Annotated in this window: 104 protein-coding genes, 4 tRNA genes, 1 other RNA gene and 2 riboswitches (1 of these 111 running past the window's edge); of the genes, 27 read left to right on the forward strand and 82 right to left on the reverse strand. The window is 47.9% G+C overall.

Annotation, left to right across the window (positions count from 1 at the left end):
* Nucleotides 1-530 precede the first annotated feature (530 nt).
* Nucleotides 531-881 carry a Grx4 family monothiol glutaredoxin gene (locus tag BFC18_RS17935; RefSeq protein WP_070126931.1) on the reverse strand — a complete coding sequence of 117 codons (351 nt, stop codon included), beginning with the start codon at nt 879-881 and terminating at the stop codon, nt 531-533.
* Nucleotides 882-1,226: 345 nt separating this feature from the next.
* Between BFC18_RS17935 and sodB the strand changes: the two genes are divergently transcribed.
* The 5 genes from sodB (at nt 1,227) to BFC18_RS17960 (ending at nt 8,152) form a co-directional block, all read left to right on the forward strand.
* On the forward strand, nt 1,227-1,808 hold the full coding sequence (gene sodB, locus BFC18_RS17940; RefSeq protein ID WP_070126932.1) for a superoxide dismutase [Fe]: 582 nt from the start codon (nt 1,227-1,229) through the stop codon (nt 1,806-1,808).
* A 235-nt stretch (nt 1,809-2,043) separates the two neighbouring features.
* A complete protein-coding gene (locus tag BFC18_RS17945) occupies nt 2,044-3,966 on the forward strand; it encodes a PrkA family serine protein kinase (protein ID WP_070126933.1) in 1,923 nt (640 codons plus the stop codon).
* Between the two features lie 59 nt (nt 3,967-4,025).
* The gene (locus BFC18_RS17950) at nt 4,026-5,312 is read left to right on the forward strand and encodes a YeaH/YhbH family protein (RefSeq protein ID WP_070126934.1); all 1,287 of its coding nucleotides are present in this window, start codon (nt 4,026-4,028) and stop codon (nt 5,310-5,312) included.
* A 1-nt stretch (nt 5,313) separates the two neighbouring features.
* Complete coding sequence (locus tag BFC18_RS17955) at nt 5,314-6,834, forward strand: SpoVR family protein (protein WP_070126935.1); 1,521 nt, start codon at nt 5,314-5,316, stop codon at nt 6,832-6,834.
* Between the two features lie 31 nt (nt 6,835-6,865).
* The gene (locus BFC18_RS17960; protein ID WP_070126936.1) at nt 6,866-8,152 is read left to right on the forward strand and encodes an NAD(P)/FAD-dependent oxidoreductase; all 1,287 of its coding nucleotides are present in this window, start codon (nt 6,866-6,868) and stop codon (nt 8,150-8,152) included.
* 18 nt (nt 8,153-8,170) lie between these two features.
* On the opposite strand, the gene BFC18_RS17965 is transcribed toward BFC18_RS17960, so the two are convergent.
* From BFC18_RS17965 to prmB, 3 genes are read right to left on the reverse strand one after another with little or no spacing between them, the layout of a single operon-like run.
* Entirely contained in the window at nt 8,171-9,346 is a 1,176-nt protein-coding gene (locus BFC18_RS17965; RefSeq protein WP_070126937.1) for an MFS transporter, read from the reverse strand.
* Between the two features lie 32 nt (nt 9,347-9,378).
* A complete protein-coding gene (aroC, locus tag BFC18_RS17970) occupies nt 9,379-10,482 on the reverse strand; it encodes a chorismate synthase (protein ID WP_070126938.1) in 1,104 nt (367 codons plus the stop codon).
* Nucleotides 10,483-10,487: 5 nt separating this feature from the next.
* Entirely contained in the window at nt 10,488-11,432 is a 945-nt protein-coding gene (prmB, locus tag BFC18_RS17975) for a 50S ribosomal protein L3 N(5)-glutamine methyltransferase (protein WP_070126939.1), read from the reverse strand.
* Nucleotides 11,433-11,564: 132 nt separating this feature from the next.
* On the opposite strand from prmB, the gene smrB reads away from it, so the two are divergent.
* On the forward strand, nt 11,565-12,131 hold the full coding sequence (smrB, locus tag BFC18_RS17980; RefSeq protein WP_245680428.1) for an endonuclease SmrB: 567 nt from the start codon (nt 11,565-11,567) through the stop codon (nt 12,129-12,131).
* Between the two features lie 10 nt (nt 12,132-12,141).
* Here the strand turns inward: smrB and BFC18_RS21525 are convergent, their stop codons facing one another.
* The 4 genes from BFC18_RS21525 to BFC18_RS17995 all read right to left on the reverse strand — a co-directional run bounded on the left by BFC18_RS21525 (nt 12,142) and on the right by BFC18_RS17995 (nt 17,863).
* Complete coding sequence (locus BFC18_RS21525) at nt 12,142-12,267, reverse strand: DUF3149 domain-containing protein (RefSeq protein ID WP_083273178.1); 126 nt, start codon at nt 12,265-12,267, stop codon at nt 12,142-12,144.
* A gap of 289 nt (nt 12,268-12,556) precedes the next feature.
* Entirely contained in the window at nt 12,557-13,249 is a 693-nt protein-coding gene (locus tag BFC18_RS17985; protein WP_245680429.1) for a transglycosylase SLT domain-containing protein, read from the reverse strand.
* Nucleotides 13,250-13,359: 110 nt separating this feature from the next.
* The gene (gene gshA / locus BFC18_RS17990; RefSeq protein ID WP_245680430.1) at nt 13,360-14,958 is read right to left on the reverse strand and encodes a glutamate--cysteine ligase; all 1,599 of its coding nucleotides are present in this window, start codon (nt 14,956-14,958) and stop codon (nt 13,360-13,362) included.
* 73 nt (nt 14,959-15,031) lie between these two features.
* Nucleotides 15,032-17,863 carry a M16 family metallopeptidase gene (locus tag BFC18_RS17995; protein WP_070126941.1) on the reverse strand — a complete coding sequence of 944 codons (2,832 nt, stop codon included), beginning with the start codon at nt 17,861-17,863 and terminating at the stop codon, nt 15,032-15,034.
* A 218-nt stretch (nt 17,864-18,081) separates the two neighbouring features.
* Here BFC18_RS17995 and BFC18_RS18000 point away from each other — a divergent pair, with 218 nt between their 5' ends.
* Genes BFC18_RS18000 through BFC18_RS18010 form a run of 3 tightly spaced genes read left to right on the forward strand, consistent with a single transcriptional unit; the run spans nt 18,082 to nt 20,307 of the window.
* On the forward strand, nt 18,082-18,705 hold the full coding sequence (locus tag BFC18_RS18000; protein ID WP_070126942.1) for an Hpt domain-containing protein: 624 nt from the start codon (nt 18,082-18,084) through the stop codon (nt 18,703-18,705).
* Between the two features lie 4 nt (nt 18,706-18,709).
* Complete coding sequence (locus BFC18_RS18005) at nt 18,710-19,408, forward strand: TIGR01621 family pseudouridine synthase (protein ID WP_070126943.1); 699 nt, start codon at nt 18,710-18,712, stop codon at nt 19,406-19,408.
* Nucleotides 19,405-20,307, forward strand: coding sequence for a ketopantoate reductase family protein (locus BFC18_RS18010; RefSeq protein WP_070126944.1), 903 nt, complete (start codon nt 19,405-19,407; stop codon nt 20,305-20,307). Before BFC18_RS18005 ends, BFC18_RS18010 begins: the two co-directional genes overlap by 4 nt.
* Here BFC18_RS18010 and BFC18_RS18015 read toward each other — a convergent pair.
* The 4 genes from BFC18_RS18015 to BFC18_RS18030 all read right to left on the reverse strand — a co-directional run bounded on the left by BFC18_RS18015 (nt 20,304) and on the right by BFC18_RS18030 (nt 24,809).
* The gene (locus BFC18_RS18015) at nt 20,304-21,158 is read right to left on the reverse strand and encodes a formate/nitrite transporter family protein (RefSeq protein ID WP_070126945.1); all 855 of its coding nucleotides are present in this window, start codon (nt 21,156-21,158) and stop codon (nt 20,304-20,306) included. The genes BFC18_RS18010 and BFC18_RS18015 overlap by 4 nt on opposite strands.
* Nucleotides 21,159-21,309: 151 nt before the next feature.
* Nucleotides 21,310-22,851: a lysine--tRNA ligase gene (lysS, locus tag BFC18_RS18020; RefSeq protein WP_070126946.1), complete on the reverse strand. Its 1,542-nt coding sequence runs from the start codon at nt 22,849-22,851 to the stop codon at nt 21,310-21,312.
* Between the two features lie 21 nt (nt 22,852-22,872).
* A protein-coding gene (gene prfB, locus BFC18_RS18025; RefSeq protein ID WP_139139046.1) for a peptide chain release factor 2 occupies nt 22,873-23,971 on the reverse strand; the annotation gives its coding sequence in 2 pieces (ribosomal slippage) (nt 22,873-23,895 and nt 23,897-23,971; 1,098 coding nt in all).
* Between the two features lie 82 nt (nt 23,972-24,053).
* A complete protein-coding gene (locus BFC18_RS18030) occupies nt 24,054-24,809 on the reverse strand; it encodes an SDR family NAD(P)-dependent oxidoreductase (RefSeq protein WP_139139047.1) in 756 nt (251 codons plus the stop codon).
* Nucleotides 24,810-24,963: 154 nt separating this feature from the next.
* Here BFC18_RS18030 and BFC18_RS18035 point away from each other — a divergent pair, with 154 nt between their 5' ends.
* Nucleotides 24,964-25,836: a LysR family transcriptional regulator gene (locus BFC18_RS18035; RefSeq protein ID WP_211481049.1), complete on the forward strand. Its 873-nt coding sequence runs from the start codon at nt 24,964-24,966 to the stop codon at nt 25,834-25,836.
* Here BFC18_RS18035 and BFC18_RS18040 read toward each other — a convergent pair.
* The 7 genes from BFC18_RS18040 to BFC18_RS21530 form a co-directional block, all read right to left on the reverse strand.
* Nucleotides 25,802-26,752 carry a rhomboid family intramembrane serine protease gene (locus BFC18_RS18040; protein ID WP_070126948.1) on the reverse strand — a complete coding sequence of 317 codons (951 nt, stop codon included), beginning with the start codon at nt 26,750-26,752 and terminating at the stop codon, nt 25,802-25,804. The two genes, BFC18_RS18035 and BFC18_RS18040, sit on opposite strands and share 35 nt — an antisense overlap.
* 63 nt (nt 26,753-26,815) lie before the next feature.
* Nucleotides 26,816-26,989 (reverse strand): hypothetical protein, encoded by a 174-nt coding sequence (locus BFC18_RS21765; protein ID WP_170826625.1) that lies wholly within the window; start codon nt 26,987-26,989, stop codon nt 26,816-26,818.
* A gap of 540 nt (nt 26,990-27,529) precedes the next feature.
* Complete coding sequence (argS, locus tag BFC18_RS18045; RefSeq protein WP_070126949.1) at nt 27,530-29,260, reverse strand: arginine--tRNA ligase; 1,731 nt, start codon at nt 29,258-29,260, stop codon at nt 27,530-27,532.
* 23 nt (nt 29,261-29,283) lie between these two features.
* Entirely contained in the window at nt 29,284-30,873 is a 1,590-nt protein-coding gene (gene prfC / locus BFC18_RS18050; protein WP_070126950.1) for a peptide chain release factor 3, read from the reverse strand.
* Between the two features lie 162 nt (nt 30,874-31,035).
* Nucleotides 31,036-31,950 (reverse strand): nucleotidyl transferase AbiEii/AbiGii toxin family protein, encoded by a 915-nt coding sequence (locus BFC18_RS18055; RefSeq protein ID WP_070126951.1) that lies wholly within the window; start codon nt 31,948-31,950, stop codon nt 31,036-31,038.
* A gap of 2 nt (nt 31,951-31,952) precedes the next feature.
* Complete coding sequence (locus tag BFC18_RS18060) at nt 31,953-32,792, reverse strand: type IV toxin-antitoxin system AbiEi family antitoxin (protein WP_070126952.1); 840 nt, start codon at nt 32,790-32,792, stop codon at nt 31,953-31,955.
* Between the two features lie 347 nt (nt 32,793-33,139).
* Nucleotides 33,140-33,451, reverse strand: coding sequence for an antirestriction protein ArdA (locus BFC18_RS21530; protein WP_211481050.1), 312 nt, complete (start codon nt 33,449-33,451; stop codon nt 33,140-33,142).
* Between the two features lie 267 nt (nt 33,452-33,718).
* On the opposite strand from BFC18_RS21530, the gene BFC18_RS22190 reads away from it, so the two are divergent.
* On the forward strand, nt 33,719-34,051 hold the full coding sequence (locus tag BFC18_RS22190; RefSeq protein WP_211481055.1) for a transposase: 333 nt from the start codon (nt 33,719-33,721) through the stop codon (nt 34,049-34,051).
* Between the two features lie 302 nt (nt 34,052-34,353).
* Here the strand turns inward: BFC18_RS22190 and BFC18_RS18075 are convergent, their stop codons facing one another.
* On the reverse strand, nt 34,354-35,415 hold the full coding sequence (locus BFC18_RS18075; protein ID WP_070126955.1) for an SDR family oxidoreductase: 1,062 nt from the start codon (nt 35,413-35,415) through the stop codon (nt 34,354-34,356).
* A gap of 122 nt (nt 35,416-35,537) precedes the next feature.
* Here BFC18_RS18075 and BFC18_RS18080 point away from each other — a divergent pair, with 122 nt between their 5' ends.
* Entirely contained in the window at nt 35,538-36,485 is a 948-nt protein-coding gene (locus BFC18_RS18080; RefSeq protein WP_070126956.1) for a LysR family transcriptional regulator, read from the forward strand.
* Here the strand turns inward: BFC18_RS18080 and BFC18_RS18085 are convergent.
* The 9 genes from BFC18_RS18085 to BFC18_RS18125 form a co-directional block, all read right to left on the reverse strand.
* Complete coding sequence (locus BFC18_RS18085) at nt 36,454-36,633, reverse strand: hypothetical protein (protein ID WP_139139048.1); 180 nt, start codon at nt 36,631-36,633, stop codon at nt 36,454-36,456. The two genes, BFC18_RS18080 and BFC18_RS18085, sit on opposite strands and share 32 nt — an antisense overlap.
* A 137-nt stretch (nt 36,634-36,770) precedes the next feature.
* Nucleotides 36,771-37,220 carry a ribosomal protein S18-alanine N-acetyltransferase gene (gene rimI, locus BFC18_RS18090; RefSeq protein ID WP_070126958.1) on the reverse strand — a complete coding sequence of 150 codons (450 nt, stop codon included), beginning with the start codon at nt 37,218-37,220 and terminating at the stop codon, nt 36,771-36,773.
* Nucleotides 37,221-37,226: 6 nt separating this feature from the next.
* Nucleotides 37,227-37,739: a hypothetical protein gene (locus BFC18_RS18095; protein ID WP_170826626.1), complete on the reverse strand. Its 513-nt coding sequence runs from the start codon at nt 37,737-37,739 to the stop codon at nt 37,227-37,229.
* Nucleotides 37,740-37,761: 22 nt separating this feature from the next.
* Nucleotides 37,762-37,838 (reverse strand) — tRNA-Trp (locus BFC18_RS18100).
* A gap of 125 nt (nt 37,839-37,963) precedes the next feature.
* Complete coding sequence (locus BFC18_RS18105) at nt 37,964-38,779, reverse strand: phosphotransferase (RefSeq protein ID WP_070126960.1); 816 nt, start codon at nt 38,777-38,779, stop codon at nt 37,964-37,966.
* On the reverse strand, nt 38,757-39,377 hold the full coding sequence (pnuC, locus tag BFC18_RS18110) for a nicotinamide riboside transporter PnuC (RefSeq protein ID WP_070126961.1): 621 nt from the start codon (nt 39,375-39,377) through the stop codon (nt 38,757-38,759). The genes BFC18_RS18105 and pnuC overlap by 23 nt, the downstream gene beginning before the upstream one ends.
* Complete coding sequence (locus BFC18_RS18115; RefSeq protein WP_070126962.1) at nt 39,370-39,639, reverse strand: hypothetical protein; 270 nt, start codon at nt 39,637-39,639, stop codon at nt 39,370-39,372. Before BFC18_RS18115 ends, pnuC begins: the two co-directional genes overlap by 8 nt.
* Before the next feature lie 9 nt (nt 39,640-39,648).
* The gene (locus BFC18_RS18120; protein WP_070126963.1) at nt 39,649-41,700 is read right to left on the reverse strand and encodes a TonB-dependent receptor; all 2,052 of its coding nucleotides are present in this window, start codon (nt 41,698-41,700) and stop codon (nt 39,649-39,651) included.
* Between the two features lie 59 nt (nt 41,701-41,759).
* Nucleotides 41,760-41,861: riboswitch (TPP riboswitch) on the reverse strand.
* Between the two features lie 136 nt (nt 41,862-41,997).
* Nucleotides 41,998-42,660: a PEP-CTERM sorting domain-containing protein gene (locus BFC18_RS18125; RefSeq protein ID WP_070126964.1), complete on the reverse strand. Its 663-nt coding sequence runs from the start codon at nt 42,658-42,660 to the stop codon at nt 41,998-42,000.
* Nucleotides 42,661-42,706: 46 nt separating this feature from the next.
* A riboswitch (cyclic di-GMP riboswitch) is annotated at nt 42,707-42,795 on the reverse strand.
* Nucleotides 42,796-42,979: 184 nt separating this feature from the next.
* Here BFC18_RS18125 and BFC18_RS18130 point away from each other — a divergent pair.
* On the forward strand, nt 42,980-44,770 hold the full coding sequence (locus tag BFC18_RS18130) for a helix-turn-helix domain-containing protein (protein WP_170826627.1): 1,791 nt from the start codon (nt 42,980-42,982) through the stop codon (nt 44,768-44,770).
* A 25-nt stretch (nt 44,771-44,795) separates the two neighbouring features.
* On the opposite strand, the gene BFC18_RS18135 is transcribed toward BFC18_RS18130, so the two are convergent.
* A complete protein-coding gene (locus tag BFC18_RS18135; RefSeq protein WP_070126966.1) occupies nt 44,796-45,215 on the reverse strand; it encodes an acyl-CoA thioesterase in 420 nt (139 codons plus the stop codon).
* 45 nt (nt 45,216-45,260) lie between these two features.
* Between BFC18_RS18135 and BFC18_RS18140 the strand changes: the two genes are divergently transcribed.
* Entirely contained in the window at nt 45,261-47,312 is a 2,052-nt protein-coding gene (locus BFC18_RS18140) for a tRNA(Met) cytidine acetyltransferase TmcA domain-containing protein (protein ID WP_070126967.1), read from the forward strand.
* Nucleotides 47,313-47,356: 44 nt separating this feature from the next.
* Here BFC18_RS18140 and BFC18_RS18145 read toward each other — a convergent pair whose 3' ends face one another.
* The 6 genes from BFC18_RS18145 to BFC18_RS18170 are packed head-to-tail and all read right to left on the reverse strand — an operon-like array spanning nt 47,357 to nt 52,351.
* Nucleotides 47,357-48,667: a tetratricopeptide repeat protein gene (locus tag BFC18_RS18145; RefSeq protein ID WP_083273180.1), complete on the reverse strand. Its 1,311-nt coding sequence runs from the start codon at nt 48,665-48,667 to the stop codon at nt 47,357-47,359.
* 2 nt (nt 48,668-48,669) lie between these two features.
* Nucleotides 48,670-49,281 (reverse strand): energy transducer TonB, encoded by a 612-nt coding sequence (locus BFC18_RS18150; protein ID WP_070126968.1) that lies wholly within the window; start codon nt 49,279-49,281, stop codon nt 48,670-48,672.
* 1 nt (nt 49,282) lies between these two features.
* On the reverse strand, nt 49,283-49,681 hold the full coding sequence (locus BFC18_RS18155) for an ExbD/TolR family protein (RefSeq protein ID WP_070126969.1): 399 nt from the start codon (nt 49,679-49,681) through the stop codon (nt 49,283-49,285).
* 11 nt (nt 49,682-49,692) lie between these two features.
* Nucleotides 49,693-50,217 (reverse strand): MotA/TolQ/ExbB proton channel family protein, encoded by a 525-nt coding sequence (locus tag BFC18_RS18160; protein WP_070126970.1) that lies wholly within the window; start codon nt 50,215-50,217, stop codon nt 49,693-49,695.
* A 1-nt stretch (nt 50,218) separates the two neighbouring features.
* Complete coding sequence (locus BFC18_RS18165; RefSeq protein WP_070126971.1) at nt 50,219-51,577, reverse strand: MotA/TolQ/ExbB proton channel family protein; 1,359 nt, start codon at nt 51,575-51,577, stop codon at nt 50,219-50,221.
* 6 nt (nt 51,578-51,583) lie between these two features.
* On the reverse strand, nt 51,584-52,351 hold the full coding sequence (locus tag BFC18_RS18170; RefSeq protein WP_070126972.1) for a DUF3450 domain-containing protein: 768 nt from the start codon (nt 52,349-52,351) through the stop codon (nt 51,584-51,586).
* Between the two features lie 704 nt (nt 52,352-53,055).
* On the opposite strand from BFC18_RS18170, the gene BFC18_RS18175 reads away from it, so the two are divergent.
* Nucleotides 53,056-54,612: a sulfotransferase family protein gene (locus BFC18_RS18175; RefSeq protein WP_070126973.1), complete on the forward strand. Its 1,557-nt coding sequence runs from the start codon at nt 53,056-53,058 to the stop codon at nt 54,610-54,612.
* On the opposite strand, the gene BFC18_RS18180 is transcribed toward BFC18_RS18175, so the two are convergent.
* The 4 genes from BFC18_RS18180 to BFC18_RS18195 all read right to left on the reverse strand — a co-directional run bounded on the left by BFC18_RS18180 (nt 54,602) and on the right by BFC18_RS18195 (nt 60,257).
* Nucleotides 54,602-55,612: an aspartyl/asparaginyl beta-hydroxylase domain-containing protein gene (locus tag BFC18_RS18180; protein ID WP_070126974.1), complete on the reverse strand. Its 1,011-nt coding sequence runs from the start codon at nt 55,610-55,612 to the stop codon at nt 54,602-54,604. The genes BFC18_RS18175 and BFC18_RS18180 overlap by 11 nt on opposite strands.
* A gap of 41 nt (nt 55,613-55,653) precedes the next feature.
* Nucleotides 55,654-56,535, reverse strand: coding sequence for a sulfotransferase family protein (locus tag BFC18_RS18185; RefSeq protein WP_070126975.1), 882 nt, complete (start codon nt 56,533-56,535; stop codon nt 55,654-55,656).
* Nucleotides 56,525-57,430 carry a class I SAM-dependent methyltransferase gene (locus BFC18_RS18190; RefSeq protein ID WP_070126976.1) on the reverse strand — a complete coding sequence of 302 codons (906 nt, stop codon included), beginning with the start codon at nt 57,428-57,430 and terminating at the stop codon, nt 56,525-56,527. Before BFC18_RS18190 ends, BFC18_RS18185 begins: the two co-directional genes overlap by 11 nt.
* A gap of 169 nt (nt 57,431-57,599) precedes the next feature.
* A complete protein-coding gene (locus BFC18_RS18195) occupies nt 57,600-60,257 on the reverse strand; it encodes a TonB-dependent receptor plug domain-containing protein (protein ID WP_070126977.1) in 2,658 nt (885 codons plus the stop codon).
* 675 nt (nt 60,258-60,932) lie between these two features.
* Between BFC18_RS18195 and BFC18_RS18200 the strand changes: the two genes are divergently transcribed.
* Nucleotides 60,933-61,214, forward strand: a complete 282-nt coding sequence (locus BFC18_RS18200; protein ID WP_070126978.1) for a late competence development ComFB family protein — start codon at nt 60,933-60,935, stop codon at nt 61,212-61,214.
* A 20-nt stretch (nt 61,215-61,234) separates the two neighbouring features.
* Here BFC18_RS18200 and ffs read toward each other — a convergent pair.
* Both ffs and BFC18_RS18210 read right to left on the reverse strand, forming a co-directional pair.
* An RNA gene (gene ffs / locus BFC18_RS18205) (signal recognition particle sRNA small type) lies at nt 61,235-61,331 on the reverse strand.
* Between the two features lie 92 nt (nt 61,332-61,423).
* Nucleotides 61,424-62,479, reverse strand: coding sequence for a Glu/Leu/Phe/Val dehydrogenase dimerization domain-containing protein (locus BFC18_RS18210; RefSeq protein WP_070126979.1), 1,056 nt, complete (start codon nt 62,477-62,479; stop codon nt 61,424-61,426).
* Nucleotides 62,480-62,675: 196 nt separating this feature from the next.
* On the opposite strand from BFC18_RS18210, the gene BFC18_RS18215 reads away from it, so the two are divergent.
* The gene (locus tag BFC18_RS18215; protein ID WP_070126980.1) at nt 62,676-63,143 is read left to right on the forward strand and encodes an Lrp/AsnC family transcriptional regulator; all 468 of its coding nucleotides are present in this window, start codon (nt 62,676-62,678) and stop codon (nt 63,141-63,143) included.
* Nucleotides 63,144-63,213: 70 nt separating this feature from the next.
* On the opposite strand, the gene maiA is transcribed toward BFC18_RS18215, so the two are convergent.
* From maiA to pspA, 9 genes are all read right to left on the reverse strand, one after another.
* On the reverse strand, nt 63,214-63,870 hold the full coding sequence (gene maiA / locus BFC18_RS18220) for a maleylacetoacetate isomerase (RefSeq protein ID WP_070126981.1): 657 nt from the start codon (nt 63,868-63,870) through the stop codon (nt 63,214-63,216).
* 48 nt (nt 63,871-63,918) lie between these two features.
* Nucleotides 63,919-64,929: a fumarylacetoacetate hydrolase family protein gene (locus tag BFC18_RS18225; protein ID WP_070126982.1), complete on the reverse strand. Its 1,011-nt coding sequence runs from the start codon at nt 64,927-64,929 to the stop codon at nt 63,919-63,921.
* Nucleotides 64,926-66,074: a homogentisate 1,2-dioxygenase gene (locus BFC18_RS18230; protein ID WP_070126983.1), complete on the reverse strand. Its 1,149-nt coding sequence runs from the start codon at nt 66,072-66,074 to the stop codon at nt 64,926-64,928. Before BFC18_RS18230 ends, BFC18_RS18225 begins: the two co-directional genes overlap by 4 nt.
* Nucleotides 66,067-67,167 carry a 4-hydroxyphenylpyruvate dioxygenase gene (gene hppD / locus BFC18_RS18235; protein ID WP_070126984.1) on the reverse strand — a complete coding sequence of 367 codons (1,101 nt, stop codon included), beginning with the start codon at nt 67,165-67,167 and terminating at the stop codon, nt 66,067-66,069. The genes BFC18_RS18230 and hppD overlap by 8 nt, the downstream gene beginning before the upstream one ends.
* A gap of 205 nt (nt 67,168-67,372) precedes the next feature.
* A complete protein-coding gene (gene tyrR / locus BFC18_RS18240) occupies nt 67,373-68,929 on the reverse strand; it encodes a transcriptional regulator TyrR (RefSeq protein WP_070126985.1) in 1,557 nt (518 codons plus the stop codon).
* Nucleotides 68,930-69,036: 107 nt separating this feature from the next.
* A complete protein-coding gene (phhA, locus tag BFC18_RS18245) occupies nt 69,037-69,837 on the reverse strand; it encodes a phenylalanine 4-monooxygenase (RefSeq protein ID WP_070126986.1) in 801 nt (266 codons plus the stop codon).
* A 186-nt stretch (nt 69,838-70,023) separates the two neighbouring features.
* Entirely contained in the window at nt 70,024-70,479 is a 456-nt protein-coding gene (pspC, locus tag BFC18_RS18250; RefSeq protein ID WP_070126987.1) for an envelope stress response membrane protein PspC, read from the reverse strand.
* Nucleotides 70,476-70,715, reverse strand: coding sequence for an envelope stress response membrane protein PspB (gene pspB / locus BFC18_RS18255; RefSeq protein ID WP_070126988.1), 240 nt, complete (start codon nt 70,713-70,715; stop codon nt 70,476-70,478). The genes pspC and pspB overlap by 4 nt, the downstream gene beginning before the upstream one ends.
* A gap of 106 nt (nt 70,716-70,821) precedes the next feature.
* Complete coding sequence (gene pspA / locus BFC18_RS18260) at nt 70,822-71,493, reverse strand: phage shock protein PspA (protein WP_070126989.1); 672 nt, start codon at nt 71,491-71,493, stop codon at nt 70,822-70,824.
* A 221-nt stretch (nt 71,494-71,714) separates the two neighbouring features.
* Here pspA and pspF point away from each other — a divergent pair, with 221 nt between their 5' ends.
* From pspF to BFC18_RS18290, 6 genes are read left to right on the forward strand one after another with little or no spacing between them, the layout of a single operon-like run.
* On the forward strand, nt 71,715-72,818 hold the full coding sequence (gene pspF, locus BFC18_RS18265) for a phage shock protein operon transcriptional activator (RefSeq protein ID WP_070126990.1): 1,104 nt from the start codon (nt 71,715-71,717) through the stop codon (nt 72,816-72,818).
* A 2-nt stretch (nt 72,819-72,820) separates the two neighbouring features.
* The gene (locus BFC18_RS18270; RefSeq protein ID WP_070127533.1) at nt 72,821-74,455 is read left to right on the forward strand and encodes an ABC transporter substrate-binding protein; all 1,635 of its coding nucleotides are present in this window, start codon (nt 72,821-72,823) and stop codon (nt 74,453-74,455) included.
* Complete coding sequence (locus BFC18_RS18275) at nt 74,452-75,483, forward strand: ABC transporter permease (RefSeq protein ID WP_070126991.1); 1,032 nt, start codon at nt 74,452-74,454, stop codon at nt 75,481-75,483. Before BFC18_RS18270 ends, BFC18_RS18275 begins: the two co-directional genes overlap by 4 nt.
* Nucleotides 75,470-76,363, forward strand: a complete 894-nt coding sequence (locus tag BFC18_RS18280) for an ABC transporter permease subunit (RefSeq protein WP_070126992.1) — start codon at nt 75,470-75,472, stop codon at nt 76,361-76,363. Before BFC18_RS18275 ends, BFC18_RS18280 begins: the two co-directional genes overlap by 14 nt.
* On the forward strand, nt 76,363-77,358 hold the full coding sequence (locus BFC18_RS18285) for an oligopeptide/dipeptide ABC transporter ATP-binding protein (protein ID WP_070126993.1): 996 nt from the start codon (nt 76,363-76,365) through the stop codon (nt 77,356-77,358). Before BFC18_RS18280 ends, BFC18_RS18285 begins: the two co-directional genes overlap by 1 nt.
* Complete coding sequence (locus BFC18_RS18290; RefSeq protein ID WP_070126994.1) at nt 77,355-78,170, forward strand: ATP-binding cassette domain-containing protein; 816 nt, start codon at nt 77,355-77,357, stop codon at nt 78,168-78,170. Before BFC18_RS18285 ends, BFC18_RS18290 begins: the two co-directional genes overlap by 4 nt.
* A 7-nt stretch (nt 78,171-78,177) precedes the next feature.
* Here the strand turns inward: BFC18_RS18290 and BFC18_RS18295 are convergent, their stop codons facing one another.
* The 9 genes from BFC18_RS18295 to BFC18_RS18335 all read right to left on the reverse strand — a co-directional run bounded on the left by BFC18_RS18295 (nt 78,178) and on the right by BFC18_RS18335 (nt 85,831).
* Nucleotides 78,178-79,308: a sodium ion-translocating decarboxylase subunit beta gene (locus tag BFC18_RS18295; protein ID WP_070126995.1), complete on the reverse strand. Its 1,131-nt coding sequence runs from the start codon at nt 79,306-79,308 to the stop codon at nt 78,178-78,180.
* Between the two features lie 3 nt (nt 79,309-79,311).
* Complete coding sequence (oadA, locus tag BFC18_RS18300) at nt 79,312-81,096, reverse strand: sodium-extruding oxaloacetate decarboxylase subunit alpha (protein ID WP_070126996.1); 1,785 nt, start codon at nt 81,094-81,096, stop codon at nt 79,312-79,314.
* A gap of 18 nt (nt 81,097-81,114) precedes the next feature.
* Nucleotides 81,115-81,381, reverse strand: a complete 267-nt coding sequence (locus BFC18_RS18305) for an OadG family protein (protein WP_070126997.1) — start codon at nt 81,379-81,381, stop codon at nt 81,115-81,117.
* 384 nt (nt 81,382-81,765) lie between these two features.
* Nucleotides 81,766-81,842, reverse strand: a tRNA-Arg gene (locus tag BFC18_RS18310).
* A gap of 49 nt (nt 81,843-81,891) precedes the next feature.
* A tRNA-Arg gene (locus BFC18_RS18315) sits at nt 81,892-81,968 on the reverse strand.
* Nucleotides 81,969-82,010: 42 nt separating this feature from the next.
* Nucleotides 82,011-82,101: transfer RNA gene (locus BFC18_RS18320), tRNA-Ser, on the reverse strand.
* A 163-nt stretch (nt 82,102-82,264) separates the two neighbouring features.
* The gene (gene csrA / locus BFC18_RS18325) at nt 82,265-82,459 is read right to left on the reverse strand and encodes a carbon storage regulator CsrA (RefSeq protein ID WP_070126998.1); all 195 of its coding nucleotides are present in this window, start codon (nt 82,457-82,459) and stop codon (nt 82,265-82,267) included.
* A gap of 133 nt (nt 82,460-82,592) precedes the next feature.
* Nucleotides 82,593-85,190 carry an alanine--tRNA ligase gene (gene alaS, locus BFC18_RS18330; RefSeq protein ID WP_070126999.1) on the reverse strand — a complete coding sequence of 866 codons (2,598 nt, stop codon included), beginning with the start codon at nt 85,188-85,190 and terminating at the stop codon, nt 82,593-82,595.
* Nucleotides 85,191-85,381: 191 nt separating this feature from the next.
* Entirely contained in the window at nt 85,382-85,831 is a 450-nt protein-coding gene (locus tag BFC18_RS18335) for a regulatory protein RecX (protein WP_070127000.1), read from the reverse strand.
* Between the two features lie 82 nt (nt 85,832-85,913).
* On the opposite strand from BFC18_RS18335, the gene BFC18_RS18340 reads away from it, so the two are divergent.
* Both BFC18_RS18340 and BFC18_RS18345 read left to right on the forward strand, forming a co-directional pair.
* On the forward strand, nt 85,914-87,137 hold the full coding sequence (locus BFC18_RS18340; RefSeq protein ID WP_070127001.1) for a GNAT family N-acetyltransferase: 1,224 nt from the start codon (nt 85,914-85,916) through the stop codon (nt 87,135-87,137).
* Nucleotides 87,127-89,208: a M13 family metallopeptidase gene (locus BFC18_RS18345; RefSeq protein ID WP_070127002.1), complete on the forward strand. Its 2,082-nt coding sequence runs from the start codon at nt 87,127-87,129 to the stop codon at nt 89,206-89,208. Before BFC18_RS18340 ends, BFC18_RS18345 begins: the two co-directional genes overlap by 11 nt.
* 55 nt (nt 89,209-89,263) lie before the next feature.
* On the opposite strand, the gene BFC18_RS18350 is transcribed toward BFC18_RS18345, so the two are convergent.
* The 4 genes from BFC18_RS18350 to BFC18_RS18365 all read right to left on the reverse strand — a co-directional run bounded on the left by BFC18_RS18350 (nt 89,264) and on the right by BFC18_RS18365 (nt 94,016).
* Complete coding sequence (locus BFC18_RS18350) at nt 89,264-90,910, reverse strand: SulP family inorganic anion transporter (protein ID WP_070127003.1); 1,647 nt, start codon at nt 90,908-90,910, stop codon at nt 89,264-89,266.
* Between the two features lie 12 nt (nt 90,911-90,922).
* Nucleotides 90,923-91,570: a carbonic anhydrase gene (locus tag BFC18_RS18355; RefSeq protein ID WP_070127004.1), complete on the reverse strand. Its 648-nt coding sequence runs from the start codon at nt 91,568-91,570 to the stop codon at nt 90,923-90,925.
* A 245-nt stretch (nt 91,571-91,815) separates the two neighbouring features.
* Nucleotides 91,816-93,354, reverse strand: a complete 1,539-nt coding sequence (locus tag BFC18_RS18360) for a SulP family inorganic anion transporter (protein WP_070127005.1) — start codon at nt 93,352-93,354, stop codon at nt 91,816-91,818.
* A gap of 11 nt (nt 93,355-93,365) precedes the next feature.
* A complete protein-coding gene (locus BFC18_RS18365) occupies nt 93,366-94,016 on the reverse strand; it encodes a carbonic anhydrase (RefSeq protein WP_070127006.1) in 651 nt (216 codons plus the stop codon).
* 146 nt (nt 94,017-94,162) lie between these two features.
* Here BFC18_RS18365 and BFC18_RS18370 point away from each other — a divergent pair, with 146 nt between their 5' ends.
* On the forward strand, nt 94,163-95,113 hold the full coding sequence (locus BFC18_RS18370) for a hydrogen peroxide-inducible genes activator (protein WP_070127007.1): 951 nt from the start codon (nt 94,163-94,165) through the stop codon (nt 95,111-95,113).
* Nucleotides 95,114-95,219: 106 nt separating this feature from the next.
* Nucleotides 95,220-96,110 carry a LysR family transcriptional regulator gene (locus BFC18_RS18375; RefSeq protein WP_070127008.1) on the forward strand — a complete coding sequence of 297 codons (891 nt, stop codon included), beginning with the start codon at nt 95,220-95,222 and terminating at the stop codon, nt 96,108-96,110.
* Nucleotides 96,111-96,191: 81 nt separating this feature from the next.
* On the opposite strand, the gene BFC18_RS18380 is transcribed toward BFC18_RS18375, so the two are convergent.
* From BFC18_RS18380 to flhB, 18 genes are all read right to left on the reverse strand, one after another.
* Nucleotides 96,192-96,542 carry a hypothetical protein gene (locus BFC18_RS18380; RefSeq protein ID WP_139139050.1) on the reverse strand — a complete coding sequence of 117 codons (351 nt, stop codon included), beginning with the start codon at nt 96,540-96,542 and terminating at the stop codon, nt 96,192-96,194.
* 33 nt (nt 96,543-96,575) lie between these two features.
* A complete protein-coding gene (locus tag BFC18_RS18385) occupies nt 96,576-97,166 on the reverse strand; it encodes a DUF938 domain-containing protein (protein ID WP_070127010.1) in 591 nt (196 codons plus the stop codon).
* A 29-nt stretch (nt 97,167-97,195) separates the two neighbouring features.
* On the reverse strand, nt 97,196-99,820 hold the full coding sequence (metH, locus tag BFC18_RS18390; RefSeq protein ID WP_070127011.1) for a methionine synthase: 2,625 nt from the start codon (nt 99,818-99,820) through the stop codon (nt 97,196-97,198).
* A 9-nt stretch (nt 99,821-99,829) separates the two neighbouring features.
* Nucleotides 99,830-100,885, reverse strand: a complete 1,056-nt coding sequence (locus BFC18_RS21650; RefSeq protein ID WP_139139051.1) for a homocysteine S-methyltransferase family protein — start codon at nt 100,883-100,885, stop codon at nt 99,830-99,832.
* 3 nt (nt 100,886-100,888) lie between these two features.
* Nucleotides 100,889-101,827, reverse strand: a complete 939-nt coding sequence (metA, locus tag BFC18_RS21655) for a homoserine O-acetyltransferase MetA (protein ID WP_070127012.1) — start codon at nt 101,825-101,827, stop codon at nt 100,889-100,891.
* 222 nt (nt 101,828-102,049) lie between these two features.
* On the reverse strand, nt 102,050-102,469 hold the full coding sequence (locus BFC18_RS18405; RefSeq protein ID WP_070127013.1) for a DUF2802 domain-containing protein: 420 nt from the start codon (nt 102,467-102,469) through the stop codon (nt 102,050-102,052).
* A gap of 77 nt (nt 102,470-102,546) precedes the next feature.
* Nucleotides 102,547-103,035, reverse strand: coding sequence for a chemotaxis protein CheW (locus tag BFC18_RS18410; RefSeq protein WP_070127014.1), 489 nt, complete (start codon nt 103,033-103,035; stop codon nt 102,547-102,549).
* Between the two features lie 15 nt (nt 103,036-103,050).
* Entirely contained in the window at nt 103,051-103,785 is a 735-nt protein-coding gene (locus BFC18_RS18415) for a chemotaxis protein CheW (protein ID WP_070127015.1), read from the reverse strand.
* Between the two features lie 7 nt (nt 103,786-103,792).
* On the reverse strand, nt 103,793-104,557 hold the full coding sequence (locus BFC18_RS18420) for a ParA family protein (RefSeq protein WP_070127016.1): 765 nt from the start codon (nt 104,555-104,557) through the stop codon (nt 103,793-103,795).
* A gap of 28 nt (nt 104,558-104,585) precedes the next feature.
* Complete coding sequence (locus BFC18_RS18425; RefSeq protein WP_070127017.1) at nt 104,586-105,731, reverse strand: protein-glutamate methylesterase/protein-glutamine glutaminase; 1,146 nt, start codon at nt 105,729-105,731, stop codon at nt 104,586-104,588.
* Between the two features lie 24 nt (nt 105,732-105,755).
* Nucleotides 105,756-108,017, reverse strand: a complete 2,262-nt coding sequence (locus BFC18_RS18430) for a chemotaxis protein CheA (protein WP_070127018.1) — start codon at nt 108,015-108,017, stop codon at nt 105,756-105,758.
* A 12-nt stretch (nt 108,018-108,029) separates the two neighbouring features.
* Nucleotides 108,030-108,773: a protein phosphatase CheZ gene (locus BFC18_RS18435; protein WP_070127019.1), complete on the reverse strand. Its 744-nt coding sequence runs from the start codon at nt 108,771-108,773 to the stop codon at nt 108,030-108,032.
* 34 nt (nt 108,774-108,807) lie between these two features.
* Nucleotides 108,808-109,191 (reverse strand): chemotaxis response regulator CheY, encoded by a 384-nt coding sequence (cheY, locus tag BFC18_RS18440; RefSeq protein WP_070127020.1) that lies wholly within the window; start codon nt 109,189-109,191, stop codon nt 108,808-108,810.
* Nucleotides 109,192-109,239: 48 nt separating this feature from the next.
* Nucleotides 109,240-109,968, reverse strand: a complete 729-nt coding sequence (locus tag BFC18_RS18445; RefSeq protein WP_070127021.1) for an RNA polymerase sigma factor FliA — start codon at nt 109,966-109,968, stop codon at nt 109,240-109,242.
* Nucleotides 109,965-110,831 carry a MinD/ParA family protein gene (locus BFC18_RS18450; protein WP_070127022.1) on the reverse strand — a complete coding sequence of 289 codons (867 nt, stop codon included), beginning with the start codon at nt 110,829-110,831 and terminating at the stop codon, nt 109,965-109,967. The genes BFC18_RS18445 and BFC18_RS18450 overlap by 4 nt, the downstream gene beginning before the upstream one ends.
* Entirely contained in the window at nt 110,828-112,324 is a 1,497-nt protein-coding gene (flhF, locus tag BFC18_RS18455) for a flagellar biosynthesis GTPase FlhF (protein ID WP_070127023.1), read from the reverse strand. The genes BFC18_RS18450 and flhF overlap by 4 nt, the downstream gene beginning before the upstream one ends.
* Before the next feature lie 29 nt (nt 112,325-112,353).
* On the reverse strand, nt 112,354-114,456 hold the full coding sequence (gene flhA, locus BFC18_RS18460; RefSeq protein ID WP_070127024.1) for a flagellar biosynthesis protein FlhA: 2,103 nt from the start codon (nt 114,454-114,456) through the stop codon (nt 112,354-112,356).
* A 91-nt stretch (nt 114,457-114,547) separates the two neighbouring features.
* Nucleotides 114,548-115,343 carry the 3' portion of a flagellar biosynthesis protein FlhB gene (gene flhB / locus BFC18_RS18465; RefSeq protein ID WP_070127025.1) on the reverse strand. Its footprint extends 329 nt past the window's final position, so the window shows 796 of its 1,125 coding nt (coding positions 330-1,125); the start codon falls outside the window, past its right edge — the gene reads right to left on this strand; it ends in the stop codon at nt 114,548-114,550.

Below are 115,343 nucleotides of genomic sequence, written 5' to 3' on the forward strand. Positions count from 1 at the left end.
CTGTAAAGACCCCATCTGACTTAATGCAGATGGTCAGTCCGGTTTTATCCTCCACACCATTACTGGCTTTCTCAGGCCGGACCTTACTCACTACTACGGCATCATCTGCCACCTCGCACCAACACCTGCCTTGAGTTTCCTCTCGTACAGATGCTTCTGGTTTATCACCAGAGACGGTGTCAGGCTTCCCCAGTTACTGCACTGGCTCCCTGTTAGAAATCCCACCCTCAAGCACAATACAGGACTGACCGAGTATCGGGCTTCACGCTATTTTGCACGCTTACCCTCCTGCATTGCCGAATCAGGTTCACTTTCGTTGTGTACTTCTAACTTCCTATGGCTTCCTTCAGACCCTGCCGTTAGCCAGCAACGCCCTTGCCATTCGGATTATCTTCCCCTCAGTCAGGGTGATTCAGGCTTCTTTCAACCTGACGGGTTTGCCAGCTTCGCTGGGCAAACAAAAAACCCGGCAATGCCGGGTTTCTTTTTTTATGCTTATCGCCGCTAAACTGCGTCGGCCAGAAAGTCGATTACTCTTCTTCTGTTTTGTACTTTTCTGCAGTTTCTTTTATCAACGGTTGCAATTCTTGTTGCTGGAACATTTCGATGATGATGTCACAGCCACCAACCAGCTCGCCGTCAACCCACAGTTGCGGGAACGTAGGCCAGTTTGCATATTTTGGCAATTCCGCACGGATATCCGGGTTTTGCAGAATATCGACATAAGCAAAAGGTTCGCCACATGACATTAGCGCCTGTACCGCCTGTGCAGAAAAACCACAGCTAGGCAGTTTTGGGGAGCCTTTCATATATAACAGGATCGGGTTTTCAGCGATTTGCTCTTTGATTCTGTCTACAGTTGATTCGGTCGTATTTTCCATCCAATCCTCTTTAGGTGGTCGGTTTAACTAGTTCTTGCATTATGGGTATCCTGACAACGGATTCAAGGGTCAGCCAGAATAAATCCCGTAAAAAGGAAATTTCGTCGCCAGATGAGTGATCTTTATTGCCAGATTGCTATAACACTATTACACAGGCTTTTCTGATATAGGCTAAAGACAATTTTTTGCATTCTCAGAATAAAAATGCATAAATCTGTCATTGAGTTATCAAATTCAACCCTTATATCTAAACCACAGTAATTGACCGTTGTCGCTTTCGCTCTCAGCTTTCTGTTCTGGCCGCGAAATCCGACTTTACTTCCTAGAGAAAAATGGAGAATTCAAATGGCGTTTGAACTACCACCACTGCCGTACGAAAAAAATGCACTTGAGCCGCACATTTCTGCTGAAACGCTGGAATATCACTACGGTAAGCACCACGCTACTTACGTAACTAAGTTAAATGGTCTGGTAGAAGGTACTGATCTGGAGAGCAAATCTCTGGAAGAGATTATCAAAACTTCTGAAGGCGGCGTATTTAACAACGCAGCGCAAATCTGGAACCACACGTTCTACTGGCATTGCCTGAGCCCGAATGGCGGCGGTGAAGCAACTGGCGCAGTGGCCGATGCTATCAAAACGAAATGGGGTTCTTTCGAAGACTTCCAGGCTGCATTCGACGATAAAGCAGTAAACAACTTCGGCTCTAGCTGGACTTGGTTAGTGAAAACTGCTGACGGTTCTCTGGATATCGTTAACACCAGCAACGCAGGCACGCCTATCACTGAAGAAGGTGTTACGCCTCTGCTGACTGTTGACCTGTGGGAACACGCTTACTACATCGATTACCGTAATGCACGTCCTAAGTATCTGGAAAACTTCTGGAAACTGGTTAATTGGGAATTTGCGAACGAAAACTTTGCATAATTAAATGCACTGATTTTAGTCAGTAATTTTAAAAAGCCCGCTGATTAGCGGGCTTTTTGTTACATAAATTTAACCTCAACTCACTGGCATTAAAGACAATTCCTTTTTGAAAAGGTTCATTCTTTTATTAGATGAATATTCCGGTTTTTATTACCAAATATCCTGAGAAAACACTTCCAACTTGCTCAAACAGGTCTAAGCTGTAAATACGGGAATCCGTTTTTTGGGGAAATCTATGGGTATTTTCGAGCATTACCAGCAACGTTACGAAGAGCGCCAACAAGAAGAATTCACCATCCAGGAATTTTTGGATATCTGTAAAGACGACCCAACCGCTTATGCAAATTCAGCAGAACGGTTGCTTCAGGCCATTGGTGAGCCTGAAATGGTCGACACTTCCACTGACCCGGCGCTTAGTCGAATATTTTCAAATAGGGTCATTGCGAGATATCCGGCATTCCATGAGTTTTACGGCATGGAAGAAGCCATTGAGCAGATAGTGTCTTATTTAAGGCATGCCGCTCAGGGCCTCGAAGAGAAAAAACAAATTCTCTACCTGCTTGGTCCGGTAGGCGGCGGTAAATCCTCCCTTGCCGAACGACTGAAAGAACTCATGCAACGGGTACCCATATATATGTTGAAAGGGTCACCCACCAACGACCATCCATTCTCACTTTTTGATTTACACGAAGATGGCAATATTCTTGAGAAAGAATATGGCATTCCAAAACGCTATCTGAAAACCATCATGTCACCCTGGGCCCGTAAACGTCTGCACGAGTTTGGTGGCGATATCACTCAATTTAAGGTGGTTCGGGTTTATCCTTCTATTCTCGATCAAACCGGTATCGCTAAAACCGAGCCGGGCGACGAGAACAACCAGGACATTTCATCGCTGGTCGGTAAAGTAGATATCCGCCGTCTGGAGCAATTTGCTCAGAACGACCCTGATGCTTACAGTTATTCCGGTTCCCTGTGTAAAGCTAACCAGGGCCTGATGGAATTCGTAGAGATGTTTAAAGCACCGATTAAAGTGCTGCATCCACTGCTTACGGCTACTCAGGAAGGCAACTATAACCCTACAGAGGGTTTCTCTGCCCTGCCCTTCGACGGCTTGATTCTGGCTCACTCTAATGAGTCTGAATGGCAATCGTTCCGCAACAATAAAAACAACGAGGCTTTCCTCGACCGCGTTTATATCGTGAAAGTGCCTTATTGTCTGCGGGTCTCTGAAGAGCTGCACATTTACCGCAAGTTACTTGATAACAGTGAACTCAACGGCGCACCTTGTGCACCTGACACACTGGAATGCCTGGCCCAATTTACGGTGCTGTCGCGCTTAAAAGAACCAGAAAATTCCAGCATCTATTCTAAAATGCGGGTCTACGATGGCGAAAGCCTGAAAGACACCGACCCGAAAGCCAAGTCCTATCAGGAATACCGTGATTACGCCGGTGTTGATGAAGGTATGGAAGGGTTATCCACCCGTTTCGCGTTCAAGATTTTGTCGCGGGTGTTCAACTTCGATCATCAGGAAGTGGCTGCTAACCCGGTTCACCTGTTTTACGTGCTTGAGCGTCAGATCGAGCGAGAGCAATTCCCGCAGGACACCGCCGATCGCTATCGTGAATTCCTTAAAGGTTATCTCATTCCCCGTTACGTGGAATTTATCGGTAAGGAAATTCAAACCGCGTATCTCGAATCCTATTCAGAGTACGGTCAGAACCTATTCGACCGCTATGTCACCTATGCCGACTTTTGGATTCAGGACCAGGAATACCGCGATCCGGAAACCGGTCAGCTGTTCGACCGCGAATCATTGAATGCGGAACTGGAAAAAACCGAGAAGCCGGCTGGTATCAGTAATCCGAAAGACTTCCGTAATGAAATCGTTAACTTCGTGCTGCGCGCCCGGGCAAATAATGGCGGCAAAAATCCGGCCTGGACCAGCTACGAAAAACTGCGCACTGTGATCGAGAAAAAAATGTTCTCCAACACAGAAGACTTATTACCTGTCATTTCTTTCAACACTAAAGGTTCGACAGAAGATAAGAAAAAACACGATGACTTTGTTAATCGCATGGTGGAAAAAGGCTATACCTCCAAGCAAGTCAGACTGTTATGTGAATGGTATCTGCGGGTACGCAAAGCGTCCTAGTCTGCTTACGTGGTAGCAGAACAAGACGCATTGTTGTTGAAACCAAATAGTAGGTATCTATGGCGCATTTTATTGACCGAAGATTAAACAGTAAGGGAAAAAGCACGGTAAACCGTCAACGCTTTCTGCGTCGCTATAAGCAGCAGATCAAGCGTGCGGTTTCCGACGCTGTTGGCCAACGTTCAGTGACGGATCTGGAAACCGGCGAACAAATCAGTATTCCGTCAAGAGACATTAAAGAGCCGGTATTCCATACCGGCAAAGGTGGACAGCGTACCGTTGTCCATCCCGGCAACGATCAGTTCACCGCTGGCGACAAAATTGAGCGTCCACCTTCTGGTGGTGGTCAGGGCCAGGGTGAAGGTGAAGCCAGTGACAGTGGCGAAGGTCAGGACGAGTTTTCATTCTCTATTTCAAAAGATGAGTACCTTGACCTGCTGTTCGACGATTTGGCGTTACCCAACCTGAAAAAAAACCAGTTCGACAAGGTCGTGCAGTACGAAACTTATCGTGCCGGTTATCAAACTGACGGTGTGCCCAGTAACCTCGACATTGTTCGCTCACTAAAAGGCTCGGTTGCCCGCCGTATCGCATTAAGCGGCAGCGACAAGCGGGCATTGCGGGAAAAAGAGGAACAGCTTGAAGCACTGAAAGCCGACAAACACGATAACAGCCTTGCCATTCTCGAACTAGAGAAAGAGATTGCTGAGTTAAAAGCGAAAATCGCCCGGGTGCCGTTTATCGACACCTTCGATTTACGCTTCAAAAATTACGACAAGAAAGCCATTCCCACCAGTAAAGCGGTGATGTTTTGTCTTATGGACGTGTCCGGTTCGATGGACCAGGCTACCAAAGACATGGCCAAGCGCTTTTACATCCTGCTTTATCTGTTCCTTACCCGCACCTATGAGAATGTGGAGGTGGTCTACATTCGCCACCATACGCAGGCCAAGGAAGTGGACGAACAGGAGTTTTTCTATTCGCAAGAAACGGGTGGCACCATTGTATCCAGCGCACTCAAACTGATGGATGAAATCATCAAGGAGCGCTATGTGGATACCGATTGGAATATTTATGCCGCTCAGGCATCGGACGGTGACAACTGGGCGGATGACTCGCCTCAGTGTAAGCAAATTCTGATGAAAGAGCTGTTACCGGTCACCCGATATTTCGCTTACATCGAAATTACCGAGCGTCAGCACCAAAGCCTCTGGCGCGAGTATCAGCAGGTGGAAAACAGCTGCGAGAATTTCGTCTGTAAGCACATTCAGAGCGTCAGCGACATATTCCCTGTATTCAGGGAACTGTTTAAGAAATCTGAACAGAGCGCGGCCGCAGGAGGATGATATGTCAAAAACGCAAAAACGTGCGGAAACGCCTTTAAGCGATGGTCCAGACTGGACTTTCGACATGCTGGAAGAGTATGAAACCCATATCGACCGCATTGCGAAAAATTTCAAACTCGACACCTATCCGAATCAGATAGAAGTCATTACCGCTGAACAGATGATGGATGCGTATGCCAGTATTGGTATGCCCATCAACTACACTCACTGGTCGTTTGGCAAAAAGTTTATTCAGACCGAACAAAACTACCGCCGCGGCCAGATGGGCCTGGCCTACGAGATCGTCATTAACTCCGATCCCTGTATCGCCTACCTGATGGAAGAAAACACCATTACCATGCAGGCACTGGTGATGGCGCACGCCTGCTATGGTCACAACTCATTCTTTAAAGGTAATTACCTGTTCCAGACCTGGACCGACGCCAGCTCCATTATCGATTATCTGGTATTTGCTAAAAATTACATCGCCAAGTGCGAAGAACGCTACGGTACCGATGAAGTGGAAAGCATTCTGGATTCCTGTCATGCGTTGATGAACTATGGCGTTGACCGTTACAAGCGGCCGCAGAAAATCTCTCTGCAGGAAGAACAGGCTCGTCAGGAACAACGGGAAAAATACCTGCAGTCTCAGGTGAATGAACTGTGGCGTACCGTACCCGACTCACATGCCGATACTAAACCCAGACAAGCCCGCTTCCCATCGGAGCCGCAAGAAAACTTACTGTATTTTATCGAGAAAAATGCACCTCTGTTAGAACCCTGGCAGCGTGAGCTGGTGCGTATTGTTCGCAAGGTCTCACAGTACTTCTATCCGCAAAAGCAAACTCAGGTGATGAACGAAGGCTGGGCCTGTTTCTGGCACTACCATATTCTTAATCAAATGTACGATGAAGGTTTGGTAACCGACCGCTTTATGATGGAATTTCTACACAGCCATAGCGGTGTGGTGATGCAGCCTGAATATAACAGTCCTTACTATTCCGGTATCAATCCGTATGCGCTGGGCTTCAACATGTTCATGGATATCAAGCGCATGTGCCAGAACCCTACTGAGGAAGATAAATATTATCTGCCAGATGTCGCAGGGAAAGACTGGCTTGAAACCGTGCACTTCGCTATGCATAATTTTAAAGATGAAAGCTTCATTAGTCAGTTCCTGTCACCCAAGCTGATCCGTGATTTCAAACTGTTCTCCATCGAGGATAACGAAGAGGATCCGTACATTAGCGTAAGTGCCATTCATGATGAACAAGGCTATCTGAAAATTCGCGAAAAACTGTCCGCGCAATACAATCTTAGTAACCTCGAGCCGAATATTCAGGTTTATAATGTGAATGTTCGCGGTGACCGCTCACTCACGCTTCGTTATGTACCACAACGAGGAATCCCCTTGGCAGACTCGAAAGACGAAGTCATGCGGCACCTGTTCCGCTTATGGAAATTTGACGTGTATCTTGAGCAAGATACGGGTAACGGTGCAGAAGTGATTGCTAGCTGTATGCGAACTGCCAACGCCGCCTGATAAGTGCAAATAATAAGGAAATTGTTTTACCATGCAGTACGACACTATCGTGCTTGGTGCGGGAATTGTTGGTGTCAGCGCAGCGCTGCACCTTCAATCCCGGGGTCATCAGGTTGTTTTGCTCGACCGAGAGCAGCCCGGTGAAGGTACCAGTTTTGGGAATGCCGGGTTGATAGAGCGCTCTAGCGTTATTCCCTACGCGTTCCCGCGGGAGTTCGCTGCCCTGCTCCGCTATAGTTTAAATCGGGAGACCGCTGTGCGGCTTAATCCCGGTTACCTGCCAGAAATCGCCCCTTGGTTGTTTCAGTACTGGAAGCAATCCGCCCCCTCACCACTTGATGCATCGACATTAGCCATGCTTCCGCTTATTGAACGGTGTACTGATGAGCACGACGCCCTTGTGCAACAAGCCGGGCTATCAGAATTGATTCGCTGTGAAGGTTGGATTGAAATATTCAAGAATGAGCGAGCTTTTAACCGCGCTCGTTCAGAGGCCCAGAGTCTCGTTTCCTATGGCATAAACTATGATGTGCTCGACCAACCGGCATTACAACAGCGTGACCCTCACCTCTCTAACAAGGTCATTGGGGGCATTCACTGGCTTGATCCGAAAACAGTGACCAATCCCGGAGCTCTGGTAAAAGGCTATGCAGCACTCTTTCGCCAACGGGGAGGGATTATTTTACAGGGTGATGCTCGCTCTGTAGCCCAGGGGGAAAGTGGATGGCAAGTTGATACCTTAGAAGGGCCGGTTATCAGCCAAAATGTAGTAGTGGCGCTCGGGCCCAAGTCTGCCGACATTTTTAAGTTATTTGGCTATGCTATTCCGCTTGCCGTAAAGCGGGGCTACCATCGTCATTTCCGTATGCAAGAAGGCAAACAATTGCGTCATTCGGTGTGCGACAGTGAAAGTGGCTTTGTGCTTGCGCCTATGAAACAAGGCATTAGGCTAAGCACGGGAATTGAGTTTGACCGCCCCGGTGCGCCAAAAAATGACAGTCAGCTCCGCCGCTGTGAAGCCATTGCCAGAAGCTTACTGCCCCTTGGTGAACCAATAGAAGATGAGCCGTGGATGGGTCTTCGCCCTTGCCTGCCGGATATGCGACCGGTAATTGGCGCAGCGCCGCGACATAAAGGTTTATGGTTTAATTTTGGCCATGCACACCATGGCCTGACGTTAGGGCCAGTGACGGGTCGATTACTGGCGGAAATCATGACCGGTGAAACGCCCTTCACCGACCCTGAGCCCTACAGCGCGACCCGTTTTAGTAAGGCCAATGCAGCTTCCAGTCAAACAGAAGCCACTTTATCGAGTTAGCCCTGCGGGTTAACGCCCTTAGGCCGGGCGCGTGGTATTGATTGTTGCCCGGTCGCAGAAAATAAGACAAAGCGCCCCAATAAACGCAGCGCCTGCAGCGAAAGCGAACGTCTCGTAGGCATGAACTCCCTGATCCCACAGCTGCCCTGCCACATAATTACCCAACGCACCGCCGATACCAAAAGCGATACTCACATACAGTGCTTGCCCGCGGCTCTGAAACCGGGCCGGGAAAAAGTGAGTGATAAAATGCATAGCAGTCACGTGCGCAAGGCCAAAGCTCAGTGCATGAATGAGCTGACTGACTACCACAACCATACCAAACTGAGCCCAGGCTGCCAGCGCATACCAACGCATTGCGGTAAGTACCAAACAAGCCAACAACAATTGCCATACGCCAAAGCGTGAAATGAGCCGACGGGCAACAAGGAAAATACCGATTTCAGCCACAACGCCGATAGCGATAAGTAATCCCGTTTGCTGACCCGAGTATTCCAAATCCCGCATGTACAATGCGAAGAAACCGTAATACGCACCAAAGCTCACTTGCAGTAAAGCGGCCGCGGCCAGAAATAATAAAAATGTGCGATTTTTGGCAATCTGCCACAAAGTCCCGGTTTCCTCTTCTTTCGACGGCACTTTCTCTGGCTGACGAATAAACAGCGAAGCAATGAACAAACCAGTGAGCACGAATAAACTGGCGTATACCGGGGCTTCAGACGTGAAGATATCCAGCGCTTTACCCACGGAAACGGTGAGTACGATAAAACCGATACTGCCCCACAAACGGATCTGACCGTAGCTGATTTTTGTCGGTTTCACTGACTGAATGGTGATGACTTCCAGCTGCGGCAGCACCGCCGTCCAGAACATCATCATTAACCCGAACACCAGCGTTAACCCCCAAAAACTGTGAACCCAGAACACCGTACTGAAACACAGTACCGACAATAGGCAGCCCAACCGGACAACGTTAACCGCTTTGCCGGTTTTATCGGCCACACTGGCCCACAGGGAAGGTCCGACGATGCGAGATAAGGTAATAACGGCCCAGAGTTCACCAATGTCGGCGGAAGAAAAACCACGTCCATCGAGAAAAATGCCCAGATAAGGAGTAAGAACGCCTAACTGCCCGAAATAGAGCCAGTAGGTGATAGCGAGAAGAATAAGATTAGTGCGTGAATGAGCTACCATTTCACGCACTCTTTAAGAGAGATATTCAAGAATTACTTGTCAGCGTTGCCAGGAATAACCGGCGTAGACGTGGAAACACCCGCATTTTGAGCCCGATGACGGAGACAGTGATCCATCAATACAATGGCCAGCATCGCTTCAGCAATAGGCACGGCACGAATTCCCACACAAGGGTCGTGACGACCTTTAGTGACGATATCAATTTCATTACCGTCAACATCAATGGTTTTACCTGGCACAGAAATGCTCGAAGTAGGCTTGAGCGCCATGTGTACAACGAGATCCTGGCCTGAGGAAATGCCACCCAGCACACCACCAGCGTGATTACTGGTGAAACCGTCTGGTGTTAACGTATCGCGGTGTTCACTGCCTTTTTGCTCAATCACATCAAAGCCATCACCAATTTCCACGCCCTTTACAGCGTTGATGCCCATCATGGCACTGGCGATATCGGCATCGAGGCGATCAAACACCGGTTCGCCTAAACCCACAGGCACACCCGTAGCAACCACAGACACTTTCGCACCAATGGAATCGCCGGATTTCTTCAGGTCGCGCATATATTCATCTAACGCTTTCAGTTTACTTTCATCGGGGCAGAAAAACGGGTTGGTATTGGTGATGCTGTGATCAACCGTATCTACTTTAATCGGCCCCAGCTGAGACAAATAACCATGAATTTCGATGCCGTAAACTGCTTTCAGGAATTTCTTGGCGATTCCCCCCGCAGCAACACGAATAGCCGTTTCCCGGGCAGAAGAACGACCACCACCACGATAATCGCGAGTGCCGTACTTCTGATGGTAGGTGTAGTCTGCATGACCAGGGCGGAAACGATCTTTAATATTGGAATAGTCGCCACTACGTTGGTCGGTGTTCTGGATCAGAAGTCCAATGCTGGTACCGGTAGTTTTGCCTTCAAACACACCAGACAGAATTTGAACCTCATCGCCTTCCCGACGTGCTGTGGTATAACGTGACGTGCCAGGCTTTCTACGATCTAAATCAATCTGCAGATCCGCCTCAGTGATTTCCAGTCCAGGAGGGCAACCATCAACCACACCACCGATAGCGATACCATGACTTTCACCAAAGGTGGTCACAGTAAACATTTTTCCGAAGCTATTGCCAGACATCTGTATTAATTTTCCTTACCGTTTAAATAAGTCACCAGTGACGATTTAGACACTGCAAAAATCCCGTGACCGCCCTGCTGCAATTCAACCCAATCTACATGCAACCCGGGGAAACGTGTTGCCATATGCACTTCACTGTTTCCCACTTCAACCAGCATCCAACCACCGTCTTTCAGGTAGTGCGGTGCGTGTTTTAGCATTTGTTCCACCAGATCTAAGCCGTCTTCACCGGCAGCTAAAGCCAACTCAGGCTCATGCTGATATTCATCCGGCAGATCGTTCATGTCTTCTTCATCGACATAAGGCGGGTTAGACACGATTAAATCGTACTGTTGGCCTTCCAGGCTGGTGAACAAATCAGAGTGGATGGGGAAAACCCGGTCACCCAGATTATGTTCCTGAATATTAAAGTCAGCCACTTCAAGGGCATCGAATGAAATATCCACGGCATCAACCTGCGCCAGTGGGAATGTGTGTGCCAGAGCAATAGCAATACAACCACCGCCTGTACACATATCCAGAATACTGGTTGGCTCAACCGTTTCTTCAAGGTACGGGGCAAAGCGGGTTTTAATCAGTTCAGCAAATGGCGAACGGGGAATGAGCACGCGCTCGTCCACGTAAAACGGCATATCGCAGAACCAGGCTTCATGAGTGATATATGGCAGCGGCATGCGGGTTTGCACGCGCTTGAGTACCAAATCGGTTATTTTCTCTTTTTCTGACTGGGTTAGCCGCGCAGAAAATAAACCATCGCCGGTACGGGCAGTAATATCCTGTGGCAGATGTAGCGCGTGCATAACCAGGCAAACCGCTTCATCCCAACTGTTATCGGTACCGTGACCGTAGTAAAGTTGAGCATAGTTGAAACGGCTGACAGTCCATCGCACCATATCAAGTACAGTGTGTAAATCGCGGATGGCTTCGTCTAAATAAATCTTATCGGTCATGGAGTGAGGTACATCGCCAGAAATAAAGCTGGTATCATACCGAAACTCAGGGCGACTCCCAACACAAAATGCGTGAACCACGCCGCATTTGCCCTATTCAATGCGTCTATAAGTTATAACCGGAGAAGATTGTTGGCGGATAAAAGCGGGCCTGAAAATAAGGATGACGATTTCGCGGCCTTTATGGATGAAATGAACGGCATTAAGCCGTTAACGCAGGATAAAGTGGTGCATAAGCGCCGCCATGTGCCAACCAAGCGTTTACATTCAGCCACTCAGCCTGACAGCCGTCAGCAGCGTTTGCTCGATGCCAGCTTTGCTTTTTCTGATGTTTATCAGGCCAGTCTTCCTACCCAGGGCCCCATGCGTTATTGCCGCGAAGACGAACCAACCCATAGCCTCAAACGTCTTCGTCGAGGTGATTTTTACCCGGAGCTGGTGTTGGATCTCCACGGCCTAAATCGTGAGAATGTAAAACTGGAACTCTCCGCATTAATCTATACCGCCCGCAAAGAACTGATTGATTGCGTTGGCATCGTGCATGGTATTGGCTCTGGAATATTAAAAAACGCCTTGCCCCATTACCTGGTGCAACACCCCCATGTCAAAGCGTTTCACCAGGCTCCCCTGGAGTACGGTGGGCAAGGCGCGTTACTCGTTTTAATTGATACCCCAGACAGCAATGCAAAGAAGGGCTAAGCCTGCTTTGTTATTTATCCTGCTCGGCGCTGTTGTGCATAAACAGCCAGGTGTAATACCCCATCATCACAATCACGACGAAAATTAATAGCAGCGAACCCCACACTACCGGATCTTTAATCATGGACATGAACATCGTTCTGCTCCTTAACATTGGTTGACGAGTTAAGTGTGCAACGGTGTCGGAGAAAGTTCTGTGATCTGAATCAAGGGGTTTTTTCTGAAGCTCGCGGGGGCATGACCTGGATCAACAGGACATAAAACAATCTGAAAAGTTTTTACTTATTGCTATTGCAAATCATTATCATTTGCAATATATTGAAACTGCCTGTTCGACGTTGGGTGATTAACGGTCTTGGCTTAGCGTCGATTGTAGGCAGGTGTGTGGTGCGCCTGCCTACCTCTTTTTCTCCGCATTTCATCAATCAGGAAAATAATTTCCAGAACCAACTCTTACTTAAATCTTCTTCGCAGGTTTTAAGTTGCGTTGCATAACGTAATGAGCGCGCTTTAACGGTGCTAGCCACTTTTTTCAACCAGGGCTTACTGTTATAACTACGGCGTTTGTAGCCGCCCCAACCTTCATGATAATTCAGGTACTGGGCATACCCGTCCCACTTCGATACCCCGTTTATTTTATACGACTTAGAAATAAACCAGCCCATGAAGTCCATGGCATCTTCGAAGTCGTCACGGTCGGCCCAACTGTTACCCGTTTCCCGCACGTAGTCTGACCAGGTGATGGTTTTAGCTTGAGAATATCCATAAGCAGAACTCACCCTGCCCCATGGAATAAGACCGAAGAAAACATAATCTTTGGGTGGCAGTGCATCATGACGGAAAGAACTTTCCTGATACATGATTGCCATTGGAATATGAATAGGCACGCCCCACTTATCCCGGGCATCAGCGGCAGCGTCGTACCAATCTTCTTTCTCATAGAAGATTTCACAGATATTACTGGTGTCCTGAGGTGGGGAGGTAGCGCAACCACTCAGCAGGCTTACCGAAAAAAAAGTGGCGCCAGTAAGAAAAAACTTGAAACGAACGTTGAACTTTCTCACTGGACGTTGTCTGAATAAGTGTTCTAGCAAAATGTGTGTGTTTCCCTGGAACATTATTTATGCCTGGCCCTCTTGCCAGGCATTTTTTTGTCTGTCGTTCAGGTATAGCCCTGCATTGATGCAGTATAAACGACGGTTCTGACTTCAGTTTACTTAACTTTACGTCAACTTGCTCGCGTTGCCATAGGTTCGGCAAAATAATCGTGAATGAAATCGGCAAATGATTTGTCATCTGCCGCCTCTACCGCTTTCTGAGCAGCGATGGATTCAGATGCCATTCTCTCAAAATCTTCACGGCTATATTGTTTGTAATCGTAACCGTTTATTTCAGCAGCATATCTCTGCGCCAGTTCCAGACCAAACACCACGTTATCTTTATTTTCTGCAAGTAACGCATCGAGAATGCGTCCTGAAGGCGTTAGCGCCGGATCGCACACCTTCTCCCACTCGGTGTTTACCGCAATGGAATAATCAGAACTCTGGTTGGCTTTATCAAGCAATTCGGCAGTTTTTCTGAACTGAGCAAACAGCTTTTTAGTCCACGCACTAAAAGCGATGTCGCTGCCATTGGTGTGTAACTTAAGTTCAGGGTTACGGCCTTCCAGCACGACTTTGTCCATGTTCTCGCGACACACCACTAACTCTTCTGGCGTCATGTCTGGTGATTCCATCATTAGACAACTCACCATAAACACATCAAGGAAATCCATTTGCGACTTGGTAATGCCCACCGGCGAAAAGGGATTTACATCCAGTACGCGCACTTCCACATAACTCACCCCACGACGTACCAATGCATCGGTGGGTTTCTCCATCGATGACGTTGGTTGCTTAGGACGTATGGGAGAATAGAGCTCATTTTCAATCTGCAGAATATTTTTCGATAACTGCTGATAATGACCGCCTTCGCCAGCGGCATACTGGCCAAAACGTTCAGATGGCGTGTACATGGCACTGCGCAGTTTTTCCGTGTAGGTGGCAATTTGGTTGTAGCAAATTTGCAGCGCAGATTGCTCTGAGTTGGTATAGCCCAAGTCACTCATTCGCAGTGAAGTGGCATAAGGCATGTATAAAGTGCCCTTGCCCACTTTCTTGAACGGCAGATTGGTCGGCTTTCCTTTCATGAAGGAATGACACAATGCCGGCGAAGCGCCATACAGGTAAGGCAATAACCAGCACAGGCGACGATAGTTACGCACCATCGCCAGGTAGTCGGCAGACACCTGATCTTGTGAATAGGTCTGCCCTGTGTAGTCTGCCCACACTTTCCAGAAACTGTCTGGCAATGAAAAGTTAAAGTGCACGCCGGATATCGCCTGCATCATACTGCCGTAACGATTTTTGAGGCCCATACGATACACGCGCTTCATTTGCGCCACATTAGATTCACCATAATACGCCAGAGGAATACGGGCTTCGTCATCGATGAAACACGGCATACTTAATGGCCAGAGCAGTTCACCGCCCATATTCTCAAGGGCAAATTTGTGAATGTCTTTCAGTTGAGTTTCTGTGATTTCGCTACTGGCTACCGGCGGGGTAATGAATTCGAGCAGCGACTCAGAGAAATCAGTGGTAATACAATCGTGCGTCAGAGCGGCACCCAGTGCTTCAGGATGTTGCGTTACGGCCAGTGCACCAGCGGGCTCAATTCTCAAGCCTTCACGCTCTACACCGTGTTTGATATCTCTTAGCGCATCTAGAAACGCAGGCGATTCCATCGCTTCAACGCGACGGGTAAAAGTTTGCTCTGATGAGGTCAATGTGTTCATCCATCAAGGAGTGTTGGCCCACAAATGTGGGGCGCAACACCAGAATTTCAATAAAAACCTTTCACTAATTCAGTGATAACGTCTCGACCGGCAAGCCCAGGGCTTTTAGCGGTTCCTTAAGGCTCGCGGCATCACCGACTACAATAATTTGCATGTCGTCGATATTCAATTGTGATTTCGCCAACTCACTCAGTTCCTTCGTGCTTACATTTTTGATCATCATGGTTTGTTGATCGCGGTAATCATCAGGTAAGTCATAAGCGAGTAACTGACGCAGGAATGCCACCTTACTGGCCGGGGTTTCATACTCCAGCGCATCACTTAGCGTAAACGCATTTTGCATAAACTGTAATTCGGCGTCTGTTATACCGTTTTCACGGTAATTCTTAATCTCTTTCATCATTTCTTTTATGGCATCCACCGTATTTACCGCAGTTACGTTGGCATGGGCCTCGAACCAGCCCAGGGTTTTGCCACCAATGAACGAAGTAGACGCCCCGTAGGTGTAACCTTTGTCTTCGCGAAGATTCAGATTAACCCGGCTGTTAAATGCACCTCCAAGCGGGAAATTCATCAGTCTCGATAAGAAGTACTCGCCTGTGGCATCAAAGGTCATGGCGCGTTTTACCATGTAAACCACAGACTGCACGGCATTCGGGTTATCTACCAGGAATACATGTGGCTGTTCGTACTGAGGGAAGTCAGAAAAAGTCGGAATTTCGTAGTCTCTTACCTGCCATTCAGACAAAAAAGACAACGCAGAGGCCACTTCAACCTGCGTGAGATCGCTTACCACCACAATGCTGGCGTGAGACGGCGTGTAGAAGGTATCGTAAAAAGCTTTCACGTCGTCCAGAGTAATATTGGCAATGGTTTCCAGGCTACCGGAAGATGGCAGGCTTACGCGAGTTTCATCGCCATAAAGTACAAGCTCTTTAGCCCGGTTAGCCATGTAGTCTGGATTCCGCATGCTTTGTTGAAGGCTCTGCACCATACGCGCTTTAAGGCGATCAAAGTCGCTTTGCAAAAACGCCGGGCTAAACAGTTTTTCATTCAACAACGCCAGGGTTTTATCCAGGTTTTTGGTAAGGGTAGAAACAGAAACCTGCGTGTAACGGCCTGAGGCACTAAAACGAATTGAACTTCCCAGCTTAGCCAGCTCATTAGAAAGGGCCTCGTTGGAATAATTCTGTGTCGATTCATTCATCATTGCCGCAGTAATGTAAGCTAAGCCCGCTTTATCCATAGGGTCGAGTAACATTCCCCCTTCCAGGTTCAGCGTGAGTGTTACCGTAGGTGTTTCCTCACTGGTCACTCCCACCATATCGATAGCTGGAGCCAGTTTGGTTTTCCAGAATTCAGGGACTTCCACCGTGGGTGCTGGCCCTGCCGCAGGTTCTACATTGCGGTCAAAATCATCTTCGATACTGACAGTTTCTACGGTTTCGGCAGGTTGCGCCTGCTGCGGAATTTGACGTGGCGGCATTTCAAAATTCTGTGGGGCAGCGGCCATGTCGGCCTGGCCCTGCGGAACCACAGAAACGGTTACGCTATGTTTATCCTTCACATATTGCTTGAACACACGCATAACGTCTTCAGCGGTCACATTGCGGTAGCGTTCAAGATCTTCCTGCACTAAATCAGGTTTGCCGTAGAACGTTTCCCCGGCGGCTAATGCGCTTACCTTACCTGATACGCTCTGCAAACCGAAAATGGTGGATGCTTCAATGCCCCCTTTCGTGCGCTGCAAATCATCGGCATTCACACCTCGGGTTTCAAACTCTGCTAGTGTGCTATCGATGACTGATTCCAATGCACCTAAATCCATACCGTTTTGCGGGTTCGCTAATGCGATCAACTGAAATTCGCAAGCCAGTTCACGGCAAGGGTGAGAAGCGCCCGCCTGTACAGCTATCCCTTCTTTCACTAGATTTTTGTACATTAACGAGGTTTTGCCACCACCCAGAATATCGGCTAACACATCCAGAGGCGCTTCATCAGGGTGACGGGCATAAACCGTGGGATAGGTGATTTGCAGCAGTGGCAAATGAACTTTATCTTCCAGTGTTACATAGCGGTCTTCAGCTAATGTTACTGGCTGAGGTTCTGGCTCTGCCACTTCTGGCCCCCGGGGAATTGAGCCAAAATATTGTTCAACCCATTCTTTGGTTTCATCAGCATTAATATCGCCACCGATGGTCAGTACCGCATTATTCGGCCCGTACCAACGTTTAAAGAACGCCTTTAAATCGTTCACATTAACCCGGTCGAGATCTTCCACATAGCCAATTGTCAGCCACGAATAAGGATGGCCCGCAGGATAAAGTGCTTCCCCGTTTTTTTCTGACCGCAAACCGTAAGGTTGATTATCAACACGCTGTCCACGCTCGTTTTTTACGGTTTCGCGCTGATTCTCAAACTTTGTTTGGTTGACCGCAGGCAGTAAGAACCCCATGCGATCGGCTTCCAGCCAAAGTACTTTTTCGAGTTGGTTTGCCGGCACAGTTTCAAAATAATTCGTGCGATCGTTGCTAGTGGTGCCATTCAGCGTGCCACCCGCTTCAGTGATAATCTTGAAATGTTCCTCGTCGGCAACATGTTCAGAGCCCTGAAACATCATGTGCTCAAAGAAATGGGCGAAACCACTCTTGCCAACCTCTTCCCTGGCGCTGCCCACGTGATAGGTAACATCGACATGTACCAGCGGATCAGAGTGATCTTCGTGAAGAATGACGGTCAGGCCGTTATCCAGCGTGTATTTCTCAAAGGGTATATGAACTTGCTGTTCTTGCAGTGTTTCGTTTGTCGGCTCAACAGGATTTTGAGACTGACATCCTAATAATGACACTGCAACACTGCCACAGAGTAAGGCTTTCGCGGCGAGAGATAACGTCATCAGGCTTCCTTTTCTTTGTATTTCATGTCGGATTGCGTCAGCAACCACTACTGCTAACCTATAATAAAGCGCACTAGCGAGAATAAGTTGTTACTGCGTTTGATAAAGATTGTTACTGAGACTACCAGAAATTAGCTCAGAAAACCCTGTTCTCCGTAGCCCATGTATCAATTTATTCAACAATGAAATACACTGGCCGAAATTGATGAGGAGATGCTATGAGTTCTGCCGAACAGACAATTAATCTTGAATTTGGCCTGTCTCAATTAAGTGGGAATAAAACCCTCTTTCTGCGTTTATTGCAAAAATTCGCCGACGAGTACCAGCAAGCATCAGATAAGCTTCAGAGTATGGTGGATGATCAGCAATGGCAGGAAGCCAGACTCTATACGCATACCGTTAAAGGGGTTGCCAGCAACCTGGGATTTACCCGCCTACATCTTGCCAGCAAAGAAACTGAAGCTGAACTCAAAGCCGATGCTACTGTACCGGCCTCTTTGCCGGAACTGAAAGCCGCGATGGATGAAACCTTGGTGCTGTTAGCGAAGCTACAGGCCAACCCAGCGCTGTTAGATAATCCACAAACGGCCTTGTCGCCGTCATCCGACGCGTCTGTCGATGAAGATATATCACCATCGGCGACCACCGCAGAAGGTGCTGGAAACACCGCCGCCCCGGATGCCTTTATCCGAGCGCTTGAACAAAGTGAATTTATTGCCCAAGACCAATTGGATAACTGGCTTGAGCAAACCACATCCGATACAGCGCTGCAGCAAACGCTTCGCGATGCCATCGATGAGTTAGATTACGATAGCGCCCTGGCACTTTTGCGAGCGTCTTAACGGTTTGACCATACAAATTATTGCTGAACATGCCGATTTTATCGTCATCAACAAGCCTGTGGGCGTGGCGATGCACGATAGTGAGCAAGGCATCATTGCGCAGACAAAAACGATAACCGGTGACAACGCGCTCTATCTTTGTCACCGACTGGATACGGTTACCTCGGGCTGCTTATTGCTGGCACGGAATAAAACCGCCGCTGCAGTACTCAGCGAACTTTTTGCTACCCGGAATATCCAGAAATACTATCTTGCCGCTTTGTCTGTAAAACCGTCAAAAAAACAAGGCACGATTGCCGGTGATATGAAGAACCGGCGACGAGGTCAACACGTTCTCACCAAGACCCGCGAGAACCCTGCGGTTACCCAGTTTTTCAGTCATCATATCGACGGTTTGGGGCGAATTGCCCTGGTTAAACCGCTGACCGGTAAAACCCACCAAATCAGGGTTGCTATGAAAAGCCTGGGCGCTCCCATTCTTGGTGACACCCATTACGGCGCACCCCAAGCCGATCGGGTTAGTTTGCATGCCTGGCAATTGCATTTCGACTATGAAGGGCAAAAATTTACCATCAGTTGTCTACCGCAAACCGGTGATTTTTTTACCTCCCCGCTTTTCACAACATGGCTTGAAAAACAGTCCTGCGTAACTTCACTCCCTTGGCCTGCTTTTACTTTGCCATCCAAGCGGGACGATGAATGACGCAACATAATGTGTGTATTATTGGTGATGGTGCCATCGGTTCGCTGTTTGCCGCTTTTGCGTCAGCAAATGATGTCATGGTGTACCGGGGAATGCGTGAACATAAAACCGGGGTGAAAAGCGTTACCTTATTTGATGGCAAACAAACATCGCGCTACGCGGAAGATATTTCGCCCATTGGTACACCCCTTACCTATGATCTTGTTGTATTTCCATTGAAGGTTTATCAACTCGAAGCAGCATTGCTTCAGTGGCAAGCTGTGATAGGCGACAGCCCCATTCTGCTATTGCAAAACGGCATGGGGGGCGAAGAAATAGCGCGTAAGGTTTTGCCTTTGCAACGAATCTATCAAGCCACCACCAGTCACGGTGCTTTGAAAACCGATCACGAATCAGTGCGGCATACGGGAATGGGTAATACGTTGGCAGGCCGCTCATTGTCCACACCGGCGGACCTAGCCACCGATGACAAGATTAGAACGATTGTTGAAACCGCCTTTCCGCCCGTCACATGGTGTGAAGATATTTATCTGTCACTCTGGCAAAAGTTGTCGGTAAATCTGGCGATTAATCCGCTCACTGCCATCCACGACATTCGAAATGGTCAGATATTGGCACCTCGCTATACCTCCGTTCTTGACGCCCTAAGTCATGAGATTGCTGAAGTTATGCAGGCTTGTGGGCTGAATGAAAGTGCTGAAACCATACTGGCTCGCATTAAAACGGTGGCCCAGGCCACCGCGGATAACTTTTCCAGTATGCATCAGGATATCGCTCATCAGCGACAAACAGAGATAGACGCTATCACTGGCTATCTGTTGTCGAAAGCCGCCAGTGAGCGCATTGCCGTTCCCACCAACGCGCGGCTTTACCAACAGATAAACCAACTTTCCGTTTAATCAGGCTCGATCTCCTGCGCCACCTGACCGTGGGCCAATAAAGCAAAAAGGCAGGTCCCACCAGCGATATTCCCTAATAACGTGCCGCAAATTAATGTAACGGTTTGCAACGCAGACACTTCCCCCTGCAAAGCCAGTAAGAACAATTCTGTTGAGCCAGCAATCACGTGGGTGAAATTGCCGATTGCGATGAGGTAGGTAAACATCACAATCACGAAGAACGCAGCAGACTGCACCGACGGCTTCATCCACACAATGGCCGCAATGATAAAGCCTGAAATCCCACCATAAGAAAACACTTCCGAGAAATCCAGTTCAACATAGTGTTTTGAAATTGCGTTCATCCCTTCAATGTATTCTGTCGGCACGGTATGTAGGCCATACATTAAGTAGGCCGCGAGAAATGTGCCCACCATATTGGCTATGAAGACAATCCCCCACAAGCGCAAGAGGCACCCAAGCATCTTCCAGGAGCGGTCGGTGAGTAAAGGCAGGATCACGGTCAGCGTATTTTCTGTGAATAACTGCAAGCGCCCCATGATGACGAGTACAAAGCCCACGGTATAACCGAAGTTTTCCAGCGCAAACTGATTATCTGAGCCTTCGAACATGGTATGTAGGATGCCCTCTGCCAGCACAGACGTTGAAATACCTATACCCGCAGCGACACCTGACCACCACAGCGACATAAAAGGACGTTTTAATTCTTCCAACCCTTCCCGGTGAATAACCGCATACAGTGAGACCGAATTGAGGCTCCCATGCTCTTTTACATCCTGCTCCTCTTCTTCAGTAAGTGGAGACTGATGATCTTCATGATCTTGGTGTTTGTGATGCTTGTCGCCTGTCATTGGCAGCCCTTTAGAAATGATTTAAACAACAGATTTACGATACTGCTGATACGACAAGGGCATGAAATTCGATTGATTTTATATAGAAAGCGCATAAAAAAACGGCAGCGTTTTAACGCTGCCGTTTGGTATTTCGTGGGTAACGCTAGCGTTACTCCTGAACTTCCGGTTTCATGTGCGGGAACAGAATAACGTCTTTAATGGTCGGGCTGTCGGTGAACAGCATCGCCAGTCGGTCGATACCGATACCCTGACCCGCTGTTGGCGGTAAACCGTATTCCAGCGCGCGGATGTAGTCTTCGTCGAAGTGCATTGCTTCGTCGTCACCGGCATCTTTTTCTTCAACTTGCTTACGGAAACGGGCTTCTTGATCTTCCGGATCGTTAAGCTCGCTGAAGCCGTTCGCCAGTTCACGGCCGCCTACGAAGAATTCGAAACGGTCGGTGATAAACGGGTTATCGTCGTTACGACGGGCCAGCGGCGATACTTCCCACGGATACTCAGTGATGAAGGTAGGCTGGATAAGTTTCTCTTCAGCTGTCGCTTCAAAGATTTCACACAGGTATTTACCCGCACCCCAAATACCATCAACTTCCGGCTCTTTGATGTGCAGCTGTTTCGCCATGGCTTTCAGTTCATCAAGGTGTGCTTCCGGATCACGGATTGCTGCCTCGTTAGCTTCCGGCCAGTATTTCAGAATGGCCTCACCCATGCTCAAACGGTCGAACGGCTTACCGAAATCGTAATGCGTTTCAGACGTGACTTCGCCTTCGCTGTCACGGGTGGTGTTCACCAGTTCCGTGGTACCCAGAATGTCCTGAGCCAGCTTACGCAACATGTCTTCAGTGAGGTTCATCAGGTCGTTGTAATCCGAGTACGCCATGTAGAATTCCAGCATGGTGAACTCAGGATTATGACGTGTAGACAAACCTTCATTACGGAAGTTACGGTTGATTTCGAACACGCGCTCGAAGCCACCTACAACTAAACGCTTCAGGTACAGCTCAGGCGCAATACGCAGGTACATGTCGATGTCCAGCGCATTGTGGTGGGTCACGAAAGGCTTGGCCGTCGCGCCACCCGGAATCACCTGCAGCATTGGTGTTTCCACTTCCATAAAATCACGCTCAGTCAGGTACTGACGAATGCCGTTAATCAAGGCGCTGCGGATTTTGAAGTTTTTGCGCGTGTGTTCACTGGTGATCAGATCCACATAACGCTGACGATACTTGGTTTCCTGATCGCTCAGACCATGGAATTTTTCTGGTAACGGACGCAGTGACTTGGTCAGCAGTTGCCAGTTTTCCATGTTCACGTACAGGTCGCCCTTACCTGACTTGTGCAAATCACCGGCCACACCAATGATGTCACCGATATCCAGGCTTCCAAATTTCGCTTTGATTTCTTTCTGCGTTTCTTTATCGGCGTAGGCTTGAATACGACCCGTCATGTCCTGCAGCAACAGGAACGGACCACGTTTAGCCATGATACGTCCGGCCACAGAAACCTTATTGCCCTGCTCTGCCAGCGCCTCCTTTTCCACTTCGCCAAACTGCGCCTGCAGTTCTTCAGCGTAGTTTTCGCGACGGAATTCGTTAGGGAAACCGTTCGCGCGGCAGTTTTCACGGATAGACGTGAGCTTAGCGCGGCGCTCGGCAATTAATTTATTTTCATCGTGTTGCTGGTCGGTCATAACCTTTCCACTTTTTACGTATTACAGGCCGGATTTAAGGCTGGCCTGGAGAAATTTGTCTAAATCGCCGTCGAGAACGGCCTGGGTGTTCCGGGTTTCCACACCGGTACGCAAATCCTTGATGCGGGAATCGTCCAGAACGTAAGAACGGATCTGGCTACCCCAGCCGATATCGGATTTGTTGTCTTCCATCGCTTGCTTTTCGGCATTCTGCTTCTGCAACTCAAACTCATAAAGTTTGGCTTTCAGTTGCTTCATCGCCTGATCTTTATTCTTGTGCTGCGAACGGTCGTTCTGACACTGCACCACAATACCCGTGGGTTCGTGGGTGATACGTACCGCCGAGTCCGTTCTGTTAACGTGCTGACCACCCGCACCGGATGCGCGGTAGGTATCGATACGTAGATCAGACGGGTCGATATCGATCTCGATGTTGTCATCAATTTCAGGATAGACGAACGCCGAAGAGAATGACGTATGACGACGATTGCCTGAGTCAAACGGCGACTTACGCACCAAACGGTGAACACCGGTTTCCGTTCTTAGCCAACCAAAGGCATATTCGCCTTCAAAGCGAATGGTGGCGCTTTTGATACCGGCTACTTCACCTTCAGATAGTTCAATGATTTCAGTTTTGAAGCCATGTGCTTCGCCCCAACGCAGATACATGCGCAGCAGCATATTTGCCCAATCCTGCGCTTCTGTACCACCAGAGCCGGCTTGCAAATCGATATAGGCGTCGCAGGCATCATTCGGGCCCGAGAACATGCGGCGGAATTCCAGCACTTCTAAATCTTTCTCTAAAGATTCCAGTTCCGATTTGGCTTCCTCGAAAGTTTCCTCATCCTCAGCTTCAATGGCGAGTTCCAGTAAACCTTCAACGTCTTCCGTGCCCTGGTCGAGACGCTGGATGGTTTCTACCACCTGCTCCAGCGCTACTTTCTCTTTACCCAACGCCTGAGCACGTTCTGGCTCATTCCATACGTCCGGGCTTTCCAGTTCACGGTTAACTTCTTCTAAACGTTCTGACTTCGTATCGAAGTCAAAGATACCCCCGGAGCGCCGCAGCACGCTCACGAATATCTTCGATAGCATTTCTTACAGGATTAACTTCAAACATAGTTTGTCATTTCACTCATAAATCAAGACCGCGCAGTCTACCGAATTTAGGGGTATTTTGATAGTGGAACAGCCTCAGATTTTTACAGGAACATCCCGCCTGACGCCTCAATTCGCTGACCCGTCATCCAGTTTGCGTCGCTGGTAAGCAAACTGGCCACCAGCGGGCCAATATCTTCGGCTTCACCAACCCGGCCTTTTGCTGTCACGCTGCTAACATACTGGTTCATTTGCGGGTTATCACGCACTGCACCGCCATTAAAATCGGTAGCGATGGCACCCGGCGCAAGGGTGTTTACACTGATCCCCCGCTCACCTAATTCTTTAGCCATATACCGGGTCATCACTTCCACAGCTCCTTTCATCATTGCATAAGCACTGGCTCCCGGTACGCTGAACCGTGCGAGTCCGGAAGACAAATTCACAATGTGTCCGTTGTCTGCTATCTCGCTAAGCAGGCTTTGGGTGAGAAAATACGGTGCTTTCACATGCAATTGATACAGAAAGTCCATGTCTTCCATGGTGGTATCAGCAATACTTTTGTGTAAGCCCGTTCCGGCATTGTTTATCAGGAAATCCAGCGGCCGATCGTTAAATTTATCACTAAGCAGCGCCTTTACCCGAGCGGCGAATTCATTGTAAGCAGTAAAATCTGTCGCTTCGAATTGCAGTACGATTGCATTGCTCCCCAATTGTTTAACTTCATCCACAACGGCTAGCGCTGCGTCTTCATTGCTGGCATAGGTGAAAATACTGTCGACCCCTTTTTTGGCCAGCGCCAACACCATACTACGCCCAAGACCGCGGCTACCACCGGTGATTAATGCAATTTTACTCATTATCGTTTCCTCAAAACTTATGTCATGAAAAGCATGGCAACGTTGCCAGTTAGAGAAGCTTAACGGTGAGCATAAGTTTGAAAAACCAGACAAATGAAGACACACTGTTCACTTTATATGAACAGATAAAGGCAATATGGATAAAATTGAGTGCATGCGACGGTTCATCAAAGTTGCAGAAAGCGGGAATTTTTCTACCGCTGCTGACCAACTTGGGGTACCGAAATCGGCGGTTTCCATGTCGGTGAGTAAGTTAGAAACCCACTTGCGCACCCGACTTTTTCATCGCAGTACCCGACGCGTGACTCTCACTGAATCAGGTAGTCGATACTTGCCTGAATGTCAGCGAATTCTCGCTGAGCTCGATGTACTGGAAAGCCAGTTTCAAGATGACAGCGGCCAGCTCAGTGGTGACATCATTGTTGATATGCCGGGAAGGTTATATGCGTCTATGGTAGCCCCACGTCTACACGAATGGTTCGACACTCATCCCAAAACCCGTATTCGTCTGAAAGGCGCAGATTATCGTATCGACCCTATTTCGGAGCGCGTAGACTGCGTGATCCGCGCCGGTACATTGGAAGACAGCGAACTTATTGCAAAGCCCCTCGGTGATTTTACGGTGGTAAATTGCGTTAGTCCGTCTTATATAGAACGCTTCGGTAAACCCGAGACCCTTGCCGACTTACAAGATCATTTTCTGGTAGATTACGGGTTTTCTCTGCAATCCACATCGGCGACATTTGAGTACTTGAAAGACGGCCGCAATATTGAAATTGCGATGAAAAGCCTGGTATCGGTAGCAACCACCGACGCCTACCTCACTACTTGCCTCAACGGCCTCGGCATTATCCAGGTACCTCTGCATGGCGTGAAAGCACACCTAGCCGATGGCTCACTGGTAAGCATTCTGGAAGATTTCACCAGCGCCCCGCTCCCCCTGTCGATTGTGTATCCTTCCAAGCAGCATATGCCAAAGCGGGTAAGGGAATTTATTGATTGGATCGGTGGGGTTTTGAATAATTGAGAAGAGCAATGGTAATGCCAAAGAGAAAGCCGCTGATGTGCGCAGTGTGGCTCGAATTATCAGTAAGCAAAGCAAGCGAAAGCTCGCTCAATACCATGATAGCAAAAAGTGTTAATGCCGTACTTTTCGCGTTCTGCCGTAGGTGAGCAATGACAGAATATGCAAGTAACGCGAAGACTCCTCCAGAGATACCTAATAAACAATCAAACGATGAATCCGAAGCTAGATGATAAAAATACGTTATGCAATGTGAAGTGGCGGCGCCAAGAATCAGTATCAATCCGGTTTTAAAAAGCTTTGTTTTAGGAATCGTGGATGCAAACAATATTGCCAATAGCGTGTTCAAAATCCAGTGTTGCAAGTCACCATGGAGAAAGGCACCAGTGATAAAACGCCATGAAGAGAAGATGTCTATTTCTGGATAATAATTCCCAACAGAGATTATTAAAGATTCTAGGCTTCCATAATACACCTCGAGCAACCATTGAATCGAATACATAACACACATAAGTAGGGCTAGTGGCGGGCCATGCAACTCAGAAGTACTTTTGAAGTTAAATAAAAATTCGATTTTCTGTCGGCAACTATTAATACTCCATACTGATAAAATTCCATCACATATCGAAAACAATAGAAGTAAGGAAAATACGACTATGAGCGCCTGATTGTTTTCGACAGGCTTGAAAACCAGCAATAAAATAACGGACAACAAGCAAGAGACTATTGCCATCAAATTTGTTTTTACTTTCTTACAATAGGAAGAATAAAAAATACGACCGAGTGCACTATGATGTGTAGGTAGCACATATTGGTTTTTGTCGCTTATAAGCCACCCATCTATAGGACGCCAATTTTTTATAAATGTATCCAAATCATGAATTTTTACTGGTATCCCTCCATTTTTTTTGATTTCCATTCCAATCAATATCCCTGTTCTAGTAAATACTACGGAGAAAATCCGTAGTATTTACCGTTTTTATTAATCATCCATTAAATAAACGCATGCGAGGACAGCACCAGTAGCAATTAGTCCTACTCCGGTCATACCCACAGCAAAAGCTGCACCTGCTATTGCAGCTTCGGCAATTGCACCGCGCTCTGCACTTAACCCACCGCTTACTTGCTCAACTTCGTTGATATTTAACTCTTGCATAACTAGTTCCTTTAGTTGATTAAAAAATAGATAGCTCCGAAAGCTAAACTTCTTTAACAATAAAAGAAGTCACATTTAATAATAGAGATTTTAAAGACGGTGAAAACTGTCCGCAAAGTCTGTTTTTAGATAAAAATTGAAGTGAAACACAAAAAAGGGGCAAGCAATAATTACGCGAAGGGATTTCAATCTGAAACCGTCTGCCGCAGGGATGCTAATGCGAATAGAGCACAGTCGCTATTGCTGAGCCCGCAGGTGGTAAGGTGTTGGGGAGCGAGGACCGTCAGCCGCAAGGATGCGGCTGACGAGCCCTCAGGGATGAGTTCACGGCGTGTCATCGCTCATCAACACCATCCCTCCGATAGGGCGAAGCTGTATGCTAGGCGTGAGCGATAAGCGTGCGAAGTGATTTCAATCTGAAACCGTCTGCCGCAGGGAAGCGGCAGCCGAGGCCCCATGGATGGGTTTACGCCGTGTTTCAGATTGAAATCGCGTAGTGCGCTTCAAGCGCTCACGCCTCTCTGAAACATCGGCTAGAAATTACATTTTTTCGAGAGTTTCAATACCCAGCAGGCTCAGGCCCTGCTCCAGGGTTTTCGCAACCAATGCAGCTAACTCAAGTCTGCTATCACGTACGTCTTCTTCGATGCCGTCTTTGAGGATTGGACAAGCTTCGTAGAAGCTCATAAACGCACTTGCTACGTCGTACAGGTAAGTACACAGCACGTGCGGTGTAGCTTCACGAGAAACTACGCCAACCACTTCTTCAAATTGCAGCAGCAAGACCGCCAGGGCGTGCTCCTGTTTCTCGGTGAAGCGCATTGCACCGGTTAAGTCCTTTGGAGAAATACCTGACTTACGGAAGATACTCTGCACACGAGTGTAAGCGTATTGCAGATAAGGCGCCGTGTTACCTTCAAAGCTCAGCATGGTGTCCCAGTTGAACACGTAGTCGGTCGTCCGGTTTTTGCTCAGATCAGCGTATTTAACAGCACCAATACCGACTTTGTCAGCCACTTCTTTCAGTTCCGCTTCAGACAAATCAGTATCGCGCTCAGAAATTAACTTACCGGCACGCTCAACCGCTTCATCCAACAGTTCCACCAGCTTAACAGTACCGCCAGTACGGGTCTTGAACGGCTTACCGTCGCTGCCCAGCATCATACCGAATGGGCAATGCTCGTAGGTTTGCTCGTCGCTGATAAAACCTGCTCTACGGGCCACAATTTCAGTCTGCTTGAAGTGCAGCGCCTGACGGGCGTCAGTCAGAATGAGTGTACGGTCTGCATGCAGTTTGCCGCAACGGTAGCGGATAGCCGCCAGATCGGTAGTGGAATACAGATAACCGCCACCGGATTTCTGCACGATGTACACCGCTGGCTTGCCTTCTTTGTCAGCAAGCTCAGACAGAAACGCAACCTGTGCGCCCTGATCTTCTACTACGATGCCTTTTTCTTTCAGGTCAGCAACCACGTTTGCCAGATCGTCGTTGTAAGCCGACTCACCCATGATGTCTTCGCGGGTCAGGCTCACATTCAACTTATCGTAAACTTCTTCACTGTGCTTAATCGAAATATCGATAAACTGATCCCACAGCTTGAGGCATTGCTCATCACCGCTCTGCAAGCGCACCACGTATTCACGGGCACGGTCGGCAAAACCTTCTTCTTCGTCAAAGCGCACTTTTGCTTCACGGTAAAAGTCTTCCAAATCAGACAGCGCGGTTTCCGCCATCTGGTTTTCCAGTTTGTCAGACAGGTGCGCCAGCAACATACCGAACTGTGTTCCCCAGTCGCCCATGTGGTTCTGACGAATCACTTTGTGGCCCAGGAATTCCAGTACTTTCACTACGGCATCGCCGATAATGGTGGTGCGCAGGTGACCCACGTGCATTTCTTTGGCGAGGTTTGGCGAAGAGTAATCCACTACGATGGTCTGTTCTGCGTCTTTCGCAACACCCATACGCGGGTCGTTCAATGCCTGTTCGCACTGGTTTGCCAGCCAGGCATCGCTCAGGTGAACGTTAATAAAACCCGGCCCCGCCACTTCCAGCTTGCTGGCAACAGCATCCAGATTCACCAGCTCAACGATTTTCTCTGCGATATCGCGGGGCTTCTGACGTAACTGTTTAGCCAGCGCCATGGCACCGTTGAACTGATACTCACCGAACTCAGGACGTGAACTGCGTGCCACTGGCACGGGTGCGTTTTCAGCACCTAATTTATCTAACGCTTCGGAGAAACGGCTGACAAGTAAAGCATGTATATTCATAGTTCTCGATCTTTTGTCCGGTCTTAGTGTTCGCGGGTTTCTTTAAATTCAATATCAGGGTAACGCTCTTTCGCCAGCTGCAAGTTAACCATGGTTGGCGCAATGTACGCCAGGTTATCGCCGCCATCCAGCGCCAGGTTCACATCCGCTTTACGTCGGAATTCATCCAGCTTCTTCGCGTCATTGCTGTAAACCCAACGTGCGGTGCTTACATTAACGTGCTCGTATATCGCATCCACGTTGTATTCCGCCTTCAAACGAGCCACAACAACGTCAAACTGTAGCACACCCACCGCACCTACAATCAGGTCGTTGTTGATGAGCGGACGGAATACCTGCACAGCCCCTTCTTCAGAAAGCTGAATAAGGCCTTTCAGCAGTTGCTTTTGCTTCAACGGATCTTTCAGGCGAATACGCTTAAACAGTTCAGGCGCAAAGTTAGGAATACCGGTAAATCGGAAGTTCTCGCCCGAAGTGAAGGTGTCACCAATGCGAATAGTACCGTGGTTATGCAAACCAATAATGTCACCGGCGTAAGCTTCTTCCAGCAATTCACGGTCACCGGCAAGGAACGTCAGCGCGTCAGAAATGCGCACGTCTTTATTAATACGGGAATGGCGCATCTTCATGCCCTTCTCGTATTTACCCGACACGATACGGCAGAATGCGATACGGTCTCGGTGTTTTGGGTCCATGTTGGCCTGAATTTTAAATACAAAGCCACTGAACTGTTCAGCATCGGATTCAATTTTGCCGTCTTCGGTCTGACGACCCTGAGGCGCTGGCGCCCACTCCACCAAACCATCCAGCATGTGATCAACACCGAAGTTACCCAGTGCGGTACCGAAAAAGACCGGCGTGAGCTCACCTTCCAGAAACAGCTCCTGATCGAACTCGTTTGACGCGCCCTGCACCAGCTCTAGTTCGTCTCTTAACGTTTCAAGCAAGCCGCTACCGATTGCCGCTTCCAGTTCAGGGTTGTCCAGCCCCTTAACAATGCGGACATCCTGAATCATGTGGCCAAGACCGGATTTATACAAAATGACTTCATCACGGTGCAGGTGATAAACACCTTTGAATTCTTTACCACAGCCAATAGGCCAGGTTACCGGCGCGCACAGGATTTTAAGCTCAGTTTCGACTTCATCCAGCAATTCGAGCGGATCGCGAATATCACGGTCGAGCTTGTTCATGAAGGTGATAATGGGCGTGTCACGCAGACGCGTAACTTCCATCAGCTTACGAGTGCGATCCTCAACACCTTTCGCCGCATCGATTACCATCAAGCAGGAATCCACTGCGGTGAGCGTTCGATAAGTGTCTTCAGAAAAATCTTCGTGTCCCGGTGTATCCAGCAGGTTTACCAGGTTTTCGCGATACGGAAACTGCATTACCGAGGTGGTAACCGAGATCCCCCGCTCCTTCTCCATTTCCATCCAGTCTGACTTGGCGTGCTGACCAGATTTTTTACCTTTTACGGTACCGGCTTTTTGCAACGCTTGTCCGAACAAAAGGACCTTTTCGGTAATGGTGGTTTTACCCGCATCCGGGTGAGATATGATTGCGAACGTACGTCGCTTATTGATTTCATTAAGAAAATTGGCTTCAGCCATGTATCTAAATTCCCATTTTGTACAACTATTTGTACAAATAAATAAAGTTAACTCTAAGCCCTGATCTTCAAGCAGATTGCCACGGCCTATAGCCAGCAAAACCTCCCATCAAAGCATTAAAAATTTGAGCGCTATTCTAGCAAAATCACCAAGTACTATAAATCAAACTCGCAGTACTTCTTTTAGCTTGTCTAACGCCAGCTTATGTTTGTCATCTGGCATTTTGGCCAGATTAATCTGTTTCCACTTAATGGCCGGAAGTTCACTTACAGCATCAAGCTCGAGTAACGTCCAATCCGGCTCACGGTTTTTAAATGATAGTAAAAAGCCTTTCTCACTATCGGTTAGCCCTTGGTGAATAAGCTCTACCAAACGCTTTCTCATGGCCACCAGCTCTTCAAGCGGTACCTCCGTCTCGGCCATATTTGCAAATTCACCTGCATAAACGGCTGATATATCTTTAAATTGCGGCCTTAACAATTCGGCCATTGGCCGATTGTGACTTGAGAGATAGATAATTAATGCTTTTCGTATTTCGTCATTTAGGCCTTCATTTTCTAAGAGCCACTTCACATCAAATAAGTCTCTTGGGTGCTGCCTGTCTAATGCCGCGCATATTTTGCCAGCATATAAATCCGCCAAAGCGACGACAGGTACTTCTGCATAACCAAATTCATCTTCTACGGCGGCACATACTTCCATCATATGTGGCTCATAAACCGTGCCACGTAGCACGGGTGAGAGTTCTACCTTAATCTGCACTCCATTACGACCAACAACTAGTCTCAGCGCATCATGCTTTGACTTATAAGCTTCTGTCAGCTCGACATCTTTAAACGCAGCCTTTAGGTCTGCGCTAATGGCATCGAGTGCACCGCAGATTTCCTTTAATGCCTCATCACGGCCTTTCATCGGTAGATAAACCAAATCAATATCAACCGACAAGCGCGGAAACTCTCTAACAAAGAGATTAATCGCCGTACCACCTTTAAGCGCAAAGCATTCTTGCTTGGCAACAAAGGGCAAAACCTGCATCAGTAACTGCACTTGCCTGTAATAAATATTGTTTCTATCCATTACTAACTTGCGCTTTCCCTCGCCATATGTGACGGCACAGTGATTAAATAATCTGTATCCAGCTTTCCGTTTTTGGCTACAACACGCTTACCTGAGCCTAGGTCATAGTCCTTGACGTTTAGCTTGCTAAACCAAGGATAGGATTGGCGTTTAGCCAACCAAAAAAACAAGCGTTTAGCCTTTACGCTTTTGCATGCGATTAAAAGCGTATCAAGCTTTCTGGGTGACAAATTCACTAGACCTTGCATAAGTTCATCTGCGTGCTCAAATGACACGTTATCCGGTAAGTCCGTCAATACTTCCATTATGGCTTTCTCTGGGCATGAAAAATACACAGATGGCAATTTCGCTTCCCACTCATACTCTTTAATAAAAGCTTTATCCTTAGACAAGCTTTCAGGCCATAGTTTACTTGTACCATGCCCTTTAAACTCAACGGGCAACGATAGTCGCGCCATCCATGTCGGCAACTTTCCCGCCGCATATAAGTGGATGTGTGGCGTATTCCCCAATGATAAATACTGTGACAAACCCGATAAGGAGAGAGCAGACAAACCACCGACCACCACAGGCGGTAGTTGTTCGCCCTCTCGTCTTTCCATACGCTGCATAGAAGCTACTGCGCCCTCCCAACTCACAGAGCGTGAATACTGGCTATAAACACCTGTAGCTAATAGCAATAACGTGTCAGTTTTGACCGCATTATCCAGTGAATGAGCACTCAAGCCCTGCTCCGCCAACCACTTTTTGGTAGCCAGCATGCCATAGGGCAAAAGCGTCTTAAGTGACTGTTTATAAGCACCTTTCGCTAAGTTTTCCTGTAAAGTAGTGCCCTTATCCAAGCGCAAAAACCTTTCTATAGTTTATCATTTGCCAATTTTGCGGCGAATAGCGCCGTGAAATCTAATTTATATAAACTAACATATTAAGAACCAGTTTACCACCTCTAAGTTTTACGGCGCTTAGCGCCGCAAATAACAGAATTTTTAAACCGATATGGTTTAAAAGAAAGGCGCTATCGGTATTAACAATACCAATAGCCAACATTATATAAACTTTTGGGGCTCAGCTTGACGACAGCGGAGGCAAGACAAGCGAAGCATAAACGATTTAGGCCGCAAGGCCACTGAGCCCCAAAAGCGCGCCGGAATTTGAGCCCTCACCTTTTGGCAAGGGTTCAAGCTGTAGCTTAATGATTCCAGAAAATATACACTTCCTGATAGCCTGTTTCGATGGTGGATACATCACCGCCAAGCTCCATATCGCGCCCCATTTTTTCATAGTCGATATAAAAGGCTAAATGCTCAGGGATCTGTGTGGTTTCCTCAGTTAGCTCTTCGGCATAATCCGCTAGCGAGGCATAACAACCACAATAATTTTCTTCGATGGCTTTTTTTTGCATTTTCGATGCTACCGCCAAAGTGTGATAGTAAATCGCCTGCAATCTCCCCGTGCTCCTCAATAAAACATGCGACTTCATGCGCACGTTGAATGCCTTCATACTCAGACGCTGAATACGTAATCGTGAATAGCATATTCTTCTGCATCCTGTTCGGGGCTATTGGCTAGAGCGTGTTGATATTTGCGGTATAAAAAGCAAACAGCCATTGGGTCGGTTATAATGATTTCGCCAAAAAACAACATAACTTCCCCAAATGCCGAGACTCATGCTAACAGATGATAGCTGAAAGCTGCTATCAAGAATCATGTATTTAACAGGTCTAATTTACAATAAGCCTGAACATCGAATGACCCACAATAGTTATTCATTGATGGCAGTATCGTTAAAGCTCATCAGGACGGCACTAACATCAAGGCTCAGGCACAACAAGCCATTGGAAAAAGTCGCGGTGGAAAATCAACGAAAATACACTTGGCTGTTGACAGCGGTGGGTTACCTGTCTATTTCGAATTGCCGGGAGGTCAAGCTCATGATGTCAGTCATGGTCAATCTTTGGTTGAGTCGTCACCTTATTCTGAAGTTGTCGTTGCCGACAAAGGCTACGGCAGTCAAGCTCTACGGGAGCTATTGAGCAGCCGTAATGCTAAACATGTCATCCCCAGAAAAGGGAATAGTAAAACAGGAAATAGACCGACTTGAGATGATGATAGGACAACTGAAGACGAATTATAACATTTTGTTTTTTATGTAAAAGATGTCTTTTCTTGTCTTAATTTGACTTAGGTAACTTTATTCGGGTGCGTGATAATCGCAAACGTACGGCGTTTGCTGATTTCACTGGTTAGATTACTCATGAATATTCTGATCTGTCACTGTGTGAGGGTGGACGCGGGCTCAGAACTTAGAAAGGGCGCCACCTGTAATTTCAAAAAATCGGCTCGCATGAAACCAGAAATCACAGAAATTGCCGCCCTTTTTCCCTTCCCTGCGAACAATTCAGTTTATTCTGGAATCACCTTTTCTGCCCGCAGTCGTGCAAATAAGTCAAAGAAGGCGGCACGGGTTTCTTTATAATCGGTGAAACCGAAATCTCGTGATTTTGTCATATCATTCACGCATTCCTGCTCACGCCCCAAATCGGCATCGCTGTGCCACCAGGAAACCAGCTTAGTCACATCATCTTCAACCAAATCGTGTTTAGCCGCGATATCCTGCCACACCGATTCGCAACCTTTCATCTGTTGCTCCAGCGACTGTGGAGTTTCAGGGCAATCAGCCACATCCACATCAAAGAACGCCCCGATTTCCCGCCACATACGGCGCCAGCGAAAAGTGTCGCCATTTACTGTATTAAACGCCTGGTTTGCGGCACCCGGCATGGTCGCTGCCCATTCAATCTGGCGAGCAAGCAAATTAGCATCGGTCATGTCTGTCAGAGCATTCCACTGCGTTTTAGATCCTGGAAATACCATCGGCTTACCGGTTGCTTTACAAATAGAAGCGTAAACCGCCAGGGTCACGCCCATGTTCATAGCATTACCACGGGCATAACCAATCACTGTGTGCGGTCTGTGTACATTCCAACTAAAATTGCCCCGCTCTGCTGCTTCGAACAACACATCTTCCAAAGCATAATAAAAATTGTCACCCGGTACCCGAGGTTCACTTTCCCGGAACGGCGTTTCAATACGTCCACTTCCATAAGCATGAAAGGACCCAAGATACTGCTTCGTTCCGGTTACCAGTGATGCATGTTTAAGTCTGTCGGTATTTAACGCGGCAAACAAATTACGCATCATGGTGGTATTCGCCTCGATGTTTTCTTTTTCAGACTCTCTTTTTACCCACGTGCAGTAGAAAACGTGGGTAATGGGCAAACCAGACAGTGCTTCAGCCGTGGCTTTCGAATCCAACAAATCAGCGGCTACTGGAATAACACCGCTTTGTTCAGCCCCTTTTCGTGATAAGCCATAAACACTCCAACCATTTGCTGTTAACCAGGCTGCAAGGTTACCGCCCGTCAGGCCGGTTGCTCCCACCACTAATGCTGTACCTTTTTGCATATTGTTCTCCTGTCCAGTGAAACAAAGCCGTTATAATCGGCGTAGGATTCAAAGGGTAAAAGCAGTTTAATGTTGCTACAATCGCATTATCTGCAAATCTTTATTGCGCAAAAAGCAACTTCATGAATATCAACAATATAGATTTAAATGCTCTACGTGTTTTTGATCGCGTGGCTGCCACTGGCAGTTTTACAGCTGCCGCACGGCATTTTCGCTGTGCGGTTTCGTCTATTTCACGTCAAATCAGTGCTCTTGAAAGTTCCCTCGGTCAACCTTTGCTTTATCGTCACACACGAGCAGTGGCGTTAACGGAGGCAGGATGGCGTTACTATGAGGAGATACGCGGCATTCTGGAGCAGCTGGAACTTGCAACGGAAGCACTGGCAAATCCGGCTCCAGAACCTGCTGGGGTGTTGCGAATTAATGCTCCGGTAGCATTTGGCCAACGGCAGATAGTCCCTTTACTGAATCAGTTTCAGCGACAATACCCGGGAATTACAGCAGAACTGCTATTAAGCGATCAGGTGGTCGACCCAATACGGGGCGGTCACGATATCACTTTTCGTGTTGGCGATTTGGCTGACTCTTCACTCATTAGCCGCCGATTGGCTAATATGAATTACGTAGTGGCAGCCTCCCCGGATTATGTCTCGCAGTGCGGAGAGCCTCTGTCACCAGAACAACTTGACCAACATAACTGTCTTATCTATCAGGGGGAACTCGGTCGTCAGCGCTGGTTTTTTCAGGCAAAAGCTGCAAATACATCAACGCCCATAGACGTAAAAGGCAACTTCTACAGTAATGATCCGGAAAGTTTGGTGAAAGCCGCGCTTTTGGGACAAGGGCTCGTGCTTTTCCCAACCTGGCTAATTTCTGAGGAACTGTGTGAAGGGTCTCTAATCCCATTGTTGCAGGACTGGCGCTCAGAGGTATCCGACGGCCAGAGAGCGCTTTATGTACTTACTCCCCAACGACGGCTTGGCGTACCTAAAGTGAGCGCCTTTATAGATTTTATTTTTGAACAGGTAACACCGTTACCTAACTGGGATTGTTGGAAGAATCACGCTTAGACTTGTCATACTCCACTAAGGTTTCCAACGCTGCACCAGGGTCCTCTTCACCGGCGACAGGATCAAACTCGTCCTCGTCGTGCTGAAAATCATCGTCTTCCAGTGTAATTTCCCGTTCATGACTATTATCTTGCTTCGATTTTACCATCACGTTCACCATCAAAAGTATCTGACGCTTGTATTAACCTATACGCAACAAGAGAATTTTGGATGAGTTTACACGGAAGAATGCGTGTGCAATTAACGTAAGCGTTTACGCTGAATGCAGACCATGGAGCTCGGCAATTAAACCGGCATCTTGCGCATGATGCGCGCATCTTCCTTGCCGCTATCACTGGGGTAGTAATGCTTACGGATCTCAATATCTTCAAATCCAGCTTTCTGATAAAGCGAAATGGCGGTGGTGTTTCCGGCTCTTACTTCCAGCCACAGGGATTCAGCCTGCTGTTGCTGGCACCATTCAATAACACCATTAAGCAACTGCTTTCCCAGGCCTCGCTCGCGGACAGATTGCGCCACGGCGATATCCATGAGAGTTGCTTCACCGGCGACAAGCAAGATAACCGCATAGCCGCAGACCTGATTTTCGGCATTAATCGCAACAAGCCCGGCATAAGGAGGGGTTAGGCAATCAGCAAAGGTGGCTAATGACCAGGGATTGTAGGTAGCCTGCTGATGGATTTGATGAGCATCTGCGACATCCTCTTCTATCAGCGGTTTTAATTCAAAAGACATATTTCATCAATTTGCAGAAATTACCTGCCACAAACGACGCTTGTCGACGGCATGGGTAGGTGCAGTTTTATAGGGCAAGGTAAGCACATTGTCTTTCAATGACAGTTCATCACCGTGTTGCCAGCGAATGGCTTTCACATCATGAAATAATGACAGCGCCAGCAAAATATCTCGTCCCATCTGACCAAAACTTCGCGGGTCAATGGGTTCGGCAGCGGGAGTTGGCACTTTGACACCTTTTTTCTCATCCTTATTGCCCAGCATAGAACGCAGTTGCGCAATTCTGGCCTGACCGTTTGCGGCTGTCGGCGCCACGCCGGTAGACGTATTGACTGCTTCACGGGACTGATTAGCGGGTGAGACAGCTGCGACTTCAGGCTTGGCATTGTTAGTGACTGCAACATCGTTTAACGCTGACTGAGATTGCCAGACACAAATGCCCATTTCCTGGAGGATTGCAGTTTGATAAGGATTTAAATAAGAAGACATAATATTGTGAGTGGAAGAAAGTGAAGACACTATAACTTACTCAGAGGAAAAGTGGCAGGGGTGGAGGGACTCGAACCCCCAACCATCGGTTTTGGAGACCGCTGTTCTACCAATTCGAACTACACCCCTAGCGCGCTGTGCATTATACGTATGCAACTTCAAAGGTAAAGCCTTTTTATCAGCAAAATCGTGCGTTTGCCTACCATTCAACCAATGCGCACAAAATCCATGCATTTATACAGGCAAATGACTTTTTATTCTGGTAACGCCGCGTACCACAGCGACGCGGTTAGTGCGACTACGGCCTCTTGTTGTAGGCAATGTTCAATGACGGCTTGCTGCTCCAGGCCACTATAAAGTGCATAAGCCTGATACAGTGCCAGTTTTTGTGCTTGCCCCAACTGGTTAATTTGCCCGCATGAAGCAACGTCGAAATAGCGGTTGCCCATTGCTGCATATTCCCAGTCAACGATAACCGGTGTCGTGGTCTCAACAATATGTGGTAACGATAAGTCGTTGTGACAGAGCACAGGTTTGTCATCGGCACCAACACGGGCAAGGCCATTTTCAGTAAATTCGGTGACCCGCTTTACCCATTCATGATCGTCCGGCAAAGCGGCAAGTTTGATGTAATGCTGCCAGCGCGCGGGTAAGTCTAGCTCAGGTGCAATGACATTTTGCTGATGAATGGAAGCAAGAGCGGATGCCAGTAACAAAATTTGTTTCGTGGAGATACTGTGATCGTCTGCCCCTGACGCCACAGCAAGAGGCTCAAAGCTGGCATGCTGATTTTGCTGCCAGGCTTCAACCCAAAGGCTTTGGTCGTTACTCAGCCAAACGGGCTCGGGTGCCAGGTCCGTCTGCGCCACCTGTTTTTGCAGGGCAAACACAGCCGTTTTATCAATGCCGCTAAAATGGTCGTTGCCCGTCCATTTCACGGCAAACTCACGTTCACCATCAGTAACACGGAAAACCTGGTTCACATCTCCCCCACCCCACGCTTCACAAGTTACGTGGCTTGAAAGGCCGAGAGGTGCAGACACCAACTCAACGATACGCGTGGGCGTCATGCTGTTGCAGCTTCCATTGTTGCGACCATTGTAAATAGCCAAAAATAGAGAAACCTACATAGCCGAAAAACAGACAGGCAGATAAAGCCAGGCCGCTTTGTGCGTACAAATAGGCAGATGCCAGATTAATCACGAACCAGTATAACCAGTTCTGCAATACCTTATGCGCAACCATCACGGTGGTCACCACACTCACCACCTGAATGCTGGCATCGAGCAGCAAATGGTCGCTATTGAACTGGCCTTGTGCCCATAACGACAATCCCCAGGCAATAAACAGTAACCCCGGAATCATCATGGCATGCCAGTACCAGGGCCATGAACGCACGATATCTTCTCCGCCAGATTGGCGGTTCCACTGATAATAACCGTAGCCCGCCATTATCATGTAATACAAATTCAGTACTGCCTGAAACGGCAACGTTACCTGCCAAAACAACCAGGTATAAATAGCGGTGCTAATGAACGCACATAACCAACACCAACGGTTCTGATTCGCTGCTAACCAGACATACGCAAGTGCCAGCACAACAGCCACCCACTCCGCTGGAGAGGTGGCTGTGAGCTGACCGATAAATGCCGAAAAAAACTCAGTCATTATTTTTCTTGCGTGCTTGCATGGCATCAAAGTTAAGGAACTTGGCTACAAAAATAGCCTGTCCGACTTCTTCGTGAGTACGCTGCATTTCCTTACCCAGAATATCCATTACCAGGCCGTACTCCCCGCTCACCTGGGTACTGGTGGAACAGGTAGTAACCAACAACCCCTGATGGCTATTGAGACGATCGATAAAATTCTGAATCGGCGGAATGTACTCGTTGACTAACGGATACAGAGATAACTCAACCATTACTTGCATAACTATTCCTTAAAACTGAACGCGTAGGGTAACACCGAATTGTCTGCCATCACCCAACTGATAATACGGTTCGGCAAAGGCATACTCGTCTCGCGGATCGTTACTGAAACCACCAAACCCACGAGTGTAGTAGGTTTTATCGGTTAGATTTCTTACCCACAGGGTAGTGCGCCAATCGCCACGAACCCAGGTGATATCGGTATTAAACAGTGTGGCAGCGGGAGCGGTTTCGTCATGACTGTCAGAGAAACGGTATTCGTCTTTAAAGTCCATGTCTGCCCGCCATACCCACTCATCGGTTAGCCAGAACTCACTGAACAGGTTAGCAGTAAATTTAGGCGACTGCGCCTGACGCTGTTCGTCAACATAAGCACCGTCAGCCGTTTCATAACCCTCAAAGGTTGCACTCAGATAGCCCACCGAACTCTGCAGAGTCCACGCGTCAGATACCTGCCAGCTCAGTTCAGCCTCAGCACCTTTATTCGTGCCTACATCGGCATTGGCGGTCAGGTCGATAAAGGCTGCCGAGCCATCTTCTCGGGTTTGAACGTCGTAATCATTCACCTGAGTGTCTTGTCTGTCCATATAGAACACAGCGAAACGTGCGGTGATCGCGGGGTCAAACAGTTGCCCTTTATAACCCACTTCGTAATTCCAGTTATATTCAGTATCGTAGAATCGACGTGCTTCACTCACCTGCTCGTCAAAGTTGACACCTGCTGCTTTGTAACCACGAGATACACTGGCATACACAAAATCACCGTCCCAGTCATAGGTCAGTGCCACTTTTCCACCCACCATGCTGGAGTCGTCTTCTGAGTCCAAACCGGCATTATCATTATACTTTTGAGAATACTCTTCAACACGCAGCGCCGTGGTTAACAACCACGAATCATTCAACTGTGTATCAAGCTGACCATAAACTGCCGTGGTGGTTGGTTCAAATTGGCTAATGAAGTCACCGTCGGCGTAGGTGTATTCACGTAACAAGTTTTGTTCGCTGCGATTAATGCGCGCACCAACAACCCAAGTCGTGGTATCACCGAACAGTTTCTTGTCATCTGCCGAGGTAAAACGCACCTCTGCAGAGCGTTGTTGAATGTCGCGGAAGTAGGCGTCGAACGACGTGTATCCCCATGGATGGAAACCATCGTAAGTCCAGTCTTCGTCGTAGCCATAGGCGATATCATGGTTCGCCGCGGTGGCAATGACTTCCAGTAAACCGGCATCCAGCTGATGATTCAAATGCAGGCTGATCCCCTTAGTGAGTTGATCATCAAATCCAGGTTCATCAGAAAGTGTGTGGCGGTTATTGTCCAGCGAAAAGGCATCATAACCATTGTTGACGTCGTACCAACGCAGGTCGGCATTCAGACTAGTCTTACTGCTAATATTCCATTGTGCAGCGATTCTTACCGCACTTTCGTCAATATTATTGGTATCGTCACGCTCAAGAAAGTCGTTCTCAACAAAGCCGTCACTGCTGTTATGCACCCCGGCCAGACGAATAGCGAAGTCTTCTGACACTTGTACACTGTGTGCACCTTCAATACGCATTAACGACGTGTTGCCCAATTCGAATTCAAAGTGACTGTCGTCTGCGTCTGCGGCATGACTGACAATTTTCACTGCACCAGCAAGAGAACCGGCACCGAATACGGTAGCCTGCGGGCCACGATAAACTTCCAACTGACGGGTATCGAATAATACGCCAGCGGCAGCAAGACCTGAAAAATCAAAGTCATCAACCATAAAGCTGACAGAAGGATTAATGGGCTCAGCAAACTGGCTTCGCTCGCCAATACCACGAATTTGAATAAAACGGCCACGGGAAGCACCACTGGCAAAATTCACATTGGGCGCCACATTCAGCATATTTTCAACGTGAGAGGCCTGACGGCTATCTAAGCGATCTTCGCCGAAAACCGATGCGCTGGCGCTGAGCTGTTCAAGGCTAGTTGCTCTGAAATCGCCGGTAACCGTGATTTTTTCTATGTCGGTGTCGTTATCAGCAAATGCCGGTGTTGCCAGAATAGCGAGGAGTAATGTGCTTTTTTTCATTAAGGATCTCTTCAGTCATCAAAAAGATCCGGTTTTACAGGCAGGTATTGAGGTAGCTAAATCAAATTTTTCACCATCCCTACGCCGGTATTATCCGGATCAGGTTTAAGGGTTCCCATGAAATGGATCTCAGCCGTTAACCGGCACCCCTTGGCCTAATGCATTTTTACTGTTGTAGTAAAAATGCGCCTGCAGTCTAACAACTTCATAACCTGAGTCAAGCTGCAGTACACTGATCCGCAAACACAAAAGAGCCCGCCATGTGACGTTGGCGGGCTGAGGAAGTCTGACGACTTGTTATTTCTGGCGTCTTGCGCGCCATCCCATCAATCCCATACCTAAAAGGATGAGTGACATGGCGCCAGGTTCACTGACTTCAGTGATAGAGGCGTTACGGAAACGGGTTTTCATGTCGCCACAGCCAGCATTCAAATCACAGTCATTAATAAATACGATATCCGTGATAACACCCGAGAAGTAATCGTCTAGATTAATGCTAAACGTTTCCCAGCGAGGCGCATTGGTGTACACCAAGTCCTGAATACCGAAGTTCTGTGTACCTGCTAGATTGAACGTGCGACTTGCATCGTGGCTCTGCTCACCGCTAGTAAAATCGGCAAACCACACCCCAGCGATTTCAGTGAAAGGGTTTGGATTCGGATTTCTCACACCAGGCAGCACTCTTATGTCAAAAGTGAAATTATATGATGTCGCACCATTATCGAGATCCAGTTCTGAAATACCAAAGGTATCGAACAAGTTCAGCGTTACCCAAGCATTTTCTCGTAAATTGAGTACGCCATTCGTGTAAACATCGTAAGTACTACTACTATTCTGCTGATGCGCTTCTAAATCAGCGGTGGCGAAATCAATATCGTAAGTTGAGATTACGTCAGCGTTTGAAGAAAAGGCTGCCAAGAACGTGGTTACCAGTGCTGCAGCTTTGATGCTAAATTTCATTTTTTAATCCTTGAGCAGTGTGTGCCTGAAAGTAAGTAAACAACTTCACTGCAGCCCGGCTGTCTTACTGGCGGTTGATCAGTAAGACCCGTGGCTTTCCGTCCCTGCCTCACGGCAGGTTTGGCATGTTGTTGGGGGAAGTGACGTTTCCCTTATTCAATCAACGGTTGTAATAATACGAGGGCGGAGTAAAGCAAAACAGGACAAATCCGTTCGATCTTTGGGACACATTTGTACCAGGGAATAAATAGTGCCCTGATCTGTCATGCAACCTGCATTTGCTATATTCTTACAAGCAGCTTAAAACATGGGAGCGCACGTGCATTACCAAGGACTTTTCTGGTCAGCAATTATTCGGGCTTTACTCAGTTTCAGACGGGATTCTGGTCTTAGCAATGAGCGAGATAATCTTGCACTGGAATGTATTGCCAGCGTTGAAAGCGGCAAACTTGATGATGAGACCTTAGCAAACCTCTTCCACGATCTTTGTCCTACGAGTCAGTTTCAACAAACTGGCCGATCACTTATTGGTTATCTCGATTTCAATAAAATGAGTAACTTGGTGGTGTACTTAACTGCCAGCAAGCATATCGACGATGCCATGCATGTATTGGGTAAGCATTACCGACATTTAATGGGTGAGCAAGCCAATCTCACGGTGACATCAGACGGTACCATTACAACGGTAGAATTTGCTTCATCGCCACACATGATACTAACGGAACTTCGGTGCTATTTCCTGCTGGCGCTTTTTCGCCATCTTGCCGGGCGCAAGTTTGACTTTTCCCGGGTCACCATGCCGCCTATGAACGCTCAGCCTGAAGCACTTTTGGCGCCACTGAGCCGCAGTGATATCAATTATGAGTCTGGCAAAGTACGCCTTTGTTTTGCCAACGCCTGGTGTGAAGTCGCGTCTTTTTACTATTCGCAATCGATTAAAAAGATGCTTTCTGCCGGACTTGAAGAAACCCATGACATTCCACTTAAGCAACAGGTGCGTGACGTTTTTCAAAAAGCAGCGAGTCCTGCACGTATCCGCTCAGAGTGGGTAGCGACTCAGTTAGGGCAAACTGAATCCGCTTTTCGTCGACAGCTTAGACAAGACTCCATTTCATTCAGTGCTTTGCTGAAAGAGTTCATCCATGATCAATCCTGTCATCGATTATTAAGTGGTCAGAAAACAGAAGATGCAGCTGAAGCCTTAGGGTTTTCCGACAGACGTTCATTCGAGCGAAGCTTTAAAGAGCATAGCGGTATAAGTGCTGGTCAGCTTCGTCAGTTAGGCAACCGACTACGATTTCAAACGGGTAACAGTAATTTGTTGGAAGTGGTGGAAAATCTGCCACCACTGCCCCACTCAATTCGTTCTTTGCTAAAAATGGATGCAGAAGCCATGACATTGCCTGGCGTTGTGTCTCTCATTGAAAAAGATCCGATATTTCAAGCTCACGTGATGAGCAAAGCAAGCCGCGCCGTTTACGGAACAACGCCCAAAAGCCTGGAGCAAGCCATTGGCCGCAATCTCGGATTGGGCAATATCCGAGACCTCGCAGTCATTTTTGCAGCGCAACAATTACTGACCGCACAGTGTCGATTTTCCAATATTGAAATTCTCACCGATGCGATGCTGCTTAGTTATACCGTGTTCCAACGGCTTTTTGGTTTTTCGCAATACGATGATGCTCAAACAGAAAAAATTAAACAGTTGTTGCTGTTCGGTACGCTGTCGGTATTTTTAATTTTCCACGATGAATGTTTGTTTGCGGACGGTGCGTTATCCGGGTGGGAGGAAAGTGACAGCTTTCGCGATTTTGTCGATAAAGTGAATCAGGATTATGGCATTTGTCTGTATGGCGCAACGTCGTTGATGTTACTCCGCTGGGGTTTTGCCAGCGACCTGAATCAGCAACTCTGGAAACTTTGTAATATAGACGAACGTGGAAGTGCCAGTTCAGTAGCAGGACAAATTTTGCTGTGTCATGACATTGCTTTCACCTCGCTGGCAAAATTAGGTGAACCGCAAGGCTATACGGCGGGAGACGGTCTAACGGAGGCACAAATTAACACCCTCACTGACGTACTCGCAAAATGGAAATCTTCGGCAGCCTGAAACAGGCTGCCTCAAATGCGCGGGACTAATCAACCTGCAAATTAAGGTTTCTGATCTCCTGCTCCGTTTGCGCTTCCAACGCGGCCATGGTTTTTCCATGGGGTGTTGGCATTCGGGTTTCTGGATCGAGTGTTACAAACACAATATCGTCTGCCAGACAAATGGTTTTCTTAGTAGCTTTATTTCGTACCAAACAACTGACGGTAATAGATGTTCTACCCACCTTTTTCGTTTCCAAACCAAACTCAACAATATCACCCTGAAGCGCTGGCGACTCAAAAGTAATTTCGCCAATATGTTTGGTCACCAAACAATTGGTTTCTAACTGACAAGTTGCAAAGATGGCTGCTTCCTCGTCAATCCACTCCATCGCTCTGCCTCCGAATAATGCATTGGCATAATTTAAATCATTCGGCATTACCAGTCGGCGGGACAAAAAGCGCATTCGAATTCCTCTTAAACAATCGATAAACTAAGCGCAGGATTATACGTGAAAAAATGGCACATGGCCCTGACAGACCCAACTGAGTGGATTTCTTACCCATTATTATCGACGAATGGTTGCTATCAGCGGCAACTGCTGCTGATCACGGGAGAAACAACCTGGTGTATAGACAAGGCTATTTCTATCGTCTCTGGCTTGGCTGGCCAACTAGATTACTGCTGGATAAGCGATGTAGCGCCTGCAATGACTTTGGAGCACCGCTCTTACGCGCACTTTAAAGATTTACTGGGCAAAGAATTCGATGTCGCGGTTGTCGACGCCGGAGAAACGTTTCGTCCGTCTGTGTTAGCTGCGATAGCTGGAACGGTTCGACAAGGCGGCACAACCATTCTACTTTGTCCGCCACTTGAAACCTGGGCAATGCATGAAAGTGTGCTAAACCCGCACTTCCTGAGCCACGGTTCCGACATTCACAAGAGCCATTACATTAGCTATCTGGCCGACTTGCTGGTACACGCAGATTTCGCAGGCAGGATTACCTCAACAGCCGAAATACTGCCTATGCCGCAAGAGGTTAAAAATAAAGGATTAACCGGCGGTTTATCGTTAACGCCCGACCAGCAAGATATCTTTAACGCCATCACTTCTGAAAACGTAAACAAACAAAGTTGTAGATGCATTGTTGCAGCAAGAGGAAGAGGTAAATCCACACTGGCGGGCCATATTGCCGCCCATTTCATTAATGCAGGGCGAAGTGTCATGCTTTCGGCTCCATCCCTTTTGTCGGTGAAAACATTGGAGCGCGTGGCTGAAAGCCTGATAAAAGACACCGCGCTATCCCTTGAATGGATGGCACTCGATAATCCGAAGTTACGTGAAGCTAACTATGATGTATTGATCATTGATGAGGCTGCATCAGTGCCGCTACCGGTACTAAATGAATTAATTGATAGGCCCAGATTAACGCTTCTTAGTACCACTACGGATGGCTACGAAGGCAGCGGTCAGGGTTTCCGTAACAAGTTTTTAAAACACAGGAATATACCTGTTTATACTCTTCGTCGCCCATTAAGATGGTCTGAAAATGATCCTCTGGAAAAACTAATTAATGCATTAATATTTGCCAGCCCTGAGCAGAGAACACTACCAGACGCAGTCGATTCTGCTAACTTCACTAAAGACAAATCAGAAGAATTCGCCAACGGCGATGGAACGACCGAATACAAAATCTACAAAGTATCGGAAATGGATCTCTGCTTGGTAAAAGAAGTAATGCAGCTTCTTTCTACCGCGCACTATCAAAGTAGCCCTGACGATTTGGCGAGAATGATGGACTCACCTGACCTTCAGTTTCATTTGCTCTTCGCAGACGACAGTCTGATGGCTGCCAGTGCCGTTGAAGCAGAAGGTGGCGAGCGCTTAGCAGATGTGGCGAGTGGCATTGCTAGCGGCACCCGACGTGTAAAAGGACACCTCACCGCGCAAAGTCTCGCGCTGCAGTCAGCGCAAGCCAATGTGGCTACTCTGCGCTACAGAAGAATAAATCGAATCGCCGTGCAGCCGCGATGGCAAGGCTACGGCTTAGGAAGCGAACTACTTTCGAACTTAAAACACTACTATCAACACGTTGAGAAAATAGATTTACTCACAACATCTTTCGGGGCAGACGCACCGCTGTTAAATTTTTGGACCTCAGCAGATTTTTTACTTCTCAAGCGAGGACGGAAGCCTGATAAAGCTTCAGGATTTACCAGCGCCCTAATGGCACTGCCATTCAGTGATACCGCTGAGAATGCCATCACCCAACTGATAGATTGTGAACGTAACCCTGAAAGCCCTATTGCATGGCCACTACACCAGCGTAGGCTGGAACAATTTGCTGGCGGCAGTCGTAGCGTTGACCATCTGTATTCCTCATCAAATTGGCTATTGTCACGCTGTGATGATGCAATACTTTGTCTTTGTCTATCGCTGCTGGAACAGAGTGTCAACCCTGCCAACGTGGCGCAAGACACGGGTTACAATGGCAAGAAAACCATGATTGCAGATTGCCGAAGGCGCGTATCTGAATGGCTTGAATCTTTTGAAGTGTACTAAAACAAAAAACCCTGCCGAAGCAGGGTTTTTTAATGAATGCAGAATTAAATCTTAATACCGCGGTTTTTAGCCTTATCTTTAATATAAGGTTCCCACGCTAATGCGTTACGACGCAGAGATTTGTCTTCTTTCGCTTTCTGGTTATGTTCGTAAGCAGCTTTGAAGTTGCCAGCGTAGAAGTTCGCTTCCATCAAAGAGAAGTGAATCTTCGCAGGATCTTCAGCACCCCGCTCCAGTGCGTTTGTCAGTGCCTTAATCGCACCTTTGTAATCTTCAGCTACGAGTAACAATGTACCCTGCTTACGATAATACTCAGGATCTGAATCGGCAGCAGCAGCTTTACCATAGAACGAAGCCGCATCTTTATAGTCTTTTGCCTGGTGGAAAGAGTTGGCAATGTTCGCAAACATTTCCGCGTCTTTCTTAAGCAGACCAGAATTCACATATTTTGCCAGCAATGAAGCGGCGGCATGTGGATTACCAGCGTTAGAATAAAGAGATGCTAACTGTTTGATTTGCGAATCTTTCTCTAGGAAGCCTGCAGTGTATGCGACATCCAGAGTTTGAACCGCTTTATCAAAACGCTCAACCATCATGTAGAAACTGCTTAACTGAATCCAGTAGGTACCGTTATCTGGGAACTTGTTCACCAGTGTTTCAGCAACGCTTACTGTTTCAGGATACTTCTTCGATTCGAAGAACGCAGATAATTTTAACAAGTACGGGTTTTTATCCAACTTGTCAGCTTCTTCGTTTAAACGAATCGCATTATCTGCAGCAGAGGCTACTTGGTCGAATTTCTTCTGTTCGTATAAAGCTTGCGCTTTACGGGTATAAACTTGAGCGTCTTCTTTACAGGTAAAGTCCATCCACTGATCGTAGTAACTTACAGCGTCAGAATACTTTTGTTCCTGCATGCTCAGGTCGCCCAGAAGCTTCAGTGTTCCAGCATGCTCAAGATCGTTCAGAACCTTAGGCTCAACAGAACTTTTCAGGTAACCGAATGCTTCCATTCCTTTACCTTCTTGAGAAGCAATCAGGTTACCCAGGAAACGATTCACATATGCACGGTCAAAATCGTCGCTAGGATCAACTTCCTTCAGGATGTCGATAGCTTCTTGCACACGATCTTCGTTATATGCTTCAAACGCTGCCTGAACCTTCTTACCGGTACGTTCACCAACCAGTGTGGTTTTGCCCTTAACATAACCAGGACAAATCACAGGGCCCGATGGCTTCTTAGGCGCAGCGGCAGCAGGCGCAGATTCTTGCGCTGCGGCCATTGGCGCTGCGATAGCAGCCCCAACGCCTAATACTAAAGCAACGGCGGACATTTTAAATGTACGTAGTTTCATGATCATTGCTCCAGTTTAAAGTCCAGCTGAACGAACATGCCTTCTTGTCTAACCGCTTTACCGTCAACAATTTTAGGCTTGTATTTCCACTTGCTCAGTGCACGACGCGCTTCACGGTCGAAAATACGTTTAGGATCTGCGTCGATAACAGAAATGTCATCTACGCCACCTTGTTCATTAATAGTGAACTGCAGTTTTACCCAACCTTCACGACCATCACGGGCAGCATCAGGTGGATATTTAGGGTCGATACGTACGATAGGTGTTGCGTCACCGTCACGTTGCATCGCACCAACACCACCGATATCTACACCAACACCACCGGTATCAACTGACGGAATTGCCAGACTGAAACCGTCTGTATTTGGCTCAGCTGCTTCTGGTTCAACAGGTTGAACCTTAGGCGGTTGCTGAGGCGGTGGCGGAGGCGGAGGCGGCTTACGAGAACGCGTTTGCGTGTCGTCTTCCGGCGGTCGCATCACAATATCAATTATCGGAGCAGGTGCTACTTCATCTGCTGGTCTGCCTGAATTCTCAATGAGCTTTGCCATGATAATAAACAGACCAAACGCAACTACTGCACCTAATAAAATAGAAACAATTATCCTTACCATCTTAACCCCTCGCCGCTACCGATACGCGATCGATGCCTGCAGCTTTAACTTGGTCCATAACTTTCACTACGACACCATGTTTGGCTTTGACGTCAGCCTGGATAAATACATAATCCGTTGGCTGTTCAGTAAGCAATCGTTCTAAAGTAGCTCTGACCGAGTCCACAGCGACTTCACTTTTATTCATCCAAACAGTTCCATCTTCCGTTACAGCGATGAAAATGTTGGCATTTTTGTGAAGAAACGCTTGGCTCGCCTCAGGCTTATTTACTTCTATGCCTGCTTCTTTAACGAAAACAGTAGTAACAATGAAGAAGATAAGCATGATGAATACGATATCCAGCATAGGCGTCATATCGATCGCTGCTTCTTCCTCTTCTGTTCTAACTTTTCGAGCCATAATCGTTCTCTCTAGTGATGTGGAAGGCTATCTACTAAGCCTTCTTTAGCCATCTTCGCTTTAGCTTCGAGACGAGAACTAATGAATAGTCCGGACAGTGCCGCAACCATACCCGCCATTGTCGGGATTGTTGCCATAGAGATACCAGATGCCATTAGACGGGCGTTACTGGTGCCTTGCGTTGCCATTGTTTCGAAAACCGAGATCATACCGGTAACAGTACCGAGCAGACCAATTAGCGGACAAATTGCCACTAACGTGCGAATGATTAGCATCCTGGCGTTCAGATCATCTGACGCCTGAGAAATCCATGCGTCACGGATTCTATGCGCATACCAAGAGGTAGTATCACTTCGAGCGTCCCATTTGGCGATGATATCTTTCTTCACCTTAGGGAACACTGAAGTCATGTACCAGTAGCGCTCAATCATAAGTACCCACATGAGAAAGAGCGCGAGGGCGACGAAATAAAGTACGTCACCACCGGTAGCGATAAAATCCCTGACAGATTCCCATAATCCGATCAGGTATAACATATTACGCTTTCTCCGACTCTGAGTGAGCTGCGATGATACCCGCAGTCTGCTCGTCAAGAACGTGTACGATAGACTTGCTGCGCGATGCAACGATGCTGTGAGTAAGGATCAGAGGCAGAGCCGCGATGATACCTTGAGCAGTAGTTACAAGTGCCATTGAGATACTACCAGCCATCATTTTCGGGTCGCCCGTACCAAACAGAGTAATTGTTTGGAAGGTTTCGATCATACCGATAACCGTACCTAATAGACCCAGCAGAGGGGCAATAGCAGCGAAGATTTTGATTACGTTGATACCGCTCTCGATAGAAGGCAGTTCTTTCAGAATGGCTTCATCAAGTTTCAGTTCAAGGCTTTCAGCGTCAGCACCTTTGTTGTCTTTGTAAACCATCAGGATGCGACCCAGTGGGTTGCTGGTAGACGGGTTACCTGGGTTTTTCTGTTGCGATTTGATTTTCGCACCAACTGCACCCAGTTGAATCATCTTGAATACGCCGATCAGCAGACCAATAGCCAGCATACCAGTGATAACGTAACCTACTACGCCACCTGCATGGTAACGCTCAGCCATAGTTGCTTTTTGCTTCAACAGGCCAAGGATAGCACCTTGTGAAGGGTCAGCGTAGAAACCTACCAGACCAGAGTTAGCAGCAACTAAGTCGTTAGCAGAAGATACCAGGTAACCGTCTGGTTGACGGCCCAGAGGCTGAACTACATCGTTCATGTCGTCGTAAGTCAGGTAACCTTCTTCACCGATAAGGTTGAAAGAACCAACACGTACAACTTCCTGCTCAGAAGAACCACCGTCCAGATTAACTACTTCAGTAGTGAATCGAACAACTTCACCGCCCTGAGTCATTTCAGTCTGCAGTGCAAACCACAGATCTTCCAGCTCAGAGATGTTAGGCAGACCTTTGGACTCTTCAGACATTTCTGCCAGGAAGTCGTCACGGCCAGGGTACTGTGCACTTACGATAGAAGTAGAGATACGACCGAATGCTTCAGAAGAAGCTTGACGTACCACACCGAACATTTCACCCAGAGTACCAGTTGCCTGGTCCAGCTCTGCAGCTTTTTCGTTCAGAGTTGTTTCGTTGTTAGAAAATTGCTGTTGCAGACGATCGCCACGGTTTTCTTCCGCTTGAAGGTCTGATTGTGCTTTTTTCAACAGAGCTTGCTTGTCAGCACGTGCAGATTGGAATTCTGCTTCACGCTGCTGGTTAATTTTCGCTTCTGAAACGCGGTTTTGTTTAACCTGTTCCAGCAGGTCCTGCAGGCTCACTGCTTCTTGTGCTTGAGCACCAGAAGCCACCACTGCCATTGTTGCAGCGGCTACAAGAGATTTGAATACTGGTTTCATTAACACTTACTCCGCTGCTGCTTCAATTGGTAACTTAAGAAGATCTGGTGGAATAGTACCTTGTGCCATTTTCACTGCAATAACAGTAGAGGCCAGGTATTCGTCACCCAGTAATTCCCATGTACGAGCTTCGTTGTTCCATACCCACGCGTGAGTTTGGTCAAGAGACAAAGCCAGCAGAGCAGTACGGCCCAGGTTAAAGAAGTCAACAGTCTGTTCAGCACCGTCAACGTCAATTGTACCCTGGTAAGAAGACATCTTCGTGCCATACTCAACTTCAACCAGATACGCTTCGATTACCTGACGGAATTGCTCAGAAACCGTAACGTTAGAGTTAGCCATCAGGTCACGCAGACGCTGTACGCGCTCGCGACGTTCTTCGAGGTGGATAGGAGAATCCAGCTCGATGAATTTTTCCAGGCTATCGATCATGCGGAACATAAGCGGAACGATGCCCTGCTTAGTTGCTTCGATGCTGTCGATTTGACGTTGTAGTGAATCGATACCACGTTGCTGGTCAGCAACCAGGCTAGCGATATAATCGTTATAAATCTTCAGATTTTCTGTCTGATCCACAACTGAACGGTATTCAACAAGCAGTTCTTGAGACTGTTCGAACAGCGTGTTGATTTTTTCTTGAGATTTCGCTGCAGCAGCATGAATCTTCGCGTCTTCTTTTTGAAGATCGGATAGCTCCACTGCAGAGACAGCTGCACTACCAGTAAGTGCGAATGCACCGATCACAGTAGAAGCAATAAGAGTTCTCTTGCTCATCTTGGACATAGTTCCCAACCAAATTTCTTATTTGAATCCTCGCGCGATACATTAAGTAAATGTTCGAGCCAGGGGCGTAAAAACTTTATCAATGTTTTTAAGGAAGGTAGTGTTTAGCGCCAAAACGCCAACACTACGAACTCCAATACTCACACGGATCAATGGAATGAGTCAAGTAACACTGTCTTAACACGGCTGTTAATCTTGTCTGAACGATTAGACTTTAACCAATCTGGATATGGTCGTACCAGAAAAATGTGCTGAAAAGGCTGTAAGTTAGCCTTTGTTAGCGGAATTTCACCGCGTAATCAGTGCATTCTCTTCATACTTTGGGTTAAAAACTGTTTTTCGAAAATCTCATTCTGCCCTGACTAGTTCTATGTTAAGACGCCTATTAGTTAACAGAACGTTAGTGAGTTTTTGTATGTTTGATTCTTTAATTACTTTTTTTGCCCAAACATTCTATTTCGCCAAGATTTCGATGTGAAAATTCATCTTTTCCTACGTCAAATAACGTAGTTAGAAATTCACTCTTAGAGCTTCCATTGTTTGTTTTGCGACCAATTCATCTTCTTCCGCGATTGTTAGCAGAACCGCGTTAGAAAATAGCGAAACCGTCAGCTTTATAAGCGATGTTTTTGTCTGGGTTTTATTTTCACAATCTGTCGTTCACGCTATGATGGATATTTTTGCGGAGTATCTCAGTGCAGCCTAATGATGTGGCGTTGGTAAAGGAAACGTTTGGATTAGTGAATCGCGGGCAAGTAACGGAAGCTATCAACAAAGCAGAAAATATAAAGACCCCTGCGGCGAGCGCAGTGGCTAAAGGCTATGCCCTGTTTCGTTCTGGTGACATCATCAACGGTACATTCATGCTCCGCTCAGCGGTGCAAGCCGGGCCAGAAGGTGAGTTAATCGACATGTTGATGAAGTTACTCATTCAATTTGAACTACACTACCCGCTCTTCCAATTGCTTTGCGCTGTCTCACATCAACACCCTCACTTAACCAATGAACAGCTTTATCATTTGGTATTAAGTGGCCAGGCTACCGGTAATATGGCTGATTCCGCACATTGGCTAACGAAACTTCGACATCAGGCTACGCAAGCGAAGGGATTGGACTTGCTTGAGGGTCACTATGCCAAGTCTTTTGCTCAAATTGATTCTGCTGCGAATGCCTATCGACGATTCATTAATGAGTGTCCCCACGCTTCAGGTACCGGGCTGTGGTCGCTTTGCGATTTAAAAGGCTTTCGATTTTCTAACACCGACGCTTCACTCGCTAAATCTGCGTTAGCGCAACTCACCGACCCTTTGCAGTCTGGCTTGGTCAATTTAGCTTTATCAAAAGTTCAGGCGGATAAAGGGGAAACAACAGCGGCTATTACATTACTGCAAACCGGAAACAGTTTACTGAGTCGCGTCCGCCCTTTTCAGCGAGAAGCGTTTGTCTCTTTGATTGAGGCACTACTTTCCCAGCCGTATAACGCTGATAAAAAGCAACCCCACGGAGGCAATTTACTGTTCGTATGTGGCCTTCCCCGTTCTGGCACAACACTCATTGAACAAATTCTTGCTAGTTCGGAACAAGTGGAAACAACCAATGAATTGCCATTCATGGAACGGATTGCGTTGCACCTACAAATGACTGGCAGAAATCCAGCTGCTCCAATATCTGAAAACGACAAAGCCGCGCTGAGAGAATTCTATTTGCAGCAAGCTCGTGACTTCGCCACATTACCCGATGGTATGTTGATTGATAAAAACCCGAATAATTTTATTCATCACCAATTGATCACGCAGCTTTTCCCCAACGCCAAGGTGATTAATATTCTACGTCCTGTCACGGATAATATTATCGCGCTGTATCGCCAATATTTCATGAGTGGGAATGAATATGCTTACAACATTGAACATATTCTGACTTATATAGAAGGGTATTACGCGCTATTGCAGCATGCACAACAGCAACAGTGTTCACCATTTATTGTCGACTATGAAGCTCTGGTACACGAGCCGCAGCAGGAGGTGAAGAAATTATTCGCTTACTGTGGCCTGCCCTACTCTGATTCAAACCTGAACTTTTATCAGCAGTCCACGCCTGTTCTTACACCGAGTGCAAGCCAGGTTAGACAACCCATATCGGCATCATCCTTAGGGTCAGGGGACAAATTCAGTGAATTACTCGTACCTTACCAAGCTCGTGTTGATAAACTAATTGAACAACGAGCAGAAATATTAGCCAATGCTAAAGTGTGATATTTCCGCTGTCGTCGGTATTCACAGCTGCGAGATAGTCGTTTTTAACTTCTACATTGAGGGCCGGATCAATCATGCAAAACAAGAACATCCGCGGCGCCTGAGTTCCGTTCGCAAGCTTTAATCGAGTATCAAATTTACGGACTGATTCGAAAGCGCGGTTACGACAATTATGATAATGAGGCCACCCGGCCTCCGTTAATCCGAACTGCGTCCAAAGCACGCGCCAATCTTGGCAGAAGCTTCTGACTATTTTTCGAAACTCTGCTGCATCCTCGGCAGAATTATTTGGGCTGCGGTGTAATTCATCGAACAGTTCATACGCTAAGCCTTCCATTTCTCCCGGAGACATCACTAAAGGCGCATTATACTTCTCGGTATAAATTGGCGGTTGAGTTGACGTTTCAAAAGGAATATTAGTAAACGCAGCGCGTGGTGTTTTCTCTTCTTCGCCGGGGCAATTGCCCTTTTCAGATAACGCCCAAAAGCGACTAGATCCACAAATGTCGATAACCAGGTGAACGCGAAACACGTCTGACGCATTGCAGACTCTGTGGTACTTCCAAGAGTCAAAAATCCAAGCTTCGCCTGCTTTCATGTTTATTTCTTTATCGGCGCAGTAAAATGTCACCGACGGTTCTGTGACAATAGGGACATGAATGCGAACACGTCGAAACCAGTGGTAATTAATATCAGAGTGCAGCGGTACTTCAGCGCCCGGAGCTAGTCCCATTAATCTTGAGCGACCTATGACTTCACCAAAGCTACTAATCACCTGGCGTAGATATGGCGACGATTGAAGATACGACGTTTCTTTCATCTCTCCTTTGAAGTCATTATTGTTTTTGCCACCCACTGATATAAGCGGAATAGAAAAGTTGCCATTGAAGCCTTCGTGGTGGGTTTTCCAGTCAGCTTGAGTAAATTTAGCCACTTCTTTTTTGAGTTGCTCTACATCAAACAATAAGGGCAATTGAATAAATTCGTTTGTAAGCTTCATTGTGTTTTCTTTTACTTTTGCAGCTTAAGCTGAAATGACCATTAAGATATTTGTGTTACATGCAACGAAGGCTGCGCTTGTTCGGCTAACACAAGATTAATTTTTTCAACCGTTGGTGAGAGCGTCGATTCAACTGCACTTAGCGCTTGCTGATGACGCAACCACTTATCTGCGCTTGGTGGCGTTAAAGTGAACTGTGAATAAGGCAGAGCTTCATCACTAGTAACGAACTGGTGAGGTGCGAGATTGTGAAAATCACAGATCCGTGCCAATACCTTTTGTGGTTCAGCAACCAAGTCTTCATAGCGAACCAATACCGTATCGCCAGTTTCCGAATAGTCCAGGTTGCTTAGAATAGATTGGTTAGCCACTTTCCATTGGTATGCAGCAACATTAGCAAGGGATTGTCCTTTTAAAGTACGCCAGCCCGGCGGAAGAAATAATGACCAATGGGCGTCCCAACCGGGTAAAAACGGGTAAGTGACAAAGCGACCAGACTGCCAGGCATCCATGATACTGGCGATATTTTTAACCGGATCCCTTACCAGGTGAACAAACCGCGCATCAGGAAATAGCTTCTTGAGAAACGGGATCCGCACTGCGTTTTTTGGCGTCTTTTCGAGTAGCCTTACGGATGCGTCTGAAGATGGACGCTCTTTGCTATAACTTACTATAGAAGATGCGAATGCGTTTCTTATCCGCTCAGTAATCTCTGGTGTCGCATGACTCTCTGTCAGTGCATTGCTGTCGAAGTTATTAAATGGCGGCGAAAGTGATGGATTACTTTCGATTAGACCATGACTTTCTGTGCCTAATGAATAAAGTTCAGGGTGACGACTCAACGTTTCAAAAAGCAGCGTACTCCCACTGCGCGGCGCCGACAAGATAATAATAGGACGAGCGATTGATACACTAGCTGGCATTAGCGTCTACCTTTATACCCAGTACATCTCCGTTGTCATCGACAAATGGATCGATTTTAATGTCGCTAAATCCACTATTAGTAAGTATGTCGACTAAGGCATTTTGCGCGTTTTCATCGAGAGCGGCTTGCGTTAAATCAGATAAGCGTTCAATTTGCCCAATGAGCTCATCTTCAAACATTTTAAGGATGATCTGTCTGTTGTTGTAGTCGCGTTGAGGGTCGAAAAGCACCTGGCAAAATTGCGGAAAGTTTGTTGCATCCAAGGCATTGCGGTTATCTTCTGACGCATGACTAAACGCGTTTTGAAAACGCGTTCTGTGTGCGTCAACATCGGTATTATCGCGCAAGGCCAACACATAACGATTAAGTAATGCGAACAGTCCACACTCAGGTTCAGCAAGTCGCTCGGCCATTGCGAGAATACTGGCATTCGGCGCAACAATAGAAGATGTATCGCAGTGCATGATGCACAAAAGCTTACCATCTTTCTTCAATACTCTGGCTAACTCTTCAATTGATTGAGAGAAATCGGAATATTCGAGACCGAATTGGGAAATCACCATATCGATAGTATCAGCTTCCAAAGGGAGTGCTTCTGCGCAGGTTTGTTGAAGGAAGCTAACGTTAGGTTTCAAGAACTTTTTTGGAATAGTCAGTGAGGCAGCGTCAACACCAATCAACTTCACTTGCTCAGCAACCGATGTACTCAGCAAAATGTCAAACATTGCACCATTACCACAACCGATATCGACTAGGGTTTGGCCTGAACGCAAATGCGTTGTGAAAGTATTTTCCCAGTGAGCAGCTAGAGCCCCCTGATATCCTGCGCCTTGACTATCACCAAAAGAAGTCAGATGTCCTTGTCGCCAGTAATCCGTCCAGAAATCACTCATTATTATTATAAACCCTCAGACACAAACGGATATGTATCTTTTAACTATTGAGGGGTCAGTTTATCGGGAAAAGGCAGGTATATAAAGAATGGAAAGAGGAATTACCGCACGAAAAAAGCCGCTTCGAAAAGCGGCTTTTAATATTTACACTAAATTTAGCAAACTAAACTTAGAAGCTGATGCGGTATCCAGCTTGAACGTTACGACCGATGTGGCCCTGTTGATACAGAGTATCGTCTACCCACAGGCCTGCATCGTCATATACAACACCTTTGTCGAACAGGTTACGAGCGCCCAGAGAGAAGGTACCGTAATCAGTGAAGTACTTAACGTTGATATTGTGAACAACGTAAGTTGGGTTGTGGTTTTCAGATACATAACGGAAGTTTTGCGGGTTACCGTCAGCAACATCCAGGTAATCATCTTCTGCAGTATCGCTGATCACGTCAGTTGTCCACGCAACAGTCAGGTCAGCAACTGAGTAGTTAACACCGAACTGGCTTCTGTACTCAGGTTGGCCGGCGAAACCTGCGTAATCCTGAGAAGGACCACCGAAGTATACGTCGCCCTCAGAGGTCAGCATATAAGTGGTGTTGTTAGTCAGACGGAAATCACCGAATTCGGTTTCCAGTCTGTACTCGATTTCAAAATCAAGACCAGTACGCTTCATGATCGCACCGTTTTCTGAACGGGTAACAATATCTTCCAGAACAGAACCGTCTTCGCCACGTACCAGAGATACACCTGGATATGCAGCCATAAAGTCATCCAGGAAACCACCGTATTCAGCGTTGATTAGCGTCTGAGGAGTAATGCTACTGATTACGTTTTCAACGTCAAGATTGAAGTAATCAAGAGACACAGACAGGTTTTCAACACCAGAGTACACGAAACCTACGTTGATGTACGTTGATTCTTCTGGACCCAGGTTAGGGTTAGATTCAATCAGGTTATCAAACTGACGGCTACGGCAATCCGTTACAGGGATACCTGCGTCACGACATGCTACGTAGTCAGTTGCAGAGGTTGCACTGAATGAAGTTGCTGCAAGCAGTTCGCTCAGAGACGGTGCACGGAAACCTTTAGAGTATGAACCACGAATCAACAGATCTTCCATTGGACGGTATTCAACTTTAACACTTGGTGTACCTTTCGTACCGAAGTCGCTGTAATCATCATGACGGTATGCAGCAGAAACCAAAATCTCATCAGTAACTGGCGCAGAAATCTCATAGAAGAATGCAGTAGTATCACGCTGACCTTCAGCAGTGTTACCCGCAGAACCACCGATCAGACCCGCTTCAGATTGTGCATCATACTTAGAAGCAAAGTTTTGGTCGAAGTATTCACCACCAACATAGTGAATGATTTCACCGCCAGGCAGTTCACCCAGAGAGAACTGAACACCACCGAAGATGTGGTCCATTTCGTTCTGGTCTTCTTGATAAATGGTAGAACGCATGTTGTTCACACCAGTTTCGGAACCCAGATCGATATCGTTCGCTTGGTTGTATGCAAGACCCGCATAGCTCAGGTAGTAACGACCAACTTGACGGTAGTCCAGTTTAGCTTTGTGGTAAGCAATTTCCCACTCAACGCTGTCGCCGAAGAAACCAGAGAAACCAGCCATGTAATCTTGCTGATAGTCAGTTACCAGACCGTCGCGGTTACCGATCTGGTACCAACGCCAGTAACCTTGAACTGGTTCATCGTATGGGTTGTTTGTGCTGTTTGCAGGAACGCCGTTCCAAGGAGCAGCAGGAGGCGCATAACGACCGAAAGAATCGTTACGAGACAGCATAGCACGACCGAAGAATTCGATGTTGTCAGTCAGCGAGTAGTTAACGCTAGACATGATAGAGTCACGGTTAGTTGATGCCATGTTCGCAGATACGTTAGCAAACGCGTAACCACACACTGAACCGTTACCGATACCAGAACCAACCAGTTGAGTACCTTGGTCCAGTACGCCTACGAAACCAGGAACGTTAGCAGCCAGGTTGTCACAATCTGGAGAAGCTTCCAGACCATTTGGACCATAAAGTGTCGCACCGTAATAGCTCACACCAACGGTTTCGTCGTAGATAGAGATCAGGCCGTCACCGTTTAAGTCTTCCCAAGAAGCCGCAGTATACTCACGGTCAGAATCGAAGATCGCACCTTGTTCTTGGTGGTCATAAACGAAAGTGATGTTACCTTTGTCGTTAGATACACCTGTCGCAATAGAGAATTGACGAGTATCTGCACCTTCGTTAGAAGGACGACCAACCTGAACGTCGAAAGTTACACCTTCGTAGTTCTTTTTCAGGATTACGTTGATTACACCCGCGATAGCGTCAGAACCGTAGATCGCAGAAGCACCATCTTTCAGGATTTCGATACGCTCAACAGCAGCCATTGGAATGGAGCTCAGGTTAACTGATGAACCACCTAAAGAAGGTGAACCTGCCATACGACGACCGTCGATCAGTACCAGAGTACGGTCAGCACCGGCACCCAATAAGCTAACAGTAGCTTGTGACTGGGCAGATGAACCTGAAGAAGGGATAAAAGAACCGAAGCTGTTAGCTGTTACGTTTTGCAGCGCGTCAGCTACAGATACACGACCCTGCTCAACGAATTGCTCAGTTGAGATGATTTGAACAGGACTTGCAGTTTCCATATCAGTTCTCTTGATACGAGAACCAGTGATAGCAATTTTTTCAACGTTGTCGTCAGCTGCTTCTTCTTGTGCAAATACACTTGAAGAACCAAATGTAGCAGCAGAAAGCGCACCGAAAGCGCAAGCCAGTTTCACAGACTTGGCCAGCTTAGAATTATTAAACATGTATTGTCTCCCTGGACCACTAAAATCGTTTAGTGTGTGTTATTAAATCGTTTATCTACGACTTATTATTAAAAGGTATAACACCTCACCGACGATAATAACCACAGAGTCAACAGAGGGTCAACTTACTTTGCGGAGCGAAGTTGCAAAAGTTCAAATTTTTTTTAAATTTTTACGTTATTAGGAAAACGATCATCTTCTAGTATGATTTTAAACACACTTTTAAGATAATATTTATCATTTTTTTCTATTATTAGAATTTTTATCTCGATAAAAACCGAAATTGCGGATAAAAGAGCTTCTCGCCACTTCACATTGCAACATTACAAGAACAAATATATAACAACGATTAACATTAATCGTTGGGCTGTAAATATAAATATACAAAGAGCGTTATTTAACCCGGGAGCATCACCAGATTAATTTTCACACAATCATTAAAATTTAATCTTGTACCACTATCGCCATTTGAATAGGTTAAGACGACGAAACAACGAAAAACGCATATTCACTTTATTGCTGTGCTTTTAGCCATCTCTTCTCGACATTTGCGTTAAAACGACTATACAAGTAAAAGCAATAGTGCCGATTATCAGGTCGCGTTAATCCAAACACGATTTTGAGTAACCAACCTGTTAGGGCATGGAAGGGCTATTCTAAGAAAAGGATACAAACATGAAATTAGATGATGACATCCATAACTATTATGAACATCTGGTGTTGCAGCGTTTGAGTGAATTGGAATTGGACAAAACCAAATCAGCTGACTACCTGGCTGATGTATGTTGCCTGGCACTTAACCAGGTACCACCGCGTTACATCCGCTTTGAAGTCGACATGGCTTTTTATTTGCCACAGAGCGAGCGTCAGCAAATGGAAATGAATGTAGAAAGTGCCGTAGAAAAGGCGATGCGCTATTTAGATCAAGCTAAAACGAAACGGACAACTGAAGAATAAACTTTGGGGGATTGGGTGGCGGGCCCCAGCCACATCCCGGCACATGAGTCGTCTGCTGCGGCTGCTCCCTTCCGGGCCTGACCGAGTTCACAGAGTATCATTGCGAGAGGACCAAGGCCCACCATTGAAACTTGCGGCTCCTGAAGATGCAAATTATGTTTGCCTGTCTTCAGGAGCGGCGCGCATTATGACGACTTGAGACCAAAGTTTCAAGCTTTGTGATTAAATCGTTCTTCTGCAATAACATTTGCCACGATATTGGTGGCTTTTTCATCACTTTCCGCGCGCTGATAAATTTCTTTCAGCGTATCGCCAATCTGTTCAATATGGGTGCGTAATGCTTCACTCGAAGACGTCATACGTTGATGATAGATATCGATAACACCGCCTGCATTAATCACATAATCCGGCGCGTACAAAATACCGCGCTGGCGTAAGACTTCCCCCATTGTCTCTTTTGCCAGCTGATTGTTCGCCGCACCCGCAATCACTTTGGCTTTGATTTCAGGCAGCGTTTCATCATTAATAGACGCGCCTAAGGCACATGGTGCAATTACATCCACGTCTAACGAGTACAGTTTCTCAGGAGCAACGGCCTGCGCGCCAAATTCCTGTACTGCACGCTCAACGCCTTCCGGGAAGATGTCAGTAACGAAAAGTTCAGCGCCATGCTCATGCAGATGTTTAGCCAAACGATAACCCACATGCCCAACGCCCTGAATGGCCACACGCACGCCCTTCAGATCAGTTTTTAGCGCGTATTCTACTGACGCCTTAAGGCCGGTAAACACGCCATAGGCAGTAGACGGCGCTGGATTACCATCAGGCGTTTCATTGTTGTAGTGATATTGTGCACTCACACCGGTGATGTACTTAGACTGGGTGGCCATGGTTTTCAAGTCACCTACTGCGATACCCGAATCTTCGGCAGTAAAATACTTGCCGCCCAGTGAATCCACGAATCGGCCCATGGCCAGCATCATGTCTTCAGACTTTTGTTTGCGAGGATCACCGATAATGACCGACTTCCCGCCACCTAACTTCAAGTTCGCCATCGCCGATTTGTAGGTCATGCCTTTCGACAGTCTCAACACGTCTGTTAGTGCTTCCTGGCTATCGATGTAAGGCCACATTCTACATCCACCCAGTGCTGGCCCAAGGTTGGTATTGTGCACAGCGATAATCGCTTTTAAGCCTGACGGCTTGTCATGATAAAAGGCAACGTGTTCGTGACTATCGAACTCTGGATGTTCAAAAACTGACATGAAAATGGTTCTTCTCTAAGCGGGTTAAATTGCGGCTATATTAGCCGAACATGACGAGGACAGATTTTGCATTGTTGGTCACGGAAGTTTACAAGCGGAAATATGGTTATTCAGAAGAACTATAGACTAGGATATATATCCTAGTATTATGTAAGTGTTATAATAATTATCATAGACCTAACGAGAAGCCTGATTCATGAAATTAGATAAATTTGACCGCGAAATTCTTCGCGTGCTTCAACAGGACGCAACCGTATCGATGGCCGACCTGAGCCAGAAGGTCGGATTGTCACATACCCCTTGCTGGCGTCGCGTCAAACGCATGGAATCCGAGGGGATCATCCTGCGTAAAGTTACCCTTTTAAACAGCAAAAAACTCAATCTGGGTGTTTCCGTTTTTATCTTCGTCACCCTCAAAAACCACGACGGCGACTCCCTCAATGATTTCGAAAATGCCGTGCAATCGATTGACGAAGTGGTTGAATGTCACACAACCAGTGGGGAGAAGGATTATCTTCTTAAAGTGGTCGTAGAGAGCATAGAAGAGTATGAATATCTTCTTAAGACAAAGCTAACTCATTTACCTCTGGTTGATCACCTCAGTTCTACGTTTGCACTGAAGCAAGTGAAGAACACCACAGAGTTACCGATTAAGAGCCAATAACTGAAAAAGCCCGTAAAAACGGGCTTTTTTGTACCTTTAGTAATGATGAATGCCAAATGGCATCGCCGAATTATTCCGGACAATCCGGCTGATTTTCAGGCCGGGCCTTCTCGAAAGCTTCCAGCGCCTGACAATTAGCAACAATTTTTTCAATTAGCGGATAAGGCGTCATATCCAGGTTAAATCGTTTGGCGATATAAACCTGCGGTACCAGGCAAACATCAGCCATGGTTACATCGAAATCAAAACAGAACTTCCCAGCCTGAGTCTGCAGGCGACTTTCAATGGCTTCAAACCCCAGTTTCGACCACTTTCGTACCCAAGATGCCACTACTTCGTCGTCAGCATCGAAATCATCACGAAGCGCATTCAACACACGCAGGTTGCCTAACGGTTGCATTTCCATTGCGATGTCGTGAGAAAGACCACGAACCCGGGCCCTTTCCAGCGCGTGTTGCGGCAATAACCGCGGCGTTTCGGGGTAGCGCTCATCAAGATATTCAATGATGCTCAGAGACTGATTCAGTACAAAATCTTCGTCGTCATCCACCAGCGCTGGCACTAATTGAGCCGGATTCAAGCGGGTGAAAAGTTCGTGGGTTTGTTCACCGCCCTCTTTCACCAGATGAACCGGCACATATTCGTAATCCAGTCCTTTCAGATTCAGCGCAATGCGCACCCGGTAAGTTGCAGAAGAACGCCAGTAACCGTAAAGTTTCAGACTCATGTTTCACCCTTCTTTCATTCACCGCACTCTCGTTATGTTAGCGTTATTTTAGTTGTGCGGTTTTATTTGCTGTTCAATAGCGCCAAAAATGCTGTGCCCCTGTCCATCCAGCATCTCAATTCGAATACGATCGCCGAACTGCATAAACGGCGTGGACGGTTTGCCATCGCGAATGGTTTCAATCATCCGAATTTCGGCAATGCAGGAGTAACCAACACCACCATCTTTTACTGCACTACCATGTTCGGTACCCTGTTTGTTGGATACTGTTCCAGAGCCAATAATAGCCCCTGCTCTCAGATTACGCGATTTAGCCGCGTGCGCAATAAGTTGTGCGAAGTTAAATGTCATATCGATGCCAGCATGGGGCACGCCAAATAATTCGCCATTGTAGGTCGAACGTAACGGAAGGTGCACTTTTGTCAGATTCCAGGTATCTCCCAACTCGTCCGGCGTTACCGCCACCGGTGAAAAACTGCTGGCTGGTTTAGACTGAAAAAAGCCAAACCCTTTGGCGAGTTCACCGGGGATTAACCCGCGTAGCGAGACATCGTTCACCAGCATCAGTAAACGTATACGTTCAGCCGCCACCGTTTCACAACACCCCATAGGCACATCATCGGTTACTACCGCCACTTCACCTTCGAAATCAATGCCCCAGTCGTCACTCGGTAAAATCACATCATCCCGAGGACCAATAAAATCATCGGAGCCGCCTTGATACATTAACGGGTCTTGCCAGAAGCTTTCGGGCATTTCAGCGCCCCGTGCCTTTCTAACCAACTCGACATGATTTACATAAGCACTGCCGTCAGCCCACTGATAAGCCCGTGGTAGTGGAGATTCGCAGCGCTCTTCTCTGAATGGCTCGCTCTTTAGCATGCCATCGTTAAGCTGTTGATAGCGGGTTTGCAGCTGAACGGCAAGCTCAGACCAGTTATCCAAGACGTACTGCAGTGTGTTAGCAATATCTGGCACAGCTATGGTTTGTGTCAGATCTCTGGAGACCAGCATCAACACACCATCTCGCTGACCATTTTTATAGGTTGCAAATTTCATTCTTCGCCCTCCTGTTTTGGGGTCTTCCAGCTGTACACATATTCCGGATTTTCCACCTGTAAGGCATCATCACCGGCAATTAATGCATCTCTGGTATCCACCATCACCGCCACCTCATCCGTAAAGGTTTTCTTATGCGCCCTGCCTGCGGCGAATGCTTTGGGATGAGGCCCATGGGTAAATCCTGCCGGATGAAATGTCACCATGCCTTTTTCAATATTATCGCGACTGAAGAAATCCCCTTCGTGATAAAACAGCACTTCATCATAGTCATCGTTGTTGTGATAAAAAGGCACTTTCAATGCGCCGGGGTCACTTTCGATAGGCCGCGGTACAAATGTACACACCACAAAGCGGGGCGCCACAAATGTGGTATGTGCTGAAGGCGGCAGATGATAGCGGTGACTCATCAGCGGACGGATATCCCGCCAGTTTAATTTCACCACACACACCTCTCCGTGCCATCCAATCGCGTCGAGCGGGTTAAACGGATAGGTGATTATCGACGTTTTTCCGCCGCGCTTCACCTCAACTTTCCAGCTATTTTCATCTTGCTGAGCCAGGAAACGCGGATTAATTTGCGGTACTTCTAATACCGCAGGGTCAAATACAGCTTGCCCTCCCAACATGCCTTTGTCTGGCAGTTGATAAGCTTCGTTAGTGGCTTCAATCATCAGTAACGTGAAGGGCTTGCGCGGTTCCAAACGCCAAAGTGTGGAACGAGGAAGCAATACGTAGTCACCGGCTGTGATTTCCAGGTGACCAAAATCGCAGAACAAATCCCCTTTCCCTTCATGCACAAACAACAAGTCATCACCATCGGCGTTGCGGGCTAAATGTTTCATCGGATGAGCACATTTCCACAGTCGATATTTACAATGGGCATTCGACAGGATATCGGAGGCAGAAAACGGGCTACTTTCGCCGCTCAGTTCCAATGCATTTAGGTCGAACGCACGAGGACGCAAATCGCCCTCCCACTCAGTCCAACCGGTGGGCGCATGCTTGTGATGCAAATGCGTAGCGGGTCCGAAAAAACCACTGCGGCCAATTTCCCGTTCATAAATGCCTTGTTCAGGAAAGTCCGCGTGGGCTTGTTTCGAATGCACGCCCTGAGTGACGGGAAACCGGATCCAGTTACGCATTTTCTTTCTCGTCGCTATTTTCTAACACGCCCCGGCGAATTTGATCGAGCTCGATAGACTCGAATAAGGCTTTGAAGTTACCTTCACCGAATCCTTCATTGCCCTTACGCTGAATAATTTCGAAGAACACTGGGCCAATAACGGTGTCAGTGAAAATCTGCAATAGAATGCCGTCTTTCATCGGTGCGCCATCAATCAGCACTTTCAGTTCTTTCAATTCTGGCAGCGATTCGCCATGACCGGGAACCCGCTTCTCTACACCTTCGTAGTAGGTGTCCGGCGTGTCCATAAAGCGCATTCCACGGGCTTTTAAATCGCGAACGGTTTGATAAATATTGTCGGTAGACATGGCAATATGCTGAATACCTTCGCCGTTGTACTCGCGAATAAATTCCTCGATTTGAGATTTATCATCGGAAGATTCATTAATAGGAATGCGGATTTTTCCGCAGGGTGAGGTCATCGCTTTACTCACTAAACCGGTAAGCTTCCCTTCAATATCGAAATAGCGGATCTCGCGGAAGTTACCAATGCTTTCGTAGAAATTCGCCCAAACCGCCATATTGCCGCGGCGGACGTTGTGAGTGAGATGGTCGACAAAGGTCAGGCCTGCATTGGCATCGGTCATGCGCGCCTGCCAGTCATCGTAAAAGCGGAAATCGACTTCGTAGATACTGTCATCACCATAACGATCGACAAAATACAGTGTGCTCTCGCCTATACCGTAAACCGCTGGAATGTTCAGCTCCATCGGCCCAAGATTACCGTGAAATGCTTTCGCTCCGTTTTTCACCGCATGTTCAAAAGCAACGCCGGCATCGTTAACTCTAAATGCCATACCGCATACACTCGGTCCTCGTAAACGCGCAAACTCTTCAGCCTGTGAAGCAGGTTCTGCGTTAACGATAAAGTTGATGTCACCCTGACGATACAACCACACCCGTTTGGAGCGATGACGGGCAACTTCAGCAAACCCCAACGACGAGAACAACGCTTTGAGATCGCCGATGCCTTTATCATCAGCAGCTGTATATTCAACAAATTCGAAGCCGTCTGAGCCCAACGGGTTATAAGAGTAATCGATATCTGACATGGTGCATTCCTCACACTTGTTAATGTTATGTGAACAATAAACACCAAATTTAATGGGAAGGACAGTGGGGGCTAACGGTGTGTTTTGATGGTATCGAAGTGCAAAAGCGTACAGATTTGTGGACATTCGGCGGGAAGCTACGTTCTTGCCCGCCGAATAACGTTAAATAGCATTTATTTCGTAAAGCCAACGCAACAAGCTGTCATTAAAGCTTTACAGTGCTTTTATTAATGCCATATTCACGCAACTTGTTTGCGATAGCGGTATGACTCAGCCCCAACTTCTTGGCAAGCTGTCGTGTGCTTGGGTACGATGGATACAGGCGTTTAAGCAAATCACGTTCGAACTTCTTCACTTCCTCATCGAGGGTGCCATCAAAGTTCTCATCAATGTACGTGACACTCGGGGCACAACTTGGCAGTTGAATATCTTCTTTGGTAATTTCATTACCATCCAGCAACGATAACGCGCGGAATAAAGCGTTTTGTAGTTGCCGCACATTTCCCGGCCATGGATACTGCTGCAGAAAGTCGACGCAGGATTTACTGAGTTTTGCCGGTCGACGCCCTAATTTTCCGCTGTGCTGTAGAATGAAAGATTCTGCCAGTGGCAGAATATCCTGGCGGCGTTCTTTTAAAGACGGCATGACTAAACTCAGTACGTTCAGGCGATAATACAAATCTTTTCTGAACACGCCTTCTTCTACCAGTTGACCGAGGTCACGACTGGTCGTACAGATAAAGCGTACGTTCACTTCAACAGGTTTATCACCACCCACCCGGCGAAATTCGTTATTCTCCAAAACCCGCAGCAGTTTTGCCTGTAACTGCGGCGACATATCTGCAATTTCGTCGAGTAGTAGTGTGCCGCCTTCTGCCAACTCTAATAGTCCAACTTTACCGTCAGGCTGATTGTACGCGCCGGCAGCATAGCCAAATAGCTCCGATTCAGCGACGCTGTCTGGCAAAGAGGCACAATTCAGAACCAGAAACTCGCTTTTATGTCTTCGGCTGGCTTGATGGCACGCTTTGGCAATCATTTCCTTGCCGGTACCGGTTTCACCGAATATCAACACAGGCGCATCCAGATCAGCAATCTGTTTGGCCTCATTGACCACTTTCGCCATGGCCGCGGAACGTGTAATGAAATGGTCGAAAGAATCCGTTTCTACCTGATGAAAAGCACTGAACTGCTGCCCGAGGCGAATTTCTGATTTCAGGATAACGACGGCGCCGGCAAGAATAGGCTGATTGTGACCATCTGGAACGGTTACCGGCAACACATCGGCGAGGTAGTCCTGCTGGATGAATTTCACTTTCACCGAAGTTGCCGCGCTTTCTTCGTTCTCCATCCAGCGAGTGAAATTGAAATTTTTCACCAGCTCACCCACGTCCATTGATTTGATATCCGAGAACGGCATTTCCATTCCACTCATCACCGCTTCGTTACACATTAAGATGCGGCAACGGTTATCGATGGAGAAAACCGGGTCTGGCAATGTACGAAGGATGGCGGAAAGCTGGTGACGCTCCCTTTCCCCCGGCATGAACGGCGTGGTTTTCACATCGTCGATGCCATTAATCCGCCGGATCTTTGGCATCAAGTGCTGAAAATCTTCAAATTCGATGTTAGGAAAATTGAGAAATATTTTTCCCGCGACGTCAATTTCGATACCACGTAAGTCGATTTCATGTTCAACGAGGATATCCAATATATCCTGCGTAATACCAAGGCGATCCTGGCAACTGATTTCTAAGCGCATAGGGTTTCTGTCATTGTTTTTGTGGCTACATTAGTATGAATATAGCATTGTAAATATATATTTACAGGATATCACAAAATCATAACATTACTATGCTTAAATAATTTTCAGCTCGCTTGTTTAGGCGCTATCTCGAAAAGCGGTGCATGCAACCCCAGCTTCATTGCCTGCTGGACGAGTTTCATAATGTCGCTTTCTGCCAGCGTAAATAAATCGTCGAATGAGGCTAATTCATAATAGAGCGGCTGCATAATATCGATGCGGTATGGCGTTCGTAATACATCCAGAGGATTCATTGGTACCTTCAACGGCGCGTTACTTTCCAACGCGTAACAGGTTTCGCCTGGAGAAGATAAAATGCCGCCGCCATAAATACGCTGCCCCTCGACGGTATTAACCAAACCAAACTCCACGGTAAACCAATAAAGCCGCGCAAGATAAATTCGCTCTTCTTTAGACGCTGCCAAGCCGAGCTTGCCGTAGGTATGTGTAAAGTGTGCAAATGCAGGATTGGTTAGTAATGGGCAATGCCCGAAGACCTCATGAAAAATATCCGGCTCTTGCAGATAATCAAATTCTTCCCGGCTACGGATGAAGTTGGCCACAGGAAACTGCTTATCCGCCAGCAAGGCAAAAAATGAGGAAAAGTTTATCAATGCGGGGACCGGCGCGGTTCGCCAGCCTGTTGTCGATTCCAATACACTATCAATTTCGCTCAGCTGAGGAATACGATTTTCTGGCAGGTCTAGCAACGTTAAGCCATCCAGGTATTGTTGGCAGGCTCTGCCCGGCAACAGTGAAATCTGACGATGATACAGTTCTGACCAAATAGCATTTTCCTGTTGAGACCAGTGGATGTTGCCATTTTCATCGGGCTGTTTTGACTGATATGCGGACGAATTTGCCATGGGTACCTTCGTGAATTGAGAAACTCATTTCAGTCTAAGGACTTTACCGGCGGAAGGAAGAGAGAGGCACATTGAGGTTGCCCCGAACACCGTAACATAAATTTTACAAATAAAGTTAAAGCTTTGATTTACAGGCTATAAAACAAAAAAGTCGATGACATCACTGCCATCGACAAGAGGATCGAATTAAAGTCTGCTAATTTCGCGGTCTAATTGAAATTCGCGGGAGGTAACGTACTTTTCCATTTTACGCAGGCGTAATTCTGCGTCTTTGAAACGCGCGGCGATATCATGAACAGCCTGTTTAGGCGGTTCGCCAGCCTGCCAGACATTGGTTTTCACCGCCACTTTGGCAGATTGCTCTGGCTGTACCGCGTGGGTGTTTGTCCAACCTTTGCCTTCGCCAGACTTAAATTGGCTCACCGGATCGTCTTTATAAACCTGCGCATTAGCTTGCTTCGGCTCAAGAATAAACCAGCATGCCACGTATGCAATAAAGATAAACGGACCACCAAGCAGAAAGAAAGCTGATACCACCAGAATGCGGACTAGCCAGCGTTCAAGACCAAAATACTCCGCTATACCACTACAAACACCGGCTATACGTTTGTTCTGGGTGTCGCGACATAATTGACCTTTCATGCTCTGTCCCTCCACTGTGGCGCTTCATGATCTAGAATCGACTCAAGGGTTTTAATCCGGTCTGACATTTTTTCCGCTTTTTCAGCCAGCGCTTTCAATTCTGCATATTCTTCTGCACTCAAGCCCTGGCTCACCTGCTTTTTACTGCGGTAGTGTAAAATTAACCAAATAGGTGCAACAAATATTAAAAACAGAACTAAAGGGGCTGTGATTAATGCCATTATTCCCGCGTCCATATTCTCTCTCCTCCAGCAAATACTCTGATTTTTTCCATAATATCAGGAGTAAAATTAATCGTATTTCTTTTCCGGCAACCGTTTGGTTGCCGGTTTGACGCGCTTTTTATTCTGCGCTCTTATTCTGATTCATTTTGGCTTTTAATGTGGCTAACTCTTCGTCGATTTTGTCACCGGCTTCCAGCTCAGCAAACTCATCGTTGAGGGTTTTCTTACCCAAATCATAAGCTTCAACCTGAGATTCCAAATCGTCAATCTTACGCTCATATTGCTCAAAGCGCCCCATTGCCGCATCGACTTTACTGCTATCCAGCGTGCGCTTCACTTCTAAGCGAGAGCTGGCTGTTTTCTGGCGCATAATAATCACTTTCTGACGAGCTTTTGCGTCTGCCAGTTTATCCTGCAACTGACCCACTTCGTCCTGAAGTTTAGAAATCTGCTCTTCAACAATAGCCAGTTCCTGCCCCAGTGCAACAGCTGCTTCCGATGCCTTTTTGCGTTCTTGCAGGGCAGCACGTGCTAAGTCTTCGCGATCTTTGCTCAGCGCCAGTTCCGCTTTAGCTCCCCAATCTTCAACATCACGCTCGTATTTACTGATTTGCGCTACAATTTCCTTTTTACTGGCAATGGTTTTCGCTGACGCAGAACGCACCTCAACCAGTGTGTCTTCCATCTCCTGGATGATAAGACGAACCATTTTTTCCGGATCTTCAGCTTTATCCAGTAAAGCGTTGATGTTTGAATTCACTATATCGGTGAAACGCGAGAAGATACCCATATTCATTACCTCTATCTCGTGAAATAATCATGCAAAAGTGCATGGTTTGAAAATTCGCAATCTGCGACTGGGTTTTATCTATACAATATACTTGCCAACTTCATCGTATTTGCATGCCACTGAATTGAAAGCCTTTTTTCATGATAAAGAATAGTTCGATTCTCGCCAATTTTTCATCTACACTAAGAATTGGTCTAATTGACTAACACTTGAGGGAATAAATGAGTAGATTTCGCCAACAAGATAACTTGCTTGGGCAGGCCAATAGCTTTCTGGAAACACTGGAACAGATTTCACAGATCGCACCACTGAACAAACCGGTGCTGGTAATCGGTGAACGGGGAACCGGTAAAGAACTTATCGCTGCTCGTTTGCACTTTCTTTCACAGCGCTGGGATCAAAACTACGTCAAACTCAATTGTGCCGCTCTGAATGAAAACCTGCTTGAAAGTGAGCTGTTCGGTTATGAAGCTGGTGCATTTACCGGAGCAGCCAAACGCCGGGAAGGTCGTTTTGAGGTCGCCAACAACGGCACCCTGTTCCTCGACGAGCTGGCAAACACCTCAGGACTTATTCAGGAAAAGCTGCTCAGAGTTATTGAATATGGTGAATTCGAACGTGTGGGCGGCAGTAAAACACTAAAAACTGATGTGCGTATTATTGCGGCGACAAACGAAGACCTACCGGCTTTAGCAGAGAGCGGAGAATTCCGCGCTGACTTGCTGGATCGCTTAGCATTCGATGTTATTACTATTCCGCCATTACGGGAACGAAAAGAAGACATATTGCTTCTGGCAGAAAACTTCGCCATCAATATGGCCCGTGAACTGGAAATGGAACTCTTTAGCGGTTTTACCGAAAAGGCACGCCGAACGCTTTTGGAATACTCCTGGCCGGGCAACATCCGTGAGCTGAAAAACGTGGTTGAACGGGCGGTATATCGCACCAACAACCCTCACCTACCGGTGCATGAAATTACTCTCGATCCGTTTGAATCTCCGTTCAGGCCCAAAGGCAGAATTAAAACTCAAGACAGAATGGCAAGCTCTGGCACAGTGTCCGATGTGGTGGAAGTACCGCCTGAATTACCCGATGTCGCGGCAAACGCGCCTGCTGCACCGGCGACGGCGTCGTTTAACTTCCCCATCGATCTAAAAGAACGCTCTCAGCAATATGAAATCGATATGATTCGCCAGGCCCTTGAAGACAGTCAGTTTAATCAGAAAAAGACTGCAGAAAAGTTGAGTCTGACTTATCATCAGCTTCGTGGATATCTGAAAAAATATAACTTACTGGATTCTTCGGCAGAATCTGTGGAGGCGTGACGGTGCGAGGCGGTTTTCGGTGGGCGGCATTTCTGGTTGCTTTAGCAGGTTTGCAGGCCTGCGATAAATCAGAACAGATTGCCTTTTACCAATCAGGGATCATCTATTGCTCCGAAAGTAACCCGGTGAACTTTAATCCGCAAACTGACACGTCTAGCACCACTGCCGATGCAACGGCGCATCAACTTTATGATCGCCTTCTCAATTTCGATGCCGAAAGCGGGCAAATTGTGCCTAATGTTGCTGAAAGTTGGGTGGTGTCTGATGACGGGCTAACTTATACCTTCCAGCTTCATAAAGATGTCACCTTTCACACCACAACCTATTTTACGCCAACCCGCACGTTGAATGCTGACGATGTGATCTTCAGTATTAACCGCTGGCGTTTGCCTTCTAATCCTTTTCATGCCGTTTCCGGCGGCCGCTACCCCTATTTTGAAAGCCTTGGATTAGCAGAAAACATCGTAAATGTTGAGCGAATAAACGGCTACCGGGTGCAAATTACCCTCAAAGAACCTGACAGCTCATTTTTAGCAAACCTGGCTACGGATTTTTCAGTCATACTGTCAGCGGAATATGCCGACCATTTGCTAAGTCGCGGTACGCCAGAACGCATTGATTACTTCCCCATAGGAACCGGCCCGTTTAAGTTTGAAAGCTATCGTAAAGATCATTACATCCGCTTCCTTCGAAATGAAAATTACTGGGGTTTTGACGAATTACCTGATGGACAATCTAATACCGAGCATCTGATTTACGATATCACCACCAAGAGTTCGATAAGACTGGCGAAACTCATCACCGGTGAATGCGATGCCATTGCCTTCCCTGCGCAAACTGAGCTTGAGATCATTCGTAACCGGGAAGAACTCGAGTTGTCTGAAAAGCCAGGTCTGAATATTGGCTTTTGGGCCTTCAACACGGAACGCCCGCCCTTTGATGATCCGAAAGTCAGAAAAGCGCTGGCACTGGCCATCGACAAAAACACCCTGCTGGAAGCCGTATATTTTGAAAGCGCCACGCGGGCGAAAACCTTGCTTCCTACAGCCAGTTGGGCGTTTCAAAGTGATGCGGAAGATACCGCGTATAACCCGGTTTTGGCGAAGAAATTACTTAAAGAAGCGGGTATTGAGCCAGGCTTCACCATGACCATTTGGGCAATGCCAGTTGAACGGGCGTATAATCCAAACGCGAGTAAAATGGCTGAGCTGATTCAACGTTATTTGTCCGCCGTTGATATTCAAGTGAATATTGTGACTTATGACTGGACCACATTCCGTCGACATTTACGGGAAGGTTTGCATGACAGTGTGTTGATTGGTTGGTCTGCAGATAATGGTGATCCGGATAATTTCTACCGCCCTCTTCTCAGCTGTGGCGCTATTCCATCGGGTACGAATCGCGCCATGTGGTGCAATGAAAAGTATGATGCGCTGATCAACGAAGCGCTGGAGACACAGGATCTCGAACGACGTAAAGCGATTTATGAAGAAGTAAACCGTCTGTTGTATGATGAACTTCCCTTGGTACCTATTGCACATGCTTATCGCTACCAGGCCTATCGAAAAAATTTAAAAGGTATGAGTATTAACCCGTACGGCGGCGTGCGATTTGCCGGAGTGACTAAGTCCCTGTGATACAAATTCTAATTCGTTATGCCACCCTGTTTATCACCACGATGCTGGTGCTGGCGGCGCTGTCTTTTTCACTGGCTTACCTGTTTCCCGGTGATGTACTGGTGAACCTCACCGGTATTACCCCGCAAAATGAAACCGAACGAGCCGCTTTGCTACGTCAATTCCAGCTGGATAAACCCTATCTGTTTCAATTTATTCATTACGTACAGCAGCTACTGCAAGGGAACTGGGGATACAGTTTTGTATCCGGCTTGCCCTTACGCGAAGAAATTGGCATCGCCATGCCCGCAACCATCGAACTCAGTGCATATGCGCTCTTCGTGGCAATTTTCGTGGGTGTACCGCTTGGGTGTTATGCAGGCATGCGCAGCTACACGAAACGGGACTATCTGATTAATTCGGCCAGTATGGTGAGCTACTCGTTTCCCGTTTTCTGGCTGGCGTTGGTGTTTATTATGGTGTTCAGTCTGAACCTTGGGATTGTGCCACTGTCTGGTCGTGTCAGCTTGTTGTTCGATGTTCCGCCCACCACGGGCTTTATTCTGATTGATATTATTATTGCTGAGAACACCGATACGTCACTGGCATTAAATGACGCGCTTTATCATTTGTTACTGCCAACAATTTCCATTGCGCTGGTATCGACAGCGTCAGTGGTAAGACTCACACGACGATCTGTTATTGATGTGTTGAAAAGCCCTTATATCGCAGCTGCAGAGTCACGGGGGCTGTCCCGCGTTCAAATATTTCGTCGGCATATCCTGCGTAACGCCTTACTCCCCATTCTACCTTTAATGGCGATTCAGATAACCACGCTGATCACTAACGCAATGATCGTGGAAACGCTCTTTTCATGGCCGGGTATTGGCAATTGGTTGATTCAGGCTATTTACCAGCGGGACTATCCGGCATTACGGGTGGGCATGCTCGCTGTGGCAACCTTAGTGGTTAGTTTTACTATTTTGATTGATTTGTTTAACCGAATCATCGATCCAAGTCGGGAAAAATACGAACGTGGCACAGTTTAGTCTTTATCAGGAAGAATCACAGCCTTCCCCGTGGCATCGCACCTGGGAAGAATTTCGCAGTAGCCATGTTGCCTTTGCGGGCTTCATTGTGCTTGGTCTGTTTCTTTTTGTTTCTTTGTTTGCGCCGCTCGTTGCCCCTTACGACCCGCTACAACAAAACATCGATGCGTTACTCGTACCACCAAGTTGGGAACCTAACGGCACAGTCAGCCACCTGTTTGGCACCGATGCGCTCGGGCGTGATGTATTTTCCCGTATTATGTATGGATGCCGGGTAACCTTCGGTTCCAGCGTACTTTTAGTATTAATCGCCATGCTGGTGGGCGTCACCATTGGCACCATTGCCGGGATGACGAGCGGTGTACGTTCAAGCGTCATTAATCATACCCTGGATGCGCTCATGGCCATTCCTACCCTGTTAATCGCCATCATTATCGTCGCGATTCTGGGCACGGGCTTGGTGAACAGTATGTGGGCCATAACACTGGCATTGATCCCACAGTTCATACATCACACCCGCTCGTTTGTACGCAGCGAAATGAAAAAAGAATACATCCTGGCATCTCGTTTGGACGGCGCCAAGCCTGTACAGCTTTTCTTTCACTCGGTACTGCCCAACATGATTGAGATGCTTGTTGTACAAGGCTCTCTGGCGCTTTCCGTTGCTGTTATCGACATTTCGGCACTGGGTTTTCTGAATTTGGGCGCACAGCCGCCACTGCCGGAACTGGGTGTTATTCTTGCTGATGGCCTCGATGTTGCCTATGTGGCGCCATGGAATGTGGGACTGCCGGGTCTGACTATCTTTCTTATGGTTCTGGCAATTAACATTGTCGGCGACGGTTTACGCTCTGCACTAAGACGGAGGCTGACACACTAATGCCAATGCTGGACATCAAAAACCTGACCCTGGAAATTGATAACGGTAGTACGCGGGTAAAGGCCCTCGATAAAGTGAACCTCACCGTTAACAGTGGCGAAATTCGCGCACTGGTGGGTGAATCTGGCTCCGGTAAGAGTTTAATGGTACAGGCCATTTCTGGTGCATTACCGCCCCAATGGAAAGTCACGGCCGACCGTATGAGCTGGCATGGCAAGAACATGTTGTCGATGACGGCGAAAGAACGACGTGAACTGATGCGCCGTGATATTGGTGTTGTGTTCCAAGATTCTATTACGTCGATGGACCCGTCGATGACATTAGGACAACAGCTCGAAGAGGCGATCCCCGACGAGTTAGTCAACGGTAAATGGTTCTGGCAGCGAAGTCTGGATCGCCGAAAAACCGCCATCAATACCGTACATAAGGTGGGCATTAAGAATCACAAACATTATCTGAACGCGTACCCGCACCAGGTACCCACTGACATTGGTCAGAAGTTTATGATTGCCATGGCGTTGATCTCACAACCGAAATTACTCATCGCCGACGACCCGACCCGAGGGATGGAAACCACCACCAAAACCAAAGTATTGAAGCTATTCACGCGGCTGAATCAAACAAAATCACTCTCGATTTTGTTCGTCAGTCACGATTTGCTGGCCATTGCCAGCATGTCCCATACCATGACAGTACTGTACTGCGGTCAGACGGTGGAATCGGGCAAAATGAAACATATTCGTAAGCGCCCACTGCATCCTTACACCAAAGCGCTTATCGACAGTGCACCAAGTTTCCGGGCGGACTTGCCACCGAAATCGGTACTGCCCTCTCTCGACGGCACCATCCCCTCGTTACAGCATGTACCAATCGGATGCCGTTTAGGACCTCGCTGTCCTCGTGCGCAGCGGGCCTGCGTGAGCACACCGGGCGTAAGACGTATTCATGATCACACTTACAGCTGCCACTTTCCGCTGCATATGGAGAAACTATGAGCGAGCTTATGCATGTCAGTGGCCTGACATTCCGTCATAGCGATCAGAAGCGCTGGTTGAAAAAGCCAGAAGTATTTGCTTTAGGGCCTATAGAGCTGACGGTAAAGCGAGGTGAAACCATTGCGATAATTGGTGAAAACCGTGCGGGTAAATCTCTGTTGGCGAAGCTGCTGGTTGGCGCAATTCCCGCCGACGAAGGGGAAATATTCTTAAGCAACGTGATGTACAACGCGGCTAAAAAGAAGTCTACAAAAAGCTACAACAGCAGTAACGATATCCGAATGATCTTCCAGCACAGTAGTGAGGCGATGAATCCGGGCATTCCTGTGGGGCGCATTCTCGATGAACCGCTAAAGCTTAATACCGAACTGTCGGAATCAGAACGCAAAACTCTTATTGAAGATATATTGGTTAAAGTAGGTTTGCTGCGTGATCACTACTACTTTTATCGCCATATGTTGTCAGATGGTCAGCAACAGCGGGTGGCAATTGCGCGGGCCATGGTGTTGCAACCGAAAATCCTGGTTGCCGACGAACCTTTCGCAGCACTCGATCCCTCAGTGCGTTCACAAACGGTAAACCTGATCCTGAAACTGCAAAAGGAACTGGGTCTGTCATTTATATTTATCTCTCACAACTTAGGGATTGTGCGTCATATCGCCGACAGGATCATTGTCATGGACGGTGGCCAGATTGTAGAAACAGGTAAAACCGAAACCATTTTCCGTTGGCCTCAGCACGAGATGACTAAAAAGCTCATTCTCGCTTATCAGTCACTCGTACCTCAGCAAACGCTGGCTACATCAGAGTAGAACTCCCTTAGCCCACCAACGCCAACAGGATACCCGCCGCCACGGCAGAGCCCAGTACGCCCGCCACATTTGGCCCCATGGCGTGCATGAGCAAGAAGTTATGCGGATTGCTTTGCAAACCGACTTTATTAACCACACGGGCCGCCATGGGTACCGCGCTCACACCCGCGGCACCAATTAATGGGTTAATTCCGCCACCGCTCACTTTATTCAGAACCTTTGCCATTAGTACGCCTGCAGCAGTACCTATGGCGAAAGCGATAGCACCCAGGCCCAAGATCCCTAAGGTTTCCACAGTAAGAAATTTATCAGCCGAAAGCTTGGAACCTACTGCCAGCCCGAGGAAGATGGTGACAATATTGATGAGTTCGTTCTGTGCCGTTTTCGACAAACGATCAACCACACCACTCTCCCGCATGAGGTTACCAAAACAGAACATGCCCACCAACGGTGTAGCTGATGGCAGGAACAGAATGGTCAGAATGAGTACCGCCAGCGGGAAAATAATTTTCTCCTTGCGGGTCACGTGACGCAGTTGCGCCATCTCGATTTTGCGCTCGTCTTCGGTGGTCAGCGCCTTCATGATGGGCGGCTGAATTATAGGCACCAGCGCCATGTAGGAATAGGCTGCTACAGCAATGGCACCCAATAAATCCGGTGACAGACGAGAGGCCAGGAATATGGCTGTGGGGCCGTCGGCACCGCCGATGATGGCAATAGCACTCGCGTCTTTCAGGCTAAAATCAAAGCCGGGAATGAAATTCAGCGCTATCGCACCAAATAATGTGGCAAAGATACCAAACTGTGCAGCAGCGCCGAGTAGTAGCATGCGAGGATTCGCAATCAAGGCACCAAAGTCTGTCATGGCTCCCACCCCCATAAATATGAGTAACGGGAACACGCCAGAGTGAATACCCACTTCGTAGATATAATAGAGCAAGCCACCGGGGTCAGAAAAACCTGCCAACGGAATGTTGGTCAGTAAAGCACCGAAGCCGATAGGAAACAGCAGCAAAGGTTCGAATTTTTTTACGATGGCGAGCCACAGTAATAACAGCCCAACGGCCATCATTACCAGCTCGCCACTCTGAAAATGGGCCAGCGCGGTGCTGTCCCAGAGTATATACAGTTTTTCCATGGCTTATAACTCTATCAGTGCCTGACCGGTGGCGACACTGTCGCCCTCTTTAGCGAGAATAGTACTAACCGTTCCGTCGAAGGCAGAGCGTATTTCCGTCTCCATTTTCATGGCTTCCAGAATGATCACCACGTCACCGTTAGCCACAACATCGCCCGGACTAACCAGTACCTTAAACACATTTCCGGACAGCGGTGCGTTGATAGTCTGGCCGCTGGCCGATGGTGCTGGCTCCGCAGACGAGGCCGGCGCAGTGGCTGCAGCCGGTGTCACGCTGGTTAGCGTGCCGGAATCAGCCACTTCCACGTGATACACCTTGCCATCCACTTTGACATCGTAACTGGAAGGCTGACCCGTAGCTCGTGGAGCAACAGCAGGCGCTGTAGCCACTTCCGGTTCTTTGCCTGGCGCAGGTTCAAACGCGTCCGGATTCCCACGGTTCTGCAGGAACTTCAGACCGATTTGCGGGAACAAGGCGTAAGTGAGTACATCGTCGACTTGTTCATCCGCCAGCAGGAAGCCTTTGTCTTTAGCCAGTGCCGCCAGATCATCGGTGAGGCTTTCCATTTCCGGCTTGAGCAGATCCGCTGGTCGACAGGTTACCGGCTCGCCACCGTCAAGCACCCGGGCCTGTAATTCAGCATTCACTGGCGCCGCCGTGGCACCGTATTCACCTTTCAGTACACCAGCCGTTTCTTTGGAAATGCTTTTGTAACGCTCGCCGGTCAGCACGTTAAGTACCGCCTGTGTACCCACGATTTGCGACGTTGGTGTCACCAACGGAATAAAGCCGAGATCTTCACGCACCCGCGGAATTTCTTTCAGCACCTCGTCAAACTTGTCTTCCGCGCCCTGCTCTTTCAGCTGGCTTTCCATATTGGTGAGCATGCCGCCCGGCACCTGCGCGAGCAGAATGCGGGCATCCACCCCTTTCAGGCTGCCTTCGAATTTAGCGTATTTCTTTCTCACATTACGGAAGTAAGCGGCGATTTCTTCCAGGCCTTCCAGCGACAGGCCGGTGTCTCTTTCTGTGCCCTCGAGAGCCGAGACAATTGTTTCGGTAGCACTGTGACCATAGGTCATACTCATTGAGGAAATTGCGGTATCCAGCATGTCGATGCCAGCATCAATGGCTTTCTGATAGGTCGCTGTGCTCAGGCCGGTCGTCGCATGACACTGCATGGCAATAGGCACCTGCACGGTTTCTTTCAGGCGGGTAACCAGCGTTTCACACTCGTAAGGTTTCAGCAGACCAGCCATATCTTTAATACAGATGGAATGCACGCCCATGTCTTCGAGCTGCTTCGCCATATCCACCCAGCCATCGATAGTGTGCATGGGGCTGATGGTATAGGACATGGTGCCCTGCGCGTGGGCGCCACAATCAATGGCGGCTTTCACGGCGGTTTGCAGATTACGGACATCGTTCATGGCATCAAAAATACGGAACACGTCCACGCCATTATCATGGGCTCGTTCAACAAAGCGGGTCACCACGTCATCCGCGTAGTGACGGTAGCCAAGCAAGTTCTGACCGCGCAGCAGCATTTGCTGCTTCGTTTTCGGCATCGCCTTTTTCAATGCACGAATACGTTCCCAGGGATCTTCCCCAAGATAACGGATACAGGCGTCGAAGGTTGCACCGCCCCAGGATTCCACAGACCAGAATCCAGCATCATCGAGTTTACTGGCAATGGGTAACATGTCTTCAAGACGCATGCGAGTGGCCAGTAAGGACTGGTGAGCGTCACGGAGAACTAATTCTGTTAGTGCCAACGGCTTAGACATAGTGATTCCTCTTTAAATCTATTTCTGATTATTTCGGTGCTGGTGAACGGCAGCGGTTATCGCTGCTATCGTTCCGGCGCTAACTGTGTTGTCTTTCGCTGTCGGCGCAGCCCGGGAGCGAACCGGCGCGGCTGCGGGTTCCTCGCCGGGAAACTTTTCGCAATACCAGGCAATGCAACGCACACCACCAATTAACAGCGCCAGGAAAGCAAATACAAATGCCATACCGGTCACCATCAGTGTGGCGGCTTCGCCCAGTAGGCTGCTCATGGATTCAGGGGCCATATAAATTACCTCTAATTTTGGTGAAGCGAATAATTATCATGTTGAAAATGCAAAAACAATGGGACTTCAGACCTATAAATTAAATAAATATGCGAGATTACAGCATAAAAGCACGCGACATTTTGCTTTTGGTCAATTAAACAGAACGGTGAAGACCTGTGATCAGGATTTATTTTTGTACAAATTATCATCATTGTGGGCCATTTCCCATTATTAGCAAGGGGCAAACGATGACAGTGCGATGCTATGTACGGCACCGGGCCCTTAAACGAGAGCAGCCAAACTGATGATTTGAAAGAATGTGTGAAACGTCGATGTTAGAGAGAAGAAGAAAAAGCATATAGCAGAAATGAAAAAGCCCACCAGATGGTGGGCTTTTCAATGTGGCGCGTGTGGAAGGATTCGAACCTCCGACCGCCTGGTTCGTAGCCAGGTACTCTATCCAGCTGAGCTACACACGCTTTAAGTATACTTTTACGTTTTACCGTAAAAGGTGGTGCTTTTGTAAGTTGGCGCGTGTGGAAGGATTCGAACCTCCGACCGCCTGGTTCGTAGCCAGGTACTCTATCCAGCTGAGCTACACACGCGCATTAAAACTTATTGTTGGCCACCACTTCCAACCTTAATAGTGGCGGAGAGGGAGGGATTCGAACCCTCGATACCAGTAATAGGTATGGTTCCTTAGCAGGGAACTGGTTTCAGCCACTCACCCACCTCTCCGTAACAGTGGTGCGCATTTTACTGATACTCGTGAGGGAGTCAAACCCTTTTTTCAATAAAATGAATCGTATGCTGCCATTTTAAACAAATCGAATAAAAAGCCAACTTTTCCACGTTACGAAGACTAAAAAGGCCGGGTAAACCGGCCTTTTTTCGTTGGTGTTTATTCGGCAGTATTGCCGGGCTGACCACCTTTTTCAGCCTGAATGCGCATGTAAATTTCTTCACGATGCACTGATACTTCTTTTGGCGCATTCACACCAATACGTACCTGGTTACCCTTAACCCCTAATACAGTCACGGTAACATCATCACCTACCATCAGGGTTTCACCTACACGACGAGTCAATATAAGCATTCGCTTGCTCCTGTCCTTTAAAAATGAACTTTCCCTTAACTTTCGTCACTCGTCGGCACGACCCGACGGTAACAGCAGTGATTCCCTGTTTCCATGTCACTTAAGAAACTCACTGTATACCTTAGATACTGGATTATAGCTTATCTGACAGATATGCGTTAACTGACGCCAATGCACCTTTCAGATTCTCTGGCTGACTACCACCGGCTTGCGCCATGTCTGGTCTGCCACCGCCCTTTCCACCAACCTGTGAGGCAATAAAGTTTACCAGTTCTCCTGCTTTAACTTTGCCGGTTAGCTGTTTGGTGACACCTACAATTAAACTGACTTTAGCACCATCAGCCATACCTAGTACTACGATGCCTTCGCCGATTCGGTTTTTAAGATCGTCCATCATTCCACGTAATGCTTTCGACTCAACGCCTTCAAGCTCGGAAATCAGCACTTTCACGCCATTGATATCCTGGGCCTCGCCTAAGAGATCAGCGCCCTGTTGCGCAGCCAATTTTTGCTTCGCTGCGGTAAGTGCTTTTTCCAAATCTTTAGTTTGCGCCTGCAATGCACCGATACGGTCAATCAGGCCTGTACTATCTGTTTTTAATAATCCTGCTGCGGTTTGTAACTGAATCTGTTGTTGTTGCACATATTCAACTGCCGCTGCGCCAGTTATCGCTTCTATGCGACGAACGCCTGATGCAATGCCGCTTTCTGAGGTGATCTTGAATAAACCGATATCACCGGTGCGCTGAACGTGAGTACCGCCACAAAGCTCTACCGAGAATGGGCCCATGGTTACTACGCGCACTTTCTCGTCATACTTCTCACCGAACAATGCCATGGCACCGGAAGCCTTCGCTTCATCCAGTTCCATCAGTTCTGTCTTCAATGAATGGTTCGCACGAATTTCCTCGTTCACGCGATTTTCAACCTGCAGAAGCTGTTCTGGCGTGACCGCTTCAAAATGAGAGAAGTCAAAACGCATACGGGCTGCTTCAACCAGTGAACCTTTCTGCGTTACGTGGTCACCGAGGATTTCACGTAATGCCGCGTGCAGTAAGTGAGTAGCACTGTGATTTTTCTTCACTGCTTCGCGTTTGGCGTTATCAATCGCGGCCGTGACTTTTTCACCCTTCTTAATCTCACCAACCACTTTACCTTTATGGGCAAAAGCGTTACCCATTTTCTGGGTATCAGAAACAATAAACTCGCCGCCTGCTACTTTAAGCACGCCGCTGTCGCCGGCCTGACCACCCGATTCTGCATAAAACGGAGTTTGATCCAGTACCACAACCCCTTCCTGTCCATCGGTCAACGTGTCGGTAAACTGGTTGTCGAAGATCAGCTCAACGATGTTCGCTTCACCGTCAACATCGTTATAGCCGGTGAACGATGTTGTATGATCGATTTTCAATAAGTCGTTATAGTTCGCGCCAAAATTGCTCGCTTCTTTTGCACGGTTGCGCTGGGCTTCCATGGCTTTTTCGAAACCGGCTTCATCAATTTTCACGTTGTGTTCACGGGCCACATCGTTAGTCAGGTCTACCGGGAAACCGTAAGTATCATAAAGCTTGAATACTACTTCACCCGGAATTGTGTCACCTTCCAGGGCAGACAACGCGTCATTCAGCATATTCATACCGCGCTCAAGGGTTTTACTGAACTGCTCTTCTTCTACGCGCAGTACTTTCTCAATAACCGGTTGTTGATCAGCCAGTTCAGGATAAAACTCGCCCATTTCCTTCACCAGTGCCGCTACCAGCTTGTAGAAGAAAATGTCTTTGGCGCCCAATTGATAGCCATGACGTACCGCACGACGAATAATACGACGCAGTACATAACCACGACCTTCGTTGCTTGGCATAACGCCATCACACACTAAGAAGCCGCATGAACGAATGTGGTCCGCTACCACGCGCAAAGATTTGTTTTCCAGATCGGTTGCGCCAGTGATGTCAGCTGTCGCTTTAATGAGGTTCTGGAACAAGTCGATTTCATAGTTGCTGTGCACATTTTGAAGAATGGCAGAAATACGCTCAAGGCCCATACCGGTATCAATAGAAGGCTTCGGCAGCGGCTCCATGGTGCCATCGGCTTGCTTATTGAACTGCATGAAAACCAGGTTCCAGATTTCAATGAAGCGGTCGCCGTCTTCTTCTGGCGTGCCCGGAGGACCACCCCAAATGTGCTCGCCGTGATCGTAGAAAATCTCGGAACACGGACCACACGGGCCGGTATCACCCATGGACCAGAAGTTATCGGAGGTATTGATGCGGATAATTTTTTCTGCTGGCACGCCGATCTCGTTTTCCCAGATAGCGAACGCCTCATCATCTTCCGAATACACGGTTACCAACAGCTTTTCTTTTGGCAGACCCAGTTCAACGGTAAGAAAATTCCATGCAAAGCTGATTGCTTCTTTTTTAAAGTAATCACCAAAGCTGAAGTTACCTAACATCTCAAAGAAGGTGTGGTGGCGAGCGGTGTAGCCTACGTTTTCTAAATCGTTATGTTTACCACCTGCACGAACGCAGCGCTGAGAAGAAACTGCGCGGCTATAGCTGCGCTTTTCTGCCCCTAAGAACACGTCCTTGAACTGGTTCATACCCGCATTGGTGAACAGGAGTGTAGGATCATCTGCCGGCACCAGAGAAGAACTTGCCACTGCCTGGTGGCCGTGACTCTTAAAGTAATCGATAAACTTTTGGCGTATGTCAGCAGTTGATAATGTCATTGAAATCCAAACTTCCTACTTTTATTAACAGTGCACATCCCATCGGTGCTAGGGAAAATATCCGCGATGTACCGAAGATGCATGAAAATGGTGGGGAAAATGGCACCTGAACAGGTGCGCCGCCCGCAGGGCGCAAACATATCATGGAAAGCGCGTGGTTGTTAAGGATTCGCTGCTAATTTAGTCGGGTTTTAGTCGCCATTGACGGCATATTGGATTTGGTCACGGGTAAAGCCGCGATAATTCATAAACTGCATTTGTTTTTGACGGGCTTTAAAGTCAGTTTCCCTGCCCTCACCAAATTTCTTGATTTTTACGTTTAGCGCCAACTCAAACCAATCTACATCGGCCTCTTTCATGGCTTCCTGCACCACATAATGATCAATCTGATGTTGCGATAATTCTCGTTGTATTCGTTCAGGCCCAATCCCTTTCGACGCACAGGCGCGAACTCGCATTTCAGCATAGCGACCATCGCTTTGAATATCAGCCTCGGTGAACTCCTGCAGAACCGGCAAATATGCCTCTGGGTCAAACCCCTTTTGGCTTAGCTTTGTGCGGGCTTCGACCCTACTGTGCTCTCGTCGTGCCAGCATGCGGGTAATCGCGTCAATAATGATTTTGCGGTTGGGGTCTGTCATGGTGTCGGATTATCAGATTTCTAACTAACATTGGCTTTATATTGACAGCGTGTTCTGATGAACAGCTAACTTCGTGTCTGAGATGAAATATACCACATCCTTTGTCACATCTATTAATGCAATACCAGCACCCGCCTGGCAAGCGCTTGCATCGTCTGCCGGGCCGTTTTTGCAATATCCGCTTCTGTCAGCCATGGAAAATACGGACTGCGTGGGTGAAGGGACAGGCTGGCATCCGTATTTTTTGCTGGTACATCACAAGTCAAAACTGATTGCCGCCATGCCTGGTTATCTGAAAGCCGACAGCTACGGCGAATACGTGTTCGACCACGGTTGGGCGCATGCCTATGAGCAACATGGTTTGGATTATTATCCAAAATGGATTAGCGCTATTCCTTTTACTCCCGTTACCGGCCCAAGGTTACTGGTTGCAGATGGATACAACGCTGACGACTTACTTCCCACTATCCGCGCTTCGCTCAATACCTTGCTAAACGATGGCGTGTCATCGCTGCATATTCTGTTCAGCCCTCAGGCTGATTCACCATCCTGGCAACAGAATGGTTTTGCCCGGCGCTATTCCGTACAGTTTCAGTGGTACAACTATGGGTACGAAACTGAAGATGATTTCACCGCCGCACTAACATCAAGAAAACGCCGTTCACTGCGAAAATCACGTCAAAAACTGGATGCAGCTGGGGTTACCATCCAGCGTATTAAAGGTGCCGAACTGACTGACGACGATATTCAGTTTTTTATTCTCTGTTACCAGCAAACTTATCTAAAGCGGTCGGGACATAGCGGGTATCTCACCCCTGACTTCTTCGAATCTATTTTCCGTACTATGGCTGACCACACTCTGTTAGTGAAGGCGTCCAGAAACGGGAAACCGGTTGCCAGCGCACTGTTTTTTTACGATGCACAGGGCCTTTATGGCCGCTATTGGGGGAGCCTGCAGGACATCGATGGGCTGCATTTCGAATCTTGTTACAATCAAGGCATTGCATTCGCCATTGAGCATGGATTACCTTTGTTTAATCCAGGGACACAAGGTGAACATAAAATTTTACGCGGCTTCGAGCCTACCTTTTGTGTGTCTCTTCACCATTTATTTGATAACCGTTTCCATAGTGCTGTAGAAGAATTTTTACATCAGGAAACGCCACAAATTTCCCATTACTTCCAACAGGCGGCAACTGTGTTACCGTTTAACGAAGCAATGACAAATAAACTGAAAACAACAAGTACAGCAGCTGTCACACCCGACGCTGCCATAACGACAAAGAGAAACGACAATGAAGTATAAGTTACTTGCTGCCACTATTGCTGCAGCACTCAGCCTTTCTGGTTGTAGCAAACCGGAACAGTCGGCGTCTTCCGCTCCGGCAAAAGAATCACAAACTACAGCAGAAGCCGGCAAGCCTGAATTGGGCAGTTTTGGTGTGGATTTAACCGCCATGGATACGTCAGTTAAACCCGGAGATGACTTCTTTGGTTATGCCAGCGGCACTTGGTATAAAAATTACGAATTACCGGCTGACAAAACTCGCTTTGGTGCGTTTAACGCATTACGAGACCGCAGTGAAGAACAGGTAAAAGCTATCGTTGATGACCTGATGACGAAGCAGGATCTCAATACCGAAGAGAAAATGGTTCACGACTTCTATTCTGCTTACATGGATACCGATACCATCAATGCCCAAGGAATCGAACCCATCTCTGACATTCTTGGCATGATAAGCAAAATTGGTAACCGCGATGACCTTACTCGTGTCTTTGGTCAGTCATGGTTATACGGCAGTGCCACGCCAATCTATTCTTACCTGGGTTATAACCGCCTCGATCCTAACGAGTATCAGGTAACAGTAGGTGTAGGTGGTTTAGGTCTGCCAGATCGCGATTACTACCTCAGTGATGAAGAGCGTTTCGTAAAAATTCGCGAAGCCTATGTTGCTCACGTAGAGAAGATGTTGGCCTTTGCAGGTGCTGAGAGCCCAGCGGAAGGCGCGCAGCAAATTCTTGAATTGGAAACCCGCATTGCCGATGCGCAGTGGCCCCGTGCGAAACGCCGTAACCGCGACCTCACCCTGAACCAAATTGAGCGCGCTTCACTGAGCGATGCCTATCCAGGCTTCAACTGGAATACTTTCCTGGCTCAGTCTGATCTGAAAGCACCAGAACTGAACATCAGTACCCCAGAACCGCTGAAAGATGTCATCAACATCATCAACGAAACCGACCTGGGTATTTGGAAAACCTATCTAACCTTCCATACCATTAGCAATAATTCTTCATTGCTAAGCGAAGAAATCAATAACGAATCTTTTGATTTCTACAGCCGGACGTTAAATGGTCAGCAAGAGCCTCGCCCACGTTGGAAGCGCGCTGTTGGACAGCTCTCGGGAACTGAATCACTTGGCTTTGTGCTGGGTAAAATTTACGTTGACCGCTACTTCCCACAAAGCTCAAAAGCACAAATGTCGGAGCTAGTTGAAAACCTGCGTACCGCACTGGGCAAGCGTATCGATGGCCTTGAGTGGATGGGCGACGAAACCAAAAAAGAAGCACGCGCTAAACTGGCGGCATTCCGTCCTAAAATCGGTTACCCAGATGAGTGGGTTGACCTGAGTGGTCTTGAAATCAGTAGCGACACACTGGTACAAAATATTCGTAACTTACGCAAATTCTTCCACGAAAAAGACGTTGAGAACGAGTTGAAGCCAACCGATCGTGAGCGCTGGGGCATGACGCCACAAACCGTGAATGCGTATTACAATCCTTCGTTTAACGAAATTGTATTCCCTGCAGCGATTCTGCAGCCACCGTTTTTCGACCCGAACGCTGACCCAGCGGTAAACTATGGCGCAATCGGCGGCGTTATTGGTCATGAAATGGGCCACGGTTTCGATGATCAGGGCTCAAAATCTGATGCTAACGGCATTCAGCGTAACTGGTGGACTGATGAAGATTTAACAGCGTTCACGGCAAAAGTTGAACAGTTGGGAGCCCAGTACGATGCATACGAGCCAGTAGAAGGCCAGCACGTAAATGGTCAGCTGACCATGGGTGAAAACATTGGTGACGTGGGCGGTCTGGCAATGGCTTATGAAGCTTATAAGTTAAGCCTTGATGGTAAAGAAGCCCCTGTTATCGACGGTCTTACTGGCGATCAGCGTTTCTTCCTGGCATGGGCGCAAGTTTGGCGCGAGAAGCGTACAGAGCAAAGTCTGATTAATCAGCTTCGCACTGACCCGCACTCTCCAGCTCGTTACCGTACCCTGACACCACGTAACATGGATGCATGGTACGAAGCCTTCGACGTGAAGCCTGGCGATGCACTGTATCTTGCACCAGAAGATCGGGTGCAAATCTGGTAAAAAAGCACAAATAAAAAGGGCTTCCGTTTGGAAGCCCTTTGTTTATGATTAATGATTATTTCGCTGGGATGAAATTTGCGGCAGCACCCGGACTGCCGTTATCCTTTCCCGGCTCATTCACCAATGCCATCGCCTTAGCTAGCGCCGCTTTGCGGTCTGGCGTTACAACCACACCACTCTGGTGCGCGTTGATGTTTTCAAGCACTGTTTGTACTGCCGCAGCTGCGCCACACATGATCACGTGACGGCCTGCAGCCTTCGCATCAGATGTGATAGTTTCCACCGCCATTGCAGCAGAGACATCCATGGAGGGCACACGGCTGAAGTCCAGAATAAGCGCCCGTGAACCATTTTTTACTTTCTCACGAACGTGATGGCCTAAATCAGCGGCAGCACCAAAACTCAACGGACCACCAAAGCTGAAGATACGTACCTTGTTACCTGCCTGTTTAAGCAGCGCGTCTTCTTCAGGATCGGTTGATGTTTCTGGCAGATTATTCACTTCATCAAGCTGAAGCTGCGCAATTTGCTTAACATAAGCTAATGCAGCCAATACCACACCTACACCCACCGCAGTGATCAGATCTACAAATACCGTCAGCCCCAGTACCAGCAACATGAGAACGAAGTCCCAACGCGGCCCAGTGTGCGCGCGCTTCAGATAACTCCAGTCGATGATATCCAGACCCACTTTCACCAGAATACCAGCCAATACGGCGTGAGGGATTTGCGCAGCTAATGGACCAAGGCCCAATACTATCGCTAGCAGTACCAGCGCATGAACCATACCCGACAAGCGTTCTTTACCACCGCTTCGAATATTCACTACCGTACGCATCGTCGCGCCAGCACCCGCAATACCACCAATCAGGCCAGCAACCGTGTTACCAACACCCTGGCCGATAAGTTCTTTGTTACTGTCGTGACGAGTACGGGTCATGTTGTCCGCCACAAGAGACGTTAACAGCGAGTCAATTGCACCCAGGATAGCGAGAATGAAGGCAGCTTCCAGCACCAGAAGTAATTTTGACTGGTCGAATACCGGCATGTGCAGCTCTGGTAAACCTGTTGGAATATTGCCAAGAATTGGCGTTTCAAGACCTAAGCTCACCAGTGTACCAATGATCAGTGCTGCAAGCGCACCCGGTACCACTTTGCCCAATTTAGGCGGCCACTTATAGGCAATAACCAATGTTCCTAAGCCAAGACCAAGGGTAACGAAATCGATGTCAGAAAGTGCCGTAGGAAGATATTTCAGCGCACCAATAGTGCCTCCCGGCGGCTCATGCCCCATCAATCTACCAAGTTGCAGAATAATGATGATGGCACCAATACCAGACATAAAGCCGGATATCACTGGATAAGGCACCAGTCGGATATACTGACCGACACCGGTAAAGCCCATAATTATTTGTAGCAGACCGGCGAGCATCACCACCGTAAAAATCAAGCCTAAGTCACCCGAAAGCGTGGCAAACAAGCCTGCCAGAACGACCACCATGGGACCTGTCGGTCCTGAAATCTGCGACGGTGTACCACCTAATAATGCAGCAAAAAAACCAACCGCAATAGCGCCGTAAAGTCCTGCCATTGGGCCGACACCTGACGCCACACCAAGTGCGAGAGCTAGCGGCAGCGCAACAATACCGGCTGTGAGGCCGCCGGTTAAATCGCCTTTTACATTAGAAAGTAAGTTTTTCATCTGACTCGCCTCCTACCTTTTCTCGCCAAAGGGTTTGCCACCATATACGTCCTGAAGCAGCTTGAATGCTTCAGCTTTCTCATCGTAGCAAAGCACGTCACCAGACTCGATGTCGTAAACCCAACCATGCAATTGAACTTGCTTAGTGGCAAGTTTCGCTGCAACGGCAGGATGGGTGCGAATGTGCTGCATTTGCTGCAATACATTCTCTTTGGTGACTTCATCGAGATAATCAGCTGATAAATCGCCGTGCTTTTCCTTCACCACTTCGGTGGCGCAACGGCAATGACCAAGCCATTCTTTTACGTGGGGTAATGTATCGAGTGAATCAGGCGCAAGTGCACCTTTCATCGCGCCGCAGTCAGAGTGACCACAAATGATGATGTGGCTTACACCCAAAGCCGCAACGGCAAATTCAATAGAAGCGGTCATACCGCCGGTATGGGTAGTATGCGGAGGAACAATATTGCCAGCATTACGGCAGATGAAGAGATCACCCGGGCCGGTCTGAGTCACGAGGTTGGGATCGATTCTCGAATCAGCGCAGGTGATGAAAAGGACTTCGGGATTTTGGCCATTAGCCAATTTTTCGAAGGTTGCTTTATTTTTGGGGAATACCTCTTTCTGAAACTTTGCGACACCAGAGATCACGTGGTCCATAAATTTACCTCAAATTAACATGGTATTATCATTATTCTGTTAAAAGAATTTTTAACTGATAGCTTTATAGAAAAACACCACTACTCGCGATAGCTTTTTTCTATCAGAGATACTCATTTGAATGAGTTGATGAGTAATTACACTGTCAGTAAAACAATAAACCAATTTTTCGAGATAAACAAAAAGGGCCTAATCGGCCCTTTAACTGCAGGACTAACTAACAGAAAGCGTCTTAGAACATTCTATTATTGTTGAAACTGTATAGTTTCAACTTTAATGTTTTTACTACCGGCTTGGTCGAGGTAATCTTTAACCAATTCCTTTACATCGAAAGCCACTGACTTACTCTTTGAGAAATCCAGAACGACTTTGGAATCTTTTGGAATAGAGTTTAGTTTCTTCAAAATGCTAGGTTTGTTAAAGAAAGAGACTTCCTCAGCCATAACAATGTGATGCGTTCTCGCACCGCCTTCTTCGTTCACGGTTTCAGTGAACTGGTATGAATTGCGGTAGCTGTGTTTCAGTGTGAAGAACACGCTCACAGCAAGGCCTGTTACCACACCTGTCAGAAGGTCAGTAAATACCATTACCAGAATAGTGGTAACGAAGGGTAAGAACTGCTCCCAACCCGTTTTGTACATCACTTTAAACATGGCAGGCTTAGCCAGCTTGTAACCAACGGTAATAAGAATGGCAGCTAACGATGCCAACGGGATCTGGTTCAGCATAGTGGCTGCTGCAAATACCGCGATTAACAGAAAAACACCGTGCAGAATGGCTGACATTTTGGTTTTACCACCAAAGGCGATATTCGCAGAACTACGAACAATTACCTGAGTAATAGGTAAACCACCTACCAGACCAGAAATAATGTTACCAATACCTTGCGCTTTCAACTCACGGTTGGTTGGTGTTGTATTCTTCTGCGGGTCCAGTTTATCGGTAGCTTCAACACAAAGCAGTGTTTCAATACTGGCAACCGCCGCCATAACCAACGCGATGGTGAATACATCAATATTCATCATTTCAGAGAATGCCGGGAACGCCATTTCTGCTTTAAAAGCTTCGAAGCTGTCGATAACCGGCAAGCTGACTAATTGGTCTGCCTGTAATGGCATACCAGCTTGAGCCAGTACGATAGAAGCAACAATACCCAGCAGAACCACTACAATAGGCCCCTGAATAAGCTGGAATATTTTGTGTGCTTTGGTGAGGTATTTATCCCAAATGACCAGCAAGGCCAGGGAAACCACCGAAATCGCAACCGCTGCTGGTGACATAAGAGACACCGCATGCTCGATTGCAGAGAAGGTGTTTTCTCCATTTACTTGGTTGAAGGCTTCTTCTCCAAGAAAATCGGAATGCCACCCAAACAGGTAAGGTAACTGTTTCAGAATAATCAGAATACCGATACCTGCCAGCATGCCGGTTATGACCGACGTGGGGAAGAAGTAGGCAACAAAACCAGCGCGCATAAATCCAAGAATTAACTGGAACACACCGGCAAGTACCACGGCAACCAGAAACAATTCCCAGCTTCCAAGTGTACCAATGGCATCAAAAACGATTACCGCTAACCCTGCTGCTGGTCCGCTTACACCGAGTCGAGAACCACTCATCAGGCCAACAATGACACCACCGATGATACCGGCGATAACGCCGGAAAACAACGGTGCGCCAGAAGCCAGAGCGATACCCAGACAAAGTGGTAACGCGACAAAAAATACAACGATACTGGCGGGTAAATCGTTCTTTATTTCACTAAACGATAAATCAAGTTTCATAGGCTATTTCCTTACGCGCCTACCACTAAAGTGCGCTCAGCATAGGCCTGTTCCATTTCTTTGAAACTGTCTGTTTCAGGGTCGTAGCAATGGACCATGCCGGTTTCAATGTCGTATACCCAACCGTGTAACTGAACGGCTTTAGTCGCCAGTTTAGCGGCTACTGCTGGGTGGGTTTTCAGGTGTTGCATTTGCTGCAATACGTTCTCTTTAGTCACTTCTGCTAAGCTATCAGCATTAAGTTCGCCACCATGCTTTTCTTTAACAACTTCAGTGGCACAACGGCAGTGACCTAACCACTCTTTAACGTGTGGCAAGCTATCCAATTTTTCAGGATTTAGTGCACCTTTCATTGCACCGCAATCGGTATGGCCACATACTACGATGTGGCTAACGCCAAGTGCAGCAACAGCAAACTCGATTGATGCAGTCATGCCACCGGTTTGGTTGCTGTGAGGAGGTACAATGTTGCCAGCGTTGCGGCAGATGAAAAGCTCGCCTGGATCTGTTTGCGTTACCAGATTCGGGTCGATGCGGGAGTCCGCACAAGTAATGAACAATACTTCCGGATTCTGGCCGGTCGCCAGCTTTTTGAAGGTTTCTTTCTTTTCAGGATAAACGTCGCGCTGAAACTTAGCTACACCAGAAATTACATGATCCATTTATTACTCCTAAGTACACGGATAAACTTTAGTTTAAATCTATACTGACAAGATTGACTGATAGCTTTATAGATGTATAGAGTATATCGCGATAGCAAAAAGCTATCACATGATAAAATAATACATTTAACAGACAGATGGTCCCTATGTTTTTTAACGGTAAAGCGCCCTCGCTTAATCAAATTCGCTACTTTGTTACCGTGGCTAAACACCTTAACTTTCGCCGTGCTGCGCAAATTTTAGGTATCAGTCAACCCACCCTTACCAGCCAAATAAGCACACTGGAAACAAACCTGGGTTTGGTGTTGTTCGAGCGTTCTCGCTCAGGCACTTTGCTTTCCGCTCAGGGCAAAGCCTTACTTGAATATGCCGATGCGGTTTTACAATCGACTATGCAGTTTGGTGAAATGGCGCAATCGCTAACGCAAGGCGACTCAACCACATACCGTTTAGGCATTCCGCCCACACTGGGGCCGTATCTGCTGCCACACATATTGCCAGATATTCACCGCTTACGGCCGGGACTTAAGTTCTATGTACGTGAGGCTGCGCCGAAACAACTGTTACAAGGCCTGCTTGCGGGTGAATTCGACATTACGCTTTCGCCGATGTCAAACCGCGATTCACAAATCCAAACACAGCCGCTGTTCATTGAACCTCTGAAATTCGTTTTACCTGCGGACCACCCGATGTCTGGACGGGACTTCATCGAGCCGGAAGAGATACGAGGGCAGAAAATCCTGGCGCTGGAAGACCGCCATCACTTTCACTATCAGGTACAGGAAATTTGTGCTCAGCTTGGGGCTAACGTTGATCGCGATTACGAAGGGACGAGTCTGGATACGTTGCGGCAAATGGTAGTCATGGGCATGGGCATGGCGTTTTTGCCTGGTCTTTATGTTCATTCAGAGCTGCACCACCCAGAAGCATTGCATGTGTGCGAACTGGCTGACATGCCGATTGTACGGCAACACATGCTGGCGTGGCGAAACACCTCACCAGCGCGTGCTACCTTTCGCGACCTGGCAAGTTTAATGCGCAATGTGATCAGTGACCGCTTGCAAACTGCAGTTTCGGTGTCGGAATTGACACCTTAACGCATCTAGCCGTTTCTTCGACTGAATCGATACAGTGTAGACAGATAAACCATGAGTAGAAATGCTATATTCCGAGTAAATCATGAACTCTGCTCACGGAACAACCATGCTTGATCGCCAGCATTTGAAAATTATTGCCGCTATTAATGAATTCGGCACCCTCACTGAAGCGGCAGACAACATGCATTTGACCCAGTCCGCACTGAGTCACAGCATGAAGAAGCTAGAGCAGCAAGCTGGCATCGCGTTCTGGGAAAAAGATGGCCGACGTTTACGGCTTACCGATGCTGGCAATGCCGTGCTGAACCTTGCGCAACGATTACTCCCTCAGTTTGCTCATACTGAAGAACAACTCGCCCATATAGCGCAGGGTAAACAGGGCATTTTGCGTATTGGTATGGAGTGTCACCCTTGTTATCAGTGGCTGTTAAGAGTGGTGAAGCCGTTTTTATTAGACTACCCGGACGTAGATGTAGACGTGCGTCAAAAATTTACCTTTGGCGGGCTACAGGCACTGCATGGTTACGATATCGATCTATTGTTGACGCCAGATCCGCTGCACCTGCCCTCTATTCAATACGAAGCGGTTTTTGATTACGAGCAAGTACTCGTTGTATCTCGCGAACACCCGCTGGCAGCGGAATCGATGGTTGAAGCACAAGCATTGGCTGACGAAACGCTACTGACTTACCCGGTTGAACCTTCCAGACTGGATGTCTTCTCTCACTTCCTCACGCCTGCTAGCTGTACAGTTAAAAAACACAAAACTATCGAGACCACTGAAATCATGCTGCAAATGATCAGTGCTGGTCGTGGCGTGGGCGCACTCCCCAAATGGCTCGCTGAAGAGCAAGCGGAAGCGCTGCAACTAATCACTGTGCGTTTAGGTAAAAATGGCATACAAAAATCGTTGAACCTGGGCTATCGAAAGTCGGATACCAACGCGCCATTCATTAAAGCGTTTATCGCGTTGGCGAGATCCATCGGCCAGCCCTAACGTCAATCCTAACGCCAATAAAGATACGCTTTCAACACAAGCACCAAGCAGCACGACAAATTTTGTTTATCGCTAGAGACGCTAGCTTAAAGCAGGTAACCGATTGTTCTCGCAAAGAATAAGCTGGCAATGGCGCTGAGTCAGCGATTCAGCGAATCTTTGTTGGTAAATATCAAAGTCAGCGCCACTGGCACAAATAACCGCTTTCACCTGATGTTTCTCAACCAGTGAAAGCAATTCGCTGGAATAACGCAGTTCGGTTTCCAGAATGAAGGTGCGGTGATGCCAGGGTTCTTCGTTCATGAAAAATGACAGGTGTAAGGAGGATTCTGCCTGAATGCGGCTGCCGAGCTGATACGAGGGATAATCGGTACCTACAACGATAACGTTCGCAGATGCGGGGCGGAACTTTTGAAAAAAGCGTTTTATCAACCTGCTCACCATTTCATTGTGATAACTGTCAGTCTACCGCTTTTTCCATTGCAACAGTAAGTTGTTTGCGGGCATGGTGTGAACTTCTACCAATGTGAGCGCCGGCGCCCAGGCTTCGAGTTCCTGAATGTCCCGGTAGCCTCCGCAGCCTCTTTCTAACAGGCTAAGATGAAACTCACGGTTGCTATGGCTGCTAAACACGCCGTCATCGGTAAACGGGCCATACTGGCAAAATACACCACCCTGAGGCAATGCTTCCGACAGCGTCTGCATCATTTCAGCAATTTCCGCCTTCTGCATGATGTGCGCAGTATTGGCAGAATAAACCGCATCATACTCAGCAAATGGAAGCTCGCCCTGCCCCACTGTGAGAGACAACGGCGATAGCAGATTTTCTGACGGATAAGCAGACAACCATAATTTAATGCCTTCGTGGTAAACCGGCTGATCGCTGGTTTGCCAAATCAGATGTGGCAGATTTGGGGCAAAGTGCACCGCATGCTGCCCGGTACCGCTGCCGACTTCCAGCACGCGTTTACGGTCTGCAAACGCGTCTTTCAGTATTGCTAGAATTGGCCCTTTGTTGTTTTCACAGGCCTGGGAAAATGGCAGCTGGCCGGTCATCAGTTTAGCTTCCGTTTATCATCAGGCGATCAGTCATCAAGGTTAGGTGCCAGCCATTTCTCGGCTTCTTCCACCGTCCAGCCTTTACGGGCAGCGTAGTCTTCCAGCTGGTCGCGCTGGATTTTAGCCACCGCAAAATAGCGGGATTCAGGATGAGAAAAATACCAGCCCGAAACTGCCGCACCCGGCCACATGGCGTAACTTTCAGTGAGGCGCATGGTGGTATGTTTTTCGGCGTCCAGCAGGTCCCAGATCAGTTGCTTTTCGGTATGTTCCGGACACGCCGCGTAACCTGGGGCCGGACGGATACCCTGATACTTTTCGCGGATCAGCGCATCGTTATCCAGGTTCTCATCCGGCGCAAAGCCCCAGTATGCCTTACGCACCTGTTCGTGCAGGTATTCAGCAAAGGCTTCGGCCAGACGGTCGGCAACGGCTTTCACCATAATGGCGTTATAGTCATCACCGGCTTTGTTGTAGGCTTCGGCCAGCTCGTCTTCTCCAATTCCACCGGTAACCGCAAAGGCGCCCATGTAATCGGCAATACCGCTGTCTTTGGCGGCGACAAAATCGGACAGACAATAGTTGGCAAACTTGTCTTTCAGGGTTTGCTGGCGCAGGTGATGAGACACACCGATCACACTGTCACGGTTTTCATCAGCATAAATCTCAACGTCATCCCCCACCCGGTTTGCCGGGAACAAACCCAGCACACCTTTGGCCTGCAAACTGCCGTCAGCGATGACCTTATCCAGCATTTTATTGGCGTCGGCATACAGTTCTTTGGCCTGCTCGCCCACCACTTCGTCATTCAGAATGCGGGGGAACTTACCGGCCAGCGACCATGTAAGGAAGAACGGCGTCCAGTCGATGTAATTGCGCAGTGTATCAAGCTCGACGGTTACCGGTGTGACACCCAGTTTATTTGGCTTCACAGGTAACACAGAGAAATCCGGCTGATAGGCATTCGCGCGGGCTTCTTCTAACGTTACCGGACGGCTTCGCGGCTGCTTGCGGGCATGCTGAGCACGCACCTTTTCGTATTCGTCAGACAGTTCCTGTTCGTACTTTTTACGTGATTCAGGATTAATCAGCTTCTGACACACGCCTACCGCACGACTGGCGTTCGGTACATAAGCTACCGGGCCGTGATAGTTCTGTTCAATCTTCACCGCAGTATGGGCTTTGGAGGTGGTGGCCCCGCCAATCAGCAGCGGTAAATCCAGACCCAGACGCTCCATTTCTTTAGCCACATAAACCATTTCATCCAGTGATGGCGTGATAAGACCAGACAGACCAATCATGTCCACTTTCTCGTCTTTGGCAACTTGCAGGATGGTGGCACATGGCACCATCACGCCTAAGTCTACGACTTCAAAATTGTTACACTGCAGCACCACGCCTACGATGTTCTTACCGATATCGTGCACGTCGCCCTTCACCGTGGCCATGAGGATTTTACCGTTACTCCTGGACTCGCCGTCTTTCTCGGCTTCGATGAACGGCTGTAAATGGGATACGGCTTTTTTCATTACCCGGGCAGATTTCACTACCTGGGGCAGGAACATCTTCCCTTCACCGAACAGATCGCCTACCACGTTCATGCCGTCCATCAACGGCCCCTCAATAACGTGAAGCGGACGTTCAGCGGCCAGGCGGGCTTCTTCGGTGTCTTCAATGATGTAGTCGGTGATGCCTTTCACCAGCGCGTGTTCAAGACGCTTGTTCACCGGCTGTTCACGCCAGGTGAGGTCTTCAGCCGCAGCGGCTTTACCGTCACCCTGATATTTCGGCGCGATGTCGAGCAGGCGCTCGGTGCCGTCTTCACGACGGTTCAGAATCACGTCTTCAACGGCTTCGCGAAGCTCGTCAGGGATTTGGTCGTACACTTCCAGCTGACCGGCATTTACGATGCCCATGTCCATACCCGCGCGAATCGCGTGGTACAGGAACACCGAGTGCATGGCTTCGCGCACCGGGTTATTGCCGCGGAAAGAGAACGAGATATTCGACAGACCACCGCTGATGTGTGCGTACGGGCATGTCTCGCGGATGATGCGGGTCGCCTCGATAAAGTCCACCGCATAGTTGTTGTGTTCTTCAATACCGGTAGCGACGGCAAAGATATTTGGATCGAAAATAATGTCTTCTGGCGGGAAGCCCACTTCTTCGGTAAGGATTTTGTAGCTGCGCTGACAGATTTCCACTTTACGCTGCTGGGTATCCGCCTGACCGGTTTCATCAAAGGCCATAACCACGGTAGCGGCACCGTATCGTTTAATTAGTTTCGCGTGATGCAGAAACTGCTCCTTACCTTCTTTCAGGCTGATGGAGTTCACGATGGCTTTACCCTGCACGCATTTCAGGCCCGTCTCGATGACTTCCCACTTGGAAGAGTCGATCATGATAGGCACTTTGCAGATATCCGGCTCAGACGCAATCAGATTCAGGAAGGTGCGCATGGCATCAACCGAGTCCAACATGGCTTCATCCATGTTGATGTCGATGATTTGCGCGCCGTTTTCTACCTGCTGGCGAGCAACGTCGAGGGCCTTTTCATATTCGGCATTCAGGATCAGACGCTTGAAGATAGCGGAACCGGTGACGTTGGTCCGTTCACCAACGTTGATAAATGTTGAAAACTCTGCTGTCACAATAACACCTTAGTGAACAAAAGGTTCGAGGCCGGATAGGCGCATTTTAGGTTCGAAGTGCGGCACTTTACGCGGTGCAACACCTTCAACGGCTTGCGCCATGGCGCGAATATGTTCTGGCGTACTTCCGCAACAACCACCGACAATATTCACCAAACCGGATTGCGCCCACTCTTTAATGTGCTCTGACATTTCTTCAGCGCCGAGATCGTATTCACCAAACTCATTGGGCAGACCGGCGTTCGGGTGAGCTGACACCAGACATTCCGCGATATTGCTGATTTCATCCACATACTGACGCAGCAAATCAGGACCAAGGGCACAGTTCAGGCCCATGGACAGCGGCGTTACATGACGCATGGAATAATAAAAGGCTTCCGCTGTCTGGCCAGACAGGGTACGACCAGAGGCATCGGTAATGGTACCAGACACCATTACCGGCACGCGGCTGCCACGCTTATCGAAAACAGTTTCAACGGCAAACACGGCGGCCTTAGCATTCAAGGTGTCGAAGATGGTTTCGATCAATATGATATCGGCACCGCCTTCTAACAGCGCTTCTGTCGATTCAATGTAGGCTTCCACCAGCTCATCAAAGGTTACGTTGCGTTTGCCCGGATCGTTTACGTCAGGCGAAATCGAGGCTGTGCGGTTTGTGGGCCCTAACACACCGGCCACATAACGAGGTTTATCCGGGGTTTTCGCGGTAAATTCATCGCAGGCTTTGCGGGCCAGTTTCGCGGCGGCAATATTGATGTCTTTTGACTGCGCTTCCATGTCGTAATCGGCCATGGCGATGGTGGTGGCGTTAAAGGTATTGGTTTCAATGATATCCGCCCCTGCCTCAAGATAAGCACAGTGAATATCGTAAATGATCTCGGGCTGTGTAATGGCCAGCAAGTCGTTGTTGCCTTTTACATCACAATGCCAATCGGCGAATTCCTTGCCGCGATAATCTTCTTCTTCCAGCTTGTGTTCCTGGATCATGGTGCCCATGGCGCCATCCAGGATAAGAATGCGTTTTGCTGCCGCGTCCAGCAGAGCGTGTTGTTTGTCTGAACTCACGGGTTACCTCTTCGGCTGGGCTTTTTCTGCCAGCTGGTTCAAATCGTACGGGGTAGTCTGGTAAACATAATAGTTCAGCCAGTTATTAAACATGAGACTACCATGAGACCGCCAACGGACTAAAGGCGCTTTTGTCGGATCGTCGTCGGTAAAATAATTTGCCGGAATGGCAGGATGCAAATCTGCCTGTAAGTCACGATAGTATTCATCGTGCAGCGTTTCCGGATCGTACTCAGGGTGGCCTGTTACGAATACCATTCGCTTATCATCGGAAACCACGGTGTAGGCACCCGCTTCAGGGGATTCGGTGATCACGTGCAGGCCTTTCACGCTATTGTAGACATCTGAATCGATATAGCCAAACCGGGAATGTGGCGCATAAAAATACGGGTCAAAACCACGTAAGAGCTCGTTATACGGGTCTAGCACCTTGTGCTCAAATACGCCAGATAACTTATTATCGCGAAGCTTTCGCTGTACGCCGTAAAAGTGGTACATGGCCGCATGCGCTGCCCAGCAAAGATACATGGTGGACTGCACGTTGCGCTGTGCCCATTCCAGAATATCTTTCATATTGTCCCAGTATTTCACATCTTCGTAGGGCAAATGCGCCAACGGTGCGCCAGTCACGATAAGACCATCGTACTTCTTATTTTCGATTTCCGAGAAGTCGTGATAAAAGGCGTCCATGTGCGCCTGAGGTGTATGTTTGGGTGCCAGATTATCGACACGAATAAGGTTAACGTTCACCTGCAGTGGCGTGTTAGAGAGTAACCTGAGGATTTGAACTTCTGTCTCAATTTTATTCGGCATCAGGTTCAGGATCCCCACTTCCATAGGGCGAATATCCTGGGTGGCGGCTCGGTTGCTGTCCATAGTGAAAATATTTTCACCGGATAACACGTCCTGCGCGGGAAGTTGACCTGGGATACAGATAGGCATGGATGCTCCAATGATTGACAGAATATGCCGCTATTGTGGCTGAATCACTTGCGATGTCAACATCTTTACGGCTGGACGTCTAAACGGCTTAAGTTGCACTTCAGGACTTGAGGCTCATATCGCTTGATAAAGCATAGCACCCTTGATAGTTACCTGCGTGGCAGTTATCAAAAGTAGCGAGGAAAGGTATTGCAGATTAATAAGAGATGAACACCAGCATGATTAACTCCGCTGACTGTGCATACTCATCAGCAGTTCAGCTTCAGCTCTGGGCAAATCACAAGCTTGCATGACCTCTTCCACTGAAGCACCAGACTTTACCAGTTCGGCGGCACGGGTGTATAAGCGCATTGAAGGGTCTTGTAGCTTCACTTCCCGCAACTGATTCTCAAACTGGTCACATTGGTCGGCCAATTCACGCATGTGCTTGCCCTGCACCATAGAGCGGGTTTGCATTTCGGCAATTTGGTTTTCAAGATTTTTCACATCGTCACTGAGTATGTCGGCGCGGGATTCGCTCTCAAGATGCGTTTGTATAAGGTGAGTCAAACGTTTAGTAAAATGAAAATACAGCCAGATAACGGCAACAACAGCCAGAAGCCCTGTAGCAATGGCAAGTAAGGACAAGGCCGATACATCCATATAAACGTTAATTCTCCAAAATCGGGAAAGGAAAAAAGATCAGGTACTGCCCGCCGGGTAACGGGCAGTGATATTGCTTAGAAGCCGCTCAGTTCGTCCCATTCGTCATCACTGAGTAACTTGTTCAGGTCGACAAGAATCAACAATTCGCCATCGCGGTTGCTCACGCCCTGAATAAACTTGGCACTCTCTTCTGTGCCTACGTTTGGCGCGCTGTCAATTTCTGAAGACTTCAAATAAACCACTTCAGCAACACTATCAACAAGAATACCTACGACCTGTTCATCCGACTCGATAATTACGATACGGGTATTGTCTGTGGTATCAGCAGGCATCAAGCCAAAGCGGGCACGGGTGTCGATAACGGTAACAACATTACCACGCAAATTGATGATACCCAGCACATAGTCTGGCGCACCAGGTACCGGGGCAATTTCTGTATAGCGTAGTACTTCCTGCACCTGCATAACGTTGATGCCGTATGTTTCGTCACCTAAACGGTAGGTGACCCATTGAAGCACCTGATCTTTCTCAGGTGAATTATTACTTGTGGTCTTGTCATTCATTAACCTGGCTCCCCGCTAAGGCGTTTGGTCATTACTGCCTAAGCCGTTATTTAGCATTGCAATTAACTGATATACGTCGATTAACGCACACATTCTTTCTTTTACCATGCCCGCTAACCATGGACGTTTGCCACCGGCCTCACGCCATTTCACTTCGTCCTTGGTAAGAGTAACGGTATTGACCAGTTTGTCGCTGGCTAGGCCCCACAAACTGTCCCCTAACATAATAAGATACTGATAGTTTAGCGTTTCTGCGAGATTTTGATCGTATTTTTCTGGCATAACCCACATTGCAGTATCAACAACGTTTATTTTTTGTTCACGGTGAAGCATCACACCTTTAAACCACTTGGGCTTACCGATGAGTCCACCGACTTTTTCCATGCGGTGGATACCGCCTAGCGTCACTAGAGGCACCGCCAGTGTGAGACCCGCTACCTCAAAAAACAGTGCCTGGAAACGATTCTCTAGCAAATTCTGAATGGGCCGGTGAGTCACCGGCTCTTGAGGTACCACAATGGCTTCTGCAGAAGCAATGCTTTCCTCAATTTCTTCCACCACAGGCGCAGCCACGTCAACCTCTTCAACGGGCGCTGCTACCGGTTCCCTGGCCACGATGTCAGCAGTCGCCTGCTCAAGTAACCGAGCGGTATTTGCCGTAACATCTGCCGGGTCTTCAGGGCTCTGTAGTAAGCTGTCCAGATACGCCTGCATCACATCTTCACGGGCGAACGGCGTACTCTTGCTCATAGTCGACTCATAGTTCCAGTTCATCTAACAGTTTAGTATAGGCGAAGACCCCTCGCGATCTCGGATAAACCACAGAGGCAGGTGACTGTGCCTGACTCGCATCTCTGAACCGAGTATCGACGGGAATGACATCACTCCACACTTTGCTGCCGTAATCGTCTTGCAATTTTTGATGTGCCTGGATGGCCGCATTCGTCCTGCGATCAAACATGGTTGGCACAATCAATGTGTCAAATTCCTTACGTAACGAACGCCCCATAATCTCCAGGGTGTGCACCATTCTGTCGAGGCCTTTCAGCGCCAGAAATTCGGTTTGTACCGGCACCACCACTTTATGGCAGGCTGCCAGCGCATTAACCATCAGCACCCCCAACACGGGTGGGCAGTCGATCAGTACGTAATCGAACTCCTTTTCCACAGTCTGCAAGGCTTTTTTAAGAATGAGTCCCATACCATTTTGCATACCCATTTGCCTGTCCAGCGTGGCTAACGCCATAGACGCGGGAAGAATAAACAGGCTGTCTAATTTGGTAGGACACAAACTGTCCAGTACCCTATCGGCAGATATCTCCTGATGATTAATAAAAATATCGTAAACAGAAGCACTTAGTTCTTCTGCATCGGTACCAAAATAATAACTGAGCGACGCGTGAGGATCGGTGTCGATTAATAACACCCGTTTGCCCTGTTGCGCTAGAATGCCTCCCAGCGTGACGGTGGTCGTGGTTTTTCCCACTCCTCCCTTCTGGTTGGCAATCGTCCATATTTTCAACCTTCAACTCCTGCTGATTGAATTCGCTCTACATCATCTCAGTGCGGATACACGATGCAATATGTTCAATATTGATGCTCTTCTCCGCAATACCGGCTTTTGCAACTGCCTGAGGCATGCCGTAAACCACACAGGAATCTTCATCCTGAGCCCACACTTTTGCGCCTTTTTTATGCAACGCGTCACAGCCTTCACGGCCGTCTGCTCCCATACCGGTAAGGATCACGCACAGTACGTCGCCACCGTAAATATCAACCAAACTATTAAAGGTAATATCCACACTGGGTTTATAGGTATCTTTCTCGTGAGCATGTGCATCACGCAATGCAATATTTGGCAAAGATCGGGAATCTACCACCATCTGCTTACCCCCTGGCGCCAAATAAGCACAACCGGGGCGCAGAATGTCACCTTGCTCAGCTTCTTTCACAGAGATATCACAGTTGTTGTGTAAACGCTGGGCGAACGCATTGGTGAAGGTTCCGGGCATATGCTGAACCAGAACAATAGGATGAGGGAAATTAGCGGGTAAGCCCGAAAGCACCTTTTGTAATGCTACAGGGCCCCCAGTTGATGCGCCAATGGCAAGGCACTTGTAGCGCTTGCCAGAGGCTTTGACCTGCGAAACCACGGGTGCCGCGCTGGCACTTTCGGCCCGCCCTGTAAGCACAGACGAGCTTTTGAAGAACGTGGCTTTAGGTGCATTGGCTGGCATAGGGGGCGCAGGCTTCGCTGCGGGAGCTGCACGGGCCATAGGCGGCCGGCGAATACCCACCCCACGACGCGCAAGCAACCTGACTTTGGTTCTCAGCAGACTCGCGGCATCTTTGCGATTTTTAGAAATTTCTTCGAATTTTTTCGGCAGAAAATCCAACGCACCGGCTTCCAGTGCGTCCAAGGTTGCCTGAGCGCCTTCATGAGTCAGCGATGAAAACATCAAAATTGGAATTGGCCGTTTAGCCATAATTTTTTTGACCGCCGTGATGCCGTCCATTACCGGCATCTCGACATCCATGGTGACCACATCCGGCGATAGCTTGATAAGCATATCCAGCGCTTCTTCACCGTTACAGGCTTCACCTACAACCTGAAGTTCTCTGTCTTCATCCAGAATTTCACGGACACGGCGACGATAAAACGTTGAGTCGTCCACAACAAGGACTTTAAACGCCATAACAAGAAGTTCCTTTACTAGCAGCTATGACCGACGGGCATAGCGCTTAAGAAGACTTGGGATATCCAGAATGAGTGCAATACCACCATCAGATGTAATCGTTGCACCGGCCATACCAGGGGTTCCCTGCAACAATGCATCTAAAGGCTTGATAACCACTTCTTCCTGACCAATTAACGCGTCGACAACAAAACCGACTTGTTGGGTACCAATTTGTACCACAACCACGTGTCCTTTTTCTTTGCTGATATTTTTTGGTCCGCGAATCAACCATTCGCCGAGGAAGAATAATGGAATCGCTTTTGAACGCACTATCATGGTCAGCTGACCATCTACCGTATTGGTCTTTTTGATATCCATGTTGATGATTTCATTCACAGCGCCTAACGGCAATGCGAAGGTTTGTTTGCCAACAACAATCATCAGGGTAGGCAGAATTGCCAACGTCAGTGGGACTTTGATTTCAAGACGGGTTCCTTTACCCATCTGAGAATCAATATTTACAGTACCATTGAGTTGGTTGATCTTGGTTTTCACCACGTCCATGCCCACACCACGACCAGAAATGTCACTGATTTCGGTTTTGGTGGAGAAGCCGGGTGCAAAAATGAGATTAAAAGCCTCAACGTCTGACATTCTCGCTGCGGCATCAGCATCAAGAACACCGCGACTGATTGCAATTTCTTTCAGTTTTTCTGGGTCCATGCCCTTACCATCATCATCGATGGTAAGCAGAATGTGATCGCCCTCTTGCGATGCTGATAGTTTAACCGTACCCATGCGCGGCTTACCGGCATTGGCACGGTCATCAGGCATTTCAATACCGTGGTCAACCGAGTTTCTGACCAGGTGAACCAGCGGATCGGCCAGTGCTTCTACCAGGTTTTTATCCAGATCCGTTTCTTCCCCTTCCAGTTCAAGGGTAATTTCTTTTTTCAAGCTTCGGGCGAGATCACGAACAACCCGGGGGAAACGACCGAAAACTTTCTTGATGGGCTGCATGCGGGTTTTCATTACCGCGCCTTGCAAGTCACCCGTTACAACGTCGAGGTTGGCAATCGCCTTCGACATGTCTTCATCGTTAGTGGTAATACCAAGACTAAGTAAGCGGTTTCGCACCAACACCAACTCACCTACCATATTCATTATCTGATCGAGGCGTTTAGTATCTACCCGTACGGTGGTTTCAGCTTGCGGTGCTTTTTCTTCTTTTTTGGCTGGTGCGGCTTTAGCAGCCGAAGCAGGTTTGCTTTCCGCTGCCGGTTTGGCTGGTGTAGCAGGCTTCGCCGGTTCCGCTGGTTTGGCGGCCGGTGGCGGTGTAACAGGCTTAGGCGGCTCTGCTGCCTTACTCTGTTCTGCTTTTGCAGCCTGAACTGCTTTGGTAGCAGCATTGTCTACTTCGACGCCACCTGCAGGCCCTTGACCTTTACCATGCAGTTGATCAAGTAAGGCTTCAAATTCGTCATCAGTGATTTCGTCGTCACCGCTGTCTGCGGCCGGCTCAACGGGTGTGGCAGTCGGTGCTGGCGCAGCATCTGATGGCCCTTTAAACTGCCCTTTGCCGTGAAGTTCATCAAGAAGGGCTTCAAATTCATCATCGGTGATATCTTCACCAGCGCCACCCGCTGCAGGTGCCGTGGGAGCTGGCGCTGCCGGGGCCGGTGCTGCTGCAGATTCGCCAGGACGACCAGGCGCACCTGAACCATGTAATTGGTCCAATAAGGCTTCAAACTCATCTTCTGAGATATCTTCAATACCACTGTCGCCAGACGCCACAGCGGTAGCTTCAGGTGCAACAGGCGTTTCTTCAACGATGAGTTCTGGTTCTTCTTCGACAGGCGCCTCTACCACGGGCGCTGCAGCAGAAACGTCGCCAAAGATATTCTCGTCTGCAGATTCGGGCTTACTGAGTTTATGGAGGGTATCGACCAGTGCTGCGTCTGCGGCCTCTAATGGTTCACGGGCTTTCACCCGCTCAAACATTTCCACCACCACGTCGGTTGCTTGCAGAATGGTGTCCATAAGTTCAGGGGTTAGCGTACGCTGACCATTGCGCATCACGTCAAACACGTTTTCTGCACCGTGGCAAATCTCTACCAGTTCGGTAAGAGAAAGAAAACCAGCACCACCTTTTACAGTGTGATAGCCACGGAAGATAGCGTTGAGGAGGTCAGCATCTTCCGGGTTGTTTTCCAGGTCGACCAGCTGTTCCTGTAATTGTTCAAGGATCTCACCAGCCTCAACCAGAAAGTCCTGTAGTATATCCTCATCAACTTCAAACGACATTCATTCGCTCCCCTAAAAACCAAGGCTTGATAGAAGGTCATCCACATCGTCCTGACCCTGTACTACATCGTCACGCTTTTCAGCATCAAGAATTGGGCCTTCAGCCTCAATCGCATCTGGCTTCTTGGTGGGTGTTTTATCTTTAGACTGACCAGTTTCACCAAACACGGTCAACATATTCACCAGGCTATCTTCTACTTCTTTCACAAGGTCGATTACACGTCGAATAACCTGTCCCGTGAGATCCTGATAACCTTGTGCCATCAACACTTCAGTTAACAGACTATTAAGTTTAGTCGAATCCTTGGATGCGTCCTTAAAAAGCGAATCAATTTCCAAACAAAGCGATTTAAACTCACCCAATTCAATTTGACGGGTCATGAGTTTTTGCCATTCAGGCTCAATAGCGCTAATTCGCTCTGCCAGCGATTCCGCAATAGGCATGCATGACTCTACAGCATCCATTGTGGTGTTGGCGGCTTTTTCTGTTTCTTCGATCACGTAATTCAGACGAGTCTGCGCATCGGGAATATCATCGTTGGCTAAGCCGGCGATGCGCTCATCTAATTGGAATGTATTTAATGCATCATGAAGCTGACGGGTAAGCTTGCCAACCTCGGCAAAGAGCTCCACAGATTCCTTGGCTGAAACTGCCTCTAACAGAGCATTGGCGGATTCATCATCCCCCTGCTCTAGATAACTAACCAGTTGCTTCGCCTCTTCTAGCGAAATAGGGACTTTTTTAATGGGTGACATCCAGTAATCCTCTTCTCTGGCAGGTGCTGCTAAATTAACCTAAACGCTGAAAGATTTTGTCTAATTTCTCTTTTAGTGTAGCTGCTGTAAATGGTTTCACCACGTATCCATTTACGCCAGCTTGTGCAGCAGCAACAATTTGCTCTTTCTTCGCTTCTGCAGTCACCATGAGCACTGGTAAGTGTTTAAGTTTGTCGTCAGCACGGATAGCTCTAAGAAGATCGATCCCTTGCATACCCGGCATGTTCCAGTCAGTCACGACAAAGTCGAAGTCGCCTTGCTGGAGCATAGGCAAAGCTGTACTACCATCGTCAGCTTCCTGAATATTGGAAAATCCAAGGTCTTTAAGCAGGTTTTTTATGATTCGTCTCATCGTAGAAAAATCGTCTACCACGAGAATTTTCATGCTCTTGTCCAAAATAGCCTCCGGTGAAGGATAGTAAATCGTTATTAATATTGGTGTGCGCTATTCTTCAGCCTGCCAGGATTGCATTCGTGCTTTTAGTTTTAACATGGCTTGGCTGTGAATTTGACTGACTCTGGACTCACTGACGTCGAGTACTTCGCCTATTTCTCGTAGGTTCAGTTCCTCGTCATAGTACAGAGACAATACAATCGCTTCCCGCTCGGGTAATGTTGTTATAGCGTATGCCAGCGCTTTCTGAAAGGCGCCTTGCATAAGATCTTCTAACGGTGAGTCATTACCTTTACTTTGTTCTGTCGTGATCACATCTTCAGATACACCGAGATCTTCAATACCAATTAATTTTCCGGCATTAACCTCGTTAAGCATTTGATGATAATCATTAATGCTGACATTTAGCTTAGCAGCTATTTCAACATCCCGCGCATCTCTTCCGGTTTCTCTTTCAACTAAAGAGATAGCTTCTGTGATTGCGCGGCTATTCTTGTGGACTGAACGGGGAGTCCAGTCACCTTTTCGAATTTCATCCAGCATAGCACCGCGAATACGAATACCCGCAAACGTCTCAAAACTGGCGCCCTTCGAGCCGTCAAAATTTTTCGCAGCTTCCAACAATCCGATCATGCCAGACTGTATCAGGTCGTCCACAAGCACACTGGCAGGTAAACGAGCCATCAAATGATGGGCTATGCGTTTAACCAATGGTGCATGTCGCTCTACCAACTGTGCAGTGTCATTCTGTTGTCGGTAAGCTGCAGCTTTACTGTTCAACGTTGGTTTCCTACCGCTTGTTTAGCTACCAGTTGTTCGATGAAAAATTCGAGATGTCCGCCAGGCTGGGCAGGAACCGGCCAATTAGCCGCTTTGGTCGCCAATTGACTAATGGCTACGGCGGCAGGAGAGCCAGGGAAAGCATCGACGATGGCAGTCTGCTTTCTTACCGCTCGACGAATATTCTCGTCGAAGGGGACGGTCGCCACTAGTTCAAGCGCCACATCGAGGAAACGCCCAGTGACTTTTGATAACTTACTGAAAAGCTCCTGCCCTTCACGTATGTCCCGCACCATGTTGGCAACAATTTTAAACCGAAAAACGCCGTGTTCCCGATTTAGAATTTTAATTAATGCATAGGCATCAGTGAGCGAGGTGGGTTCGTCGCATACCACGACCATAATATCCTGAGACGCCCGGGAGAAACTCAGCACCATATCGGAAATACCCGCTGCAGTATCGACAATGAGCACGTCGATTTGCGAGCGCAATTCACTGAACGCGCGAATTAGACCGGCATGCTCGGTAGGCGACAATTCTGTCATTGCCTGCGTACCCGACGTTGCCGGTGCGATTTTGATGCCATGGGGGCCGGTTACCAGCACATCGTCGAGGGTGCATTCACCAGACAGCACGTGAGAAAGGTTCTTCTCTACTCGCAGTCCAAGCATAACATCGACGTTAGCCAGGCCAAGGTCGGCGTCGAGCACCATCACTCGTTTGCCTTGCTTTGCCATGGCAATGGCCGTATTCAGTGTGATGTTGGTTTTACCCACACCACCCTTACCGCCGGTAACGGCTATAACCTTAATGAGGCGTGATTGATTCATCTTTCGTAAGCTACTCGCTTGATCTTCGATCATACTGCCTTAACTGAATTAACTTCATGATTCTGCTTAGTATGATTCAAACCGTACTTTTTATAAAGCTTTGCCGCTGCAGATACGAGAGATTTCGCATCAGCAACCTTAATATCTTCAGGCACCTGCTGCCCATCGGTCACATAACTCACTGGTAGCTGCTGCTCAACGGCAACGCTCAATACCTCACCCAAACTGTAGCACTCATCAATTTTAGTGAAGATACAGCCGTCGAGTTTAACTGAATTATACGCTGCAATAATGCGTTGCAGAGCAGGATATTGGGTATTAGCTTGCGCAACCAGGTATTTACGTACAGGTTGCATTTGACCGTTGCTAAACTGACCAAGTTGTTGAATTAATCGGCTATCTCGCTGACTAAAACCTGCTGTATCTATTAATATTAGACGTTTATGGCGTAACTGAAAGAGTTGTTCAGCTAATTCTTCGCTACTTTGTGCTTTTCGGGTAGTACAGCCAATAATTTTGCCGTAAGTCGCCAGCTGTTCATAAGCCGCTATCCGGTAGGTATCGATGGTGATCATCGCTACCTGCTCTGCCCCGTACTTTTGTGCATAACGTGCAGCAAGCTTTGCAACGGTAGTGGTTTTGCCCGTACCCGTTGGACCGACCAGTGCAACCACACCGGTTTGCGTGAGAATATCGCTACCCGATACATTCAGACGGTTAGCCAACAGGTTCAACAAATAAATCCACGCTTCACGCTCTGTGTACTGAGATGGCGTGTAATGCACTAATTGTTCTGCCAGCGCATCGCTCAATCCCATGCCAGTGAGGCACTGCATCAGGTAGCTGTGAACGGGCCGCTGACGCTTTTTCTTCGCTTCCATCAGGTCGGCCACCTGATATTGCAGCACATTACGTAAAGACGCCAATTCCTCTTTGATGGCATCCAGTTCACTATTGCCCTGCGCGTTACTCGAAGGCGCTTGCTGAGAAGGCGCCGCCTCGAAATCAGGACTCATTTGTGAAGCGGGAGGTGTATTGTTGCGTCCGTGATTAAATACATCAGCAAATGAAAATACATCATTGTCTTGCTGTGCAGTTTGCTGCTGTGGACGCTGGGAATGTGGCTGAGCTTGCGCCTTAGGCTGTGATTGATATTGAGGCTGAGCAACATCGCGCTGGGAATGAGGCTGAACCTGGCGCGGTGCGTTTTGCTGCGTAGCAGCCTCTGCCGCTGCATTTCGCTCAGCAGCTTGCTTCTCTAATAATGCACGGAGGTTGTCAGGACCATCATCACCAATAATTTCGCTCAGGCTCGGTGTGGCCTTCTGCTGGCCCGCTGATGCTTTGTTGTCATGGCGCGTGTTAAGGTTAAGTTTTGCTTCAGGTTCTTTATCGTAAGCAGCCACCAACTCTATGCCATCGGCCACTTTACGGTTAGACATAATGACGGCATCACTGCCCAATTCGGCTTTTACCTGGCTTAACGCTTCCCGCATATCTTTGCCAAAAAAACGTCTGATTTTCATCTCAACCTCTTCACTCACCCAGTGTCAGATTATTGACCGACAGAGCTGACAATTTTAATTTGCTTGTCGTCAGGTATTTCCTGGTACGACAACACATGCAAGCCAGCTACCGAATATTTAAGGAAGCGTGACAGCACAGGTCGCAACATACCTGACGTCAGGAGTACTGCAGGCTCGCCTTCTAGCTCTTGTTGTTGTGCGGCCTGTTGCAAGGATTGTTGGAGACGATCTGCGAGTCCTGGTTCGATACCGGCGCCATCTTCTCCCCCTGCCTGAAGAGACTGGTGCAACATCTGTTCCAACTCTGGTGCCAGAGTTATGACGGGCACTTCTTTGGCACCTTGGCTGATTTCCTGAACGATGAGACGTTTAAGCGCAATACGCACCGCAGACACCAGTACATCTGGGTCCTGACTGCGTGGGCCGTACTCAGACAACGTCTGAACAATGGTACGCATGTCACGAATAGGCACCCCTTCAAACAACAGTGTCTGCAGCACCTTAACCACGGTACTCAGCTGCAGAATGTCAGGCACCAGCCCTTCAACCAGTTTCGGACTAGACTTGGCCAGCATGTCCAGTAGTTGCTGAGTTTCTTCATGGCCGAGAAGTTGATAAGCATTGTTACTCAGCAGCTGGCTTAGGTGCGTTGCCACTACGGTAGCAGCGTCAACAACGGTATAACCGAGTGTTTGTGCATGTTCACGCTGGTTCGGCCTTATCCACACTGCGTCTAAACCGAAGGCAGGATCTTTCGTTGCGCGCCCTTCGAGTTTACCGAATACCTGACCAGGGTTGATGGCGAGTTCTTCGTCGTGACTGATTTGCGCATCACCAATGGTGACACCCAACATCGCAATGGTATAAGCATTGGGGTCGAGATCAAGATTATCGCGAATGTGTACTGGCGGTACCAGGAAGCCAAGTTCCTGAGAAAGCTTTTTACGCACGCCCTTGATTCGGGTGAGCAGTTCGCCGCCCTGGGATTTATCGACTAACGGAATAAGCCGGTAGCCCACTTCCAGTCCGATGGTATCGACCTGCTGTACGTCGTCCCAACCGAGTTCTTTAGCCTCTGGAACAGGATGATCGCCCCCCGCTTCTGTCTTCGCTGGTACTTTTGGTTTTTCAGCTTCCTTTTTCGCCTGCACACCTTGCCAGTAGGCATAACCACCCGCTATGGCAGAGAATCCGAGAAACGCGATGTGCGGCATACCTGGCACAATGCCCATAACAAACAGCACCGCTGAGGCAATATAAAGCGCCTGGGGGTTACCCAGTTGGGTCCGGATTTCTTTACCCATCTCCTGGGTTTCGTTTTCACGAGTCACAATAATGGCGGTGGCCACCGACAGCAGCAGCGAAGGAATTTGTGCTACTAAGCCATCACCGATAGTCAAAATGGTATACACCTCCATGGCATCGCCAAACGCCAGGTCGTGCTGAATCATGCCGATAAATAATCCACCTACGATATTAATCAGCATGATGAATAAGCCAGCAACCGCATCACCTTTTACAAATTTAGACGCACCGTCCATAGAACCGTAAAAGTCGGCCTCTGCGGTGATTTCCTCACGACGTTTACGAGCCTGATCCTGGTCGATATAGCCAGCATTCAAATCGGCGTCAATGGCCATTTGTTTACCGGGCATGGCATCAAGGGTAAAGCGGGCACTCACTTCTGAGATTCGGCCTGCACCCGCGGTAACTACTTTGAAGTTAATGATCAGAAGGATAGCGAATACGACAACCCCCACTGCATAGTTACCACCAATCACCACCGCACCAAACGCCTCGATCACCTTTCCCGCAGCGTCGCCCCCTTCATGGCCGTACAGCAGAACAACCCGGGTGGATGCCACATTCAACGCTAGCCGTAATACCGTAGCAATAAGCAAAACCAGCGGGAAAATACCAAAATCCACCGGCTTTTGGGTAAACACGGCAACGAGGATGATCACCAGACTCAGCGCAATATTAAAGCTGAACAGCACATCGAGTAGAAATGGCGGCATGGGAAGAATAACCATGCCCATAATCGCCAGTAATACGACAGGCGCACCAAGACCACTGGTGATATTTTGAAACTGGTTCTTGTCGAACCGCTGCAGGTAGGCGGATAACTGCATAATAATTGCTCTCGCTAACAGAAAATTGACACTTCAATTGCGTCTGTAGTGAGTAGTTCAACTACTGTGCCAGTTTGCTTTATCCCCCGAATTAGCGCCGGAGTTCTGGCGGAATAGGCAGATCTTTCTTCAGCGGTTTCGGGCGCTTACCTTTACCCGCTTTAAATGCGCGCAGTTGATAGACGTACGCCAGTACCTGGGCAACCGCCATAAACAGTTTGTGAGGGATTTCGTGGTCGACTTCTGTTGAGTAGTAAATCGCCCGGGTTAGCATGGGCGAAGGCACAATGGGAACGTCGTGAGCGTCACCAATTTTTCGAATATGCATGGCTAATTCTTCGATACCTTTGGCGACCACCACCGGCGCACGGCCACCGTTGTCATCGTATTTCAGTGCTACAGAATAGTGGGTCGGGTTGGTTACAATGACATCGGCTTCCGGTACCTGCTGCATCATTCTTCGGGCTGCGGCCTGGTATTGCAGGCGACGAATACGCCCTTTCACCATGGGATCGCCTTCAGCGTTTTTACGCTCGTCCTTCACTTCCTGCTTCGACATTTTCATTTCTTTGTTGTGCTTGTACATCTGATAAGGCACATCAAGGGCGGCAATAGGGATCATACCCAGAGTAAGAAACAAAAACGCCCACTCCAGCATATCCAGGGCGTGAAACAAGTTATTGGGGTACAGCTCAACGTCGAGATGAAGTGCCTCATCTTCATAATACATCAGCGTTAACAGGGCGATGGTAGCAATGACAAAAAACTTGGCAATGGCCTTAAGCAATTCAACCAAGCCGTTCATACCAAACATGCGCTTGAAACCATTCAAGGGGTTAAGTTTATTTAGCTTTGGTGATGCAGACTGCCAGGTAAAGTTATAGCCA

The sequence above is a fragment of the Alteromonas confluentis genome, assembly GCF_001757105.1.
Taxonomy (GTDB): Bacteria; Pseudomonadota; Gammaproteobacteria; order Enterobacterales; family Alteromonadaceae; genus Alteromonas; species Alteromonas confluentis.

Bases quoted from the DNA above. Each gene is read 5' to 3' on its own strand.
- BFC18_RS18075 (WP_070126955.1), bottom strand. From the start codon at position 35,415: ATGCAAAAAGGTACAGCATTAGTGGTGGGAGCAACCGGCCTGACGGGC.
- BFC18_RS18435 (WP_070127019.1), bottom strand. From the start codon at position 108,773: ATGTCACCCATTAAAAAAGTCCCTATTTCGCTAGAAGAGGCGAAGCAA.
- BFC18_RS18185 (WP_070126975.1), bottom strand. From the start codon at position 56,535: ATGCCAGCTAGTGTATCAATCGCTCGTCCTATTATTATCTTGTCGGCG.
- BFC18_RS18170 (WP_070126972.1), bottom strand. From the start codon at position 52,351: ATGAGCAAGAGAACTCTTATTGCTTCTACTGTGATCGGTGCATTCGCA.
- BFC18_RS17935 (WP_070126931.1), bottom strand. From the start codon at position 881: ATGGAAAATACGACCGAATCAACTGTAGACAGAATCAAAGAGCAAATC.
- BFC18_RS18150 (WP_070126968.1), bottom strand. From the start codon at position 49,281: ATGGTAAGGATAATTGTTTCTATTTTATTAGGTGCAGTAGTTGCGTTT.
- BFC18_RS18340 (WP_070127001.1), top strand. From the start codon at position 85,914: ATGAAATATACCACATCCTTTGTCACATCTATTAATGCAATACCAGCA.
- BFC18_RS18425 (WP_070127017.1), bottom strand. From the start codon at position 105,731: ATGGCGTTTAAAGTCCTTGTTGTGGACGACTCAACGTTTTATCGTCGC.
- rimI (WP_070126958.1), bottom strand. From the start codon at position 37,220: ATGTCTTTTGAATTAAAACCGCTGATAGAAGAGGATGTCGCAGATGCT.
- metA (WP_070127012.1), bottom strand. From the start codon at position 101,827: ATGCCTATCTGTATCCCAGGTCAACTTCCCGCGCAGGACGTGTTATCC.
- BFC18_RS18405 (WP_070127013.1), bottom strand. From the start codon at position 102,469: ATGGATGTATCGGCCTTGTCCTTACTTGCCATTGCTACAGGGCTTCTG.
- BFC18_RS18180 (WP_070126974.1), bottom strand. From the start codon at position 55,612: ATGAAGCTTACAAACGAATTTATTCAATTGCCCTTATTGTTTGATGTA.
- BFC18_RS18080 (WP_070126956.1), top strand. From the start codon at position 35,538: ATGAATATCAACAATATAGATTTAAATGCTCTACGTGTTTTTGATCGC.
- pspF (WP_070126990.1), top strand. From the start codon at position 71,715: ATGAGTAGATTTCGCCAACAAGATAACTTGCTTGGGCAGGCCAATAGC.
- lysS (WP_070126946.1), bottom strand. From the start codon at position 22,851: ATGACCGACCAGCAACACGATGAAAATAAATTAATTGCCGAGCGCCGC.
- BFC18_RS18290 (WP_070126994.1), top strand. From the start codon at position 77,355: ATGAGCGAGCTTATGCATGTCAGTGGCCTGACATTCCGTCATAGCGAT.
- tyrR (WP_070126985.1), bottom strand. From the start codon at position 68,929: ATGCGCTTAGAAATCAGTTGCCAGGATCGCCTTGGTATTACGCAGGAT.
- BFC18_RS17985 (WP_245680429.1), bottom strand. From the start codon at position 13,249: ATGTTCCAGGGAAACACACACATTTTGCTAGAACACTTATTCAGACAA.
- BFC18_RS17960 (WP_070126936.1), top strand. From the start codon at position 6,866: ATGCAGTACGACACTATCGTGCTTGGTGCGGGAATTGTTGGTGTCAGC.
- BFC18_RS18160 (WP_070126970.1), bottom strand. From the start codon at position 50,217: ATGTTATACCTGATCGGATTATGGGAATCTGTCAGGGATTTTATCGCT.
- BFC18_RS18190 (WP_070126976.1), bottom strand. From the start codon at position 57,430: ATGAGTGATTTCTGGACGGATTACTGGCGACAAGGACATCTGACTTCT.
- BFC18_RS18350 (WP_070127003.1), bottom strand. From the start codon at position 90,910: ATGAAAAACTTACTTTCTAATGTAAAAGGCGATTTAACCGGCGGCCTC.
- BFC18_RS18385 (WP_070127010.1), bottom strand. From the start codon at position 97,166: ATGACCGGCCAGCTGCCATTTTCCCAGGCCTGTGAAAACAACAAAGGG.
- BFC18_RS18035 (WP_211481049.1), top strand. From the start codon at position 24,964: ATGCGACGGTTCATCAAAGTTGCAGAAAGCGGGAATTTTTCTACCGCT.
- BFC18_RS18120 (WP_070126963.1), bottom strand. From the start codon at position 41,700: ATGAAAAAAAGCACATTACTCCTCGCTATTCTGGCAACACCGGCATTT.
- BFC18_RS18285 (WP_070126993.1), top strand. From the start codon at position 76,363: ATGCCAATGCTGGACATCAAAAACCTGACCCTGGAAATTGATAACGGT.
- BFC18_RS18430 (WP_070127018.1), bottom strand. From the start codon at position 108,017: ATGTCGTTTGAAGTTGATGAGGATATACTACAGGACTTTCTGGTTGAG.
- BFC18_RS18200 (WP_070126978.1), top strand. From the start codon at position 60,933: ATGAAATTAGATGATGACATCCATAACTATTATGAACATCTGGTGTTG.
- BFC18_RS18105 (WP_070126960.1), bottom strand. From the start codon at position 38,779: ATGACGCCCACGCGTATCGTTGAGTTGGTGTCTGCACCTCTCGGCCTT.
- BFC18_RS17950 (WP_070126934.1), top strand. From the start codon at position 4,026: ATGGCGCATTTTATTGACCGAAGATTAAACAGTAAGGGAAAAAGCACG.
- BFC18_RS18360 (WP_070127005.1), bottom strand. From the start codon at position 93,354: ATGAAACTTGATTTATCGTTTAGTGAAATAAAGAACGATTTACCCGCC.
- BFC18_RS18040 (WP_070126948.1), bottom strand. From the start codon at position 26,752: ATGGAAATCAAAAAAAATGGAGGGATACCAGTAAAAATTCATGATTTG.
- BFC18_RS18295 (WP_070126995.1), bottom strand. From the start codon at position 79,308: ATGGAAAAACTGTATATACTCTGGGACAGCACCGCGCTGGCCCATTTT.
- flhA (WP_070127024.1), bottom strand. From the start codon at position 114,456: ATGCAGTTATCCGCCTACCTGCAGCGGTTCGACAAGAACCAGTTTCAA.
- BFC18_RS17995 (WP_070126941.1), bottom strand. From the start codon at position 17,863: ATGACGTTATCTCTCGCCGCGAAAGCCTTACTCTGTGGCAGTGTTGCA.
- BFC18_RS18225 (WP_070126982.1), bottom strand. From the start codon at position 64,929: ATGAAATTTGCAACCTATAAAAATGGTCAGCGAGATGGTGTGTTGATG.
- pspB (WP_070126988.1), bottom strand. From the start codon at position 70,715: ATGGACGCGGGAATAATGGCATTAATCACAGCCCCTTTAGTTCTGTTT.
- hppD (WP_070126984.1), bottom strand. From the start codon at position 67,167: ATGTCAGATATCGATTACTCTTATAACCCGTTGGGCTCAGACGGCTTC.
- BFC18_RS18415 (WP_070127015.1), bottom strand. From the start codon at position 103,785: ATGAGCAAGAGTACGCCGTTCGCCCGTGAAGATGTGATGCAGGCGTAT.
- BFC18_RS17955 (WP_070126935.1), top strand. From the start codon at position 5,314: ATGTCAAAAACGCAAAAACGTGCGGAAACGCCTTTAAGCGATGGTCCA.
- BFC18_RS18305 (WP_070126997.1), bottom strand. From the start codon at position 81,381: ATGGCCCCTGAATCCATGAGCAGCCTACTGGGCGAAGCCGCCACACTG.
- BFC18_RS18370 (WP_070127007.1), top strand. From the start codon at position 94,163: ATGTTTTTTAACGGTAAAGCGCCCTCGCTTAATCAAATTCGCTACTTT.
- BFC18_RS18215 (WP_070126980.1), top strand. From the start codon at position 62,676: ATGAAATTAGATAAATTTGACCGCGAAATTCTTCGCGTGCTTCAACAG.
- pnuC (WP_070126961.1), bottom strand. From the start codon at position 39,377: ATGACTGAGTTTTTTTCGGCATTTATCGGTCAGCTCACAGCCACCTCT.
- BFC18_RS18030 (WP_139139047.1), bottom strand. From the start codon at position 24,809: ATGAGTAAAATTGCATTAATCACCGGTGGTAGCCGCGGTCTTGGGCGT.
- BFC18_RS17945 (WP_070126933.1), top strand. From the start codon at position 2,044: ATGGGTATTTTCGAGCATTACCAGCAACGTTACGAAGAGCGCCAACAA.
- BFC18_RS18165 (WP_070126971.1), bottom strand. From the start codon at position 51,577: ATGAAACCAGTATTCAAATCTCTTGTAGCCGCTGCAACAATGGCAGTG.
- BFC18_RS21530 (WP_211481050.1), bottom strand. From the start codon at position 33,451: ATGAAGGCATTCAACGTGCGCATGAAGTCGCATGTTTTATTGAGGAGC.
- prmB (WP_070126939.1), bottom strand. From the start codon at position 11,432: ATGACCGATAAGATTTATTTAGACGAAGCCATCCGCGATTTACACACT.
- BFC18_RS18125 (WP_070126964.1), bottom strand. From the start codon at position 42,660: ATGAAATTTAGCATCAAAGCTGCAGCACTGGTAACCACGTTCTTGGCA.
- phhA (WP_070126986.1), bottom strand. From the start codon at position 69,837: ATGGCAAATTCGTCCGCATATCAGTCAAAACAGCCCGATGAAAATGGC.
- BFC18_RS18195 (WP_070126977.1), bottom strand. From the start codon at position 60,257: ATGTTTAATAATTCTAAGCTGGCCAAGTCTGTGAAACTGGCTTGCGCT.
- argS (WP_070126949.1), bottom strand. From the start codon at position 29,260: ATGAATATACATGCTTTACTTGTCAGCCGTTTCTCCGAAGCGTTAGAT.
- BFC18_RS18230 (WP_070126983.1), bottom strand. From the start codon at position 66,074: ATGCGTAACTGGATCCGGTTTCCCGTCACTCAGGGCGTGCATTCGAAA.
- maiA (WP_070126981.1), bottom strand. From the start codon at position 63,870: ATGAGTCTGAAACTTTACGGTTACTGGCGTTCTTCTGCAACTTACCGG.
- BFC18_RS18335 (WP_070127000.1), bottom strand. From the start codon at position 85,831: ATGACAGACCCCAACCGCAAAATCATTATTGACGCGATTACCCGCATG.
- BFC18_RS18410 (WP_070127014.1), bottom strand. From the start codon at position 103,035: ATGAATGACAAGACCACAAGTAATAATTCACCTGAGAAAGATCAGGTG.
- BFC18_RS18375 (WP_070127008.1), top strand. From the start codon at position 95,220: ATGCTTGATCGCCAGCATTTGAAAATTATTGCCGCTATTAATGAATTC.
- sodB (WP_070126932.1), top strand. From the start codon at position 1,227: ATGGCGTTTGAACTACCACCACTGCCGTACGAAAAAAATGCACTTGAG.
- BFC18_RS18135 (WP_070126966.1), bottom strand. From the start codon at position 45,215: ATGCGCTTTTTGTCCCGCCGACTGGTAATGCCGAATGATTTAAATTAT.
- alaS (WP_070126999.1), bottom strand. From the start codon at position 85,190: ATGACATTATCAACTGCTGACATACGCCAAAAGTTTATCGATTACTTT.
- flhF (WP_070127023.1), bottom strand. From the start codon at position 112,324: ATGAAAATCAGACGTTTTTTTGGCAAAGATATGCGGGAAGCGTTAAGC.
- BFC18_RS21765 (WP_170826625.1), bottom strand. From the start codon at position 26,989: ATGCAAGAGTTAAATATCAACGAAGTTGAGCAAGTAAGCGGTGGGTTA.
- BFC18_RS21525 (WP_083273178.1), bottom strand. From the start codon at position 12,267: ATGTTCATGTCCATGATTAAAGATCCGGTAGTGTGGGGTTCGCTGCTA.
- csrA (WP_070126998.1), bottom strand. From the start codon at position 82,459: ATGCTTATATTGACTCGTCGTGTAGGTGAAACCCTGATGGTAGGTGAT.
- BFC18_RS18010 (WP_070126944.1), top strand. From the start codon at position 19,405: ATGACGCAACATAATGTGTGTATTATTGGTGATGGTGCCATCGGTTCG.
- BFC18_RS17965 (WP_070126937.1), bottom strand. From the start codon at position 9,346: ATGGTAGCTCATTCACGCACTAATCTTATTCTTCTCGCTATCACCTAC.
- pspA (WP_070126989.1), bottom strand. From the start codon at position 71,493: ATGGGTATCTTCTCGCGTTTCACCGATATAGTGAATTCAAACATCAAC.
- BFC18_RS18355 (WP_070127004.1), bottom strand. From the start codon at position 91,570: ATGGACCACGTGATCTCTGGTGTCGCAAAGTTTCAGAAAGAGGTATTC.
- BFC18_RS18115 (WP_070126962.1), bottom strand. From the start codon at position 39,639: ATGCAAGTAATGGTTGAGTTATCTCTGTATCCGTTAGTCAACGAGTAC.
- pspC (WP_070126987.1), bottom strand. From the start codon at position 70,479: ATGAAAGGTCAATTATGTCGCGACACCCAGAACAAACGTATAGCCGGT.
- BFC18_RS18450 (WP_070127022.1), bottom strand. From the start codon at position 110,831: ATGATCGAAGATCAAGCGAGTAGCTTACGAAAGATGAATCAATCACGC.
- oadA (WP_070126996.1), bottom strand. From the start codon at position 81,096: ATGTCTAAGCCGTTGGCACTAACAGAATTAGTTCTCCGTGACGCTCAC.
- BFC18_RS18145 (WP_083273180.1), bottom strand. From the start codon at position 48,667: ATGAAACTACGTACATTTAAAATGTCCGCCGTTGCTTTAGTATTAGGC.
- prfC (WP_070126950.1), bottom strand. From the start codon at position 30,873: ATGGCTGAAGCCAATTTTCTTAATGAAATCAATAAGCGACGTACGTTC.
- BFC18_RS18365 (WP_070127006.1), bottom strand. From the start codon at position 94,016: ATGGATCATGTAATTTCTGGTGTAGCTAAGTTTCAGCGCGACGTTTAT.
- BFC18_RS18085 (WP_139139048.1), bottom strand. From the start codon at position 36,633: ATGGTAAAATCGAAGCAAGATAATAGTCATGAACGGGAAATTACACTG.
- BFC18_RS18000 (WP_070126942.1), top strand. From the start codon at position 18,082: ATGAGTTCTGCCGAACAGACAATTAATCTTGAATTTGGCCTGTCTCAA.
- BFC18_RS18210 (WP_070126979.1), bottom strand. From the start codon at position 62,479: ATGTCAGTTTTTGAACATCCAGAGTTCGATAGTCACGAACACGTTGCC.
- BFC18_RS18015 (WP_070126945.1), bottom strand. From the start codon at position 21,158: ATGACAGGCGACAAGCATCACAAACACCAAGATCATGAAGATCATCAG.
- BFC18_RS18345 (WP_070127002.1), top strand. From the start codon at position 87,127: ATGAAGTATAAGTTACTTGCTGCCACTATTGCTGCAGCACTCAGCCTT.
- BFC18_RS18055 (WP_070126951.1), bottom strand. From the start codon at position 31,950: ATGGATAGAAACAATATTTATTACAGGCAAGTGCAGTTACTGATGCAG.
- aroC (WP_070126938.1), bottom strand. From the start codon at position 10,482: ATGTCTGGCAATAGCTTCGGAAAAATGTTTACTGTGACCACCTTTGGT.
- BFC18_RS18155 (WP_070126969.1), bottom strand. From the start codon at position 49,681: ATGGCTCGAAAAGTTAGAACAGAAGAGGAAGAAGCAGCGATCGATATG.